Origin of the sequence: Candidatus Nitronereus thalassa, assembly GCF_032191465.1 — a bacterium.
Classification (GTDB): domain Bacteria; phylum Nitrospirota; class Nitrospiria; order Nitrospirales; family UBA8639; genus Nitronereus; species Nitronereus thalassa.
Window position 1 is genome coordinate 512,378 of the sequence record NZ_JAQOUE010000001.1, and the last position, 115,343, is coordinate 627,720.

The 115,343-nt window shown below is 49.7% G+C and carries 99 protein-coding genes and 4 tRNA genes (2 of these 103 running past the window's edge); 33 read left to right on the plus strand and 70 right to left on the minus strand.

The window, feature by feature from the left end; translation table 11 throughout:
* The 7 genes from PPG34_RS02445 to PPG34_RS02475 form a co-directional block, all read right to left on the minus strand.
* Positions 1–2,013: the beginning of a DUF7948 domain-containing protein gene (locus tag PPG34_RS02445; protein WP_313831548.1), read on the minus strand. Its footprint begins 9,459 nt before the window's first position; only the first 2,013 of its 11,472 coding nucleotides appear in the window; its start codon is at positions 2,011–2,013; its stop codon lies off the left edge, out of view.
* Between the two features lie 15 nt (positions 2,014–2,028).
* Positions 2,029–2,661 carry an Lcl C-terminal domain-containing protein gene (locus tag PPG34_RS02450; protein WP_313831549.1) on the minus strand — a complete coding sequence of 211 codons (633 nt, stop codon included), beginning with the start codon at positions 2,659–2,661 and terminating at the stop codon, positions 2,029–2,031.
* 208 nt (positions 2,662–2,869) lie between these two features.
* Positions 2,870–3,466: an Lcl C-terminal domain-containing protein gene (locus PPG34_RS02455; protein WP_313831550.1), complete on the minus strand. Its 597-nt coding sequence runs from the start codon at positions 3,464–3,466 to the stop codon at positions 2,870–2,872.
* Positions 3,467–3,826: 360 nt separating this feature from the next.
* Positions 3,827–4,042, minus strand: coding sequence for a hypothetical protein (locus PPG34_RS02460; RefSeq protein ID WP_313831551.1), 216 nt, complete (start codon positions 4,040–4,042; stop codon positions 3,827–3,829).
* Positions 4,043–4,059: 17 nt separating this feature from the next.
* Positions 4,060–4,275: a hypothetical protein gene (locus PPG34_RS02465; RefSeq protein ID WP_313831552.1), complete on the minus strand. Its 216-nt coding sequence runs from the start codon at positions 4,273–4,275 to the stop codon at positions 4,060–4,062.
* A 1-nt stretch (position 4,276) separates the two neighbouring features.
* A complete protein-coding gene (locus tag PPG34_RS02470; protein WP_313831553.1) occupies positions 4,277–5,491 on the minus strand; it encodes a class I SAM-dependent methyltransferase in 1,215 nt (404 codons plus the stop codon).
* A gap of 89 nt (positions 5,492–5,580) precedes the next feature.
* Positions 5,581–7,431 carry a DNRLRE domain-containing protein gene (locus PPG34_RS02475; RefSeq protein WP_313831554.1) on the minus strand — a complete coding sequence of 617 codons (1,851 nt, stop codon included), beginning with the start codon at positions 7,429–7,431 and terminating at the stop codon, positions 5,581–5,583.
* On the opposite strand from PPG34_RS02475, the gene PPG34_RS02480 reads away from it, so the two are divergent.
* Positions 7,430–7,594: a hypothetical protein gene (locus PPG34_RS02480; protein ID WP_313831555.1), complete on the plus strand. Its 165-nt coding sequence runs from the start codon at positions 7,430–7,432 to the stop codon at positions 7,592–7,594. The two genes, PPG34_RS02475 and PPG34_RS02480, sit on opposite strands and share 2 nt — an antisense overlap.
* A 169-nt stretch (positions 7,595–7,763) precedes the next feature.
* On the opposite strand, the gene PPG34_RS02485 is transcribed toward PPG34_RS02480, so the two are convergent.
* From PPG34_RS02485 to PPG34_RS02585, 21 genes are all read right to left on the minus strand, one after another.
* Positions 7,764–7,976 carry a hypothetical protein gene (locus PPG34_RS02485; RefSeq protein WP_313831556.1) on the minus strand — a complete coding sequence of 71 codons (213 nt, stop codon included), beginning with the start codon at positions 7,974–7,976 and terminating at the stop codon, positions 7,764–7,766.
* Between the two features lie 15 nt (positions 7,977–7,991).
* Complete coding sequence (locus PPG34_RS02490; protein ID WP_313831557.1) at positions 7,992–8,639, minus strand: hypothetical protein; 648 nt, start codon at positions 8,637–8,639, stop codon at positions 7,992–7,994.
* Positions 8,617–9,153, minus strand: coding sequence for a hypothetical protein (locus PPG34_RS02495; protein ID WP_313831558.1), 537 nt, complete (start codon positions 9,151–9,153; stop codon positions 8,617–8,619). The genes PPG34_RS02490 and PPG34_RS02495 overlap by 23 nt, the downstream gene beginning before the upstream one ends.
* A gap of 3 nt (positions 9,154–9,156) precedes the next feature.
* Positions 9,157–10,911, minus strand: a complete 1,755-nt coding sequence (locus PPG34_RS02500) for a choice-of-anchor D domain-containing protein (protein ID WP_313831559.1) — start codon at positions 10,909–10,911, stop codon at positions 9,157–9,159.
* Between the two features lie 113 nt (positions 10,912–11,024).
* A complete protein-coding gene (locus PPG34_RS02505; RefSeq protein ID WP_313831560.1) occupies positions 11,025–12,776 on the minus strand; it encodes a choice-of-anchor D domain-containing protein in 1,752 nt (583 codons plus the stop codon).
* Positions 12,777–12,916: 140 nt separating this feature from the next.
* Positions 12,917–14,932 carry a tail fiber domain-containing protein gene (locus PPG34_RS02510; RefSeq protein WP_313831561.1) on the minus strand — a complete coding sequence of 672 codons (2,016 nt, stop codon included), beginning with the start codon at positions 14,930–14,932 and terminating at the stop codon, positions 12,917–12,919.
* Between the two features lie 69 nt (positions 14,933–15,001).
* Positions 15,002–16,369, minus strand: a complete 1,368-nt coding sequence (locus tag PPG34_RS02515) for a collagen-like domain-containing protein (protein WP_313831562.1) — start codon at positions 16,367–16,369, stop codon at positions 15,002–15,004.
* Positions 16,370–16,723: 354 nt separating this feature from the next.
* Positions 16,724–17,506 (minus strand): iron-containing redox enzyme family protein, encoded by a 783-nt coding sequence (locus PPG34_RS02520; RefSeq protein WP_313831563.1) that lies wholly within the window; start codon positions 17,504–17,506, stop codon positions 16,724–16,726.
* Positions 17,507–17,853: 347 nt separating this feature from the next.
* Positions 17,854–18,090: a hypothetical protein gene (locus tag PPG34_RS02525; protein ID WP_313831564.1), complete on the minus strand. Its 237-nt coding sequence runs from the start codon at positions 18,088–18,090 to the stop codon at positions 17,854–17,856.
* Positions 18,091–18,196: 106 nt separating this feature from the next.
* Positions 18,197–19,063, minus strand: a complete 867-nt coding sequence (locus PPG34_RS02530) for a methyltransferase domain-containing protein (protein ID WP_313831565.1) — start codon at positions 19,061–19,063, stop codon at positions 18,197–18,199.
* A 20-nt stretch (positions 19,064–19,083) separates the two neighbouring features.
* Positions 19,084–20,205, minus strand: coding sequence for a hypothetical protein (locus PPG34_RS02535; RefSeq protein WP_313831566.1), 1,122 nt, complete (start codon positions 20,203–20,205; stop codon positions 19,084–19,086).
* 2 nt (positions 20,206–20,207) lie between these two features.
* Positions 20,208–20,939 (minus strand): SDR family oxidoreductase, encoded by a 732-nt coding sequence (locus PPG34_RS02540; RefSeq protein WP_313831567.1) that lies wholly within the window; start codon positions 20,937–20,939, stop codon positions 20,208–20,210.
* A 35-nt stretch (positions 20,940–20,974) separates the two neighbouring features.
* Positions 20,975–22,282: a beta-ketoacyl-[acyl-carrier-protein] synthase family protein gene (locus PPG34_RS02545; protein ID WP_313831568.1), complete on the minus strand. Its 1,308-nt coding sequence runs from the start codon at positions 22,280–22,282 to the stop codon at positions 20,975–20,977.
* A gap of 80 nt (positions 22,283–22,362) precedes the next feature.
* Positions 22,363–22,617, minus strand: coding sequence for a phosphopantetheine-binding protein (locus PPG34_RS02550; protein WP_313831569.1), 255 nt, complete (start codon positions 22,615–22,617; stop codon positions 22,363–22,365).
* 13 nt (positions 22,618–22,630) lie between these two features.
* Positions 22,631–23,152: a 3-hydroxyacyl-ACP dehydratase FabZ family protein gene (locus PPG34_RS02555; RefSeq protein WP_313831570.1), complete on the minus strand. Its 522-nt coding sequence runs from the start codon at positions 23,150–23,152 to the stop codon at positions 22,631–22,633.
* Positions 23,137–23,970 (minus strand): SDR family NAD(P)-dependent oxidoreductase, encoded by an 834-nt coding sequence (locus PPG34_RS02560; RefSeq protein WP_313831571.1) that lies wholly within the window; start codon positions 23,968–23,970, stop codon positions 23,137–23,139. Before PPG34_RS02560 ends, PPG34_RS02555 begins: the two co-directional genes overlap by 16 nt.
* Positions 23,967–24,764 (minus strand): enoyl-CoA hydratase-related protein, encoded by a 798-nt coding sequence (locus tag PPG34_RS02565; protein ID WP_313831572.1) that lies wholly within the window; start codon positions 24,762–24,764, stop codon positions 23,967–23,969. The genes PPG34_RS02560 and PPG34_RS02565 overlap by 4 nt, the downstream gene beginning before the upstream one ends.
* The gene (locus tag PPG34_RS02570; protein WP_313831573.1) at positions 24,761–25,546 is read right to left on the minus strand and encodes an SDR family NAD(P)-dependent oxidoreductase; all 786 of its coding nucleotides are present in this window, start codon (positions 25,544–25,546) and stop codon (positions 24,761–24,763) included. Before PPG34_RS02570 ends, PPG34_RS02565 begins: the two co-directional genes overlap by 4 nt.
* Entirely contained in the window at positions 25,537–26,325 is a 789-nt protein-coding gene (locus PPG34_RS02575; protein WP_313831574.1) for an enoyl-CoA hydratase/isomerase family protein, read from the minus strand. Before PPG34_RS02575 ends, PPG34_RS02570 begins: the two co-directional genes overlap by 10 nt.
* A 395-nt stretch (positions 26,326–26,720) precedes the next feature.
* Positions 26,721–29,735, minus strand: a complete 3,015-nt coding sequence (locus tag PPG34_RS02580; protein ID WP_313831575.1) for an AfsR/SARP family transcriptional regulator — start codon at positions 29,733–29,735, stop codon at positions 26,721–26,723.
* 109 nt (positions 29,736–29,844) lie between these two features.
* Positions 29,845–33,087, minus strand: a complete 3,243-nt coding sequence (locus PPG34_RS02585) for an AfsR/SARP family transcriptional regulator (protein ID WP_313831576.1) — start codon at positions 33,085–33,087, stop codon at positions 29,845–29,847.
* 615 nt (positions 33,088–33,702) lie between these two features.
* Between PPG34_RS02585 and PPG34_RS02590 the strand changes: the two genes are divergently transcribed.
* Entirely contained in the window at positions 33,703–35,124 is a 1,422-nt protein-coding gene (locus PPG34_RS02590) for an OmpP1/FadL family transporter (RefSeq protein WP_313831577.1), read from the plus strand.
* A 534-nt stretch (positions 35,125–35,658) separates the two neighbouring features.
* Here PPG34_RS02590 and PPG34_RS02595 read toward each other — a convergent pair.
* A complete protein-coding gene (locus PPG34_RS02595) occupies positions 35,659–36,375 on the minus strand; it encodes a hypothetical protein (protein ID WP_313831578.1) in 717 nt (238 codons plus the stop codon).
* Positions 36,376–36,849: 474 nt separating this feature from the next.
* On the opposite strand from PPG34_RS02595, the gene PPG34_RS02600 reads away from it, so the two are divergent.
* Positions 36,850–38,538, plus strand: coding sequence for a recombinase family protein (locus PPG34_RS02600; protein WP_313831579.1), 1,689 nt, complete (start codon positions 36,850–36,852; stop codon positions 38,536–38,538).
* On the opposite strand, the gene PPG34_RS02605 is transcribed toward PPG34_RS02600, so the two are convergent.
* From PPG34_RS02605 to PPG34_RS02635, 7 genes are all read right to left on the minus strand, one after another.
* Positions 38,517–38,592, minus strand: a tRNA-Ala gene (locus PPG34_RS02605). The two genes, PPG34_RS02600 and PPG34_RS02605, sit on opposite strands and share 22 nt — an antisense overlap.
* 72 nt (positions 38,593–38,664) lie before the next feature.
* A complete protein-coding gene (gene purN, locus PPG34_RS02610) occupies positions 38,665–39,294 on the minus strand; it encodes a phosphoribosylglycinamide formyltransferase (RefSeq protein WP_313831580.1) in 630 nt (209 codons plus the stop codon).
* Between the two features lie 3 nt (positions 39,295–39,297).
* Positions 39,298–40,344 carry a phosphoribosylformylglycinamidine cyclo-ligase gene (purM, locus tag PPG34_RS02615; RefSeq protein ID WP_313831581.1) on the minus strand — a complete coding sequence of 349 codons (1,047 nt, stop codon included), beginning with the start codon at positions 40,342–40,344 and terminating at the stop codon, positions 39,298–39,300.
* A gap of 23 nt (positions 40,345–40,367) precedes the next feature.
* A complete protein-coding gene (rlmD, locus tag PPG34_RS02620; RefSeq protein ID WP_313831582.1) occupies positions 40,368–41,663 on the minus strand; it encodes a 23S rRNA (uracil(1939)-C(5))-methyltransferase RlmD in 1,296 nt (431 codons plus the stop codon).
* A gap of 50 nt (positions 41,664–41,713) precedes the next feature.
* Positions 41,714–43,087, minus strand: a complete 1,374-nt coding sequence (locus tag PPG34_RS02625) for a sigma-54-dependent transcriptional regulator (RefSeq protein ID WP_313831583.1) — start codon at positions 43,085–43,087, stop codon at positions 41,714–41,716.
* Between the two features lie 107 nt (positions 43,088–43,194).
* The gene (locus PPG34_RS02630; protein ID WP_313831584.1) at positions 43,195–45,495 is read right to left on the minus strand and encodes a sensor histidine kinase; all 2,301 of its coding nucleotides are present in this window, start codon (positions 45,493–45,495) and stop codon (positions 43,195–43,197) included.
* 204 nt (positions 45,496–45,699) lie between these two features.
* Positions 45,700–46,098: a DUF1844 domain-containing protein gene (locus tag PPG34_RS02635; RefSeq protein ID WP_313831585.1), complete on the minus strand. Its 399-nt coding sequence runs from the start codon at positions 46,096–46,098 to the stop codon at positions 45,700–45,702.
* Positions 46,099–46,288: 190 nt separating this feature from the next.
* Between PPG34_RS02635 and mazG the strand changes: the two genes are divergently transcribed.
* Together mazG and PPG34_RS02645 are read left to right on the plus strand one after the other, a co-directional pair.
* Positions 46,289–47,176 (plus strand): nucleoside triphosphate pyrophosphohydrolase, encoded by an 888-nt coding sequence (mazG, locus tag PPG34_RS02640; RefSeq protein ID WP_313831586.1) that lies wholly within the window; start codon positions 46,289–46,291, stop codon positions 47,174–47,176.
* Positions 47,173–47,802 carry a hypothetical protein gene (locus PPG34_RS02645; protein WP_313831587.1) on the plus strand — a complete coding sequence of 210 codons (630 nt, stop codon included), beginning with the start codon at positions 47,173–47,175 and terminating at the stop codon, positions 47,800–47,802. Before mazG ends, PPG34_RS02645 begins: the two co-directional genes overlap by 4 nt.
* Positions 47,803–48,019: 217 nt before the next feature.
* Here PPG34_RS02645 and PPG34_RS02650 read toward each other — a convergent pair whose 3' ends face one another.
* The 3 genes from PPG34_RS02650 to ald form a co-directional block, all read right to left on the minus strand.
* Entirely contained in the window at positions 48,020–48,427 is a 408-nt protein-coding gene (locus tag PPG34_RS02650) for a hypothetical protein (RefSeq protein WP_313831588.1), read from the minus strand.
* A 42-nt stretch (positions 48,428–48,469) separates the two neighbouring features.
* A tRNA-Pro gene (locus PPG34_RS02655) sits at positions 48,470–48,546 on the minus strand.
* 21 nt (positions 48,547–48,567) lie between these two features.
* Positions 48,568–49,674, minus strand: coding sequence for an alanine dehydrogenase (gene ald, locus PPG34_RS02660; protein WP_313831589.1), 1,107 nt, complete (start codon positions 49,672–49,674; stop codon positions 48,568–48,570).
* A gap of 199 nt (positions 49,675–49,873) precedes the next feature.
* On the opposite strand from ald, the gene PPG34_RS02665 reads away from it, so the two are divergent.
* From PPG34_RS02665 to PPG34_RS02675, 3 genes are all read left to right on the plus strand, one after another.
* Positions 49,874–50,239, plus strand: a complete 366-nt coding sequence (locus PPG34_RS02665; RefSeq protein WP_313831590.1) for a (2Fe-2S) ferredoxin domain-containing protein — start codon at positions 49,874–49,876, stop codon at positions 50,237–50,239.
* A gap of 85 nt (positions 50,240–50,324) precedes the next feature.
* On the plus strand, positions 50,325–50,744 hold the full coding sequence (locus tag PPG34_RS02670) for a hypothetical protein (protein WP_313831591.1): 420 nt from the start codon (positions 50,325–50,327) through the stop codon (positions 50,742–50,744).
* 1 nt (position 50,745) lies between these two features.
* Entirely contained in the window at positions 50,746–51,036 is a 291-nt protein-coding gene (locus PPG34_RS02675; protein ID WP_313831592.1) for an ATP-binding protein, read from the plus strand.
* 3 nt (positions 51,037–51,039) lie between these two features.
* On the opposite strand, the gene PPG34_RS02680 is transcribed toward PPG34_RS02675, so the two are convergent.
* Together PPG34_RS02680 and PPG34_RS02685 are read right to left on the minus strand one after the other, a co-directional pair.
* On the minus strand, positions 51,040–52,083 hold the full coding sequence (locus PPG34_RS02680) for a phytoene/squalene synthase family protein (protein ID WP_313831593.1): 1,044 nt from the start codon (positions 52,081–52,083) through the stop codon (positions 51,040–51,042).
* A 9-nt stretch (positions 52,084–52,092) separates the two neighbouring features.
* Positions 52,093–52,530 carry a cupredoxin domain-containing protein gene (locus PPG34_RS02685; protein WP_313831594.1) on the minus strand — a complete coding sequence of 146 codons (438 nt, stop codon included), beginning with the start codon at positions 52,528–52,530 and terminating at the stop codon, positions 52,093–52,095.
* 309 nt (positions 52,531–52,839) lie between these two features.
* On the opposite strand from PPG34_RS02685, the gene htpX reads away from it, so the two are divergent.
* The 10 genes from htpX (at position 52,840) to PPG34_RS02735 (ending at position 75,046) form a co-directional block, all read left to right on the plus strand.
* Positions 52,840–53,724 carry a protease HtpX gene (gene htpX / locus PPG34_RS02690; RefSeq protein ID WP_313831595.1) on the plus strand — a complete coding sequence of 295 codons (885 nt, stop codon included), beginning with the start codon at positions 52,840–52,842 and terminating at the stop codon, positions 53,722–53,724.
* Between the two features lie 438 nt (positions 53,725–54,162).
* Positions 54,163–54,864 carry a hypothetical protein gene (locus tag PPG34_RS02695; protein ID WP_313831596.1) on the plus strand — a complete coding sequence of 234 codons (702 nt, stop codon included), beginning with the start codon at positions 54,163–54,165 and terminating at the stop codon, positions 54,862–54,864.
* The gene (locus PPG34_RS02700; protein ID WP_313831597.1) at positions 54,861–61,106 is read left to right on the plus strand and encodes an immunoglobulin domain-containing protein; all 6,246 of its coding nucleotides are present in this window, start codon (positions 54,861–54,863) and stop codon (positions 61,104–61,106) included. Before PPG34_RS02695 ends, PPG34_RS02700 begins: the two co-directional genes overlap by 4 nt.
* 19 nt (positions 61,107–61,125) lie before the next feature.
* Positions 61,126–61,530 carry a M48 family metalloprotease gene (locus tag PPG34_RS02705; RefSeq protein ID WP_313831598.1) on the plus strand — a complete coding sequence of 135 codons (405 nt, stop codon included), beginning with the start codon at positions 61,126–61,128 and terminating at the stop codon, positions 61,528–61,530.
* A 483-nt stretch (positions 61,531–62,013) separates the two neighbouring features.
* Positions 62,014–62,664, plus strand: coding sequence for a hypothetical protein (locus tag PPG34_RS02710; protein ID WP_313831599.1), 651 nt, complete (start codon positions 62,014–62,016; stop codon positions 62,662–62,664).
* The gene (locus PPG34_RS02715) at positions 62,661–71,225 is read left to right on the plus strand and encodes an InlB B-repeat-containing protein (protein ID WP_313831600.1); all 8,565 of its coding nucleotides are present in this window, start codon (positions 62,661–62,663) and stop codon (positions 71,223–71,225) included. Before PPG34_RS02710 ends, PPG34_RS02715 begins: the two co-directional genes overlap by 4 nt.
* A gap of 145 nt (positions 71,226–71,370) precedes the next feature.
* Positions 71,371–72,120, plus strand: a complete 750-nt coding sequence (locus PPG34_RS02720; RefSeq protein WP_313831601.1) for a TIGR00266 family protein — start codon at positions 71,371–71,373, stop codon at positions 72,118–72,120.
* Between the two features lie 566 nt (positions 72,121–72,686).
* A complete protein-coding gene (locus tag PPG34_RS02725) occupies positions 72,687–72,980 on the plus strand; it encodes a hypothetical protein (RefSeq protein WP_338140926.1) in 294 nt (97 codons plus the stop codon).
* A 201-nt stretch (positions 72,981–73,181) separates the two neighbouring features.
* On the plus strand, positions 73,182–73,988 hold the full coding sequence (locus PPG34_RS02730) for a hypothetical protein (RefSeq protein ID WP_313831602.1): 807 nt from the start codon (positions 73,182–73,184) through the stop codon (positions 73,986–73,988).
* Positions 73,989–74,092: 104 nt separating this feature from the next.
* Positions 74,093–75,046, plus strand: coding sequence for a cation diffusion facilitator family transporter (locus tag PPG34_RS02735; protein WP_313831603.1), 954 nt, complete (start codon positions 74,093–74,095; stop codon positions 75,044–75,046).
* Here PPG34_RS02735 and PPG34_RS02740 read toward each other — a convergent pair.
* The gene (locus PPG34_RS02740; protein ID WP_313831604.1) at positions 75,043–75,603 is read right to left on the minus strand and encodes a phosphatase PAP2 family protein; all 561 of its coding nucleotides are present in this window, start codon (positions 75,601–75,603) and stop codon (positions 75,043–75,045) included. The two genes, PPG34_RS02735 and PPG34_RS02740, sit on opposite strands and share 4 nt — an antisense overlap.
* A gap of 95 nt (positions 75,604–75,698) precedes the next feature.
* Here PPG34_RS02740 and PPG34_RS02745 point away from each other — a divergent pair, with 95 nt between their 5' ends.
* Positions 75,699–76,478, plus strand: a complete 780-nt coding sequence (locus PPG34_RS02745; RefSeq protein WP_313831605.1) for a TatD family hydrolase — start codon at positions 75,699–75,701, stop codon at positions 76,476–76,478.
* Here the strand turns inward: PPG34_RS02745 and PPG34_RS02750 are convergent.
* Positions 76,465–77,016 (minus strand): NYN domain-containing protein, encoded by a 552-nt coding sequence (locus PPG34_RS02750; RefSeq protein ID WP_313831606.1) that lies wholly within the window; start codon positions 77,014–77,016, stop codon positions 76,465–76,467. The genes PPG34_RS02745 and PPG34_RS02750 overlap by 14 nt on opposite strands.
* A 117-nt stretch (positions 77,017–77,133) precedes the next feature.
* On the opposite strand from PPG34_RS02750, the gene PPG34_RS02755 reads away from it, so the two are divergent.
* Together PPG34_RS02755 and truA are read left to right on the plus strand one after the other, a co-directional pair.
* The gene (locus PPG34_RS02755) at positions 77,134–78,540 is read left to right on the plus strand and encodes an N-acetylmuramoyl-L-alanine amidase family protein (RefSeq protein ID WP_313831607.1); all 1,407 of its coding nucleotides are present in this window, start codon (positions 77,134–77,136) and stop codon (positions 78,538–78,540) included.
* Between the two features lie 77 nt (positions 78,541–78,617).
* Positions 78,618–79,388 carry a tRNA pseudouridine(38-40) synthase TruA gene (gene truA, locus PPG34_RS02760; protein ID WP_313831608.1) on the plus strand — a complete coding sequence of 257 codons (771 nt, stop codon included), beginning with the start codon at positions 78,618–78,620 and terminating at the stop codon, positions 79,386–79,388.
* Here the strand turns inward: truA and PPG34_RS02765 are convergent.
* Complete coding sequence (locus PPG34_RS02765) at positions 79,383–79,784, minus strand: cupredoxin domain-containing protein (protein WP_313831609.1); 402 nt, start codon at positions 79,782–79,784, stop codon at positions 79,383–79,385. The two genes, truA and PPG34_RS02765, sit on opposite strands and share 6 nt — an antisense overlap.
* A gap of 219 nt (positions 79,785–80,003) precedes the next feature.
* Between PPG34_RS02765 and PPG34_RS02770 the strand changes: the two genes are divergently transcribed.
* The gene (locus tag PPG34_RS02770) at positions 80,004–81,263 is read left to right on the plus strand and encodes a Glu/Leu/Phe/Val family dehydrogenase (protein WP_313831610.1); all 1,260 of its coding nucleotides are present in this window, start codon (positions 80,004–80,006) and stop codon (positions 81,261–81,263) included.
* Between the two features lie 89 nt (positions 81,264–81,352).
* On the opposite strand, the gene PPG34_RS02775 is transcribed toward PPG34_RS02770, so the two are convergent.
* The 12 genes from PPG34_RS02775 to PPG34_RS02830 all read right to left on the minus strand — a co-directional run bounded on the left by PPG34_RS02775 (position 81,353) and on the right by PPG34_RS02830 (position 94,764).
* Entirely contained in the window at positions 81,353–82,276 is a 924-nt protein-coding gene (locus tag PPG34_RS02775) for a class I fructose-bisphosphate aldolase (protein WP_313831611.1), read from the minus strand.
* A 200-nt stretch (positions 82,277–82,476) separates the two neighbouring features.
* Positions 82,477–83,115 (minus strand): serine O-acetyltransferase, encoded by a 639-nt coding sequence (gene cysE, locus PPG34_RS02780; RefSeq protein ID WP_313831612.1) that lies wholly within the window; start codon positions 83,113–83,115, stop codon positions 82,477–82,479.
* Positions 83,116–83,137: 22 nt separating this feature from the next.
* Positions 83,138–83,623 carry a 2-C-methyl-D-erythritol 2,4-cyclodiphosphate synthase gene (gene ispF, locus PPG34_RS02785; RefSeq protein WP_313831613.1) on the minus strand — a complete coding sequence of 162 codons (486 nt, stop codon included), beginning with the start codon at positions 83,621–83,623 and terminating at the stop codon, positions 83,138–83,140.
* A 90-nt stretch (positions 83,624–83,713) separates the two neighbouring features.
* Positions 83,714–84,424: a 2-C-methyl-D-erythritol 4-phosphate cytidylyltransferase gene (ispD, locus tag PPG34_RS02790; protein ID WP_313831614.1), complete on the minus strand. Its 711-nt coding sequence runs from the start codon at positions 84,422–84,424 to the stop codon at positions 83,714–83,716.
* On the minus strand, positions 84,417–85,445 hold the full coding sequence (locus tag PPG34_RS02795) for a PIN/TRAM domain-containing protein (protein ID WP_313831615.1): 1,029 nt from the start codon (positions 85,443–85,445) through the stop codon (positions 84,417–84,419). The genes ispD and PPG34_RS02795 overlap by 8 nt, the downstream gene beginning before the upstream one ends.
* An 85-nt stretch (positions 85,446–85,530) precedes the next feature.
* Positions 85,531–86,535, minus strand: coding sequence for a class 1 fructose-bisphosphatase (gene fbp, locus PPG34_RS02800; protein WP_313831616.1), 1,005 nt, complete (start codon positions 86,533–86,535; stop codon positions 85,531–85,533).
* A gap of 53 nt (positions 86,536–86,588) precedes the next feature.
* Positions 86,589–87,383, minus strand: a complete 795-nt coding sequence (locus PPG34_RS02805) for a DUF3108 domain-containing protein (protein ID WP_313831617.1) — start codon at positions 87,381–87,383, stop codon at positions 86,589–86,591.
* A gap of 133 nt (positions 87,384–87,516) precedes the next feature.
* A complete protein-coding gene (locus PPG34_RS02810; RefSeq protein WP_313831618.1) occupies positions 87,517–88,914 on the minus strand; it encodes a phosphomannomutase/phosphoglucomutase in 1,398 nt (465 codons plus the stop codon).
* Positions 88,915–88,941: 27 nt separating this feature from the next.
* The gene (locus tag PPG34_RS02815; RefSeq protein ID WP_313831619.1) at positions 88,942–90,393 is read right to left on the minus strand and encodes a mannose-1-phosphate guanylyltransferase/mannose-6-phosphate isomerase; all 1,452 of its coding nucleotides are present in this window, start codon (positions 90,391–90,393) and stop codon (positions 88,942–88,944) included.
* A 104-nt stretch (positions 90,394–90,497) separates the two neighbouring features.
* Entirely contained in the window at positions 90,498–91,106 is a 609-nt protein-coding gene (locus tag PPG34_RS02820) for a KdsC family phosphatase (protein WP_313831620.1), read from the minus strand.
* A 114-nt stretch (positions 91,107–91,220) separates the two neighbouring features.
* Positions 91,221–92,969, minus strand: coding sequence for a B12-binding domain-containing radical SAM protein (locus PPG34_RS02825; RefSeq protein ID WP_313831621.1), 1,749 nt, complete (start codon positions 92,967–92,969; stop codon positions 91,221–91,223).
* 4 nt (positions 92,970–92,973) lie between these two features.
* Positions 92,974–94,764, minus strand: a complete 1,791-nt coding sequence (locus PPG34_RS02830) for a B12-binding domain-containing radical SAM protein (protein ID WP_313831622.1) — start codon at positions 94,762–94,764, stop codon at positions 92,974–92,976.
* A gap of 367 nt (positions 94,765–95,131) precedes the next feature.
* On the opposite strand from PPG34_RS02830, the gene lptF reads away from it, so the two are divergent.
* The 5 genes from lptF to lpxD all read left to right on the plus strand — a co-directional run bounded on the left by lptF (position 95,132) and on the right by lpxD (position 100,310).
* Positions 95,132–96,214 (plus strand): LPS export ABC transporter permease LptF, encoded by a 1,083-nt coding sequence (lptF, locus tag PPG34_RS02835; protein WP_313831623.1) that lies wholly within the window; start codon positions 95,132–95,134, stop codon positions 96,212–96,214.
* Between the two features lie 2 nt (positions 96,215–96,216).
* Complete coding sequence (gene lptG, locus PPG34_RS02840; RefSeq protein ID WP_313831624.1) at positions 96,217–97,308, plus strand: LPS export ABC transporter permease LptG; 1,092 nt, start codon at positions 96,217–96,219, stop codon at positions 97,306–97,308.
* Between the two features lie 69 nt (positions 97,309–97,377).
* Positions 97,378–98,637 carry a beta-ketoacyl-ACP synthase II gene (gene fabF / locus PPG34_RS02845; RefSeq protein WP_313831625.1) on the plus strand — a complete coding sequence of 420 codons (1,260 nt, stop codon included), beginning with the start codon at positions 97,378–97,380 and terminating at the stop codon, positions 98,635–98,637.
* A gap of 90 nt (positions 98,638–98,727) precedes the next feature.
* Complete coding sequence (locus PPG34_RS02850; protein ID WP_313831626.1) at positions 98,728–99,237, plus strand: acyl carrier protein; 510 nt, start codon at positions 98,728–98,730, stop codon at positions 99,235–99,237.
* Entirely contained in the window at positions 99,234–100,310 is a 1,077-nt protein-coding gene (gene lpxD / locus PPG34_RS02855) for a UDP-3-O-(3-hydroxymyristoyl)glucosamine N-acyltransferase (protein ID WP_313831627.1), read from the plus strand. Before PPG34_RS02850 ends, lpxD begins: the two co-directional genes overlap by 4 nt.
* A 9-nt stretch (positions 100,311–100,319) precedes the next feature.
* Here lpxD and PPG34_RS02860 read toward each other — a convergent pair whose 3' ends face one another.
* Together PPG34_RS02860 and PPG34_RS18315 are read right to left on the minus strand one after the other, a co-directional pair.
* Positions 100,320–100,862, minus strand: coding sequence for a hypothetical protein (locus tag PPG34_RS02860; protein ID WP_313831628.1), 543 nt, complete (start codon positions 100,860–100,862; stop codon positions 100,320–100,322).
* A 21-nt stretch (positions 100,863–100,883) separates the two neighbouring features.
* Positions 100,884–101,081, minus strand: coding sequence for a DNA gyrase inhibitor YacG (locus tag PPG34_RS18315; protein ID WP_420888057.1), 198 nt, complete (start codon positions 101,079–101,081; stop codon positions 100,884–100,886).
* A 268-nt stretch (positions 101,082–101,349) separates the two neighbouring features.
* Here PPG34_RS18315 and PPG34_RS02865 point away from each other — a divergent pair, with 268 nt between their 5' ends.
* Positions 101,350–101,541: a hypothetical protein gene (locus PPG34_RS02865; RefSeq protein ID WP_313831629.1), complete on the plus strand. Its 192-nt coding sequence runs from the start codon at positions 101,350–101,352 to the stop codon at positions 101,539–101,541.
* Positions 101,542–101,674: 133 nt separating this feature from the next.
* Here the strand turns inward: PPG34_RS02865 and PPG34_RS02870 are convergent, their stop codons facing one another.
* The 10 genes from PPG34_RS02870 to PPG34_RS02915 all read right to left on the minus strand — a co-directional run bounded on the left by PPG34_RS02870 (position 101,675) and on the right by PPG34_RS02915 (position 109,337).
* The gene (locus PPG34_RS02870) at positions 101,675–102,007 is read right to left on the minus strand and encodes an STAS domain-containing protein (protein WP_313831630.1); all 333 of its coding nucleotides are present in this window, start codon (positions 102,005–102,007) and stop codon (positions 101,675–101,677) included.
* A gap of 293 nt (positions 102,008–102,300) precedes the next feature.
* The gene (locus PPG34_RS02875; protein WP_313831631.1) at positions 102,301–102,768 is read right to left on the minus strand and encodes a hypothetical protein; all 468 of its coding nucleotides are present in this window, start codon (positions 102,766–102,768) and stop codon (positions 102,301–102,303) included.
* A gap of 257 nt (positions 102,769–103,025) precedes the next feature.
* A tRNA-Gly gene (locus PPG34_RS02880) sits at positions 103,026–103,100 on the minus strand.
* A gap of 81 nt (positions 103,101–103,181) precedes the next feature.
* Positions 103,182–104,408 carry a tyrosine--tRNA ligase gene (gene tyrS / locus PPG34_RS02885; protein WP_313831632.1) on the minus strand — a complete coding sequence of 409 codons (1,227 nt, stop codon included), beginning with the start codon at positions 104,406–104,408 and terminating at the stop codon, positions 103,182–103,184.
* Positions 104,409–104,428: 20 nt separating this feature from the next.
* Entirely contained in the window at positions 104,429–104,893 is a 465-nt protein-coding gene (locus tag PPG34_RS02890; RefSeq protein ID WP_313831633.1) for a ComEA family DNA-binding protein, read from the minus strand.
* 204 nt (positions 104,894–105,097) lie between these two features.
* Positions 105,098–105,481, minus strand: a complete 384-nt coding sequence (gene gcvH / locus PPG34_RS02895) for a glycine cleavage system protein GcvH (protein WP_313831634.1) — start codon at positions 105,479–105,481, stop codon at positions 105,098–105,100.
* Between the two features lie 67 nt (positions 105,482–105,548).
* Positions 105,549–107,042 carry a tetratricopeptide repeat protein gene (locus tag PPG34_RS02900; RefSeq protein ID WP_313831635.1) on the minus strand — a complete coding sequence of 498 codons (1,494 nt, stop codon included), beginning with the start codon at positions 107,040–107,042 and terminating at the stop codon, positions 105,549–105,551.
* Between the two features lie 88 nt (positions 107,043–107,130).
* A complete protein-coding gene (gene ndk, locus PPG34_RS02905; RefSeq protein WP_313831636.1) occupies positions 107,131–107,541 on the minus strand; it encodes a nucleoside-diphosphate kinase in 411 nt (136 codons plus the stop codon).
* 108 nt (positions 107,542–107,649) lie between these two features.
* Entirely contained in the window at positions 107,650–108,897 is a 1,248-nt protein-coding gene (locus PPG34_RS02910; RefSeq protein WP_420888058.1) for an alpha-amylase family protein, read from the minus strand.
* Between the two features lie 59 nt (positions 108,898–108,956).
* Positions 108,957–109,337, minus strand: coding sequence for a molybdopterin-dependent oxidoreductase (locus PPG34_RS02915; protein WP_313831638.1), 381 nt, complete (start codon positions 109,335–109,337; stop codon positions 108,957–108,959).
* Positions 109,338–109,626: 289 nt separating this feature from the next.
* On the opposite strand from PPG34_RS02915, the gene PPG34_RS02920 reads away from it, so the two are divergent.
* A complete protein-coding gene (locus tag PPG34_RS02920) occupies positions 109,627–110,541 on the plus strand; it encodes a transglycosylase SLT domain-containing protein (RefSeq protein ID WP_313831639.1) in 915 nt (304 codons plus the stop codon).
* 165 nt (positions 110,542–110,706) lie between these two features.
* Here PPG34_RS02920 and PPG34_RS02925 read toward each other — a convergent pair whose 3' ends face one another.
* Together PPG34_RS02925 and PPG34_RS02930 are read right to left on the minus strand one after the other, a co-directional pair.
* The gene (locus PPG34_RS02925; RefSeq protein ID WP_313831640.1) at positions 110,707–112,056 is read right to left on the minus strand and encodes a glutamate-5-semialdehyde dehydrogenase; all 1,350 of its coding nucleotides are present in this window, start codon (positions 112,054–112,056) and stop codon (positions 110,707–110,709) included.
* An 18-nt stretch (positions 112,057–112,074) separates the two neighbouring features.
* Positions 112,075–112,218, minus strand: a complete 144-nt coding sequence (locus tag PPG34_RS02930) for a hypothetical protein (RefSeq protein ID WP_313831641.1) — start codon at positions 112,216–112,218, stop codon at positions 112,075–112,077.
* 280 nt (positions 112,219–112,498) lie between these two features.
* Here PPG34_RS02930 and PPG34_RS02935 point away from each other — a divergent pair, with 280 nt between their 5' ends.
* From PPG34_RS02935 to PPG34_RS02950, 4 genes are all read left to right on the plus strand, one after another.
* Positions 112,499–113,173: a Crp/Fnr family transcriptional regulator gene (locus PPG34_RS02935; RefSeq protein ID WP_313831642.1), complete on the plus strand. Its 675-nt coding sequence runs from the start codon at positions 112,499–112,501 to the stop codon at positions 113,171–113,173.
* A 201-nt stretch (positions 113,174–113,374) separates the two neighbouring features.
* Positions 113,375–113,450, plus strand: a tRNA-Phe gene (locus PPG34_RS02940).
* Positions 113,451–114,006: 556 nt separating this feature from the next.
* Positions 114,007–115,137, plus strand: coding sequence for a VOC family protein (locus PPG34_RS02945; RefSeq protein WP_313831643.1), 1,131 nt, complete (start codon positions 114,007–114,009; stop codon positions 115,135–115,137).
* Positions 115,134–115,343: the 5' end (the start) of a fumarylacetoacetate hydrolase family protein gene (locus PPG34_RS02950; protein ID WP_313831644.1), read on the plus strand. Its footprint extends 642 nt past the window's final position; only the first 210 of its 852 coding nucleotides appear in the window; it begins with the start codon at positions 115,134–115,136; its stop codon lies off the right edge, out of view. The genes PPG34_RS02945 and PPG34_RS02950 overlap by 4 nt, the downstream gene beginning before the upstream one ends.

Consider the following 115,343-nt stretch of genomic DNA (forward strand, 5'->3'; position numbering starts at 1 on the left):
GTCCGCCGCAATTTTTGTGACGAACCCGTCGATCTGTCCGCCTCCATAGGTGGGTTGAATCAGACTGCTGGACGCTCCCGGGAAATCCGAGGCGGTCGCATTGGTGAGTCCAGTCACGACACTGTTGCCCATGGCATCGACAGTAATCGCGGATGCCTGGTCGGACCCCGTGGTGCCAAGATAGGTGGAAAAATCGATGTCTGACCCGTCGCCTTTCAACTTAATGATGAAAGCATCAAAGGTTCCAGCATTGGTGGACTGAATCGCGCTATTAACGGTACCGGGAAATTCAGAATTCGGACTATCCGTGAGCCCCGTAACATAAGCATTCCCCGCTGTGTCCAAGGCAATATCAAATGCCTGGTCACTTCCAGTACCCCCCAGATAGGTGGAAAAAGCCAAACCCGATCCACCCGGCATCACCTTTGCCACAAAACCATCGGACCCGCCGCCATTGACAGCCTGAATGAGACTGCCGCTCGTTCCGGGAAATCCCGAACCCTGCGAGGACGTACTCCCGGATACATAGGCATACCCTGCCCCATCAACCGCGATCCCAAGACCTGCATCGCGCTCAATGCCACCCAGATACGTGGCATACCCGATGGACGTGCCATTATCCGTGAGTTGGAGCACGAAAGCATCTTGTGATCCACCTCCATAGGTGGACTGGATCAAACTTCCTGCTGTTCCCGGAAAGCCAGAGCCTGGCGTATCGGTGATCCCGGTGACATAGACTGTTCCTGCTCCATCTACCGCAAGCCGGCGACCACGGTCCGTTCCGCTTCCGCCAAGGTACGTGGAAAAGACCAAGGCTTTGCCGTCAGCCGTGATCTTGCTGACGAACACATCCTGTGTCCCGTCAAGTGTCGAATCAAAGATCGAACAATCCGGCGTCAAACACGTATCCGTAAAATCAACAGAGAAAGTGCCTCCCGTCACGTACATAGCCCCATCCGGGCCCACAGAGAGAAAGGCCCCCGTCTCGTACGTAGTCACGCCACCTGCGTCTCCTGTGGAAACATCTTCATCGCCCGAGCCGCCAAGATAGGTGGAGAAGAATAGAATCGGATCAATGATCACAGGTCGGGACTGATCATACTCCGCAAGAACAATACGAACATGCGGGTTCTGAGCGGATGCCTCACGAGAACGGCGCCCGGGCTCTTCAGCACCAGCGGGGACGTGCTGACGAACCACACTCGTCCCTGGCTCGAGCACATAGTGTCCCGCGATACGATGTTTCAGACCATCATCATCATATTGATAGACTACCGGCTGTTTGAGGAAAAGAGTTCCCGAAGGCAAAGCGAGGCGTATATGACCGTCGCCATCAACCTCAATTTGCTCCGCCCCCTCAAACGCAAGTTGAATGAGGGAGGGATCGGCACCGGGTGCCACCACCAGGTCATATTCAAGCTGGCCATCACGGCCATAGTAGACCACATCAATCCCTGGATAGAGATCGGCATATGCAACTTTTTGATAGGTCGGGATCCCAGTCCGCCATTGTCTGGGGTCATCCCCCAAAAAGTAATTGACGATGCCCGGCAGTTGTTCGCTTCCGGTAATAGACTGGGGCGTATCTGCGCCTACAAACGACATGCGCAGCATTTGTACCACGGTTGATGATTCATCCGTTTTTGCCGCTAATGAATCGGCTGTGGGATCCATCAATGAAGAAGAATCTTTTTGACGATCTTTACCAGAAGGGACAGGTAAGGCTAAAAAAGCATCGGTCTCGGACAGTAGGAGCGTATACCCTTGTCCTCGTGAGAGAAACTTAAAACGTGCATCAGCCTGACCAAGATTTTCCTCAAATGACAAAGGTAATTTTCCCCAACGAGAGGTCAAAGAAGACTTCGCACTGACGAGTGGCGTTTTTATAAGGCCTGTGGTTCCTTCAGGAAAGTGTGGTTCTGTCAGCGTGCCCCACACGTGCGAAGAGCCGACCAGGAAGAAACTACACAGGGTCCAGACGCTTGCGAAGAGAAATATTTTGGGTTGCCTCATGAGTTTCCCCTCATCTTAGTATTCAGATAATGGCCCGCCACCTCGGACACACCAGACGAGGACATCATCACGCGATTTCGATAGCTTAGTTAGGACACCAGCACCCAGCAGTACGGCCCACGCTTGGGAAGAATCCTCGGTAAAGGAAGTCGCCGTCCAATACCAGAAAGACTGAATGTTGCTAAATGGATGATTTGGTGGAAGTTTTGGTGAAACAGCTGTTCTATCTATCAACGAAGCCAACTCATTGAATGAAGGGGCCCGCCATCCCTTTTTCTCAATTCCGTCATCTACTCTCACGAATTTGTTAGCACAAGTTTCCATTCCAGTAGCCCATGATGCACTTGGGAATGCGGAAGGTGACCGTTCCCAAACAATTCCGGTTTCGTTATCTCGCACAGCACTTCCGCCTAAGACACATGTAAACCGACTTGAGTTGCAGGGGTCGGAAGTATCGTCTGCTGGCAAAGCTCGATCCCAGATCTCAGAGACTTGCTCCAACGTCTTCATTGTCGGGGCCGGCGGCGCGGAAGGCTCCAAGTTCCCAGCAAGAACCTGCAAACTTCCAAAGATCGAAAGCAAAATATAGATGAGCGGTGTTAGGAAAGCCGAAAAATGTCTTGCATGTGTACACTCATGTTTATTCATTCTGTCATCCTCCGGAATTATTCAACATGGGACTTAGAATTATTAGTTCATCGCTAAGGAAAAGATCCTTTCATTCATAAAACCTTTTGTTTGCGAGGCATAATTTCGACTTATTGCAACCGCTTCGTAAATTCACCTTTGGAAAATGTATCAACGGAGATGTGGCAATTAGTACTGAGCCTGTTTCCAAAAGATTGCCTCAGCACGTCTAATACCGATCTCCATGATTTTGTCCTCCCCGCACGCACCAAATAAGACCGAATGAGGTCTTGAGATGTGTTCCGACTTGGTTACCAAAAACAGCCCAAGCCCGAGCAGTGTCATCGGCCCGAGTTGTCGATGTCCAATAAATCCTGTCACTGAAAATATTGTTAAAAGGATGCCCCGATGGCAGCAGCACGGATCCCGTCATCAAACTTGCTAGTTCATGCACGGTTGGAAGTCGCCAGCCTCGGCGGTTACCAGTTATTCGATTGGGGCATTGCAACTTTTGATGGAGCCAACCCGACGTAGAAAGATCCGGCGAACGTTCCCATACGAGCCCTGTTTCGTTATCTCGCACGGCTTCACCATTCATCACGCACGTGAACCGGCTGGAGTTGCAGGGATCGCCGGTATCATCGGCGGGTAAGATTTGGTCCCACGCGCCGGTGGTTTGCTCCAACGTTTTCATGGTCGGCGCCGGCGGGGCTGGGGGCTCTAGACTTCCTCCATGAGAGTTCTCCGGACTGAAGGTGATAGTGCCACCCACTAGCAGACAGGAAACAATGATAATGTGAATGGGTACATGAATCTGCTCATTCATTTGAGTGCCCTCCGATGTATGTTCATCCTGAAGATTTTGTGTTCATTTCGAGAGATTTCCGGTTAATATTTTTGGATTTTTGCTACAGCTCGCTCTGTCACGTTCTGAATGCTGGGGCTTCTTATAAAGAAAAAGAGGTTACAGATTGATTACCGATTGGAAAAAAAGATGCGGAATTAGACGTATATCCCAATTCAGGATGGGATAAATGAAAGAGTTAAAGGCTGGGCACGTGAGGCTGCGGATAGTGCCATGCCCCTGGAATGGCATCTCCGACCATGAAAATCATAACGAAGAAAAATACCGTGCAAAGGGTTCCTCGAAGAACCAATGCGTGAACCCAGCCCTCGATTAAAACGGTTACAATGCGCGAACGGCCATGACTCTCGAGGAGGGTATGACCCCGGATGCCGCACCCTGTGACCGACGCCTGCGAACACGACGTATCGAGCATCGTGACAGAAGACACGAAAGCCGTCCGTCAGTCTTGTAAGCCTGTGGGGCTGGGCCAACGTGCCACAGCTCATCCGCAAGATTGAGAGCCACGGTATCTTGATCTTGATAAAGTTTATCCATAAGTGTGTCCTTTATCGTCAAAGGTGATTACCCTGTGGAGCACTCATCGTAATCCAATGTTGTTCAAAAACCGGACTCGGCTCAACGCGTCCGGCTAAGAGATCGGCGACCACCCATTGTGCATCGGTATGCCATTGCGTCGAGACGTCTTCAACCGTTCGGAAACCGGTCACAAACGGTTCGCCCAGGCGGGAAATCGCCGAGAAGAAGCCGCGCACTTCCGGGAGTTCCATTTCAAAAGAGTTCTGGCATGACATGATCCAACCACAACCGCGAATGAGCATTCAGACACAAACCATGCAACGTACGGAGCAAGCGCTCAAGTTCCTCGCGATGTAAATAGGGGCTGACCCCCTCCAGCACAAACAGCGTCGATGCGGAAGGCTGATAACCACGATCGTAGAGCCCCCGTTCCCACCCGTTGAGACGAAAATCCGTGGGGATCAATTGCAGCCCTTGCGCATCCCCCCCCCGCAGGTCAAACTGCTTTTTCCGAAGGGCCAGTGTCTGACGCAAATCCAATCCGTACCAGGTTTGACCGGGTTTCATGTAGTGCAACGGGTTCGTATCCATCCCGTGCCCCAAAATCACGACTTGGGCAAACCGATCACCCTGCGCCTGCAACAGCTTTTGAAGATGAAGCCCCCGGGCTTCGATCATGTGGGGAAGTTGTGGTGTCACTTCCGCGAATCGAAGGGCGAGGGCTCGACCTTGGTCTCCGGCCACGGCTTGTGAGTCAGGATTGTTTCGCAGCCCGGCAATCATCAACGCAGAAAGTTTGGAATTTTCCGATTGAAACAGATCCGCTTTGCGATCCGGCACGCGCGGTTTGTCACAATAGACACCCAACACGACCTCGGCGGTCGCCAACAATTCATTCTCTTGATAGATGTCCACATGCGCAGGCACATCGCACCGACCCTTTTCAACCAACCGCTGGGACACCTGTTGGCGGACCGAATCCGCGAGAGTCGTCGTACCGCGGATAACGCCCGTACCGAGCCGCAAATGAGTCACCGTATTTTTCTTCAACCACAACTGGATCGGCTGGGCCGCACATCGATCATGTACGCCCACGGCATAGGTGCCACTCAGAGAAGCCCAGGCGGCAATCCCCGCGGTATAATCCGCCAGCAGGTAAAACACCGACGCTTGATGCGTGCCGTTTTGATTCATGGTCGACGCGAGTAAAGGCACAAGGCACGAAGTCGATGAATCAGAAACCGCCTCCACCTCAAATCCGACCACTCGCAATAACGGCACCATTTCACGCAAGCGTTCCGTAAGCAATGCCGGGCTGCGATTTCGCCGTGTGGTATCTTCGGCTGACAATGCCTGTTGCAGATCGAGTGGAACATAGAACGCATCAAGCGGAACGGAAAACGTGTTCGTTCGTGTTGCACAGTCATCGTGACCATCAGTGACGCGAGAGTACCATTCAGATTTCATAGCAGTTCCCCAACATGATCTGGTGCCTGCACTTGATGAGCAGGCACCAGAATTTAACGGATGACAATAGGATAGCGGACTGTTTTCTCTTACAACGCCAAGCACCGAAGCGTGATTTGAAACTTTCCGGGATCACTCGTGCCATTGTTTCGGACTTGAACAAAGAACCGATCAGTCTCCACACCGGGAGCGACGGTATCATTTGCCGTCTCTTGTTCCAGAATTTCTAAATCAGCATCAGACGGCCCACCCTCAGGGAGTGGGGTGAGAATCACCGAACCCACCAACAGCACACTATCAGCCCGTCCGCCGTTGCTCGTCACACAATTGGCGTCGGTCGCTTGGGTCTCCAACGCATCCACGATTATTTCATCAGACGTGGCGGTAAACACCTCAACGTGCTTATTACTGCGAGCAAGTTCGCGCCAGAATCCATTCCCATCACTGCGCAGGCTCAGGCTTTCGCCGTCTTCCAATTCGTAGAAAGACGAATTACTTTTCAGAATAATGTTCAACACGCCACAGGATCCGCCGGAGACACAATTGCCTACGTCAATCACTGGAGGCGCGCCTTGTTCAGCCACATACCGCAGATCGAGTACGGTCCCATCGACAGCCTGGGGGATAGCCGCCAGTCCTCCATGACCAGCGATAACTCCCGCGGACTGAGAATTTCTCAAAATGAGCGCACTGGAACTCAAGGTTGGCCCATTGTCAGGGACAAGCAATCCATTCGCATCGACGCTTGCCGTCGCGGTTTTGATGATGAGCGATCCTTCAACATTGGTTTCCTGCTCCAACATGGCATCGCCCATGACCATGGCATCCTTCATCATCATGGTGTCACCTTCGAGCAGGGCCTCACCCATGACCGTCGCTTGTCCCTCCATCATGGTATCGCCCTTGATCATGGCATCCTGCATCATCATGGTGTCGCCTTCGAGCAATGCTTCGCCCATCACGGTCGCCTGCCCTTCCATCATCGTATTGCCCATCACCATGGCATCGGACATGAGCATGGCATTGCCTTCGAGTTGGGTATCGCCCATCACCGTGGCCTTTTGCATCATCATGGCGTCACCTTCCAGCTCCGTGGTGCCCATCACCTTGGCATCTCCCATCAGCATCGCCTTCTTTTCGATCATGACCTCTTTATTCGCCCCGGCATCCAGCACCAAATTGCCGGTCGCCGCAATCGTGGCGTCGCCCGAAGGGGCAACAGAAATAAGATTTGTCAGCACATCGAGATTTTGAGAGACAGTCGTGAGTGCCGCATTCAAGGCATCAATCTGCGCTTGAAAATCCGGTCCCACGCTTCTCAACACCACTTCTAATTCCAGAGGGTGACTCGTTCCCAGGGTCTCTTTGCTGTCCCAATCGACCCGGATGGGATCATTCGAATCTGGCACCAGCGCAAGCCCATGGTTCTGGACCGAACCATCCACCCAGTCCTCCACCACATTCGTGGGGATGTCCACGCTGATAAACTGCTTCTCTCCAGTGACAACGGGAACGGTAAGAAGGGTCGGGCCAAGAGCCGGAGCCGTATTGGCACTCAGACTCGACTCGACCCACGGTCCCAAAACCGTGTGCACGGTAAAGGCACCCGGATTCTGCACACGGTCTGTAAATAATCGAAGTGTGACCTTCTCGATCGTGCTCGTCGCAGGAATCGGCGACAGATCAAACCGAACAAAGGCATGCCGCTCACCACCCCCCCCCACATTCCGCACAGAGAGATTGACTCTATTCCCATTCGTCTGATTTGCCGCCTGGAGATTGATATGACTGTCGTCGGTGGCATGCAGCGTGATCGCCTCAACATCAGAGTTGCCGAACAATCCGACGACCAACAGCAACACCCCAAAAGGTATGGCCCGAAAAATGATTTCGCGATAAGAAAACTGAAAGTAAGTTCGAGGAGAGCGACTCTTCATCATGATGTTTTCCTTTCTTGCTGATGCGTGGGTTGGCCAACAAACGCGCCTCTTTCATGACCACGACATGACTGGAATGACCCGTATTTCATACATTGCGAACGCTGTTGTAGCGCACCAGGAGTTACAGATTGATTACCGATTCAAAAAAAAGATGCGGAAATAACCGTAGCGGGGAAAAAGCGAGAGAAAAAACTTTCAGAATTCTCAAGGGTGAACGAAAACAAAAAACAGCCTCGCTGCAGTGGCAACGAGGCTGCGAATACCTTGGAAACAGCAGAGATGCCGTACACCAACCGTGCGGGTGCCCTCAGAGCTCCAACGGATGGTTGCTCTTATGTGGAAGGAGATAGACCAAATCGCAGGACAGCCATCACCATGGATGCCGCCCCCTGTGCCCGACGCATGCGAGCACGACGCACGGACAGTCGTGAGCGATCATGTATGCGACCAGGTTGATACACCCCGACATGCCACAGATCATCTGCAGCATCGCAGACCACGGTCTTGAGTCGATGAGAATGAGGGGGCCGTAATGCAACATTCATGAGCGTAATCCTTTCTTATAAATCATCATGATCATCAGCGACCTGCAGCACAGGTGTGCTGCTTGGCATACCTTCGGTTGTCAATTCCGTCGAGGAGGGTTCTGGATTGAGACGCGGGACTGCGAGACCCAACCGTTGCATTTTTTTGGAAGCGAGCACCCGCGCATAAAGCGACTCGACGTGGTCATACCAGGCACGAAATCCAGACCGCAGCCAAATGGACTGGGCATAGGTTCGAATCTGACGAGCCCCGTGCTCCATGAGGGATGACGCACGCGCGTCATCGACCACCACCGGAATATACCCAGGCTGAAAATCGTCATAAACGGAAGACGCGGCATGCAGCAGGTGCAACATCACAGCCTGCTCATCGTCGGGCGCTAAACCGGGCCGGATCAGCAGATCACAGCGATTTTCAAGAAAACTAAAATTAAAACCCAGCGGCCCACGATAGGCCACTACGGCTCCGACTGGTGTCGAGAAACCCTTCACCCTTGCCAACCACACGCGACGATACCGTCGTAATCCCAGACGTTGGTATTGGTGATCGAGGACATCCAAGTGCAGATCGTGCGCAAAGCCTTCAGCCGCGGCATACACCGGCCCTCGTACCTGCGTTATCAGATCCATCAGGTCACGGTCATGTGGCACAGCGGAACACACAGTTACCCCCCCCCCGCAAGGCCCCTAACCGCTCTAACGGCAGAGCCAGATACGACCACGTCGCCAGAGCGGCAACCCGGGAGCCAATGGTCTGCACGGCCGCACCAAACACACGCGAGGTGTATTTGTTCACGGGCCGAAACCAATTTTGACCGGAAGCTATGTCAGGCGTGTGAATCCACGACGCTTGTTCGGCAAGCATGACCAGACAGGATAGCAAGGGCACGCCTGACGAGACCAAATGCTGAGAATGAAACCCGCCAGGCGTACTACGCCACGACATCACCGTGGCCCACGCCGCATCCTTTTCCACGGTCAACACGCGAAATACATCGGCGGTACCCGTGAGCGCCTTCTGCCAATTCTCCAACACGACGTCCATGTAAGGAGCCAACGCGCGGCGCTTGTCCGGATATAAAAACCCGAAGGCTTCATACCGTTCAAACAATGCGGTGGCAGAGAACGCGTTCACGCGAACGCCATACCGGTCGTACAGCTCGTTCAACCGCATCACGACCTACTCGCAGCCGAGATCCGTGCGCAGGTCTTGAATGCGCGTGGCGAGTTCCGCGGCACTTTCGCCTTCCACAAAGTCCGGAGGCTTGGGCAACCCATCCGTCTTTTTATACGCCGACGCCAGTTGATCGCAGGCCTCCACGATCTGCCCTTGTTCAATCAGATCGCCAGCCGCCTCAATCATATTGATCAACGCATTCAAACGATTCTCCGCGGAGTTGCCATTACCGCTGCCTGCCAACGTGCCTTCCGAGACGGCCGTATCGATGAACTCCAGAATGTTGGCAATCTGCTCTTCGGGTGGCACCTCGGTCACGATACCGGTGCCGCTTATCGCCACGCTCACCAACGACTCATCCGGATCATCACTGGTGATGTCCAAGGAATCCGCGGCCGCGCCTTCGCTGGATGGCGTAAACGTCACTTCGACATCCGCACTGCCATTCGCGGGAATCACGAGCGGAGTAGCCGGCACCGTGGTCAGCGTAAAGTCGCCGGTGCCTCCGGAGGAGAGCGCAAAATCCGAGACCGTCAGGTCCGCATCGGGCACGACATTTTGAATGGTCACGATGGCCGATTGACTGCTGAACAACTCGACATTCCCGAAGTTGAGCGACGGAGGGGCCACCTCGATATCCGGCTGTGCATCCGGCACAAAGGAAAAGGTTGTTGTGAAGACATCCCAATTATCAGTTGATATCTCAAGATAGACCACTTGGTTGCCGAAGACGTTGTTCAGCCGTTGATCATTGGAACGGTTAGTAACTTGAAATGTTTCTCTAGTAGAAATCCGATAAAGATAAATTTCATAGTTTCCCGTCACATTAGATTCCCAAGTTATGATGTCTTTATCTATAGTGGGAACAAATGAAATGAACTCCTCTAATTGTAGTATGTTGTGGATTGTCCTCCGCTCACCGGTATCCACGTTCAGAATTTCAATCTTCCTATTTTGTGGTGTTCCTTCCTGATCCAGATCGTGGGCTTGCCACACAATCCATGGGCCACTGGTGCAAGGAAACCGTTCAGAGGCATTTGGATCAACTGCCACATCAAAATCCAACCCCGTGACCAAATCGTAAGCCCGAATATTGTGCTGTATGTGCTGGGGATCAACGGACGCATCAAATTCTTCCCACACCACAAACCGTGATCCGATTTCGGGAGACGAAGCTACATGCGATCCTGAAATCGTAGTGGGACCCAATCCGGTGCCTAAAGTGCTGATGTCCAGTAATTGGATGGCAAGAGAATCGGCTGGCCCCTCGACCCATACGACATAATTGCCATGAATACGCGCTTCGCGAAGGGTTGCCAATTCGCGCAATATGGTGGTCTCACCAGTGGATATTTGATGTAGCTTAATTCGACCAGACAAACCACCGACAGTTGGTTCCTCAAAAGCCGTATAAACAATAAAGTCGCCATCAGCATCAGGTAACTCTTCATCCAGAACCTCATCTGACGCGATGAGGATAGGGCTGCCTATGATGCCGCTATCATCAATCCGCTGCATAAGAATGTTCGCTGGGCCGAAACCTGTTGGAATTTGTTCAAATTGGGTATACACCACATAACCTCCAGTTGCGTCTTCCTCTATACTGGGGAGGGATTCAAAAAATGGATTCGGTGTAGTGGTCACCTGAAACTCCGTGGTCACTAACTGATCCGCATGCACCGTCGCCCCCCAGAGGTACACAACCATCAATCCAACAATCAGACTTACAGCCTGCATGGGAAAGTCTTTCTTTCGCATAGAATTATTCCTCCAAAAATACTGAAGAACTCTTCATTTGTGCTCGATGCCGTAACTCGATAATGAATGACCGCCTATGGCGAAACCGTTCCACAGACGATCGTGTTAGGCCATCACTCGCAGCCCAGATCATTACGCAGATCTTGAATGCGCGTGGCCAGTTCCGCGGCACTTTCGCCTTCCACAAAGTCCGGAGGCTTGGGCAACCCATCCGTCTTTTTATACGCCGACGCCAGTTGATCGCAGGCCTCCACGATCTGCCCTTGTTCAATCAGATCGCCAGCCGCCTCAATCATATTGATCAACGCATTCAAACGATTCTCCGCGGAGTTGCCATTACCGCTGCCTGCCAACGTGCCTTCCGAGACGGCCGTATCGATGAACTCCAGAATGTTGGCAATCTGCTCTTCGGGTGGCACCTCGGTCACGATACCGGTGCCGCTTATCGCCACGCTCACCAACGACTCATCCGGATCATCACTGGTGATGTCCAAGGAATCCGCGGCCGCGCCTTCGCTGGATGGCGTAAACGTCACTTCGACATCCGCACTGCCATTCGCGGGAATCACGAGCGGAGTAGCCGGCACCGTGGTCAGCGTAAAGTCGCCGGTGCCTCCGGAGGAGAGCGCAAAATCCGAGACCGTCAGGTCCGCATCGGGCACGACATTTTGAATGGTCACGATGGCCGATTGACTGCTGAACAACTCGACATTCCCGAAGTTAACCGACGGGGGGGCTACCTCGATATCCGGCTGCGCATCCGGGACAAAGGAAAAGGTGCTTGCAAACACGTTAAAATTATCGAGATCGTTAAGATCTTCACCCCACACCACTTGGTTGCCGAAGACGTTATTCAAACGTTTCCCCTCTGGACGATTGGTAACCTGAAAGGTTTCCCCTGTGGAAATCCGGTAAAGAAAAATTTCAAAATTTCCCGTGACATTCGACTCCCATGCAACAAAGTCACCGTCGATGGTCGGCGCAAGTGTTGCAACGTTCTCTTCCTGGACATTCACAATCGTCCGACGTTCTCCCGTGTCAACTTTGAATAATTCAATAGAGTAAGTCCTCAAGGTTCCCTCTGGCGGCAGGGTCATAGACTCCCAGACAATCCACGAGCCGCTTGTGTAGGGACGCCGTTCATTCAGGTTCGAGTCGACCGCTACATCAAAATCCAACCCGGTGACCAAATCGTAAGCCCGAATATTGTGCTGTATGTGCTGGGGATTTGTGGACAAATCGATTTCTTCCCACACCACAAACCGGGAACCGATTTCTGGATCCGTTGCGGCATTCGTTCCTGAAATCGTAATGGGCCCCAAGCCAGTACCTAAGGTGCTCAAATCCAAGAATTGTAGCGTCGTCGATCCCGGAGTGCCTTCGACCCACACGACATGATTGTCATGGATACGCGCCTCGCGAACCGTTGCCAACTCCCGCAACACGGTAGACTGCCCGGTGGAAATTTGATAGAGCATGATGCGTCCCAACGTACTCGTACTACTTTCAAAGGCCGTGTACACAATGAAGTCGCCATCTCCGTCTTGCATCTGTTCATCCAGTACATCATCTGGCGTAATGCGAACCGAAACTCCGACGAGACCGGTGTCGTTGATTCGTTGCAAGAAAATATCACCAGGTCCAAATCCGGTCTGACTGAATTCTTGACGGGTATACGTCACATAGCGTCCCGTCGCGTCTTCACCAAGGCGTGGTATTGATTCAAAGAGTGGACTCGGCGTAGTCGTCACCTGAAACTCCGTGGTCACCAACTGGTCAGCATGCACCGTTGCCCCCCAGAGCCAGACATTCATCAATCCAACAACCACGCTCAATGAATAAGGAAGTGTTTTATTTCTAGTCATCCCATTGTCTCCTTTAATCGTCCTGTTTTCTGCGAGCCGATTCTGTTTGAAGGCTGCACAATGCCTGGACGGCGTATCCCTCAAAGCCTTAGCTAGACGGTCCGCGTTTCCTTCCAGTAAATGGTAAGTATCTTCCGTCATTACTCATTGATTAATCCGACATGGCGGACTCTGGTCTGTTCCGGGATGCGCGCGTGTAACCCTGCCGACAGCACCTGCACCTGCTGAAGCAATGATGCATTCTGCCGTTTGAGCGCCTCCAATTCTGCATCAATGGCGTGGACTTTCTTCTGGTACGTCTCAGACACCTGGTGCTGCTTTTGTAATTCATTAAGCAGCATGGCCGTGAGTTTGTAGTACTGCACGGTTTCGACTTGGCCATCCTCGCCGTACACCACGAGATCCGGATAGACCGCGGCGACTTCTTCGGCGATCAAGCCATATTGCATGGGTTTTGCCCCATCGGCCGTTGGTTGGATATACCGAAACGTGACAGGCCGTAAGGCCAACAGCCCATCGCTCGTGTCACCCATGTCTTGAATGTCTTCTTTGAATCGGCGGGAAGATGACACCGTCCCCAGTTGGCCGTTGGAATCGATGACCACGCTCACGGCATCGGCAACCCCGGTGGTGACACCGCGGATACCCGCGATAAACGTCTGTGCCTGCCCGCTGCCTATTCGAATGGTCGAACTATCGGCGGATTGGCCAGAATGGCCGATATGAATGTTTGACGAACCATTTGACACATTTCCTCCTGCTGAGTTTCCAATTGCGATATTGCCCGAACCCACACCAATGGTTTCCAAAGCACGACTGCCTATCGCCGTGTTGCTATTTCCATTATTAAACCGCAGGGCGAAATACCCGAGAGCCGTATTGTTGCTCTTGTTAACCCCACTATTTTGCAAAGCATCTGTCCCTATTGCCGTGTTAAAACTTCCCGTTGTGTTATCATTAAGAGCCATGAATCCCAGCCCAGTGTTTGAGATTCCAGATGTATTTGAACGAAGAGCAAATGCACCAAAGCTAGAATTTCCACCGCCTGTCGAAGTATTTTGAAGCGCATTAACCCCCATAGCTGTATTGCTGCTTCCAGTAGGACTGCTCGCCAGCGCATTAACGCCAACGGAGGTATTTGTTGTCCCTGTCAGGACATTAGGGTTTAGCGGACCTGCCGGACCTTGGGGCCCTGCTGGTCCGGCCACACCTTGCGGGCCTGGCGGTCCTGCTGGTCCAGGACCTCCTTGTGGGCCTTGGGGACCGGGAGCCCCATCCGCGCCTGCTGGTCCGGGATCACCCTGCGGCCCTTGCAGATTACCGGCCAAGGTCCATGTGGTCGCATCGATCTTTTCGAAGTACTTGCCAGTCTCCGCATCAAGGTAGAAATCGCCAACCACGCCATCGCCAATCGCGGGCGCGCCATTGCCCGTGAGCCACTGCGACCCATCCGCTCCCAGGGCTCCATCCGCGCCGGCAGGACCGGGAGGCCCTTGTGTTCCAACAGGTCCGGCAACACCTTGTGGACCCTGTGGACCTGGAGCACCATCCGCGCCGGCTGGTCCTGGATCACCCTGCGGACCTTGGGGGCCTGGAGGTCCGGCCACACCCTGCGGGCCGGGCGGCCCCGGGTCACCTTGCGGGCCCGCCGGGCCGTCATACAACACCCGTAACCCCACGACTTGCGCTTGGCTCGCAAACCGCACGCTGACATAACTCTGTCCCGGCACCAACAGCGTCGTCGGCACTAATCCCGTGACATCAATCTCCGTCACTTCATCTTCGATGACCGCCTGCGTCAGATTCGTCTGCGTATTGGTAAACGCATCATGCGCATCGCCGACATCCGCCACTGAAATCTCCACATCATAGGTCAATGATTCTGTTTTCTTTGGGATCATCACAACCTTGGCACTGGTGAAGGCGTCGAGGTTGTCCGGTACCGCAAAACTAAAATGCGTCGCATTGCCCAGATTCGCTACCGCCCAATGCCCGACGGTCTTTCCTTCATCTTTCTTCGCGGGCTTGATCCATAATTCATTGGCCCACCCTGGGTGCCCCATACCCAGAACCAGGATCACGCTTAAGATTGTGAGCCAAGACGTTGTGATGTGTATTCCCTTTGTCCTTGTGTTCACATCTCGAAAGTGTCGCATCTGACTATCTCCTTTTACTTTTTGTTACCAACAAGGATGGCAACATTGAGTCTCGCTGATGATTATGATTTAAAGTTTATCTCCGACAATCAAAAATGGGCCCGTTGAGCTTCCATCATCCGGTTCATAATCAAACGTATTGCCCAAGATGAATAAGGGATTAAATGCCTTACACGGTGGTGCCGGTTCCGTGTCGAGTAAAAACGTATTAATAGTAGCAGCATAGGCACCATCTCCATAAAACGGCCATGTGATGTGATGGAAAGTAAGAACATTAAGCGTATCTGGATCCACTGCATCTTGTTGAAACACGGTACACGCCATGAATTCTTGGATCTCAATCACTCGAGACCCCAAAAGGTCTGCAGATCGTGGAACAAAGATTTGAGTGGTTTGCAACTCGGGATGGTCGTCCACACTCGAAACCGTAAAGTTACCGGTCCCGTCATAAACTATCAGTGGAACGATTGTTCCCGGAGTACCGGGATCAGACCCCGGGGGAGGTGGAATGCCTTCATTGCCGATGAATCCAAAGGCTACGACTTTGGTTGAGAAAGCAGAGTGGACTGCAGGACCTGGTGGTCCTTCTGGCCCCGGAATGCCCTGTGGTCCTTGAAGTCCAACAGGGCCGGGATCACCCTGCAACCCTTGCGGGCCTGGCGGTCCTGCTGGTCCAGGACCTCCTTGTGGGCCTTGGGGACCGGGAGCCCCATCCGCGCCTGCTGGTCCGGGATCACCCTGCGGCCCTTGCAGATTACCGGCCAAGGTCCATGTGGTCGCATCGATCTTTTCGAAGTACTTGCCAGTCTCCGCATCAAGGTAGAAATCGCCAACCACGCCATCGCCAATCGCGGGCGCGCCATTGCCCGTGAGCCACTGCGACCCATTCGCTCCCGGGGCACCATTTGCGCCGGCAGGACCAGGCGTTCCTTGTGGTCCAACAGGTCCGGCGACACCTTGTGGCCCTTGCGGCCCCTGTGGACCGGGAGCGCCATCCGCGCCGGCTGGTCCTGGATCACCCTGCGGACCTTGGGGCCCCACAGCACCAATGGTCAGATCGTATTCATCATGATGGCTCTGCCCGTTGCCCGTGGACACGCTGAGCAGGTAGTCGCCAGCTCCTAGCGCTGCCGACCAGGTCGCCACGATTTCCGTTGGCATGGCCGTGACGATGCTCAACTCGCCAAATTCGCCGAGCGTGACACTCAAGTCCGACAGGTTCACAAAATCAAAATCTTGCCCGGTGATGGTGAACGTGCTTTGCGGTGTGCTGTCATCCACCACGACCTCGACTTCCTTGATCAACAAATGTGCTCCGGGGGCACTTGGATCAGGTTTCACCCCCAACGTCGCCGGGGGCCAACCAAGCTCCAGCAGCAAGACAAGGGTTATAAGTCCGCACAGTGGATGGCGGGATAGATGTCGATACCGTTTCATAATAAAATCTCCTTTCATCCGGGACGCGTCCGTGTCCCTCTTCTAAGAAGACGTTGGCTCGTGTGTGCGTCACTTGACAGACGACTCTCTCTTGCTCGTGCGCTCATGTCTTGAAAGTGACGCAGCTGCCTCTCTACTTTTGCTTTTTGTTTCGAAGGAAGAAGGATGCAACATAGAGTCTCGCTGATGATTATGATTGTAGGTTTGTCACCGTCGACCGAGAATGGGATTGTGGAGTTTCCATCCGCCGGTTGATAATCAACGTTCTCCATTTCTCCGATCCAACCAGAACAACGGCTGACTATGTCCATGTTTAGCAAACATAAGGTGCCTCATTTTTCCTTCTGAATTCTTTCACTTGGTTGAAGAATCGGCGCGGTCTGTCCCAAATGCTGCTGGGGCGTAGCCAACAGCCATTCCGGTTTCCAGCGCTAAATGATAGAGGTCCAAGCTTTTGAGAATGGCGCTCTTCACCTTTTGAATGTCTTTGGTATCTGGGTTATCTCCAAGAAGCGCATAAATAATATCCAAAGCCTCGATCGGGTGAAGATCATCATAGGCCGCATGGGCTTGGATCCATTTCATGGCTTTTTTTTGTTGGTTTTCTGGGAAAAACGTTCGATAGTGCGGACTTCGCCATACCATCTCACACCAGTCTCCTGTGACGCCTTCAATGGCGAAGTTGGTGGCTGCCATGCCTTCGGCCAAGCCACCTGATTCGCAAATGTGCCAGCACCAGTCCGTAATAGCCGTCGATGCAGCCGGTCGATCGCCGCGATACAGTTTCTCTCGGGAAATCCCGGCACACTCGGCCCAATCTCGATACCACTCAGCATGTCGTTGTTCTATCCGTAAGTTTTTCACCAGCCAGCCACGAGCCCTATTCAAGGCCACATCTTCCCCGTAGACGCACTTTAAAAGGTTAAGAGCGAGGAATTGTGGAAAGCGCTCAATTAGCGGCCAAAACCCGATCAATAAGGCATGATGTTTGTGTGATGGAATTGACGCGTCACTGAATTGATACCAGGCTTCGTGATGCGCCACTGCATGGGCACGGTCACTGGTCTCATGCACAATGTCTTTCAACCATTGAGCATAACGGTCCGTTTGCAATGCGGCGTCTACTGAGGCGGGCATGCCATCCTCCCTTCATAAGTAGGATTTTCCCACTGTTGCCGATGCTCGTAATGGCGAGCCACATCTCCCTCCATTTTTCATTCAACTTATGGAACAGCCGAGGTTGTATCCGTTGCCCGTAAACTTTGACGTTGGGGTACAGGCAACGCGGCCTTCACAATCAGCTCCTCATATTGAATGATGGCTCTTCTACCCCAGGAGAAGTTACCGATTGATTACAGATTCGAGGAACACGAAACTTTTTTTATGAGGTGAGAGGACGACATCCCTCGGAAGAAGGGGGTGCCACGAGGGTGAATCAGAAAACAGAGGTTTGAGATGGGAAGCTGATCTGAAGGTTGAGAGGTTTAGTTCTTTGGAGAAAGCACGGAGAACCGATAGTGATGAAAAATCGGATGATCGCGTTTGGGTTCCTCCACTAAGATGGCGGCTGGTTCCTGTGACAGCGTGCGCCATTCGGACGTGATCGCTTCGATACGATTAAAGCCCGTGACAAAGGGTTCGCCAAGCCGCAAGATATTCTGAAGAAAGCCTTGAATTTCCGGTTCGTACCGATTGAAAAACTCGGTGGTGACATGGTCCATCCATACTCGACTGCCGGGATGCTGGGTTACATCACGGAGAGCAAGTTAAAAACGGGATAATTCGGGTGGAGCAATAGATCAACATCCATTCGTTGAATCCCAATGGTTAACACCGTTCGCAAAAAGCGCCATCGTTGTTCAGGCTGCTGCGTTGGGCATCACAGGACTTTCTTCCTGTCACCGTAAATAGCACGGAGTAGGTCAACGTATCCTCTCTTTTTAGATATGCGAGAAATCGATCCTGCACCTCGTGTGCCTTCTCCGTATTTCCCAGCGCTTGAACCATTTGAGGCAATGCAATGTCGAGTTTTAGTTTCCATAACTCATAATTTACTGCATCGATCTCGCCAGCAATCAGGTGATAACTATCCACACGCACGGACACATCTTGAAGGGTTGCACGATGACAGAACGTAAACAATTTTCGTCCGAGAAATGGATCGAACCCTTTCGTCCTCAAATAGTTCACCACTTCATGGACCAGCGGCTCCAAATCTTCGTCTTCAGGAAAGTGCCACAGCAATTGGCCGTCGAGATCCTGGAGAATGATTCGCCCGTTTGGTCGACAGACCCGCACCATCTCTTCGATGGCTCGCAAAGGGCTCTCCAAATATTCCAGGAGAAACCGGCAATAGACGACATCGAATCGACCGGAAGGAAAAGGCAATGCATAGGCATTGGCCGAAAGCACATGCGCCGTCGAACCCGTGTGCTGCTGATTGGATCGAAAAAACTGTAGACGGTTCAGACTCATATCAATGCCAACGACTCTCGTGGGGGAAAAACTCTCCGCTACGGCCTGCAATAACGGCGCCGAACCGCACCCGACTTCCAACACGTTTCTGGCTCCTTCCATATATTCCGCAAAATATGTCTCAACCCACTGCGGACCATCAACCTTTCTGTATAATCGCGAGGCCTCGCGAGGATCGTCCATCACATAGGATGCCGTCGTAGTGTCGAGTTGACCCATGACTCACAACCCTCTTGTTCTCACGACGCGTCCATTTCCAACTCAGCCTGCACGATGGGTTCATAGCGTTGCGCCAGATGGTGGTAGAAACGGGTGAACGCCTCGCGAACGACAATGAATTGATTGTACTCTTGCACACGCAAAAGTTGCTCGGGTCGAAAGAGCTTGGCCTGCTTTGCGTCGACCGTCACCGGAAGAAACGCCAACTCGTCATCTGACAAACACTCCGCCACTCGTTGGAGCAAGGCGAGGCTGACCCTGTTGGATTCTACAACACCGAGATGGGGATCAATCAGCAAATCACAGCGGTTTTCCAAAAAACTGAAATTCAATCCAAGCGGGGCACGATACATCAGCGCCGCACCTTGAATGGCACTTCGCTTGTGATCGTGCAGGACAAGAACCTGTCGATATCGTCGGAGGCCAACCATTCGATACTGCGCATCGACTCTGTCGAGAACGACATCATCGGCATCGAAAGCTTCCGCTTGCCAAAAGAGAGCCCCCCGCGTTTGATATACGAGGGCACGCAATAGTTCCTTGTCCGATTGGTCATAAAAATTCACGTCATGACTTCGCCCATGGTCCCTCAACGAAGATATTGGCACCGCAAGAAGGGTATATGACGGCATGGCTGCGGTCTTGGGGTCTGCCGAAACAAACGATCCATAGACCTTGCTCATGTATTTATTCGTGGGGCGAAACCACACTTGAATGGAATGAATGTCTTCATCCCTCATCACATTCGCCAGGCCGTAGAGCCCCATACAACAGGAAGCCAGCGGGCTATTCGAGACCAAGTGTTGAAACACCCAGCCTTGGGTTGTGCTTCTCCAGGCGACGCCTGAGGCAAATCGCTGGCCTGAAGATTCATAGGTGCCGATACGAATGAGTCGTTCTCCTGCTTGTTGCAGGCGTTCCCAATTGTCAGCTACGCGGGAGATATGGGGTTGCAGTAATCGCATTTTCTCTGGATACAGAAATCCTAAATCGCGATACCGGTCGAACAGATCAGACACTTGGATCGTATTCATCGAACAGCCATATGCCGTCAAGGGTTGGGGGTCACTCAGAAGACGCGACACCTGTTCCTCAGAAAGCGGTTCCGTCGGCATGTCAACGATGTTGTGTTGTTCAACCATGATCACTCGACCGTAAACACGTTCCCGTTCACAAAATCAGACTCGGGTGACAGCAGGAATACAGCAAGCTTCCCTGGTCCATCGAGCCACCGCCCTTCCATTCCAAGAGGATCCGAAAAGGGCTGATTCGCCGTGTCTTGGCTGCTCATCGTCGACTCCACCGAATTCGTCAGGATGGCATTACAGGCCACACCGCGCGCGCCATACTCTTTGGTGATGCTCCGCACAAAGGAGTACAGTGCCGTATGATAGGTCGCGACCCCGATATTGGTCTTCTCTCCCTGAAACACGTACACCAGCTTTCCTCTTGTCTGATTGACGACGAATTCTTCCACGACACGTTGGGCAATCAAAAACGCCTGGCGTAACGTTTGGCTTACGGTCCGTTCCCAGAGTTCCAAGGGCCAATCAGGCAACGAGGGAAAATTTTCAGTTGATGGCCACGATTGCTGAACGGGGAAATTGCCACAGACGTCGCTTCGCTGAACCATGTCATCAATCAAACTGCTGACACTTTTCTCCGTTTCAAAGTCGCCATTAACAAACCACGCGTGCCCCATCCCAGCGTTTGGGTCAACGGTTGATTCCCATTGCTCCCACCACGGACGGTCGGATGGTGGAACCCCACACATGACCTCATATCCTTGCTGCTTGAGGGCCGTTACCAGGTCCGCCCCCAGAGAATTTGCCTGGGGGAACAGCGCGACCGTCTGTCGTAAAAACTGCTTCATCATTACACTTGGTTAGAGTTAAGCTTGTCTCTATTTTTCTATCCTTTCCGTATGGCTTTCACCACAATGGAAGAGTTAATTCCGCCGAACCCGAAGGAGTTGGACAGCGCCGCATCAATCTGGTACGGACGGGATTTGTTCGGCACGAAATCTAAATCCAATTCCGGATCCGGATATTCTTGATTTAACGTGGGATGGACGAACCCTTCTTGCATTTGCAACAGAGTGGCCACACATTCCACCACGCCTGCAGCGCACAGCCCATGCCCGATCAGTGACTTGGTGGAATTTACCGGCATGCGATAGGCGTGTGGACCCAACACCATTTTAATGGCCTGCACTTCAACCCGATCCCCTAACGGCGTGGATGGGGCATGGGCATTGATATAGTTGATATCTTCCGGAGCCATGCCCGCATCATCCAAGGCCGTCTGCATCGCACGGACCTGACCTTCGATATGGGGCTGCGTTTTTCGAGATGCATCTGACGCCCCCCCCCCACCGAGGATTTCTCCATACAAAAAGGCGCCTCGTTCTCTGGCGTTTTCGAGAGATTCCAACACCAACGCCGCCGCACAATGGCCAGGAACAAAGCCCGATCGTTTGGCGTCAAATGGCCGACTGGCTCGCTCTGGCTCATCGAGAAACTTGTCCGTCACAATGGCATCGATGAGACCCCATCCGGTCAGGATGACTGGATCCAAATCAATTAATCCCCCCGTAACCAAGACGGTATCCACACGGCCAGAGCGGATTAAATCCAGCCCGGCCATGATGGCCAGGTTCCCACTAGCACACGCAGCACCGATGGTAAAACTCGGTCCTTTGAGATGCAGCAGTTCTGAGATCACCGACAACACATCGGTGTCCAAGGTCAACAGCCCATAGCGCGGATCAATCAGATCTGGGTCCTGTTCGTGCTCAAGAGTATTCTGAAAAATATAATTCATATTGAGATTGTGTCCGCCCAACACGTGTCCAATGGTTTCATCTCCGGCGGTATCAATTTCCATGCGGCTATCGTTCATGGCCTCTAACGCCGCCAGTGCCGTCATCCTCCCGGCATAGGGGGTCGCACGTAGCAGCCGTGTGGTCTTCTTGATCATGGGTTCCGCATACATCGATCGGGTTTTCTCGAAATAGTCAGCCAATGCGCATTCAGGAATCGCTCCCCCAATCTGTGAGTAACGATGGCCGGGATATTTCTGCCACCGTTGAATTCCCGAGCGCCCGGTTTGCAGTCCCTCCAACAAATCGTGCCGGGTCATTCCTAAGGGCGTCACGGCACCCATGCCAGTCACGACCACGCGCGGAGCGTTCTTCTTATCTGGGAACCGATTGTTCATATCCTTATCACGCCATTCCTGATCACAAAGCTGGACCATCCGGTGGTGGTCGTGTTGAAAAAACTCTTATGGGGTTTGGGTCATCCTGTTGATGCCAGCGTTGCTTTTTCAAACAAATCGACAAGTTCTTTGATATTTCGCGCATTCGTCAGCTCAGCCCGAGGCACGCGAATTTTCAATTCCTTCATCGAACGTGACACCACTTCCACCACTTCCAGGGAGTCCGCACCCAATTCTTCCATGCTGTCGGTTTCGACCACCTCGCGATCGGCTAAGCCTTCAACAATTTCTTGGATATTCTTTTTCACGACCTCGAAAATTTCCGCACGACTCATACGACTTCTCCTTTTAATGTGGGATCAGTAATGACACGGCCGCGGCAGAACAAATGGTCTGCCCCACCACGCACTGTCCGACCACGGTCGAAAACAATCCATCCTCTATGACTTTGACAAACACCCGAATGAGGCTGTTAGGACCAATCGATTGCATAAACCTCGCGTGGAGCAGGTGTGTCGCGTGAACACGAGGTTGACCGGTCTGTGGCCTGCCCATAAGAAATAAGAACGCGCCGGCTTGTCCAATCGATTCGACCTGCAACACCCCTGGCCATACCGGACAATCGGGGAAATGTCCCTGGAAAATTTCTGTTCGGTTGGTCACATCAAAATGCCCCGCTAATGTCCCGGCCTCCAAATCAAACCCATCGATAGAATCCAAAAAAAGAAATGGGTCCCGATGGGGAAGGATGGACTGAATGGCTTCCCGAGCGTAGTAGGGTTCTTGATTCTCCCACAGGCCTGTCACAAGCAAACGTTTCTGGGCATGAACCAACTGTTCCTGGACTTCGGGACTTACGGTTGACAGCATTCGTCTGTTTCCTTCTCGCGAGGAAATCCTTCGGTCACTCCAGCGCCTGTGACGAGGGAGAACGGACTGAATAAGGACCACCCTTCATCCGCCACAATGACCTGGCCCGTGATGACATCCAGCAATCCCGAGCTCAACGCCACGCACACATTGGCCAGATCGGCGGGATCCACCAACAACCCTTTGGCCTTGGCGAGTTCCATCAAGGCGTCACCAAATACCTCTCGTGCACTCGCAGAATCAAAATAGCCGGCACTGATGACATTAACCCGAACCCCCGCAGGTTTTAATCGTACCGCAAGATAGCGACACATCGATTCCAAGGCCGCTTTGCTGATGCCCACGAGATCGTAACCAGGCAATGATAGCGTCGCGCCGTCACTTGAAATCGCCGTCACATACCGAGGATAGCAACCCATGTGCCGGTGCACCATTTTTACCCACTCCACCACCGGAAAGACGGAATACTTCATCGAAAGATGCAAAGAGTTCAGCTTATACCCATCGATAGATTGAATGGGTTTAGAAAATGCGACATTACTAATGAGCGCATGTACCTGTATCTGCTGCCGGGCGAGGTCTTGAATGGTCTGCTCGATCGACTCGGCATCGCTCACATCGCATTCCACGATCTTCGGTTCAATAAACCCGGCACAACGGAATTCTTCACGGACTTCCTCAGGGGGCACGCTTCCCCATCGGTAGGTCAGCACCACATTGGCACCAGCGTGAGCAAAGGCCATGCCGATGGCTTTGCCTAACCCACGGGTCCCGCCTGTCACCACGATCCATTTTCCCTGTAGAGATGAGTTGATCATGTGCGATCCTTTTTGAAGTCATCTTTTTTAGACACCGGGTAATGACGCTCAATATGTGGGATGGTCTGCGGTTTGGAAAAAATCTGGTATTGCATGACACGCTCATCATCGAGGGCTTTTCGTAACAGCTGTTCTCGTTTTTTACGCAGAGCGTGCTTATACGTTTCCAACACATCCCTCGGAATGTCCTCAAGCGCGGCGAGGATCTGAGTGACCTGCGAATCCAAATCAGCTCGGGCACAGACGGTCGCACTTAAAGGACCACCAGCCTTTTTGAATTCGCGCCCTTTGACCAAGGCGCCCGTCAGTAACAACCGGCGCGCGAAGGGGGCACCGATGGCTTCCTCCAAAATAAAGGTCGAACCCATCCCGGGCGAAAAGCCCAGCGCCATGAAATTGACCCCGTAGAGACTTTCTTCCGCCATGAGCGGGATATCACACAGTAATCCCAGGATAAATCCACCGCCGACCGCATGGCCTTTCATCACGGCGATCGTGGGAACAGGTGCGGCCATCAGCAGTTGGGGTACTTCTCCTGCGTAATGCAGAATGGAGGTATTCGGCCTGGATTTCAGAAGAGCCTGTCTGGATGCCCCGGCGGAAAAATATCGGCCCTCACCCTCCAGCACGATGGCTTTGAATTTTTTTTCCGCTTTTGTCAGTTCAATCACCAGCTTGAGGTTCTCAAAGCATTCACGGGTAAAATACGGAGATTTGGGTGTACCTACTTTCAGCGTGACCCATGGCCCTTGAAAAAGGATCGGCTGCTCGGATTGCAGTGACATTGACTTCATAGTGAAAACTCCAAGGCTCCGCCTGAGACATACACCGGATTGCGAGGCCAGGTACGCAACGGAGCTCCAGCTAAAAACAAGACCGCGTTCGCAATTTCGTCTGGCGTACCCGCACGTTTTTCCGGACATGTTTCAATTAGCCCCTGTTGAATCGAGAAGGGTACGTCTTCTGTCAGCCTGGTCTTGACGTATCCACCAACCACCACATTTGCCCTGATGCCCTGGTGGCCATAGAGGTGGGTGACCGTACGCGTGAATCCCACCAGCCCGCCTTTGCTTGTGGCATAACTGATATTGGATGGAGCGCCTCCCTGGGTAATTGAGCCCAGCATGATCAACCGACCTACTCTACCTTCCCGAAGAAATGATCTTATGGCTTCACGCCCCATCAAAAATGCACTCGTCAAATTCGTGGTCATGACCTCATCCCATTGCGCCGTCGTCATTGTCACCACGCGCGCGGCTTGAGAAACCGCCGCGTTGTGGATCACGACGTCAGGCGGACCAAACCTTTGTGCGGTGTAATCGAACAAAACCTGGACATCGGATTCTTTGCCCACATCAGCTTGCACGTGACACCCCAGGCCTTCAAAGCGCCGATCGATTTCAGCCAAGAGCGTCTCCACCTCCTCATCATGGCGGCGTGAACAAAACACCACGCGTGCACCGCGTTCCAACGCCAGCCGAACAATTGCTCGCCCAATTCCCCGTGATCCCCCGGTGACGATCAGGACTGTGTTTCGGAGAGCCGTTGTTTCCGCTTCCGCCGGCATCACTCCCATGGCGCCACGCCTTCCCGAAAATTCTTCATACGCTGTTGGGTCGATGGACTTTTGATCAGCTCAACAAAACGCTGGTCGGCATCTGCATTGAATCCCTCGGGAATGGGCCAATGATCTTCCGTCAAGGCCTTCATCGCGTTCACCGTCCGTGAATCAACGCGAGCCCATCGCTTAAGATAGCCTTGAAGGGTATGGTTGAGATCATCAACCACTTCATCGACCAGGCCCCAGGCACTAGCCTTAGCTGCCGTCAGCGAGACGCCGCCCATCCCGAACAGTTTCGCTCGCGCAACGCCCATCCGCCGGACCAGGTAGGGATAAATCTTCGCTGGTATGAGTCCTAACATGGTTTCCGGCGCGGAAAACCTTGCCTGTTCATGCGCAATCACGACATCGGACACGCCCAGGAATCCCAACCCGGCACCGCTGGCATGTCCCGTGACGACACTGATGACCGGCTTCGGCCAACGCCGCAGCGTGTTGAGGATTGATTGAAACACTTCCATGATTTGAATCAACATGACGTCTGAGGCTTGAGTGCTCGACTCTCCCAAGGTTTCAGCCCATTCGAGGTCCAAACCATGGCAAAAGTCAGAAGCCGTTCCTTCGATCACAAGAGGTTGAGCACCACGAAGTCCATCTAACGACAACCGCAAAGCCCGCAGAAGATTCGGTGTGAGATGGGTGGCACCTCGTTCATTGATCAACGTGAATCGATGCACGCATTCTTCATTCTGGTGCAAATGCATATTCGGATCGTCAATGCCAACCCTTGCCATCGATCTCTCCATCTTTAGCACGACAAGTTTTTGTGTTTCATCTCCTGATCTGCCAAAAACTTTAGGCAAATCCGCATCATTTCCTATTGAGCTTATACGTCCAACCACGTTACGGATTGATTACAGATTGAAAAAAATTGGCTGGTTTATTGCGGGATGAGAGAAGGCAGGTTAGACAGGGGTAGGTACACAGCGAACCGAGCCTGGTGAGCGACATCGGCGGCATGCTTAACAGAACAGTCCCCTAAACCTACTGGAGCAATTGAGCAGAAGCTCTTCTTTGGTAGGATTAGGACATGATGAGGGGGGAAAAGAGGGGGATGAAGTGTTTCCCAACCACCTCTATATAAATACCTCTATATAAATAAATGAAAGGATTTCATGAAAAACGGCTTTTAAGGGACATCGTTTCTGACTCTCAGCCTCGCCAGCGCATGCCCATACTGCCGCCGCAGCTTCTCCCGCATGGCGGTCGTCCACGGTTCCGCCTCATCCTCTGGTAAAAAACTCCCTCTATACTGCTGCACGGCGCGGGTTAGCCATTGCTCTGCCGTCGCCGTCTCGCCACGCGCCGCCGCCTCGTCTGCTCGGACCAGTTGCTCTTTCATTGCCCAGCTATCCACCCAGACCCGCTGGGCATTGAACCCGATCTTGCCGTCCTGGATCACGATGGCTTGCTCATCACCTATCAACTTTCGCGCCCGATGAATCGTCGTCGTTAACGCATTGTAGGCATGATCCCCTTCCGACTCCGGCCATAGCCAATCCAGCACCGTCTCCAACGCCACCTCGCGCTGCGTCGCACACACGAGGGCCTTCAGAAAGGCCAACGTGCGTTTTTGCATCTTTCGGGGGAAGCTGACCCGTTGGCCCCGCACCTCGATGGCGAAGGTGCCCAAGGTGCTGATGCGCACCGGCCACGGCCAGTCCTCCAGGTGCACTGGCGGCGTCTCCGGCACCAGATCGCGTCGTTGGATCAGGTAGCGGACATATTCCACTTCGATCCCCGCTTCTAGTGCATACACGCACAACCGCGCCATCCACCGGGGATGAAAGTAAGGAAACTCCACAAACGTGTACACCCGGCCCCACTCCATGGCTTGCGCCAAAGCTTCGCGGCCTCCAGCTTCATCCTTCCGCGTATACGCAATCGCCGCCGCCACCAGATGCCCCATAAACAGTAACAGTGGGCTCTGCATGTATTGGGCATGCGGCATCCCTTTGGCCAGATGCTCTGCAGCCTGGTCCAACAACCTCAGTTCCTGGTGAACTATCGATGCGCACAGATGATTTAGAGCAATTTCGAAAACGCCGCATAACTCGTAGGCACTGGCTAAGGCGATTTCGATTTCGCCCTTTGCGCGGAAGGTGTCACCTTGCAGCCAGGCCACCCAGCCGACTTGAAAATGATGATACCCTCGAATCGTACTTGGAGCGTGAGTGAGAATCCGATCGTTTTCCTCCAACACCACTTGGGCTAACTCATAATCCTTTATGAGAATGGCTCCGTAAACCTTTGTGGATCGATTTTGTTGGAGCTGTCCACCCACAACCCCATTCTCTTTTACGATCTGATCGACTTCCTCCACTTCTCGCAAAACCTTATGCCCCTCGCCTTTCTGCCAGAAGTAAAAACTCCTCATTAAAGCCATTATTCCCAGACAATATGGAGTCACCACTTTTTGATCGATCTTGTTCTCAACGTATTCAATCAGATCAAAATTCGATTTGTATGTTCCTTGCCGTAAGTTGTATACGTTCAGCGCAAATAGTTGATTCGCCATTTGATTCGGCACACGCTCTTTGTGAAAAATTTTTACACATCGTTTCCACAAATCCACCATTTTCTGATAGTCCGGCTGAACCCAAAGACCCGCGTGAAACTGCGCAAAGGTCACCCGATTGCAAACCAGCAGGTCATTAAACTCATATCCCACAGGAAAACATTCATCATAGAGGGCAATAAGCGCGTTCAACTGCGCTAAATTCATGTATTGCATTGATATAGCATCCACCCACCCGGACCACGCTAATCCCATGCCCTCGTAGTGTCCTGTTTTCCGAAACGCATGAAATGCTATTTCAAACCGGGACACGGCCTCCTGCACATTCGTGCCTAATGCGCATGTCGCCTTCCAATACAGCAACCAGGGATCGCTGTTTTTTTTCTCATCTGGCAATCGCTCAACCCACTGATCTATCGTCTGGTTCCGCCCTTGCTCCATGAGTTTCGGCGCTTCTTGACAGATGAGTCGAATTTGATCCTCCTCGCGCGCTGCGAGGAAATATTGCTCCAACGCCGACTCAGGTTGCCCCGCCTCTTCTAGGAGTTGTCCGGCCTTTGTATTCAGGAAACACCACTCCTGAGATGACATACGTTCGCGCGCGAGCAAGCGCAAAAAATCGTGAAACATCGGATGATATTGGTACACCACATGATAGGACGGATGCGTTTGGCGTTCCATAAAATACCGTTCTCGATAGAGATGTTCGAGCATGGCCGGTGCCCTCTCCACGCCACTGAGCTCCAGCGCCATAGCTGGTGTGATCTGCGGAACCACGCTGGTTTTCAATAACACGGCTTGCATGAGAGACGGCAGAGTTCGAAACACTTCGTTGGATAAATAATTAAACACCAGTTGCGTAGGCGATCCAGCCGCTTTCTTCTGCTGCCGAATCTCCTGATTTTGCTCCCGCGCGTGCAAGGTAAGGACTACCCCTGCCATCCACCCCTCCATCTGTTGATGTAAGGCATGAATGCCTGGTTTCGATAGGGGCACTGCCCCTTTCCGCTGAATTAACGCCACAACGGCCTGCGTCTCTGCCAGCGTGAGGCGCAAGGCCTCTTGATCGAGCCGTGCAATCTTCCTCGTCTGTGGCCATGTGGCAAAGTTCTCCGGCGGGGCTTCTCGACTAATCACGAGAACATGAATCCCGTGTGGCAATGCCATGCAGGCACCCTCCACGACTTGGTGAAACGTTCGACCTGTCGCCGCTTCTTGGTAATTATCTAGAACGAAAATCGTAGGCGATTTCAGTCGTTGATACAGCTGTTCAAAAAAGGGTTGAGCAAAGGAGGCTAACGCATGCAAGGCTTCAGGAGTGAATTGGGGCAAAGGGCGGCGCATCCGTGGAGCCAGTTGTTGGCCCGCTAAGGTGAGGTAATGAAAGAACGTCCCGACGTCGACATCTCCGGCATCGACTTGATACCACAACGGACGAAGCTTTTTGTGCTTAAGATAACTGGTGACGAGTGTGGTTTTTCCGCTTCCCGGCGGGCCATGGATCCACAGAATGGGATGGTGCTTCAGCGACTTATCCAAAAACCGGAATAATCGCATTCGCGGCACCACTTTTGGCAATCGTGGTACATTAAGTTTGGCTGTCCAAAATACATTGCGTTTTTTCATGTCAGCGGTTTTCCTCACTATGACAAGCAACCATCAATAAACCATGGCAGCTCATCACGCCGGCACTCAAAAAAAATGGGAACTCGATCCTCCAAATTGAAGATGTGCGTTACTGGGTTTGGCTGGATCCCTTGACCCAGCGATCTCTAAGAGTTGTCGTATCAAGTGAGGGACTACGGTGATCGGTATGCGCCAAAGTTTGACCACATTGTTCGTAGACGCGCTGCACCTCATCACTTCGCCCGAGCTCGCCTAGCATCCGCATCAGGTCCTGATACCAGCGCTCTTCTCCGGGCTCCTGCTCGATGGCCCGCTCTAACAGCCGCACCGCCTCCTCCGGCTTTCCATCACGCGCCCATTCTTGCGTCAGCTTGGCCAACGCCTGTCCATACTGCCGCCGCAGCTTCTCCCGCATGGCGGTCGTCCACGGTTCCGCCTCATCCTCTGGTAAAAAACTCCCTCTATACTGCTGCACGGCGCGGGTTAGCCATTGCTCTGCCGTCGCCGTCTCGCCACGCGCCGCCGCCTCGTCTGCTCGGACCAGTTGCTCTTTCATTGCCCAGCTATCCACCCAGACCCGCTGGGCATTGAACCCGATCTTGCCGTCCTGGATCACGATGGCTTGCTCATCACCTATCAACTTTCGCGCCCGATGAATCGTCGTCGTTAACGCATTGTAGGCATGATCCCCTTCCGACTCCGGCCATAGCCAATCCAGCACCGTCTCCAACGCCACCTCGCGCTGCGTCGCACACACGAGGGCCTTCAGAAAGGCCAACGTGCGTTTTTGCATCTTTCGGGGGAAGCTGACCCGTTGGCCCCGCACCTCGATGGCGAAGGTGCCCAAGGTGCTGATGCGCACCGGCCACGGCCAGTCCTCCAGGTGCACTGGCGGCGTCTCCGGCACCAGATCGCGTCGTTGGATCAGGTAGCGGACATATTCCACTTCGATCCCCGCTTCTAGTGCATACACGCACAACCGCGCCATCCACCGGGGATGAAAGTAAGGAAACTCCACAAACGTGTACACCCGGCCCCACTCCATGGCTTGCGCCAAAGCTTCGCGGCCTCCAGCTTCATCCTTCCGCGTATACGCAATCGCCGCCGCCACCAGATGCCCCATAAACAGTAACAGTGGGCTCTGCATGTATTGGGCATGCGGCATCCCTTTGGCCAGATGCTCTGCAGCTTGGTCCAACAGTTGTAAATCGTCATACACCATGGCCGCGCACAGGTGGTTCAATCCAATAGGAAATACCCCTCCCAATTCGTAGGCAGAGGCCAGCGCCAGTTCGACTTCTTCCTTCGCGCGGAACGTATCCCCCTGAAGCCAGGCAACCCAGCCGACTTGATGATGGTGATATCCGCGTATCGTACTTGGAGCGTGTGTGAGAATCCGATCGTTTTCCTCCAACACCACTTGGGCTAACTCATAATCCTTCATAAGAATTGCCGCATGCACTTTGATGGATCGGTTCTGCTGCAATTGGCCGCCCACAATTCCCGCCTCTCTGATAATCTGGTCTACTGTTTCGGCTTCATGGAACATCTGTTTCGTATCCGCTTCAAACCAAAAATATTGAGCCTTCATCAGCGCAATCATGCCCCGGCAATAGGGCGTCATCGCTCGTGAATCCACTTCTTGATGGACGTGTTCGACCAAGTCAAGAATCAATCGGTGAGTCCCTTTCCACATATAATACACACCTAAGATAAATAGCTGATTGGCCAGATTATTGGGATTCCGCTCAAGATGGAAGACGCTCAGACATTGTGTTACCAATTTCTTTAATTCGTGATGGTCCGGTTGTTGCCATAACCGGGCATGAAGGCGGGCAAACGTGACGCGATTTCTCACGGTTTCATCTTGAAAGACGTGAGCCGCCGGAATCACTTCATCGTATAAACCTACAAGGCTATCGAGACGCTTCAGGTCCATCCATTGCATGGCAATGGAGTCCACCCACCCTGACCAGGCCATCGCCATGCCATTGTAGTCGCCAGTTTTACGGAACTCCTGAAACGCGGTTTCGTACCGAGACACGGCATCCCTCATATTGACGCCGAAGGCACTTTGCGCCCACCAGAATTGGACCCAGGGATTGCTATGCTTTTGGTCTTCTGGCAGACGCGCAATCCAGCGATCCAAAGTCTGAATCCGTCCCTGTTCCATGAGTTTCGGGGCTTCCTGGCATATGAGACGAATTTCAGCTTCATGACATTCGCCTATTTGAAATCGGTCGATGGCCATGACCGTTTCACCTGCCGATTCCAACAGTTCACCCGCGCGTTGGTGCAGTTTTCGCCATTCGCCCGTTGACAATCGTTGGCGCCCCACTTTGCGTAAAAACTCACGAAACATCGGATGATATTGATACACGTACTCTCCAGACTCCCCGCGTCGTTCAATGAAGTAACGATTACGGCACAAATGATCCAAATCCGCAATCGCGGTTTGGGACTGGGCGAACGTTTGGGCTACAGGCACAGAAAACGTTTCAAAAATCGCGGTTCTCAATAATAGCGTCTGAAGGTGTGGTGCAAAGTTGCGAAAGATTTCGTTGGCAAACAATTCAAAGACCAGCTGAGGTGACGACTCTTGAGTCATGTCTGGCTGACTTACGCTCGCATTCCGCATCCGTGTTTGGAGCGTGAGGATCACTCCAGCCACCCAGCCCCCTACCCGCTGATACAATTCCTGAATGTCACGTGTCGATAATGGCGCAAACCCTTTCTTTTTGAAGAGGGCCACGATCTCTTTGGTCTCTCCGAGCGTCAACCGTAACGCTTCTTCATCCATTTGGGTCAGTTCCTGCATTAACTGCAACCGCGCAAAGGTATTGGGAGGTTCTTGTCGACTGATGATAATCACACTCATACCAGGAGGAACTTCTCTGAAGGCAATTTCCATGAGTTGATGAAACGGCAGATGAGAACCCGCCTCCTGGTAATTATCCAACACCATGACCGCGGGCGATTTCAGACTTTGAAAGAGCTGTTCGAAAAAGGTGCGGGCAAATACTAATAACCCAGGAAGGAATTCGGGCGTAAATTTGGGCAAAGGACGCCGGGAACGCGGCGCCAGCTTTTGATACGCCAACGTGAGGTAATGAAACAAGGTCCCGACATCGGTATCTCCGGCATCGACTTGATACCACAGGGCACGTATTTTTTTATGCTTGAGATAACTGGCAACGAGCGTGGTTTTCCCTACCCCGGGAGGGCCATTAATCCACACAACGGTATGGTTCTTCAGCGCCTGATCCAGCCATCGATACAGACGCGTCCTCTGCACGATCTTTGGCAGTCGGGGAACCGTCAGCTTTATTATACGGGATTGCCGGCCTCTCATAATCCCTTCAGTGTTAGAAAGCCACTCGTGATGAGGAATTTTTAATCTCACATTGCATCGTCTTACTTCACATTGAAACTCTCCTTCATTGCTTTACTCATTTGAAACAAATGGAACAAAAATTTGTCCTAGCGTGAACCGTGTGGGTCACTTGGTCAAGAATTTTATTATATCCGCTCTCCGTGTTGTCAATAGGATCGAGAAGTGTTTCTCATGGTTTTGCATGTCTTCTCTGCTCATTGGGAATAGCTTGCCATGTAATTTTGAATGCCATGTCAGCAAGAACAGCAGGCATCTCTTTCCGTCAGTCCTGTCAACAGACACGATTGTGGTCTGCATCACTCAAGCTGAAACCACTTCCGTATCATTAGCTTCATAGGTTCCAAACTCCTTGACCTCTTGGGTATAGCCTCAGAATTTTTTTACGGTTCATCGGTAATCAATCGGTAACCTGCCCGGTAGTAGGGTTCGTCATCAAGCATCGATTTTTTCCAATCATGAAAGGGCATTGACATGGGGAGGGTATTTTCAATATTTTCATCGGCTACGGGAATTCATTCGTTGTATCTCCCATTCCAGGGAAGGAAACACTATCGTAAGGGAGACCTATTGATTATGGGTCGCCATTCTTTCTTTACCCTTGGCCTCAGGCTCGCCTCTCTTTTTCACTCCAGAGCCACTTCACTCTTGTTGTTTTTTCTGTCAGTGTTGTCCTTTCACCCATTGGCGTGGGCCGATGGCTTTCGGAATCCATTTCATGATGCCGCGGCTATTGGGCAGGGCAATGCCTTTCGCGCGCAGGCCGATAATCCTTCCGCATTGTTTTATAACCAAGCCGGCATGACGCAACTGCCGGGCATCCAACATTCCGTGGGCTTTCAGTTGGTGAGCCCCAACACCACCTTCACGGCACCCAGTGGCACGACGGTGGACAACAAAATCGAGGGCGGACTCGTGGGATTTCCCCCGCCCGGTCAAGTGTTTTTCACTGCCCACCTTGGAGAATGGTTTCCTCGATACTTTGATCGCGTCTGGGCGGGACTTGGCATGTTGAACTTGTTTGGGTTTGCCAACCAGTATCCGAACAACAGTCCCTTTGCCAACGTGATCACCCGTGGTCAATTACCTTTAATCAGCATCACCCCAAGTGTGGCGGTGCGTTTGTCCGATTGGCTGGCAGTGGGCCTCGGTGCAAAAATTTTTACTTTCTGGTCGTTGTTAGGCGAGGGACACAACGAAGCCCAATCCATTGCTCTCGGCAATATTTCTGGTACGACTGCCGGCGATAAATTGGAACTCAATGGCAAAGGCACCACGGCAGGATTCGATGTGAGCTTTTTGCTCACGCCGCTGCGGAATGATATGGGTCAGCCGCTGATGAATGTCGCGTTCATCTGGCGTAGCCAAGCCGTCCTTCCATTGAATGGGGCCCTACTCGATAATGGACGGAAGGTCGCCGATGTCAAAACGGCTTTGCGATTTCCAGAGGGCTATGAATGGGGATTGGCCTTCTGGCCCCTTCGAACCTCTGCCCATGAACTGAAGTTGGAGGTGGATGTTACCTGGACGCGTTGGTCGTCGATTCGGGATTTTCACATCTTTCTTTCCAATGGCGGGGTCATTCTCCAACCTCAATTCTGGGATGATGCTGTGACGGTAGATACGGGATTTGAATATAAATGGTTACATCCTCCGTCATCCCCGGATTGGGAGTATACCTTCCGTATGGGATACAACCATTCCGAAGCGGCTATCGTCGACCAAAACTTCAATCCCTTAGCCCCTGACTCAAATGTTCATGGCCTGACGATTGGCTTCGGCGCTCTTTGTGAAGACCGAGGGCTATTTTTGGGCATTTTTCAATGCGGAAAATCCGGTGAAGGCCTACTTGTTCGTCAGGCTTTGGGCATCGATCTATTTTATATGGTGTTGCTTTGGGAACCTCGAACGGTGACCGGACATCCTTTTCCTGGCGTGAACGGCACCTACAAGACTCGAACACATGTGGGCGGTCTTACTTTTCGCATTAATTTTTGACATCGATTTATCTGATTCCACCTCTTGACCTGGCTAAATGGACAATTGACCTCTGACAACCATCACCAGAATCATAAATAAATGCCCGATCGCCTATCAGAATTTTCCTCGCTCGTACTACCACGATGTTACTGGTGAGATGAGCACCTTTCAGCTATTCCTTTCTATTAATCGAAAATGCTAGCTGAACTCTATTGTGTTAATTTCAAAGAAAGGAAGTGCAGGCTGCTCATGAACGTCGGGCGGGAATGCCTCAGAAGAAAAATAAATATAAAGTATATATAAAAAAATATTTATCTACGGCAATCTTCTTTTTATTAATAATTTTTTATTATTTTGCTTTAGTCACTTCTTCTGACGTTATCCTTACTCACTTTTCTTACTGGTCAAAATTTTAAAATGCCCTCATCGCATTCAGTCTAACTTTTACTAGTCTTTCTACGGTAATCCTAGTGAGTCTTCAACGCCCCCTTCAATCATCGTTTGCCTTCTGCAAGCAAGAGTGAGGTCATTCCTTTCCTTTAGAATTTCCGTTCAAGAGATATTCACTTTCGCGGGACATTCTGTTGGGTCCTCATATACCCAATTTTTTATTGCCTGATAGTAGACATTCACCCATTCCTGTTGATGCGGTTCAAGAGGGTTTACTGAGGTGACCTCGCGCTTTACTATGGTCGACCACTCTGTCGAAATGGTTTTGGACGATCTCGAAGGCTTCTCCCATCCTACAAGTTGCAAAAATTTGACAATAACCTTCCACGGTGGATGTCGATGCTCTAGTTCTCGAAAATAGCCAGTGAGAAAAAATATGACCTGTCGTTTTCCCCGTTGACGTTTGGGTCGGGGTGGATACCCCCAAATCACCATAGTCCCCACCTGGACCCACGGAACTATATTCAGATGGCGTTCGCACATTTCCAGTTGCTTAATTGTTTTTTCTACCTCATACACAGACGTTGGATGGACCCTACTTCTAGCAGGATAGAGACTTCGTCGAGCTTGCCGTAATAGTTTGCCTACCTCTTGGCTCTTATTGTCACGCGGAACCTTATTCCATTCCTCATCCGCCCATACAACAAAAATCAATAAAAAAATCAAAACGTCCGCATCAGGTTTGACTACCCCTAAGGATGAAAACTCTCGGACTAACGCTTGAGCCTCCTTCGTCTTAAAGAACTGGGCAAGACGGGCACTCACTCCACAACGCTGGCCCCACTGTTTTATCGATCGATCAAAGTTTTCCATCATCATGATGATTTTTCCCGAGTTGGATGGAAATCCTTTTCCCGCCTTCCGCCACTTTGAAGTATCCTTGAAGAATCAACATCGCGATGACGTTTCGAGAAGCAGTTTAACAAAACAACGCAATCTGAAAAAGACCAGAAGGATAAATTAGGGGCATGATACATCTTTGGTTCACGTTAATAAGAAAATGGTTTGACAACAGCTGGGGCACCATAATTAGACCGCTTTGACGTTTACCAAACAATAGGCAAGTTTTATGACTCGACACTATAAATCGCCCCCCACTCCACCCCTCCACTTAACCAATGATTTGATTGATCTCTTAGCTGAAATTTTAGTGCAGGATTATCAACACCATAGAAGAAATACGGTTGATTCCCCTCCCCTAACCAACCGTAAATTTCCGTTGACAAAAGCGGCTGAAGCTGAATATTTCAAGCAAGCACGTGTGATCAATCTACCAAACTTATCTGGAGGACAATGATGCTTGCTGCGATCTATGCTCGAAAGAGCACAGAACAAGTTGGAATTGGTGACGAGGAAAAGTCCGTCACTCGACAAATTGAGCATGGAAGAGCATATGCGGGTCAAAAGGGTTGGTCCATCGCAGAAGAACACATTTATTGCGATGACGGTATCTCCGGGGCAGAGTTTGTTAAACGCCCTGCCTTTCTGCGACTTATGAATTGCCTCAAACCACGACCGCCTTTTCAAATTCTCATCATGAGTGAGGAGTCCCGATTAGGTCGTGAAGCAATCCAGGTGAGTTATGCATTTAAACAAATACTCGATGCTGGCGTTCGAGTGTTCTTCTACATGACAGATCAAGAACGCAAGCTCGACAACGCCATGGATAAGATCATGCTCAGCTTGACCAACTTCTCGGCAGAAATGGAGAGAGAAAAAGCCAGCCAACGAACCTATGATGCCATGCTGCGCAAGGCCAAAAACCTGCATGTTGTCGGCAATAAAGTTTTTGGATACGACAACGTCCCTGTTTTTGGTAAAGACTCTAACTCAGATGGCACGCCAAGGAGACAGCATGTTATTAGACGAATTAACCCCATCCAGGCAGAGACTGTGCGCAAGATCTTCGAGTTGTATGCATCAGGTTTTGGCTTGGCACGCATTGCCAAGGCCCTCAACGAGGAACGAATTGTACCACCACATGGAGGAAATTCTGGATGGTGCCCGACCGCCCTACGTGATATCTTGCAGCGTGATCTATACCGGGGGATCGTACTGTGGAACCGTACACAAGTTGTTCAACGAAATGGGACTCGAAAGCAACGCAAAAGACCAGAGTCGGAATGGTTACGAATGGAGGCTCCTGAATTAAGGATCATTTCCGATGTATTGTGGGAGCAAGTTGAAGACCGCCGAGCCAAGAATAAACGCGCCTATCTTCGTAGTAATGACGGCCGACTACTATCACGCCCGACAGGCGAAGATCGACGGTCAAACTATCTTCTCACCAGTATTTGTAAATGTGTAGTGTGTGGTGGATCCCTTGTGGCAATTAAACGTACAGCCAAACGCCGATATACCCGTACCGTTTACAGGTGTAGCTACCATCACAAGCGTGGCAACGCGATTTGCACCAACAGCGTTGAACTCCGTCAAGACATTCTTGATTCGGCCATCCTTCACGCCATGAACGAGGCTGTAGATGAACGTGTCCTTGAAGCCTCGGTCATACAGGCCCTGGACCGAATCAAAAAAGACCAAAAAAAATTCCCAGATCGGCGCATAGCGATCAAACGGGAACTTTCCCTAATTGAGGCTCGGGCACGTTGTATGCTTGACCTGATAGGCGAAGGAAATGGAAATACGCTTATGGTGAAAGAGTTGGATGACTTGTCAGAGCGACAGGAAACTTTGAAGCAAGAACTGATTAGACTCGATGAACTAGAGAATGTAACCGACCTTGATGCCAAACGACTAGCAAAGGACCTCAAAAGCCTGGTGGAAGACCTCCCTGCCCTTTTCTCCCGTCATGTCCCTTTAGCCCGTCAGATGCTACGAAAACTCCTTGATGGGCACATTCTTTGTGAACCCATTATGGAAGACGGGAACCCAGGTTATCGTTTTACGGCCACTGGCACTTTTGACCGATTACTAACAGGGATGAAAGTGGTCAATCAAAGTGGTGGAGGGCAGGGGGATTGAACCCCTGACCTCGACGTTGCGAACGTCGCGCTCTCCCAACTGAGCTAGCCCCCCATGCTAATAGATCCAGGACCTTGTCGGTCGTTACCGATGGTCACTTTATCAAAAGCCCTATACCCTCGCAATCTAAGAAGCCGGCTCAAGAATTTTTGTTTTTTGTCCCTCAACAGACAAGCGTCCGGCCGCAAAGAGAGCTACCGCTTGGGGATACAACCGGTGTTCTTGTTCAAGAATACGGGCGGAGAGGGAATCCACCGAATCTCCTTCGTGTACAGGCACGGCAGCTTGTAAAATAATGGGGCCCTCATCGACACCTTCTGTTACAAAATGCACGGTGCACCCTGAGATTTTTACTCCAGCGTCTAATGCCTGTTGTTGGCCATTCAATCCAGGAAATGACGGAAGAAGAGACGGATGAATATTCATCATGCGCCACTGGTACGCTTCAATAAGCACTGACGTGACAATTTTCATATATCCGGCCAGCAGTACCAATTGCACTTCATGCGCTTTCAACACTTCCAATATTTTTTGGTCGTAGGCCTTTCGAGGATCGGATTCTCCGATCACAGATTTTGGATTGAGATACATCCCTTTTATGCCATGTTGCTGAGCTCGCTCCAGTGCTTGCGCATCACTTTTGTTACTCACGATGATCGTAATAGTCGCATCAAGCTTCTTGTTTTCGATTGAGTCGATAATCGCTTGAAGATTAGACCCTCGGCCAGAAGCCAGTACGCCAAGACGCAGGGGCATGACCTATCCCCCCCCAGTGGAATAGGTTACACAAGGCGTGCCTTGTGGGTTTTTGTCGATATGCCCAATTCGAAATGCTGTTTCTCCAAGATCTTTGGCACGTGCCATAACCTTCCCTGCCTGATCGGACGGGACAATCACGACAAACCCAATTCCCATGTTGAAGACTCGAAACATTTCTTCCTCTTCTACCTGTCCTAAACTTTGAATTTGAGGAAAAATTTCAGGTACCTCCCATGTTCCCCGATGAATGTGCGCGAGACATCCATGCGGCAACACACGAGGCACATTCCCGGTTAATCCACCACCTGTAATGTGGGCTAGCCCGTGGACAGAAAATTCCTTAATCAATTCCATCACGGGTTTAACATAAATTCTCGTTGGCTTGAGTAATATCTCCCCTACCGTCTCATTCATATTGGGCAGAGTACTTTCAAGAGGTAACGCCCCTTGATCAAGCAACACGCGTCGTGCCAAGGAAAACCCGTTACTGTGCAACCCGGACGACGCCAAACCGATGACAGCATCGCCAGGCTGAATGTTTTCTCCGGAAAGTATGTTCGCTCGCTCCACGACCCCCACGGCAAATCCTGCGAGGTCATATTCGCCGGATTGATAAAACGAAGGTAGCTCTGCGGTCTCCCCGCCTATTAATGCACAGCCGGCTTGCCGACAGCCTTCGGCTATCCCTTTGACAATCGCCTCGCCTTTATCGACGACTAACTCCCCAACGGCAAGATAGTCTAAAAAAAATAGGGGTTCTGCTCCGCTGACAATAATGTCATTTACGCACATCGCGACAAGATCGATGCCGACGGTATCATGGCGATCCATAAGGAATGCCACCTTGAGCTTCGTCCCTACCCCATCCGTACCAGAGACCAAGACGGGATCGACAAATCGTTCCGACCCAAGCCGAAACAACCCGCCAAAAGAACCGATATCCCCGAGCACCTCAGGACGAAATGTGGATTTTGCCAGGGGACGAATTCGCCGAACGACTTCATCCCCGGCTGCGATGTCCACTCCTGCTTGACGGTAAGTAGTCATAGGGGGCCTGCTTAAAAGCACAGTTATTGGTGAGTAAATTCTACAAGGGTCTCAATATGCGCGGTCTGTGGAAACATATCAAACAGTTGAACACGTCTCATTTGGTATTCTCCCGCGCACAAACGGTTGGCATCACGAGCCAAAGACGGGGCATCGCAAGACAAATAATAAATCCGCGAGACCTTGGTCATCAGCAATGACTCGACACACCTTTTGCTTAAGCCTGTCCTGGGCGGATCCACAAGAATAACATCATAGTCATTGGGTTCAACCTGTTGTAAAAAATCTTCAGCCGTGGACGGGCGAAATCGGCATCGCCCAATGTGATTCACCGACGCGGATTTTCTGGCATCAGCCACAGCGAAAGGATTTTCTTCGACCACGGTAGCCATGGCGCCCTTCCTGGCCAATGACAATCCGAGACAACCAACGCCGGCAAATAACTCCAGGACTCGGACTCCAGCACAAGTTCCCAACCATTCCTCCAGGGTTTGGTAAATCATGGCGTAGACGGCCCAGTTAGCTTGCATGAACGATCGATCACTGATGCGAAACGCCATGTCCTGAAATTGTTCAAACAGATGATCTTCTCCACTCACCAAACGAACTGGTGCATGTTTTCGACCTGCAGGGGGCACCCCTGCGGTTACGACACATCCTGCCACGGCTGGAATATCTTGGAATGCCTTGAGAAGAGATTCGGCTTGGCCTTGAAACAGCTTAGGAGATTTCAAGATGACCAAATGGCTACCAAAGGCAGCGGAGGCACGCACTTCAAGGCTCGAGAGAAGGGCTGGTAGTCTGGCCATGGTCCCCAATCGATTTTTGATTTCCTCTACCACTGAACGAATAGATTCTGGAATCAGCAAACATCCGGAGGCTTCCACGGGCTTATGTGAACGTTCTTGCACAAATCCTAAATGAAAGGTCTTCTGGGCCTGAAACACAGAAAATCGAATCCATCGTCGATATTCGTAGGGAAATGGAGAAGGGACAGGAGGTAACGTCTCTTGGATCGTGATCTTCCCAATCCTGGCAAAGGCTTCTTCCAGCATTTGCTGTTTATAACGAAGCTGTGCGTCATACCGAATATGCTGGAATTGACAGCCTCCACATTGCTGGTATACCTGACAAGGTGCTTGAACCCGATTGGGGGAGAATTCTTGCACTTGATCCAATGTGGCAAACTGATAGGCCTGACGGGAATCTTCTGGGGTAATCGTCACCAGTTCCTCTGGCAACACCCCCCGAACAAAGGTGACTTTGGACCCGACATGGGTCAGTCCCCATCCACCCTCCACAATTCGCTCAATTTTCAAAGAAGTATGAGTTTCCATCGGAAGGAGATTCGCTTGCATCCGAGTGTCTGTTAGGCTTCAGGCCGAAGCTCGACATTCAGCAATTTAATTTTTCGATGTAAATGACTACGCTCTATCTGAAGATCGTCAGCGGTTTTCGATACATTCCATCCATTATCCCGAAGACGGTGGGTAATATATTCCCGTTCAAACGCATGTCGGGCATCTCGCAATGAATCATAGGTATCCAAGGCACTGACTCGATGGATCGCTCCATCTTGGCCTCCAGGCATAAAAGGAATGACATCCGCGGTTTCGATCACAGGTTTGGGGACCATAATCATGAGCCGTTCCACCTGATTGCGGAGCTCACGGATATTGCCAGGCCAGTCATGCCGAGCCAACACCTCCAACGCTCCATCTGTAATTTCTTTGAGTTTCATCCCCTGCTCTTCAGCATGGATACGCAAAAAATGTCGAACTAGCGCAGGAATATCTTGGCATCGATTTCGAAGTGGCGGCACTTCGATGGGAAGCACATTGAGCCGATAAAATAAATCCTCTCGGAAGGTTCCCTTTTCAATTTCCTGCCGCAGATCCTTATTTGACGCGGCAATCACCCGTACATTGACTTTAATAAGTTTGCCTCCCCCGACGCGCGTGAACTGTTGCTCTTGAAGCACCCGAAGGACTTTGGCCTGTGTGGCCACACTCATATCCGCGATTTCATCCAAGAAAAGGGTTCCGCCATCTGCAAGATCGAACTTTCCTCGACGCTGAGCCACTGCGCCGGTAAAGGCGCCACGTTCATGACCAAACAATTCGGTCTCAATAAGTGTTTCAGGAATCGCGGCGCAATTCACTTCCACAAACGATCGACTGCGTCTCGGGCTTTGAAGATGAATCGCCCGGGCCACAAGCTCTTTCCCCGTTCCATTTTCTCCGGAAATAAGCACACGACTATGGGTAGGCGCCGCAGCGGATATTTGCTGACGCAGAGTCTCCATGACAGGAGAATCGCCAACTAACTCGGAATGCCGTTCGACTTGAATACGGAGATTAAGATTTTCTTCTTCGAGCTTGCGCTGATGTAGCGCGTTGCGAACAAGAATAGTGACTTTTTCGAGATCAAGAGGTTTTTCAAGGTAATCATAAGCCCCAAGTTTAGTGGCTTTGACCGCAGTCTCTACCGACCCATGGCCCGACATCATGATCACCATGAGATTCGGAAATTGCTGACGAACACGCTTCAGAGTTTCCAGCCCGTCGATCTCTGGCATCCAAATATCAAGGATCACGAGATCGGGAGGTTCAGAGCGGATGAGCTTTAAAGCTTCCGCCCCACTCTTTGCCAGTGTTACCTGATGCCCCTCATCCTCGAGAATACTGCTGAGTGTATTCAAAATGGATGGTTCGTCATCAACGATACAGATGTTACCGGACATTCTTAATTACTTCCTTACAATACACGGCGAATCGACGGGATAGGATCTTGGGGCGCTTAAGAGATTGATCAAATACCGGCCTTACCCATCGTCTCTTATCTCAATTATTATGCAATTGGCAATTCAATAGAGAAGACCGCCCCCTGAGTTTGATGATTGGCCACTTGAATCGTGCCGTTATGGTCCGTCACGATGCGATGCACAATTGCTAACCCCAAGCCCGTGCCAGCGCTTCGTTTAGAAAAATATGGCAAAAATAATTTATCTTGATCCTCATGGCGAATCCCAGGGCCCTCGTCGATGACCTTGATCATCACCCGTTGCAGTTTCCAGTCCATTTCCGTGGTGACCCACAGCCGCCCCTTTTGTTCCATGGCCTGGATAGCATTGTCAAATAGATTCACAAAGACCCGTCGCATTTGTTCCCGATCCATATTGACCAGAGGTAAAGTCGGATCCAACGTCAGATGAAAGGTCACATCTCGGTGTCCTCCGGTATATAAGGCCACGACTTTTTCGATCACCTCATGTAACGACTCGCGCACCATGTGAGGAGCCGGCATTCTGGCAAATTTTGAGAATTCATCGACCATGCGTTTAAGGCTTCCTACTTCATTCACAATGACACCCGTGGATTGATCAAAAATATCTTCAAAGTCAGGAGCTTTATCGAAAAACTTCTTTCTCAAACGTTGCGCGGCAAGTTGAATCGGGGTCAATGGATTTTTAATTTCATGGGCAATGCGCTGGGCCACTTCTTGCCAGGCTGCAGTTTTTTGGGCCTTGATCAACTCGGAACGATCTTCGAATACCAACACAAACCCCAAATCCTTGCCAGATTCATTTCTCATCCGCGACAGGCTGAGGCCAATCGTCAACAGTTTGCCCTGCACCTCCATTTGGCCTTCTAATGTTAAGGTGTCCCGACCATCAACTAAAATGCGATCATAAGCTTCCTGAAATAAACTAAAATTATTTTCTTTAAATACGTCGAACACGAGTCGACCACGGACGTCATCGGCCATGACGCCTAGAATACGTTCTGCGGAATGATTGAACGTGGTAATCATCGCATGGACATCCAACGAGAGCACTCCAGAGGCAATGGTTTCAACGACCGCCTCCGTATAGGCGCGCCGGCGATCAGCTTCGATATTGGATTGCAAGAGAGATTGATTGGCTTGTTCAAGTTCGGCTTTGCCAGTAGAAAGATCTGTGGTCATCCGATTAAACGAATCGACCAGCGTGCCAATTTCATCGGTCGCCTTGACGGCAATGCGCACGCTTAAATCCCCTCGGGCGACGGCCTCCGTCCCTTCCGCCAGCTTTTGAATAGGCACAGTAATGCCTCGGGCCACGTAGAATCCAAACCAGGTAGCACTAAACAACAGTAAGACCGTCACGACAGCCACAAACAGATAGGCACCGGCTTTGATCGGATTTTCCATGGCTTTAATTTGCCGAAAATCCGTATACTGCCTGGCAATACCTTCCATTTTCGCGAGCAGAGACTCCGACACATAGGAACCCACGACCACCACGCCTTCAATACCATTGGGATCCCGATTGGATGAAATTGGAACGGCTGCTCGGATCAGCCGTCCAATAGGCGCTTCCTGAACCGAGGTCAGTTCTTTTCCCGTATCCAAGACCTGTAATACTAACTGGCCGACGGGCAGACTTAACATTGTGGTCGGCACGTCCGGATCAACCATGCGAGCTAGGGTTTCTAGTTTCGAGGAAAAAACTTCAATTCCAGTTAAATTCAACTCCCCTCGTTTGCGAGCCATCGCGGCCATGAGAATTTCGCGATGTTCGGGGCGCAACATATCTTCACGAAAGATTTCCTTGCTGATCGCCTGTGCGCTTTTTGTGGCCAACGCCGTGTGACCTTCATGATACATTCTGGCCATTTCTTCAGAATCTTTGAGCACCTGCTCAATTTGATCATTAAACCAAACCTTCATCACCTCACTGATTACGCCGCTGGCCACGAAGGCCAATAACACCGTAGGGACCAAGGAAAATCCGATAAAAGCAGCAATGAGCTTTGTTCGAAACCCAGATCCAAGCAATCGATGCCGTCGCTCAAAATAGGCCTTAATCAAATTCCGCGATAATAACAGGGTCAGCACTACTAATCCGACTACATCCAAGTACACAAGGAACAACACCATGGCATAGCTGGCGCTGGGCAGGAGAGAGTCGGTCTTGAGCCCCCCGGTCATCCCGTAACGAGCGTAGTACATCGTAAGGAGCAAACAGGGAATCAGGAGCAACAGAACGATCCAAACCGGTTTCAAATGTAGATGCTGCGCCTTGGGTCCCTGTTCGTCATCACGAATGAACCGCTCACGCAATTTTTTGGAGGGCATGAGGCGTGGGGCTAATTTAGAAGGAGATGCCATGATCACCGATTCAGAAACTGTCTGCTATTTTGATAACCTCGTGGATAATTCCTACGAATTTTGGCTCACCAGGAAAATCTTGGGAACCTAAAACTCAACCCAGGCTCGCTTGGCCTATTGTAAGCGGGATGGTGAAGGATTGGAATGGCATTCATGCCAAAGGGACATGACACTGGAATTCATGGTGAAGAGATAATGTAGATATTAAACCTTAGGTTTTTTTTCTGATGTCGCCTCGACAAATTTCATTCGCAGCGTGTAGAGCATATCTTTTATCACGGCGGCTTCTTCAGTGGACAAATTCCCTTTGGTTTTTTCCTCAAGCATGGAAAGAATATCAATGATTTCCTTTGCTTGCGGTAAATTAACTGGAGCATTGGGCTGATCGGGACTTAACTTTTCTCCCATCAGCATGAGAGCGGAAGTACCCAATGAAAAAATGAATGAAGAAAATGTCAGCGGCGGGGCATGTTCTTGAGATTTTTCCGAAGCTGCGTGAGAAGACGAGGAAGCTCCTGCCTCAGGCGCTGGAGTTGGGGATTCCTCACGAGCTTGCCCGCGTTTATCTCGAATGACAAACCCTTGTCCTTCTTCTTCAGCCAAGAATAAACTCCTTGATTATTCAGTGGTTAAAAATTATCACAATCAATACTTGCCTGCAAGGCAACGGGCATTGAAGAGCCCCTGGAAACAGGTATAATGGGGTCGGTTTAGCACTTGTTTCATTCTGTGGAAAAATTCGAAACAATCCACGCAACTATGAATCTTCCAACCAAAAGATCTCCGTCCATCCATGCCAACTCCTTTTGACGACCTTGTTGCCCTAGTTGCCCAGCTGAGAGGCCCGAATGGTTGCCCATGGGATAGGAAACAAACCCATGAAACCCTCAAGCCCTATTTAGTTGAAGAAGCGTATGAAGTCTTGGAAGCCTTAGACAAAGGCGATTCTAGGCAACTTCGGGAGGAATTAGGCGATCTTCTACTGCAAGTCCTTCTGCATTCGGAATTGGAGGAAGAACAACACCGGTTTTCCATGAATGATGTCATCACCGCCTTGCACGAAAAACTTATCCGACGACATCCACATGTATTTGGGGCCCTTCAGAAATCAGAGACGTCCTTAAATGCGAACCAGGTAGTGAATCAATGGGAAAAAATTAAACAGTCGGAACGGTCTACGGATGGTCGTGACGATTCCATACTGGAAGGTGTTCCACCATCCCTTCCTGCCCTATTACGTGCCTATCAATTGCAAAAACGGGCTTCACGAGTAGGGTTTGACTGGGAAAAGCCAGAACATGTCCTCGATAAACTTAATGAAGAATTGCAAGAACTTCGCGAGGCGACCGACCACCACCGGACCTTAATGGCTGGGAGTCCATCAGACCAAGGGACTTCTTTGGCGCTCGAAGCTATTGAACAAGAGTTTGGAGACGTGCTATTCACCATTGCAAATTTATCCAGATATTTACATATCAATCCGGAAGAAGCCTTGCGGAAAACCTGTAATCGTTTCGAAGGACGATTTAAACATATGGAACAGCTGGCCTCGAAATCTGGCAAGGGTTTACAAGAGCTCACCTCCACAGAATGGGAATCTTATTGGTCCATGGCCAAACAGCAGGAACAGGCATCCCTCAGCCAAGACCGCTCCTCTTGGGAACGAAATGAAAACGTATGAGTGATCCGGAAAACCAAGAAGGAAAACGAATCGGCATTCATCCTCTGATAGTCATTTTTGGTGTGATCATTGGTCTGTGGATTTTCATTCAAGCCATTATTCCCAAATCCAAAGACATTCAACCCCCCCAGGGCCATGAAACCCAAGCTGAAAAAACTGCGACAATTTTACAGGAAGCCAAAGAAACCAATGTCCCGACATTTAAAATGACCGCGGCAGTCCCATCCATGAATGCACTCAGCCTTCTTGTTCCAGGACAAACTACAGATAGCCAGGTCGTAGCTTTACTCCTGTATCTTCGTGATTCCCGCCGGGACGGGACCCTTTCATCTTTGCTCCCTGCCACCACACCTGACAATGAGCTCGGTCAATTTTCTATTGCGAATATCTATATTTTTTCTGATCCCAATTTTGCTGTTAAGGAAGCGATTACCATTTTATCGGTGGGTGCCCATGCCCCCGGTGATATCTATGGAAAGGAGATTCCGTACGAAGTCGCTATGAAACACGTACGAGGTCAATATGTGGTCAACCTCAACAATAAAGATCTACCGGAAAAAGGTTCTCTTGGTTATAGCGAGGAAGCCACAGGTCTCTATTCCCGGCGGTATCTCCCTATTTTTTAAATTTTTCTCCTCCTTTTTTGATAAGACTCCTGAGAGGTCAATGCGTAAAAAGCGTGATTCTCTTCCTGACTGCACGGAAGGAATTGACGAAAACCCGCCAAACCCTATTTAAACATCGTTTTAGAAAGTCGAATATTGAGAAAAAAGTCTAGCAGATAGTAGGAGACGACAACCAAGGTGGGAGCGAACTGTCTGAGGACACTAATACAAGTACGTTTTACACCCCTACCGTCTTTTGGATCTCTTGTCTTAGCTGGGAGCGAACTTCCTGCATCCAATGTTCGAGCTTCGGGTAAAGGTAGGCTAACGAATCAGTAAAGGGGCCAATCATGACATCACGCCGGTCATCAAAGAGACCTTCTTCATTAGCCAGTATGAGCTTTTGATCTCCAATTGCACGGGTAAGGATCTGGTTAATTCGTAGTTGCTGCCCAGCAGAACCTCCAGAAATTTCCAAAATTTTATTTTTTAAAACACCCAACTCTTCTTCCAAAGCTATTTTCACACGTATGCCTTGGGGCGTCGCCCAGTCCGGCCGTTGAACGGAATAATCATACGACATGGCTAACTCTTTTGGTTCCCGGTAAGGGCCCATGACATTTAAAATCGTATATTCCCCGCTCATAATAAGTTCACAACGGTTGTTCACACGGGAGGATAGAGGAAATGGTCGGGGCGAGAGGATTTGAACCTCCGACCCCCGCGTCCCGAACGCGGTGCGCTACCGGTCTGCGCTACGCCCCGATTTACAAAGAGAATTTCAACTCACACGACTATTGGCACATGACGAAACCCGTGGGCCTCAGCAACTGCCTGGTAGGTGACTTGTCCGTCTTTAATATTGACACCCTTGGCTAGCCAAGGATCATCGGAAATAGCCCGTTCAATCCCAGCATCAGCCAATCGGACTATAAAAGGTAGTGTTGCGTTGGTCAAGGCGTGGGTTGAAGTAACCGGTACAATTCCAGGAATATTTGTTACGCCATAATGCAGGACACCTTCAACTTCGTAAGTAGGTTCAGAATGTGTCGTCGGTCGAATCGTTTCGACACATCCACCTTGATCAATGGCAACATCAACGATCACAGACCCAGGTTTCATGGAGGCCACCATGTCCCGAGAAACGAGTTGTGGGGCTCTCGCCCCTTTAATCATGGCAGCCCCAATGAGTAGATCAGCATCTTCAATGGTTTTTTCAATCACGAGCCGATTGGGCACCAAGGTCGTAATGCCTCCCCCAAATCGCTCCTCCAACCGCACCAATTGATGGATATCCACGCTGAAGACCGTCACGCGGGCTCCCATGCCCACGGCAATTTGTGCCGCGGAGGACCCCACTCCCCCAGCACCAATAATAACCACATGTGCAGCTTTTACTCCTGGAACTCCTCCCAAAAGAAGGCCCCGTCCTCCACTGGTGCGTTCCAAATAATGGGCTCCAATTTGAATAGACATCCGACCGGCAATTTGACTCATCGGAAGCAACATGGGTAATCGACCAGCACGATCTTCCGTGGTTTCATAGGCTAAGGCCGTCATCCCAGAATCCATCAAGGCTTGAGTCAGGTCCTTTGAAGCCGCCAGATGGAGATAGGTAAACAAGGTATGATGCGATTGAAACAAGGGAACCTCGTGAAGGAGCGGTTCTTTCACTTTCAAAATCAATTTGGCTTTCTGAAAAACTTCCTCTTTGGAGGCTGCCAGTTGGGCGCCAACCCGAAGATAATCGTCATCCGAAAAGCCACTGCCCGCCCCGGCGTTCAGTTCTATCCAAACCTGGTGCCCATGTTGCACGAGGTCTCCAACTCCTTCCGGAGTCAATGCTACTCGAAATTCATGGTCCTTGATTTCCTTGAGAATCCCGATAATCATGTTTCATTCCTTTCACCAATGAATTCACGCGCATTTCCTGCACCTAGATTTTCATGGGCTGACGAGTCTTACTCATATTGTCTCACGAGAAACGCCGGAAGACTATGAAAATCGAGTGGCATTTCAAAAAACATTTCTTCAAATTTCAGTCAATCCAAAACTTGCCTGACCAAGGGGTTCTAGAGTATGAAAGGAGGATATGGGCGGGTTTAAACATCATATTTTCATCTGTCTGAACCAGCGACCGAAGGGTGACCCCCGTGGTTGCTGTGCTGATTCCGGGTCGGTGGAACTTCATGCCTTTTTCAAAAAAGAAGTTGAACGCTTGGGACTCAAGGGCATTGTCCGGGCAAATAAAGCTGGGTGTCTTGACCATTGTGAGTATGGCCCCAGCATCGTTATTTACCCGGAGGGCGTTTGGTATTGGGTGGGCAATCAAGCGGATGTGACGGAAATCATGGAGCGCCATATCTTGAAAGGAGAACTCGTTGAACGGTTACTCATGCCAGGTCACGATGTGCCTCCCATACAATTAGACTCTCGCGCTACGCCCCTTCCTCAATAAGCGGCAAAAGATCCCAGGGTTTCCAATCTCTCTTCATGGCGTATTGACATTTCGATACTATGTTTTCTGATGAAATGAGGGTTGCGTGGCAAACAACGAAGAAAAGTGGCGAGCCAATCAAGAGAAGGTCGCTTTTTTAAAACAATTTCCCGGTCTCATGCATACATGGGAGGAAGCTCAAGGGCAAACCGTGCTATCGATCATTCCTCTGAAATCTGATGCCAAGCTTTCCGTCCTGGTGATGACCAATGGAAATTTTACGATTGCGCATTCTCCGGAAACCGAACCCAAATATTTGCGTGAAGGCATTGAAACAGCTCGACCAACATTAGAACCGATTCACACTGAGGCCTTTGCCCAATATTCGATTCTCGCAGGCCGGGACAAAGAAGCAACACGAACCGCACGGCTCGAAAATATTCTAGGAGCCATCGAAAATAATCTCGAACAAATCCCTGAACTCAAAGACCGTATTCGCTCATTGGTACAGGAGTGGAATTCCTAACATGCGACGCCCAGCCAATATGCTCGATATGTTTTCCGGCGGGTTATTTGAAGGAGTAAAGCCTATGATGGTGACACGCGACCACTTGGTCAGACATCCAGATCGTTGCACCCACAACGCGGTGTGTATTCCAGTATGCCCAACAGGAGCCTGGCTCTCTACGCCACCCTTTAAATTTGATGAATCCCGATGTCTCGAAACCTGTAGAATCTGCCTCGATGCCTGTCCGACCCAAGCAATCTATATGGTGTTCAAAAAAGGCGAAAAAGTGATTGTGCCGCAAAAAACATAATTTCTAGCCCACAGCTTTTCGAAAATGTCCCCAATACGCTGTGCCCATATACTCGCTCCCGCCCGTCAGCGTTGTGCCGCAGACGATTCTATACACTTCCATTCGAGAAATTTTATGGGATTGCCCAGGATCTAAGAGATTGTCACAGGTTGTGAGCAAATGGAGCGTACGAAGCGCGATAAGAATTGGCCACATGCAAGCAAGACGCAGCCGGACCTCAAAACGTGGAATCGACATGGTATAAAACCATCCTTGATCAAGGTGCGCCAATGTTATTCCAACGAGTTTTTGCAATACGGGACTAAATTTGGACATATTTCTTTTATCCAAAAGATCTTTAGGTTCCAACCCGACGGCTTCCAACATTTCCCGCGGAATATAACATCGCCCTCGACGTAAGTCCCTCGGCAAATCTTTTAGGATATTCGTCAATTGCAGGCCTTTCCCGAATCGAATTCCTATTCGTATTTTTTGTTCTCGATCCCAGCGCCGACGAATGCGCGGAAGATGTGCACACATAAGATTTGTCCAAAACTCTCCCACACACCCAGCCACCCGGTAGATATAGGTATCTAAATCTGCGACGGTCTGGAGCGCGGAAAGGTGGGCTGTGGAATCTCCTGGAAACACTTTAAGGTCCATCTCCATGCCACTAATGAGAGTCGGAAGCACTTGACGAATTTCCTCTTGGTCTTCCGGACTCAATTGTTCATAAATTTGGAAACAGGACTCTAATTGTTCGAGCAATTTCCGTTCTCCCGGATGGCTTTGTTGGGGAGACATCATCGCTTGAACAGCATTGATCTCATCCCAATTTAAACGCTCTCGTTGAAATTGGAGTTTAAACTGTTGCAGAAACATCACACGCGCACTTCGATCGACTTGCCCCGTATCCGCCACCGTATCCGCCGCACGGGCAAACAGATAGGCAAGACCAACCTGTTTTGCCACTCGCGAAGGCAATACCGCCAGCGTGAGATAAAACGATCGAGAGACCTGTTTTAGGATGTCATGAAAAAGATATGACTCGTCTGGGGATGAACTCATGTGGACAGGCTACCGAACCTCCAAGTGACCTTCCATACCTTCTTCACGGTGACTTGGAAAAAACAGCAATTGTTTATCGCAAAAAAATGTATAGTGCCCCGGTGAAGTTAATAAAAGTTGAAGATTGACGACATCACCAGCGCTGACATCCACCTCATGATGAAGACCCATGGGGCTATTTTCAATTACAAAATTATGCGGGACCAAAAACGAATGGTTTTCCAATTGAATGGAAACCGGTATGTCGGATCGGATAATAATCTCATTTGGGGTAAAGGCATAACTCTCCATTTTGATGGTCACCCGCTGGACCCCATCTTCACCAGGAGTCAAGGTGATTTTGGACGGCTCGTCGCCCCATCCTACTACCGCTGGGAACAACAGGAATTGGAGGAGACTCCCCAATACCACCACTCGAAAAGATTTACGTAATTTCCGAAAAGACATAACGAGCAACATATTGCACATCAAAGCATACAACAAAAAGGAAAATTCCTACTAAAAACCACCCAAAATTCCAAGGGGAATGACCAAAATTAAAATTTCTTAATAATGGAACCCGACCTTGACTCATAAAAAAATGGTATTATATATCAAATAGTTAACAAAAATATTGAAAATTTTTCTCTTTCCACAATTCTCTCTTATGAGGTTGCCGATTTTGTCGTATAATAGTCCCAATAATTCAGTTTACAAGAGCCAGCATCAAAAAAAGTGGATAAAACAAAAGACACAGTATTCTAAAGGAGGAAACATATGAAAAAACTTAAAGGTATTGGATTGCTATTACTGTCCAATATTCTCATCATTGCCACTCTTTCAATTACCTTTACCATATTGTCGCAAGTTATCTTGCCGGCGTTTGGCATTGATGTCCGCGGCATTGTCTCAGGTCCAAATCTACTGTTTGCCGCATTTTTTGGTTTCGGAGGCGCTTTCTTAAGTTTGGCGATGTCGAAAACTCTGGCCAAAATGATGGTGGGAGCTTCCCCCATCACCCAACCCAAGACTCAGGCTGAACAGTTAATTTTTGAAACCGTTCAAAAAATTTCCGAGCGGCTAAAGATTGCTATGCCTGAGGTCTACGTATATGAATCCCCAGATCCAAACGCTTTTGCCACGGGGCCATCACGCAATAATTCGATGGTCGCGGTTTCCACAGGCTTGCTACAAAACCTAAATCAAAATGAGATTCGAGCCGTCTTAGCACATGAAATGGGCCATGTATATAACGGTGACATGTTCACCACGACTGTCTTAGCCGGTCTGATGAACACCTTTGTGTATATCATTGCCAACATGATTTACCGATTCTTGGCGGAACGGAGTGAAGGGATGGCGTTTGTGGCGTACTATATTATCCACATTGGGCTTTCCTTCCTTGCCATGATTCCTATTAGCTGGTGGTCACGGAGGCGGGAATTCTCTGCCGATCGGTTTGCCGCAAACACCGTTGGAAAAGAACACATGATCTCGGCCCTTCAAGCTATCAATCGATGGATTAACCAAGTCCAGTATCAATATCACAACGAAGATGCTCTAGCGACAATGAAAATCTCAGGTCAAACTCGAAGTTTCATGCAAATTTTCTCTACCCATCCTCCTATTGAAGCAAGAGTTGCTGCGCTACAAGATTTATAATTACGAATACTTCTAATAAATGAAGGCTGTCAGGATTTTTACATTAATGGCGGCCTTCATTTACTTCTTGTCCCTCACAGGCTTTTGTGACCCAACCAAAAGGTCAGGAAAAGGTCGTCTCGTAATTCCTATTAGGACAACACAAATCTAGAAACCTTTTTCAAAAAATCCCTCACACAAATATCACCCAATTCTACTCTGTATGGCCTCCTTTTTGATACTCGCATTAGGGTATCTAGAGACTCAGAGCGTTGCCGTTTTCAACTGCAAAATTTCCAACATCCAGGGCCTCTTTCACAAAAGGATAAGGCGAGGTGCGTATTTTCCGAAATTTTACATTCCTCCATTATGGTATTTTCCTTTGTAAATTTTAAAGAAGCAATTGTTTCAAGTCATTGCATGATTTTCTCAATAAAGAGGTAATGGGGAGCACTAATAATGAGTGTATTGGCCAAAAAGCATTTCATTTCTCTAGTTATCCTTGGATTGATATTTGTCTTAAGCCCTCATGCCTACAGTGGACATGGGGCCACCAATGTATTACGACAAAATTTGGGACAGCTTACCGAGGCAGCAGATATCATTTTGGTTGGCAAAGTGATCGAAATGACAGATGGTCTGGCCGAAAACAACCTTCCCTACACCGAGATTACGTTTGAGGTCAGTCAAACAATTAAGTCCGGTGGGTATCAATTCGTCACCTCCCCTAATTGGGAACGCAGAAACACTACGGCACTACCTGGACGCCAAACCTTTACCTATCGGCAATTTGGGCTCTTAAAACCCAGAGATATGGGAGATGGAAAAACTTTGGCTGTCACCTTAGATGGATTCCCCAAATACACAATTGACGAAGAAGTGATGGTGTTTCTCTATAAGCCCGCCACACAAACTGGGTTTCGAACAACCGTGGGATTAGCGCAGGGGAAGTTTTCTATCAAAAAAGGAAAAATGAGGAACATCATCAATAACCGTCATCTGTTTGCCAATATGGAGATCGAGCGGGAGAACCTACAGGCTAGCGAACGACAGATGATGACACAACGATCGGGTCCCGTTGATGCCGACATGATGATTACCCTTGTCTCGCGCGCGGTGAAAGAAGGTCTGTTTAACCGCTTTAAAGTTGCACCAGAATGAAAGTATTCACTTCCAAATCATTTCAGGTATTACTTTGTTGCCTTTTGAGCTTGTGGAATGCAAACCCGACCCATGCTGGCGGTCCGATCTCTCTTTTTGATAGCGGGACGCCGACTCTCTGGGGAGGAGGAACCTTTGCCACGTTTCCCATCCCCTATCTCAAGGATCAAGGTCCATTAGGCCCCTTGACCAAAGGTGAAGCTGACGCATTAACGACATTTAGCATGAACGAATGGGATGCCGTTTCCAATTCAACATTTTCAGTGATTGACGGCGGGGATACTCCCTTCGACATTACATCCGCCAATGCTTCCAACTATCTCTTTACGTTTCATGGCGCGGTCATTGATGTGGTGTATGATCATGATGGAACAATTTGCACAGCCATATTTGGGTGTCCTCCCGGCGTTCTCGGATTAGGAGGTCCTATTTTTACTGGAACCGCTGTGCCTGAAATAGCTTCAGCTATGGTCCTCATGAACGGAGCCACGATTGATCCCTTAGATCCGGGAGGAGCGGCATATCGCGTAGTGTTCAGCCAAGAAGCCGGACATGCCATTGGCCTGCATCATGATCAAACCAATGGAGCCGTGTCCTTTTTTGGTGATGAATCTTCTCCCACTGGGTGTCCCAGCGTGGGCACACCAACATTCTCCGATTTTACCGCAATGTATCCCTTTGCCGATGTTACCCCCTTTGGCCCAGGCGCAGAAGCGGCTTCAATTGATCATCTTGAAGACCTCGATGCACTATCAAGATTTCATCCGGTCGCAAACTATAGCACCACGACTGGCACCATTACTGGCACAGTCTTTCAATCCGATGGCATCACCCCAGTCAATGGCGTCAATGTCATCGTGCGAAGCATGACCAATCCATTTGGCGATGCACGCTCGACCATCACAGGCGACCTAGATTGCAATTCCCCTGGGTGTAAATGTTTTGATGACCCTCAATGTACCCCGAGTAATGCATTTGAAGGAACCTTTGTTATTACCGGCTTGACCCCAGGGGTTAACTACACCTTAGCCATTGACAATATCGTCGACGGAGCCTTTCCCCAACTTCCGGCCCCTGTATTTACTGAAGAGTATTGGAATGACACCTCAGAATCTGGCAATGCGTCGACGGACAATCCCTGCGACCTCACTCCGATCATTCCGACTGCCGGGTCCACCTTCGTGGCGGACTTTCTTCTAAATGCCCCAGATACTACTGGACCCACTGTCACGATTAACCAAGCCGCCGGACAAACAGATCCCACCAACGCCAGTCCCATCAACTTTACTGTCATCTTCAGCGAACCCGTGAATGACTTCGCTACCGGCGATGTGACCCTAGGTGGAACGGCTGGGGCAACGACCGGCATCGTCACCGGCAGTGGCACCACCTATAACGTGGCCGTCACCGGTATGACCTCAGACGGGACGGTCATTGCTACAATTCCCGAAGGCGTCGCCACAGACAGTTTCAGCAATGCGAATAGTGCTTCGACCAGTACCGATAACTCCGTCACCTTCTCCCCCGACACCACAGGGCCCACCGTCACTATTAACCAAGCCGCTGGCCAAACGGATCCAACCAACCTCAGTCCCGTGAACTTTACCGTGATCTTTAGTGAACCCGTTTACAACTTTGCCACCGGCGATGTGACGCTGAGTGGTACGGCTGGCGCCACCACAGCGACGGTTACTGGCAGTGGCACGACCTATAACGTCGCCGTTAATGGAGGCGCTGGAGCCTATACGTGGGACGGAAATTCGTGGGCAGATTACTCGGCATTCATGAGCCCAATTACTTCTAGTGTCAAAGCGAACTTGCAAGCGATCATGACCGTTGGGCAGGCCAACGGCCGCGTCCTCGGTCGCATGGGACAAATTGGAGATTCCATCACCAATTCATCGGCATATTTCAGGAATGGCATTTTGCATGGTTCATTGGGAAATGAGACCAACCATGATTACAGCAACATCCGTTCATGGATGGCCTATAGCGGCACCCAACCGGCCGATAATTCTTCTTTTTACAATGCTTATGGGAAAGGTTGGCCATACGGAAACTTTGGAGGATGGACCATCCGTGATGCCGTCACTGCAGGCCACCCATCTGTGGCAGTAGAAGTTGGAGATGGAATTACCCCTGGCCAGTTCTCCTGGGCTCTTCTCATGTTTGGCACCAACGACATCGACAATTTTAATTGGGATGCACAAGCGTGGAAATCGGAATACTCAACATTTATTCAGAATTTCATGGCCCTCGGCGTCGTGCCTGTTTTAAGCACGATACCGCCTGAACAAGCCCACATCGGCGATGGACGCGTTGAACTGGCCAATCAAAAGATCAAAGAATTGGCCAATGAGCTAAATATTCCTTTCGTGGATTTCTATGCCCTCGTGCTTCACTATCAACCGATTAACTGGGTGGGTACGCTAATCAGCAGTGATGGGACTCACCCGAGTGCTGGCGGCGGGGGGCGAGATTTTTCACAAACTGGTCTGACTTCCAGCGATGGGTATGCGGCACGAACCAAACTTTCGTGGGACATGGCCGAAAAACTGAAGGCCATCGTTTTTGATGATGGACCCCCAGAAGACACGATGACCTCAGAGGGCACCATTATCGCCACGATCGCGGGCGGCGTGGCCACCGATAGTTTCGGCAATCCCAATACGGCTTCCACAAGTACCGACAACCAAGTCACATTCTCCACTGATACGACCGGCCCGACCGTCACCATCAATCAAGCCGCCGGGCAACCTGATCCGACCAATGTCTCGCCAATCAACTTTACGGTCGTCTTTAGCGAACCAGTGGCAGATTTTGCCACCGGGGATGTCACATTGAGTGGAAACGCTGGGGCCACGACCGCCACCGTGACGGGCACGGGCACCACCTACAACGTGGCCGTCAGTGGGATGACCGCGACTGGCACCGTCACCGCCACGATTGCCGCGGGCGTCGCTTCCGATAGTTTCGGCAATCCCAACACCGCTTCGACCAGTACGGACAATGTGGTGAGCTATACCGTCCCGACCGGGTCTCCCGTGGTGGCCTGGACGGCCGTGACCCAGAACCCCAACGGCACGTGGACAGATTCCTCCTGGGACAATCGCAGTTTTCGGATTCTGCTGAAAGGCGAAAACATCACCGAGAGTGGGGCTACCGTCCAGCTCACCCTCCGTGGCCGCGCCTCTAGCAGTTACACCCTCCAACGGGTCTCGCTCGTCCAGCGCGAGGGAAGTACACTCAATGGCCTCGATAGCACCTTCGCGCCCGTCACCTTTGGGGCCGCGTGGGAGGCCGGGGTCACGGTCCCCGCGGGCGGCACCATCACCAGTGATCCGCTGGCCTTCGACCTCGTCACCGGCCAGGATGTCTTTGTCACCTTCTGGGCGCCGGCGGGCAATCCCACAGTCTGGCGTGGGGGGGGCGGTAGTGGCACGACGGTGTGGACCATCATCAATGAGGATCAGTCCGCCGCCATCGACTGGGGCAGTTTTACTACCGAAACAAACAGTTCAATACTGTATGCCACCGACCAACTGGAGGTCGTAGTGACCAGCGGGCCGGATTTGGCCCCGCCGGTGGTCACGCCACCAGCACCGAGTACGGTGGCGGCCGTGGATGCCACGGGCACTCCAGCCAGTGCGCCGGCGATTCAAGCCTTCTTGACGGGGGCCACTGCCATTGACAATGTGGATGGCGATCTGAGCAGCGTCATCACGCATAATGCCCCGGCGCAATTTCCTTTGGGGTCGACGGTCGTGACCTTCAGTGTGACGGATACCGCCGGCCATACCGGGACCGCGCAAGCCACCCTCACCGTGACGGATCAAACCCCGCCGGTGCTGACTCCGCCCGGGTCAATCGCCGTGCTCTCCCCCGATGGCAATCCGTTACCGGCCACCGAGCCGGCGATCCAAGCCTTCTTGACCGGCGCCACCGCCACGGACAACGTGGATGGCGATCTGAGCAGCGTCATCACACATGATGCTCCCGCACAATTTTCGGTAGGCGCCACCGTGGTCACCTTTGGTGTGACGGATACCGCCGGGCATACCGGGACCGCGCAAGCCACCCTCACCGTGACAAGCCCGAATGTCGCGCCGAGTATTACGCAACAGCCCCTGGACCAAAGTGTGATCGAAGGCCAACCGGCCACGTTTACCGTGACCGCAATCGGGTCGACCCCGTTGAGTTATCAATGGCAGCGGGATGGCGTGAATATTCCCAACGCCACGAGTGCAAGTTATACGGTCAATCCCACGAGTGTGAATGATAGTGGTGCAACCTTTGCGGTGATGGTCACCAATCCGGCGGGCAATATTACCAGTGCGCCCGCCACGCTGACCGTGACGCCGCCAGGCGGTGGGTCCGTGGTGGCCTGGACGGCCGTGACCCAGAACCCCAACGGCACGTGGACAGATTCCTCCTGGGACAATCGCAGTTTTCGGATTCTGCTGAAAGGCGAAAACATCACCGAGAGTGGGGCTACCGTCCAGCTCACCCTCCGTGGCCGCGCCTCTAGCAGTTACACCCTCCAACGGGTCTCGCTCGTCCAGCGCGAGGGAAGTACACTCAATGGCCTCGATAGCACCTTCGCGCCCGTCACCTTTGGGGCCGCGTGGGAGGCCGGGGTCACGGTCCCCGCGGGCGGCACCATCACCAGTGATCCGCTGGCCTTCGACCTCGTCACCGGCCAGGATGTCTTTGTCACCTTCTGGGCGCCGGCGGGCAATCCCACAGTCTGGCGTGGGGGGGGCGGTAGTGGCACGACGGTGTGGACCATCATCAATGAGGATCAGTCCGCCGCCATCGACTGGGGCAGTTTTACTACCGAAACAAACAGTTCAATACTGTATGCCACCGACCAACTGGAGGTCGTAGTGACCAGCGGGCCGGATTTGGCCCCGCCGGTGGTCACGCCACCAGCACCGAGTACGGTGGCGGCCGTGGATGCCACGGGCACTCCAGCCAGTGCGCCGGCGATTCAAGCCTTCTTGACGGGGGCCACTGCCATTGACAATGTGGATGGCGATCTGAGCAGCGTCATCACGCATAATGCCCCGGCGCAATTTCCTTTGGGGTCGACGGTCGTGACCTTCAGTGTGACGGATACCGCCGGCCATACCGGGACCGCGCAAGCCACCCTCACCGTGACGGATCAAACCCCGCCGGTGCTGACTCCGCCCGGGTCAATCGCCGTGCTCTCCCCCGATGGCAATCCGTTACCGGCCACCGAGCCGGCGATCCAAGCCTTCTTGACCGGCGCCACCGCCACGGACAACGTGGATGGCGATCTGAGCAGCGTCATCACACATGATGCTCCCGCACAATTTTCGGTAGGCGCCACCGTGGTCACCTTTGGTGTGACGGATACCGCCGGGCATACCGGGACCGCGCAAGCCACCCTCACCGTGACAAGCCCGAATGTCGCGCCGAGTATTACGCAACAGCCCCTGGACCAAAGTGTGATCGAAGGCCAACCGGCCACGTTTACCGTGACCGCAATCGGGTCGACCCCGTTGAGTTATCAATGGCAGCGGGATGGCGTGAATATTCCCAACGCCACGAGTGCAAGTTATACGGTCAATCCCACGAGTGTGAATGATAGTGGTGCAACCTTTGCGGTGATGGTCACCAATCCGGCGGGCAATATTACCAGTGCGCCCGCCACGCTGACCGTGACGCCGCCAGGCGGTGGGTCCGTGGTGGCCTGGACGGCCGTGACCCAGAACCCCAACGGCACGTGGACAGATTCCTCCTGGGACAATCGCAGTTTTCGGATTCTGCTGAAAGGCGAAAACATCACCGAGAGTGGGGCTACCGTCCAGCTCACCCTCCGTGGCCGCGCCTCTAGCAGTTACACCCTCCAACGGGTCTCGCTCGTCCAGCGCGAGGGAAGTACACTCAATGGCCTCGATAGCACCTTCGCGCCCGTCACCTTTGGGGCCGCGTGGGAGGCCGGGGTCACGGTCCCCGCGGGCGGCACCATCACCAGTGATCCGCTGGCCTTCGACCTCGTCACCGGCCAGGATGTCTTTGTCACCTTCTGGGCGCCGGCGGGCAATCCCACAGTCTGGCGTGGGGGGGGCGGTAGTGGCACGACGGTGTGGACCATCATCAATGAGGATCAGTCCGCCGCCATCGACTGGGGCAGTTTTACTACCGAAACAAACAGTTCAATACTGTATGCCACCGACCAACTGGAGGTCATAGTGACCAGCGGGCCGGAACAGTAAGCCCATAAGTTTGCATCTTATGGCCTGGCAGGAAGTGTGGCTCTATGATTCTCCGGACCCCAATGCATTTGCCGCAGGACCTTCTAAAAACAACTCCATGGTCGCCGTTTCGACAGGATTGTTGCAAAATCTAAGTGAAGGTGAAGTGCGCACTGTGCTCGCACATGAAATGGGACATGTGTATAACGGTAACATGTTCACCACCACTGTCCTGGCCGGACTGATGAATACCTTCGTGTATTTCATTAGCCGAATGGTTTACAGACAGGTCGCTAAACGCAATGCCATGTTGGGTTTTGCTGTATATTTCTTCCTTCAAATTGTCTTGTCTATCTTAGCGATGATTCCGATCAGCTGGTGGTCGCGACGCCGAGAATTTTCTGCGGACCGCTTTGCCGCGAATACCGTTGGCAAGGAACAATGATCTCGGCCCTTCAGGCCATCGATCGATGGGTCAACCAAGTGCAATACCAATATCACACGGAAGATGCGCTCGCGACCATGAAAATTTTATGGTCAAACGAGTAGTTTCATGCAAATCTTCTCAACCCATCCCCCAATCGAAGCACGAGTGGCTGCGCTGCAAAAACAATAAGAATAGCAATTTTTCTGTCATTCCACATAAAAAGCCGTCAATTCAAAAATTGAATTGACGGCTTTTTTCCTTTTGAAATCCAAGTCACTCTCATTTTTCATCTGTATTTAAAGAGCACAATTAAAAACACCCTCCAATACATTCTCCATACCCCCTTTTCTATTTTTTAATTTAATACCTATGTCATACTGCCCGAAAAGATAAAGAATCGCTGAAATCAAGAAATATCTTTAAAGAACGTTTCTTAAGAGAGATGACACTATGAGGTTAAGGTTCAAAAAGTCTTCCATTACTGCCCTTGCAGTAGGACTAATGATGACCGCCTGTAACATTGCCTATGGCGGACATGGGGCCACCAATGTATTACGACAAAATTTGGGACAGCTTACCGAGGCAGCAGATATCATTTTGGTTGGCAAAGTGATCGAAATGACAGATGGTCTGGCCGAAAACAACCTTCCCTACACCGAGATTACGTTTGAGGTCAGTCAAACAATTAAGTCCGGTGGGTATCAATTCGTCACCTCCCCTAATTGGGAACGCAGAAACACTACGGCACTACCTGGACGCCAAACCTTTACCTATCGGCAATTTGGGCTCTTAAAACCCAGAGATATGGGAGATGGAAAAACTTTGGCTGTCACCTTAGATGGATTCCCCAAATACACAATTGACGAAGAAGTGATGGTGTTTCTCTATAAGCCCGCCACACAAACTGGGTTTCGAACAACCGTGGGATTAGCGCAGGGGAAGTTTTCTATCAAAAAAGGAAAAATGAGGAACATCATCAATAACCGTCATCTGTTTGCCAATATGGAGATCGAGCGGGAGAACCTACAGGCTAGCGAACGACAGATGATGACACAACGATCGGGTCCCGTTGATGCCGACATGATGATTACCCTTGTCTCGCGCGCGGTGAAAGAAGGTCTGTTTAACCGCTTTAAAGTTGCACCAGAATGAAAGTATTCACTTCCAAATCATTTCAGGTATTACTTTGTTGCCTTTTGAGCTTGTGGAATGCAAACCCGACCCATGCTGGCGGTCCGATCTCTCTTTTTGATAGCGGGACGCCGACTCTCTGGGGAGGAGGAACCTTTGCCACGTTTCCCATCCCCTATCTCAAGGATCAAGGTCCATTAGGCCCCTTGACCAAAGGTGAAGCTGACGCATTAACGACATTTAGCATGAACGAATGGGATGCCGTTTCCAATTCAACATTTTCAGTGATTGACGGCGGGGATACTCCCTTCGACATTACATCCGCCAATGCTTCCAACTATCTCTTTACGTTTCATGGCGCGGTCATTGATGTGGTGTATGATCATGATGGAACAATTTGCACAGCCATATTTGGGTGTCCTCCCGGCGTTCTCGGATTAGGAGGTCCTATTTTTACTGGAACCGCTGTGCCTGAAATAGCTTCAGCTATGGTCCTCATGAACGGAGCCACGATTGATCCCTTAGATCCGGGAGGAGCGGCATATCGCGTAGTGTTCAGCCAAGAAGCCGGACATGCCATTGGCCTGCATCATGATCAAACCAATGGAGCCGTGTCCTTTTTTGGTGATGAATCTTCTCCCACTGGGTGTCCCAGCGTGGGCACACCAACATTCTCCGATTTTACCGCAATGTATCCCTTTGCCGATGTTACCCCCTTTGGCCCAGGCGCAGAAGCGGCTTCAATTGATCATCTTGAAGACCTCGATGCACTATCAAGATTTCATCCGGTCGCAAACTATAGCACCACGACTGGCACCATTACTGGCACAGTCTTTCAATCCGATGGCATCACCCCAGTCAATGGCGTCAATGTCATCGTGCGAAGCATGACCAATCCATTTGGCGATGCACGCTCGACCATCACAGGCGACCTAGATTGCAATTCCCCTGGGTGTAAATGTTTTGATGACCCTCAATGTACCCCGAGTAATGCATTTGAAGGAACCTTTGTTATTACCGGCTTGACCCCAGGGGTTAACTACACCTTAGCCATTGACAATATCGTCGACGGAGCCTTTCCCCAACTTCCGGCCCCTGTATTTACTGAAGAGTATTGGAATGACACCTCAGAATCTGGCAATGCGTCGACGGACAATCCCTGCGACCTCACTCCGATCATTCCGACTGCCGGGTCCACCTTCGTGGCGGACTTTCTTCTAAATGCCCCAGATACTACTGGACCCACTGTCACGATTAACCAAGCCGCCGGACAAACAGATCCCACCAACGCCAGTCCCATCAACTTTACTGTCGTCTTCAGCGAACCCATGAATGACTTCGCTACCGGCGATGTGACCCTAGGTGGAACAGCTGGGGCAACCACGGCTACCGTTACCGAAATCGCCCCCAATGATGGCACCACCTACAACGTGGCTGTCAGTGGAATGTCGCAATCAGGTACGGTCATCGCGACAATCCCAGGTGGCATTGCGACGAATTCCTCTGGCAATAACAACACAGCATCAACAAGCACCGATAATACAGTCTCCTTTGAAATCCTACATACCCTAACGGTGAATTTGGCTGGAACTGGAGGCATCACAATCAACAGCACACCAAACGGCATTGATTGTGGGTCAGACTGTACGGAAGATTATTTAGAGGGGACCCAAGTAACTCTTACCGCGACACCTTCACCAGGAACAGTCTTTTCCCGTTGGAGTGGTGCCTGCACTGATACGGCCCCGGCCCCGTGCATTGTAACCATGACCCAAGCTCAGACAGTAACAGCGCATTTCCTGGCAATTCTATACCCCTTAGACGTAGCGCTCATGGGAAGCGGCACAGGAAGTCTAACAACTACTAATGGAACTATTGATTGTCCAGGCGTATGCCAAGCGCTATTTCAAGTTGACTCGTTGGTGCTACTTCAGGCTCAACCAAATCCAGGATCAGCCCTTGCGGGTTGGCTTGGATCAGGTTGCACCACTGAGTCTTGCTGGATTCGCATGGATAGTCCCAAAACTGTAACCGCTATATTTGAGGTGGCAGAAACCTTAGCCGTCACTCTGGCAGGGACGGGAACGGGGGCAGTCACTAGTGATAGTGGGGCAATCAATTGCCCAGACACCTGCATGGATGATTTCCCAATAAATGCCCTTGTTACGTTGACAGGATCCCCTTCCTCAAATTCATTTTTAGAAGGATGGAATGGGTGTGGCCAAATCGTTGCGAATACATGCCAAGTAACAATGGATGCAGCCAAAAATGTTACGGCAACTTTTTCTCCTATACTTCAAGCATTGAATGTAAATATTGCATCAACTCCCACTTATTTAATCGACATGTCTTTACACAGCGAACCCGGAGATTCCATTGGGCAAGAACAGGATTGGGTAATTACAAATTCTGATTTAAACAATGGGACCCCGACCATAACTTATGATGTAACAGGAGATGGACTAGTAGATGGATTAGGACTAGCCTTTAATGGTCCTAATTTTTCCTCTCTCAATTTCAATATCACCTCGGATGAACTTAGCACCAATCTAAACCCTGGAATCTATGAAATGGCTCAACGTTACCCTTTTGAAGCTCCAGGCCACCCAGGGCTTAGTTTTACGATAAATGGAAGAAGTTGTAATAACGCAAATGGAAGTTTTCATATATTGGACATAGAGTTTAACCAATTAGATCTTACTCGTTTGCGAACTCAATTTGTACAACAATGTGAATCCCATGTTGGAGCACTACTGGGAGACATCTATTTTGAAGCAAACGCGGGAGATGGAACTGGAAGAGTAGTTAGCAACCCTCCTGGCATTAACTGCCAAGGAGGCTGCACGGTAAATTATCCCCAGGATACGACAGTTATCCTTACGGCAATTCCTGATTCAGGCTCGACATTTACTGGTTGGAGTGGAGCGAATTGTAACGGATTAGGCACCTGCTCAGTTTCTATGGCTACTGCCAAAAATATCACTGCGACTTTTTCAACCTCTTCACAACCCACACACTCCCTTACTGTAACCAAACAAGGAAGTGGTGTTATAACAAGTTTTCCTGCAGGCATTTTGTGTAAAAATGATTGCTCCGAACCCTATTTTCCAGGCACAAAAGTCACACTGAAAGGAATTGCAGATCCAGGGTATATTTTTGAGGGATGGAGTGGACTTTGCATGGGAAGAGGACCTTGCAAAGTAACCATGGATGCAGCAAAAAATGTTACGGCAACTTTTTCTCCTATACCACAGAATACCTTTCCCCTAACAGTCTCGGTTCGAGACCCACAAGTGCCATTTATTGAACTACATGTCCAGAGTGCCCCAGGAGATTTTGTTGGACAAGGACAGAATAATCTTTTCACCAATGCCGAAGGACGTCTGAGTGTGACTCCATACTTAAGTGATTTCACAGGAGACGGGGTTACTGATCGAATTAGATTCAGCTATACAACGTCCAATCCCCAATTACCCTCCCGTTGGAGCTTAACTTTGGGAACGGATAAATTAGGAAGCAATCTTGCCACAGGAAATTATTCAAATGCACAAAGAGCTGCCTTTGCGAATCCTGGTCACCCAGGGCTGGACTTTGATATGGAGTCGAGAGGTTGCAACACTGTTACAGGCAATTTCACGGTATCAGAATTTAATTCAAATTTTTTAGAAAGCGATCGACATATTAATCTCCTCCGTGCGCATTTTGAGCAACACTGTGAAGATGCAGTTCCGGCACTATTAGGAGATATTTATCTCAATGGCATTGCCGGTGATGGTGCTGGAAATGTCACGAGTGATATTACAGGTATTGATTGTGGTCTGGATTGCACAGAGTTTTATAGCCCCGGTACGATGGTTATTCTAACCGCATCCCCGCTACCCGGCTCAATTTTTACTGGCTGGAGCGGAATAGGATGTAGTGGCAGTGGAACATGTACAGTCACAATGACCCAAGCCCAACAAGTATGGGCAACTTTTTCTAAAGCGTTCGCTCTCAACCTTACAATTAATGGAAGTGGGATAGTTGACATTGCACCAGGCAGCCTCTCTTGTTCTGTTAGCTGCTCACATGAATTCACTCGCCTATCTGAAGTCACACTTTCAGCCACTCCTGATCCAGGAACTGTTTTTCATAGTTGGAGTGGAGGGGGGTGTAGTGGAAGCAACCCAACTTGTGTTGTATCAATGGATCAATTACAAAACGTCACGGCAACATTTACCTCTGATACTACAGGTCCCGCCGTCACTATTGAACAAGAGGCGGGGCAACTCGATCCAACAAACACTTCCCCAATAAATTTCACCGTCGTGTTTAATGAAGTCGTTACTGATTTTACCACCGGTGATGTCACCCTCGGCGGAACGGCCGGAGGCACGCTCCTCGGGACCGTCACTGGCAGCGGCACCACCTATAACGTCGCCGTCACCGGTATGACCACCGACGGAACGGTAACCGCCTCGATCGGGTCTGGCGTCGCCACAGACAGTTTCAGCAATGCCAATAGTGCCTCGACCAGTACCGATAACACCGTCACCTACTCTACTGATACAACCGGACCCACCGTCACCATTGACCAAGCCGTCGGCCAACCTGATCCGACCAATGCCTCGCCAATCAACTTTACGGTCGTCTTTAGCGAACCAGTGGCAGATTTTGCCACCGGGGATGTCACATTGAGTGGAAGCGCTGGGGCGACAACCGCCACCGTGACGGAAATCGCTCCCACGGATGGCACCACCTATAACATTGCCGTCAGTGGAATGGCTGGGGCCGGCACCGTGATTGCAAGCATTTCCGCAGGCGTGGCCATCGACGCATTGGGTAACGGCAACGCACTTTCGACTAGCACAGATAATACTGTCACGTATGATCCTACCCCCCCCGTGGTCACCCCGCCGGCTGATAGTACCGTCCCCGCGGTCGATGCCACAGGCACTCCCGCCAGTGCGACCGTCATCCAAACCTTTCTGACGAGTGCCACGGCCACGGACAATGTGGAGGGCAATCTCACTAATGCGATCACGCATGATGCCCCCGCACAATTTCCTCTGGGGGCTACCGTCGTTACTTTTAGCGTCACCGATACTGCCGGCAATACCGGCACCGCCCAAGCTACACTCACCATCGCCGACCAAACGTCGCCTGTTCTGACCCCACCCGGGGCGCTCGCTGTGCTTTCCCCCGATGGCAACCCGGTCCCGAACACCGAGCCCGCGATCCAGGCGTTTCTAACCGGGGCCACGGCCACCGACAATGTGGAAGGCACTCTCACTAACGCGATCACGCATGATGCCCCCGCACAATTTCCTCTGGGGGCTACCGTCGTTACTTTTAGCGTCACCGACACCGCTGGCAACACCAGCACCGCCCAAGCCACCGTCACCGTCACCCCGCCAGGCGGCGGACCACCCGTGGTCGCCTGGGAAGCCGCGACGCAAAATCCCAGTGGCGTGTGGAACAATTCCGGGGTGACTAATCGCACCTTCCGGATGCTACTACAGGGGGCGCAGATTACCGAGAGTGGGGCCACCGTCCAACTGACGCTGCGGGGCCGCACCTCCGGCAGTTACACCCTTCAGCGACTCTCCCTCCTCCAGCGCGACGGGAGTACGCTCAATGGCGTGGCCAGTACCTATCAAGAAGTCACCTTTGGCAGTACCTGGGCGGCGGGGGTCACCGTGCCCGCCGGCGCCACCGTGACCAGTGATCCCATCCCCTTTGAGCTCGTGGCCGGACAGGATGTGTTTGTGACCTTCTGGGTACCCGCCAACAATCCAACGGTGTATCGCAATGGCGGCAGCGGCATCTCCTTCTGGAGTATCGCCAATGTCGACCATACCAATACCCTCGACTGGACGGGCTTGTCGACCACCTCGGCCACCTCCTATCTGTATGCCCTCGAGCAGCTCGAGGTCATCACCGCCAGCGGCCCGGATCTCATTCCCCCCGTCATCACCCCGCCGGCTGATAGTACCGTCCCCGCGGTCGATGCCACAGGCACTCCCGCCAGTGCGACCGTCATCCAAACCTTTCTGACGAGTGCCACGGCCACGGACAATGTGGAGGGCAATCTCACTAATGCGATCACGCATGATGCCCCCGCACAATTTCCTCTGGGGGCTACCGTCGTTACTTTTAGCGTCACCGATACTGCCGGCAATACCGGCACCGCCCAAGCTACACTCACCATCGCCGACCAAACATCGCCTGTTCTGACCCCACCCGGGGCGCTCGCTGTGCTTTCCCCCGATGGCAACCCGGTCCCGAACACCGAGCCCGCGATCCAGGCGTTTCTAACCGGGGCCACGGCCACCGACAATGTGGAAGGCACTCTCACTAACGCGATCACGCATGATGCCCCCGCACAATTTCCTCTGGGGGCTACCGTCGTTACTTTTAGCGTCACCGACACCGCTGGCAACACCAGCACCGCCCAAGCCACCGTCACCGTCACCGTCCCGGATCTCATTCCCCCTGTCATCACCCCGCCGGCTGATAGTACCGTCCCCGCGGTCGATGCCACAGGCACTCCCGCCAGTGCGACCGTCATCCAAACCTTTCTGACGAGTGCCACGGCCACGGACAATGTGGAGGGCAATCTCACTAATGCGATCACGCATGATGCCCCCGCACAATTTCCTCTGGGGGCTACCGTCGTTACTTTTAGCGTCACCGATACTGCCGGCAATACCGGCACCGCCCAAGCTACACTCACCATCGCCGACCAAACGTCGCCTGTTCTGACCCCACCCGGGGCGCTCGCTGTGCTTTCCCCCGATGGCAACCCGGTCCCGAACACCGAGCCCGCGATCCAGGCGTTTCTAACCGGGGCCACGGCCACCGACAATGTGGAAGGCACTCTCACTAACGCGATCACGCATGATGCCCCCGCACAATTTCCTCTGGGGGCTACCGTCGTTACTTTTAGCGTCACCGACACCGCTGGCAACACCAGCACCGCCCAAGCCACCGTCACCGTCACCCCGCCAGGCGGCGGACCACCCGTGGTCGCCTGGGAAGCCGCGACGCAAAATCCCAGTGGCGTGTGGAACAATTCCGGGGTGACTAATCGCACCTTCCGGATGCTACTACAGGGGGCGCAGATTACCGAGAGTGGGGCCACCGTCCAACTGACGCTGCGGGGCCGCACCTCCGGCAGTTACACCCTTCAGCGACTCTCCCTCCTCCAGCGCGACGGGAGTACGCTCAATGGCGTGGCCAGTACCTATCAAGAAGTCACCTTTGGCAGTACCTGGGCGGCGGGGGTCACCGTGCCCGCCGGCGCCACCGTGACCAGTGATCCCATCCCCTTTGAGCTCGTGGCCGGACAGGATGTGTTTGTGACCTTCTGGGTACCCGCCAACAATCCAACGGTGTATCGCAATGGCGGCAGCGGCATCTCCTTCTGGAGTATCGCCAATGTCGACCATACCAATACCCTCGACTGGACGGGCTTGTCGACCACCTCGGCCACCTCCTATCTGTATGCCCTCGAGCAGCTCGAGGTCATCACCGCCAGCGGCCCGGATCTCATTCCCCCCGTCATCACCCCGCCGGCTGATAGTACCGTCCCCGCGGTCGATGCCACAGGCACTCCCGCCAGTGCGACCGTCATCCAAACCTTTCTGACGAGTGCCACGGCCACGGACAATGTGGAGGGCAATCTCACTAATGCGATCACGCATGATGCCCCCGCACAATTTCCTCTGGGGGCTACCGTCGTTACTTTTAGCGTCACCGATACTGCCGGCAATACCGGCACCGCCCAAGCTACACTCACCATCGCCGACCAAACATCGCCTGTTCTGACCCCACCCGGGGCGCTCGCTGTGCTTTCCCCCGATGGCAACCCGGTCCCGAACACCGAGCCCGCGATCCAGGCGTTTCTAACCGGGGCCACGGCCACCGACAATGTGGAAGGCACTCTCACTAACGCGATCACGCATGATGCCCCCGCACAATTTCCTCTGGGGGCTACCGTCGTTACTTTTAGCGTCACCGACACCGCTGGCAACACCAGCACCGCCCAAGCCACCGTCACCGTCACCCCGCCAGGCGGCGGACCACCCGTGGTCGCCTGGGAAGCCGCGACGCAAAATCCCAGTGGCGTGTGGAACAATTCCGGGGTGACTAATCGCACCTTCCGGATGCTACTACAGGGGGCGCAGATTACCGAGAGTGGGGCCACCGTCCAACTGACGCTGCGGGGCCGCACCTCCGGCAGTTACACCCTTCAGCGACTCTCCCTCCTCCAGCGCGACGGGAGTACGCTCAATGGCGTGGCCAGTACCTATCAAGAAGTCACCTTTGGCAGTACCTGGGCGGCGGGGGTCACCGTGCCCGCCGGCGCCACCGTGACCAGTGATCCCATCCCCTTTGAGCTCGTGGCCGGACAGGATGTGTTTGTGACCTTCTGGGTACCCGCCAACAATCCAACGGTGTATCGCAATGGCGGCAGCGGCATCTCCTTCTGGAGTATCGCCAATGTCGACCATACCAATACCCTCGACTGGACGGGCTTGTCGACCACCTCGGCCACCTCCTATCTGTATGCCCTCGAAAACTTAGAAGTCGTTCCTTAATCAGTAAAAATGGAAGTTAAAGGAATACCTCTTCTAAATTTGGGGACATTCCAATCTTATTACTGGAGATTCATGATGGGAAAATTCCGGAAATGGTATATTTCATTACTTACACACAGAATGATTGGGAATTTAGGAGAATCTCATGAAATGTCATGAAGTCGATTACCATATAATTGGACATGAGATGCAGCTGGTGGAGGTGGATCTTGATCCTGGTGAATCAGTCATTGCAGAGGCTGGCGCTATGAATTATATGGAAGAAGGGATTACCTTTGAGGCCAAAATGGGAGATGGGTCCACGCCAAACGAAGGCATCATGGGCAAACTCTTGGGGGTGGGGAAACGAATGCTTCTCGGCGAATCAATCTTCCTCACTCACTTTACAAATAGAAGCCCGGCAAAAAAATGCGTGGCATTTTCTGCTCCATATCCAGGTTCGATCATTCCATTGAACATGGCGGATTTTGGTGGTGAAGTGATCTGTCAAAAAGACGCCTTCCTCGCGGCGGCGTTGGGCACAAGCATCCAAATCACGTTTCAGCGAAAACTGGGGACGGGAATTTTCGGTGGCGAAGGATTTATCTTGCAAAAACTCGTGGGCGATGGAATGGCCTTTATGCACGCTGGTGGAACGGTAGTTAAAAAAGATTTACAAGGTGAAACGCTTCGCTTAGACACGGGTTGTCTCGTTGCTTTTACCCAAGGAATAGATTACGCCATTGAATCAGCGGGAAGCTTAAAATCGATGTTTTTTGGTGGCGAGGGGTTTTTCTTAGCAACCCTCCATGGAACCGGAACAATATGGATTCAGAGCTTACCCTTCTCCAGGCTCGCTGAACGCATAGTCCAAAGCGTTCCAGGTCTGGGAATCAATCACCAGGATGAAGGATAGGTTATGCGGGATGCTCCAACGATTTTTCTCATCGGAATAAACCTTTCCAGTTGGATATCCCACGGGCCTAAGATTTTCGTCTCAACCGAGACTAATATTTACTGAATACTATTTCTTGGACCGTTAATTCGTCATTTTAATTCCCGCATTCTTAAAGACTTTAAAATCTTATTCCTATCCTTAGATATTCACCAGGAAGGAATTACGCCCCCAGCAATTAATCCCACCAGGGAATTACATCGAAAATTTTTAAAAAATCGTTTTGTTTCAAAAATTCTTCTAGTCAAGATTAACCACATTCAACCGATAATGATGAGTAGTAATGATTCGGCAATTCTAGTAATGCCGCACTGGATCATGTTTTCATTGCCCATAGATAATTTAATTCTTTGCAATGCATCAAAAGTGGGGATGTTATCGTGTTGACGATTAAACAAAACAATCAAACTAAAGAACATGCAAAAATAATAATGAAACAGCCTAGCTCGGAGAACTGGGAAGAGCGCCGTCGTTTTCCACGGCACACAATTTTACAAGGGATTCCAATTTCAACAGAAATAGAAACCATGAATAAAATTTTGCGATCCTGCAAATGTGTCAATCTTGGTACTCAAGGAGCTCTCATTGATTTTGGCGAAGACCAATGCCCCGAATTGCCTGTCCACAGTAAATTGTTTTTGAGCATTCACCTTGCGGGAGAAAGTGTCAAACTTCCCGGAATTGTCAGGCATCGCTACGGAAGTCGAATGGGGATATACTTTCCAATTGAAGGCGACCCACATTATGAAGAAGAACAAAAAGTGTTTGCTATTATTCTTCGGACCCTTGAACGGGGCATCGAGCGTCGAAGCCGACGCTGACGCTAAATACCTCAGTTTTCCAGATCTATTTACTTCACAATAGTTTCCCACCCCCTATTTTCCGCTTCGCGGTCATACCATTGAGTCTCCCTTGTAGCCTTGGGACATTCTTTTCGTTTCTTGAACTATTCTGCTAGTCTAAGGGATATGAATTAGTCCAAGTGTTTGTGAACCTATTGACGACAACAAACGAAAGGTCTCATGCCACGCCTTAAATATGTATTGCCTGTTTTTCTCTTCGGTGTTTCCCTTTTTTTAGGACATCCCAGTTATGGATTCCCTACGAGTCCTTCTGCTTGGACAAATTCGCAGTGGGAAGCGCGGTGCGCTAAAGTCCGAACTACGTTCAATCCGGACTCTCCTCTGAGCAATACCCGACTCTCCCTCAATACCCAAGATCCACGATTTGTGGATTTTTTATATTGGGTATGGGCGAATAAGATTACTGAGCACCAAGTTGAACAGGTGGGAGGGACTGAGTGGGACGGCCCCACAAACGGCGTCATCTTTCACTGGGCGCCAGGATCACGATGGGAAATGCACACGGTCGTACCATTCAAACATGCTATTCATCATATCGCCGAAGAGCACAACTGGGTGGATACCATGTTTAGCGATTTTTTTGATCAGTATAAAAAAAGTACGGGAGTGAGCATCGCCCAACGATTATCGGCGGACAAAGCCCCAACCTGGGCTATGTTTTTGAAACACATCGGCGGTCCGGAAAGCCCGTACTATCGGTATGTATTTCACCAAGAAAGCTTTATAGATACCAAAAACAAAAAAGTCATCATGGTTGGTGGCCAAGGAGTGGAATTTCATTATTCCTACGATCGATATATGCACGAAGTTAAAGAAGTCCTTACCGACTGCAAAGCATTTCAATTCTTTCAATTATACGATCACTATGGCCAAGGCTTTGCCTCAAAGCTCGGCTGGGCAGGACAACCTCTTCCCTTCACTGACAAACAACAGAGTCAAACAGGTCTCACCAATTCGAATAAATAACATCTTCTTTTGTAAGGAATATCTGGTAAAAATTTAGGGACACCTCCCCACACGTCCTTCCCCTGTTGCTTGCCCCAAGCACTCGTTCATGCGACACTTTGAGGATGAATTCACCCTCCCTTTCGAATCAGACCCTCACACATCGCTTATATTGGGGGCTCGCTATCAATGCAGTGATTATTTTTGCGGAATTCACTGGCGGATATCTAGTGAATAGCATTGGATTGATGAGCGATGCAGGCCACAATCTTATCGATCAAGGCTCGCTATTCCTCGCACTCTACGCCCATGTCCTTTCGGCTAAACCTGCGACAGAAGAACGAACCTTTGGTTATCATCGCGCAGGAATTCTGGCAGCCTTTGTGAATGGATTAGTATTGATCATCACCGCCATAATTCTTGGGTATCTTGCTATCACACGATTATTCACACCCGTAGATATCCCAGGAGGCTGGGTCGTCGGGATCGCACTGGTCACCTTTGGGGCTAATTTAGCGGTGGCCTTGTTGCTTCAAGCCGGGGCTAAAGACGATCTGAATATTCGAGGGGCCTTTTGGCACATGCTGGCAGATGCATGGGTCTCACTGGGTGTCGTGTTATGTGGATTGGGAATTCTCTTCAAAGGTTGGACGTGGTTGGATCCAATGATTAGCGTGGTCATCGTCGGAGTGATCGTGAAGGGTTCCTGGCCAATTTTTAGAGAGTCATTAGAAGTCCTTTTGGAATCCACCCCACCAGGAATCAAAACTGCACATATTGTGGACTCCATCGAGAAGATGAACGGGGTCGATAATGTTCACGATTTGCATATTTGGGCCGTTGAACCTCGACTAGTGATGCTGACTTGTCATGTAATGGTAAACCAGGACAGCACGCATTTAAAAGATGAATTGCTGGCCACGATACGTTCAATGGTGGCTTCAGAATTCGGAATTCACCATTTGACCATTCAACTTGAAACGGAATGTGCCCATACCACCGGCAGACATTGTGATTTAAACCAGCTTCCCATCCGTGAGGAGTCTCCCTCGAGCCATCATCACATCCATTCTCACTAGCCGATTATTTTTCTTCCTGATGGCCATTCATGTTGAAACCACTTCGAGCGAAACACCACATATCCTAACGTCATCCCTATCATAGCCCCTAACCCCCAACCGGCCAGCACATCTGTGGGATAATGGGCCCCGAGATAAATACGAGACACCCCGACCAGCATCATCATGATACCCACCACCCACCTGGTCGACGGAAAAAGGACCCACAAGAATGCGGCCGCAGTGGCCGAGTTTATGGCGTGGTTCGAAGGCATACTGAACACCCCGCCGCACCCTACGAGTTCTTGAATTTGAAGAAATGCCTGACAGGGTCGAGGCCGAGCAAAAAACAGCTTGAGCTGCATGCCAATAAAATCGCTAAGGCCAATGGTCAGCCCTAAAACGGAGGCAGCTAAGGCCCCTTGTTGCCAATTCAACCAACTGCGGTACCCCAAATACACTAAAGCCAGCACTATAAAATTTCTAGCATTGGAACATTCCAACATGAACCAATCCATCAACGCCGACTGTCCCGACAAACCATTGATTTTTAAAAATAACGCGAGATCCCAATCCATAAAAGTCAATCTCCTCTAAGCCTTCTTTGATCTTCCATGATGTGTTAGGATCGGGAGCCCAAGAATGAAAATGTGTGTGAAAGGGAAAATTTTCCATGCTGATTGATAGTCATGTCCATTTAGATGATCCCCGCTACGATCAAGATCGTGACGCCGTATTCCAACGCGCGCAGGAAGCAGGGGTCGAAGCGTTTGTGACTATTGGGTGCGATCTTTCCACAAGTCAATCCGCCGCTGCGCTGGCGGACTTTCACGAAAATGTCTTTGCGACGATTGGAGTGCATCCTCACGAAAGCAAAGAAATCGTTGATGGCTGGTATGATGAATTCCGTCGGTTGGCGCAACACCCCAAGGTCGTAGCCTATGGGGAAATAGGTTTGGATTATCATTATGACCACTCTCCTAGGGTTACCCAACGTCTACGATTTCGTGAACAAATCCAGCTGGCGAAGGAACTCCAACTGCCAATGGTGATCCATACCCGAGAAGCCCAGGAAGACACCATTTCCATACTCAAAGAAGAAGGCGCCGCGGATGTCGGTGGAGTATTCCACTGTTTTTCCGGCGATGCGTGGCTCGCGAAAGACGCATTAGACCTTGGATTTTACCTGAGTTTTTCCGGGGTTATTACATTTAAGAATGCCACGATGCTCCGGGACATTATCAAAACGGTTCCGTTAGATCGGATGATGGTGGAAACCGACTGTCCCTACCTGACCCCTGTGCCCTATCGCGGAAAACGAAATGAACCGGCATTTGTACGCCAGGTCGCCGAAACTATTTCCACCCTTGTGGAATCTGACACGCTCAATGCTTTAGAAAAAGTCTCTCAAGCCACTGTGGAGAATACTAAACGATTATTTAAAATCCCCTAAGTTGTCGATTCCGGTTTCGTTGGGCTTTGGGAAGTTTGCGTGGATTACCTTTTTTGTTTGGTCGTCGCAATGGCACTTCCTCTTCGACTTTTCCATACACGGCTGATGTTAGCGGTTTTGCCGTTCGCCCAGAAGTTAACCCATTATTTCCTGCCGATTGCAGTTTGCCTTGAAATTCCTTGGCACTGATCGTCAACGCACCATGAGCTTTTGCCGTGGCGACAACCTCCAAATCCGAGGAAACCACGACGCAATCACGCGTATACTTCCTGGTCATGCCCTGAATGACTTGGTCTGCCCGTTCCCCTTCTCTTGTAAAAAGCACCTGAACGCCTGAACGATGTTCCCGGCATTCCCCATGAGGTTGCCGCCATGCATCAAACACCACGGTCAAGGAATGTCCTTTGCGGTGGCTATATCGGGATAAGTCCTGAATAAGGCGTTCTCGACATTGCTCACTTTCTTGGGAAGAAGATTTTCCGCTCCACCCACGTACACCCAGAATATTATATCCATCGACAATAACATGCATGGCCATACCGAGCCTCACGCTAACGTACCGACCATACACTGTCAAACCAGGTCTAAGACTTAGGTCTATCTTGACAATACCCCCATCTTCTGAGAAAACAAAAAGAAAGCCTACCCATCAACGATGATCCATCGCATACTCATTTCTCTCATTATTCCGATTGGATTTCTCCTGTTACTGCCACCAGGAGTCGTTCAGCATTCCGCACATTCGGCCATTTCAAATACAAGCTCTGAACACCCGGCTCCCATCGTGGTCGCCAGGGGAACCCAGAAATCCTCACGAAAGTCATCACCCCTTACCGTCACCAATGTTCGCTACCATGCTCATAAAAAATATACACGAGTAGTGTTGGATCTACCGGCTCGAGCTATTCTCCAGGAATCCAAAAATGATAAGAACCAGACGGCCACGATCATTCTTGCAAAGTCTCAACTCAGTTCTCGTGCGCTTAAAAAAATTCGACACCGTAAATTTCCTCACGCCATTTCCATCTTCGAAGGTTCTACGCAAACAGTCATCCTCACACTTGACCTCACGTCCTTATCCAAATATGAGTTGCAAACTCTTCGCAAACCGAACCGTGTGGTTGTAGATTTATATTATTCCAAAAAGACACCTCTGGTAACCTCAAAACGTCCGACGCCAGCACCAAAGACAGGCTCTGTGAAAGCACCACAAAAATCCCCAGCGAAAGAAACGCCTAAACCGTCAAAAGAACCTCCCAAAACTGCCATGTCGCCCCTGGAACCGGAGGCATCAATTTCTCAAAACCCAAACCCAAAAGAGGCGGATCAAGGCACCGCTGGCCCAACTAGCCCATCGGGAAATCTCGTCAAAAATTTCAAAGATCTCGTGGTGGTCATCGACCCAGGACATGGAGGAAAAGACCCTGGTGCCACAGGTAAGAAAGGAACTCAAGAAAAACACATTACCTTAAAAATTGGGAGTTATCTCAAAGAGTTGATTCAGAGTCGGCTCGGGGCCCACGTCCTCATGACAAGGGAAAAAGACATCTTTCTAGATTTAGAAAAGCGTGTGGAATTTGCAAATAAGAAAAAAGCCGATCTCTTTATATCCATTCATGTGAACTCACATCCCCAACGATCGATTAAAGGTCTTGAAATCTATCATTTCGGGAAAGCCAGCGATCCTCGTGCCCTGGAAGTGGCGGCACGGGAAAATGGTATGAAGCTCGAAGACGATGCGCCTCCTTGGCAATTTATCATTGCCGATAAATTAAACGATCAAAAAATCGAACAATCACAGACCTTTGCCTGGACTACAAATAAAACCCTGGTCAAGGCCTTGACCGCCTCGTATAAGGTCAAAGATCATGGGGTGAAAACTGCGCCATTCTATGTGCTTCGTTTTACCACGATGCCAAGTATTTTGGCCGAAGTCGCCTTTGTTTCTAACCCGGATGATGAAAACCGCTTGCGAAGCAAGGCCTTCCAAAAACAACTGGCTGAAGGCATGTATCAAGCCATTTATTCATATCTAAAAACCTCCTTCCCCACCTTATCTTAATCCGGTATTCTAGGATTACTCCAAAAACATTCACCTCGGAATAACAACGAGGAACTCACAAGACATTCCCAACGCCCATGCAAACCTATAAGCTGACCATTGAATATGACGGCACGGCCTATGCCGGTTGGCAACGCCAACCTAACCACCCTACGATTCAAAGCACCATTGAGGACGCCATCTTGCAAATTTCCCAGGTCCGGGTTCCCACTGTTGCAGCTGGTCGAACCGATGCAGGTGTCCATGCACTGGGGCAGGTCGTCAGTTTTCGGTCAGAATCATCAATCTCTCCCCATGAATGGACTCGGGCACTCAATGGAGTTCTTCCCAATGATATTTGCGTACATCAAACGGAAGTGGTTTCCAATTCATTTCACGCCCGGTATAGCGCCAGACAAAAAACCTATGAATACCACATTCTAAATCATCCAATCAGACCAGTTCTCGATCGTCTTCGATGTTGGCATATTCCTAAGCTCTTAGATCTTTCTTCACTCCAGGCGGCGGCTCGAATTTTCCAAGGCCAACATAACTTTTCCTCGTTCCAAGGATCACCCACCGACAATCAAAACCCCGTCTGCAAGATGAATAGGGTGAACATTGTGGCAAACCCCCCGATCATTCGCCTTACATTTCAGGCAGACCGATTTCTTAAACAAATGATACGAGCTATTGTGGGTACGCTAGTAGAAGTTGGACATGGAAAACGCTCCCCAAGTGAAATACCGACTATTTTGGAGGCCCACGACCGCTGTGCGGCAGGAAAAACCGCACCGCCTTATGGCTTATATCTACTGAAGGTGGATTATGATGAAGAAAAGGAGAGAGAAAACTTTGGGAATCTATAATTCCGTGGAATTGAAATTTTGAGAAGGTTCCCGTTCAACCACAATCAGCCCACGCATAAAAGGATGAATATTACAATGATAAGGATAATATCCTGGCGGCAATTCACTCACGGTAAACTGTTCTCCTGGTTGAAGGTGACCCGAATGAAAAATGCAACCTTTACGCTCCCCACAGCCATCATGGGTGATGGTATGTGATTGCATCGAGCGATTCTCCCATTGAACAATTTGTCCGGCCTGAAGATTAATCGACGCTGGAAAATAAAACGGCTCCTGGTCAAGGAGGACAATCTGCAATTTGCCGAGCACGGCAAACCCCGCTGGAACTCCCAATAATCCAGAAGCCCCTGCCACAACAATTAAAATGACAAGTTTCTTTAATATTTTTCTGAACATTCTCGTGAACTCCTTATATTTTATCTTACAGGGCCCAGGGTGATCAGTAAATGCCCTGTTATTGAATATATCGCTTACTTACCCAATGGCCTTAGCAGCCCATTCCTTCGACAACATCTTAATTCCTTGATGACATAACTCCAATCCAGGAGTAAAATTTTCATAGGGCTATAGGTTTTTAAAAGCCTGCTCCTAAAAATCCTACAAAAGGATTCTCTCATGATTATTCCAGAATTAGATCACCCCACACTGCATCTTGCCATGGCCCAATTTGACCTGGCAGCTGAGGCCATGAACCTCGACCCACGGTTTCGTGAGCGCCTAAAAACTCCCCAACGATCTTTGATGGTGGCTCTGCCAATACGAATGGACAATGGGAATGTGAAAATGTTTATGGGATATCGCGTGCAACACGATTCCGCTCGTGGACCTTCCAAAGGCGGTGTTCGCTACCATCCCGATGTCAACCTGGGGGAAGTGGCGGCCCTGGCCATGTGGATGACATGGAAAACCGCTTTGGCTGGACTTCCCTATGGCGGAGCAAAGGGGGGAATCTCCGTAGACCCCAATCAACTCTCACAATCTGAATTGGAACGACTCACACGACGATACGTGGCAGAAATTTTTCCATTAATGGGACCGGACAAGGACATTCCCGCTACGGATATTGGCACTAACCAACAAATCATGGCCTGGATGATGGATACCTATAGCCAACAAGTCGGGTTTTCCGTACCTGGATCGGTCACGGGTAAACCCCTATCGATTGGCGGGAGTCTTGGACGGGAAGAAGCAACCGGACGGGGTGTCGTAGACGTCACACTCGAAGCCCTACATTATAAAGGCATTAAAATTCATGATACGACCGCCGTCATACAAGGATTTGGCAATGTGGGGTCTCACACAGCTCGTATTTTGCATGAGGCCGGAGCTAGGGTTATCGGAGTGAGCGATGTTACTGGGGGGTTATACAACCAAGCCGGGTTAAATATCGACGATATTTTTCAACAACATAAATTCGGCATTCCCATAGCGGAAATGAAAGTCGGTGATCACTTGACCAATGAAGAGTTGCTCACGCTGGATTGTACGGTTCTCATCCCCGCCGCGCTCTCAGAGCAAATAACGGTCAAAAACGCCTCACACCTGCGATGCCAAATTCTCACTGAAGCCGCTAATGGCCCCACAACCTTGGAGGCAGACGAGATTCTCCATGACCGCAACGTGTTTATTATCCCGGACATTTTGGCGAATTCTGGTGGAGTTATCGTTTCATACTTCGAATGGGTTCAAGATGTTCAACGATTTTTTTGGAATGAAGGAGATATACGGCAACGGTTGCAGGAAATTATTACTTCCGCCTTTCACCGCTCGTTGCTGTTTTCACGAGAAAAGAAAACCACCATGCGACTGGCCGCTCTGATGAGTGGTATCGATCAAGTGGCACAGGCCCATGCTGTTAGAGGGCTCTATCCTTAAAGAAACACAGCCTATAGAGAAAAAGAGGGATAGGGTTAGAAACCTGAGGAAGATCATTAAGAATATCTTCCCCAGGCCCTAGAGGGAGATTAGGCAATTTCTCCAGAATAAATTTTCATCACAGTCTCTAAAAACTTGAGAGCTTCCGGTTTGGACCGTTGGAAAGAATTACGACCAATAATCGACCCAAACCCTCCCCCATCACGAATCGCTCGAGCCTCGTCAAAAATCTTCTGATCTTCACCTTTGGCTCCACCCGAGAAAATCACGATTCTTCGACCATCAAATGCGCTTTGCACAACATGACGAATGCGGTCTGTGGGGGTACTTATGGGAATTTTTTCAGCCTCGTACACTTTTTTGGCCTCGGCTTGTTCAATATGATCGGTAGGCACTTTTACTTTAATGATATGGGCGCCGAGTTGAGCCGCAATCTGTGCCGCATAACAGGCCACATCAATGCCGGTTTGGCCGGCTTTGCTTAAGGTACCACCGCGAGGATAGGACCATACTACTACCGCCAGACCAACGGATCTGGCCTCCAAGGCAATTTCTCGTAAATTCTCATACATCTCTTGGCTATAGGCCGAACCGGGATAGATGGTATATCCGACGGCACAACACCCTAAGCGCAGCGCATCATCCACACTGCCCGTCACTGCTTGGTTAGGATCATCATCGCCATACAATGAATCACTGTTGTTGAGTTTGAGGATAAGCGGAATTTGACCAGCGAACTCCGCGGCCCCAGCTTCTAAAAACCCCAACGGAGCCGCATAGGCATTACAACCAGCTTCTATGCCTAATTGAAAGTGATAGTGAGGGTTATACCCTGGTGGATTCGGCGCAAAACTCCTGGCCGGCCCATGCTCAAATCCCTGGTCTACAGGAAGAATCACCAATCGCCCCGTACCACCCAAACGGCCACTCATGAGGAGTCTGGCTAAATTCGCACGAATGCCTGGCGCATCGCTTTGATAATAACTCAAGATTTCTTGAACCCTCTTGGTCATCCTGAACCCTTCACTCACGAGCAGGCCCTCCTGTAGATAGTGAAAATTACAAGCGAAAACGAAAGTACTTTCGTCTCACTCTTTTTGATTGTCAATTCCGGAAACACCTAAAGATATGGACATTACCTGTCCATCTAAGAGCAGTATATGATTGAATAGACCTTGATTCAATACATTTTCATAATGGAGGGTCAAACTATTTAGGCATTAGGATTTTCTAACTTTTTTCGTAGTTCAATTATTTCTCGTTCCATGGCTTCGAACCGTTCTGCAATGGGATCGGGAATGTTGGCATGATCCATAGATTCTTCCGGGACACGTTCCCCTACGGATTTAATGATTCGTCCAGGGATGCCAATGACCGTGGAGTTAGAAGGGACAGATCGCAAGACGACCGAATTCGCGCCAATTTTCACAAAATCCCCAACCCGAATATTTCCCAATACCTTTGCCCCAGAACCGACAACCACATGATTGCCCAAAGTTGGATGTCGCTTCCCTCGCTCTTTTCCTGTTCCACCCAAAGTCACCCCTTGGAATAGTGTGACAAAATCTCCAATTTCCGCAGTTTCACCAATCACCACTCCCATCCCATGATCGATAAAAAACCCATGCCCTATTTTTGCGCCTGGGTGAATTTCTACTCCGGTGATCCACCGAGCAAATTGGGAAACTACCCGTCCCAACAATCGTAATTTCATACTCCATAATCGATGCGCAATCCGATGAAACATCAGGGCCTGAAACCCCGCGTATGTGAGAAAAACTTCCACACGGCTTCGTGCTGCAGGATCGCGTTGAAATACTGCCTGCAAATCTTGTCCAATGGCTTTAAACATTGCCCTACAAATTCCTCAAATTTCACGAACTCGCAGAAGTCGTTTCAATGAGACAAATGGCTTGAGCTGCAATACCTTCCATTCTTCCCACTGCCCCAATATGGTCTCCACTTTTTACTTTGACACTGATCAAGTAGGGATCCACCCCCAACACCTCAGCTAATCGTTTGGCCATATCCGCTAAATGCGAGCCCAACCGTGGCGCCTGGGCAATAATAATCGTATCTAGATTAACAAGACGGAAACCCTGCTGAGCAAGTTTTTTAGCCACTCCAATAAGCATGTCCAAACTATTCATATTTTTATACTTCGGATCGTTACTTGGGTAATACCGTCCAAGATCGCCTTCATTCATCGCCCCGAGTAACGCATCACAAATCGCATGGGTTAAGGCATCCGCATCGGAGTGACCTTCCAATCCATGGGTATGGGGCACCAGAATCCCACCCAAAACCAAGGGTCGGCCCTCCTGAAGTCGATGAATGTCATACCCGATACCTATCCGCATGGAGCAACCCAAAAATCAATAATTTTTAAGATAGAATGCTTAGAAAGAATACAGGAAAGTCATGATCTCTGAAAAGAGAGAAAGAAAAGGTTATGGACAACTCGCGGAACGTTTTGCGGTGAGAATGGCTTGGCCCATATGAAGGTCTTCTGGTCGTGTCACCTTGATATTGTCCGAACTCCCTTGAACAATAGCCACAGATCGCCCCAACCTTTCCACTAAAAAGGCATCATCCGTGGCCTCCACCTCATCGGCTTTCCCTTGTTGATGAGCCTGAAGCAACAGTTCGTATCGAAATGCCTGGGGAGTCTGTGCGAGCCACAATTCATCTCGGTTTAGGGTGTGGGTAATGACACCATCAGGATTCACCTGCTTAACGGTATCACGCATGGGAATGGCCACAATGGCAGCCCCATGTTGGCGCGCGGCCTCCACTACCTGGGTAATCATCATTGAAGAAACAAAGGGCCGGACCGCATCATGAATCACGAGGATCTCAGTCGTGGATTTTGCCGCCTGCACACCATTCAGCACCGAATCCTGCCGTCGTCTCCCTCCCGCTACCACTTGGGAAACTTTCGTGAGACCATGAGACGGCACAATGGTCTCCCTACAATACTGGCAATCATCTTGCGGTACGACCAGAATGATTTCCGAAATGATGAGCGATGCCTCAAAGGTTCGTAAAGCATGAACGAGCAGTGGAATATCGCCTAATGTGAGAAACTGCTTGGGAACTCCCGTTCCCATTCGAACCCCACGACCAGCCGCCGGAACCACCGCCGTCACCCAATCAGCCACGCGCGAAACTCAACTCGTCTCGATCCGACTCTTCTTTCAGGCGCGTAAAGATCATTCTTCCAGCGCTCGTTTGTAGCACGCTGGTCACAATGACATCCACGTTTTTGCCAATACAACGTTTGGCGTTGTCCACCACCACCATCGTTCCGTCATCTAAATAGGCGACGCCTTGTCCAGCCTCTTTTCCCTCTTTCAGTACAAAGACTCGAATGGTCTCACCCGGCAAGACCACCGGTTTTAACGCATTAGACAAATCATTAATATTTAACACTCGAACCCCTTGCAACTCGGCGACTTTATTGAGATTCAGATCATTCGTTAATATTTTAGCCCCGAGTTTTTTCCCCAATTCCACAAGTTTGGCGTCAACTTCCTTTATATGAGGAAAATCCTCTTCAACGATCGTCACATCCACATCAACTTTCTTTTGAATATGGTTGAGAATGTCAAGCCCTCTTCTCCCGCGAGCACGTTTTAAGCCATCGGAAGAGTCAGAGATATGTTGTAATTCCTGAAGAATAAATTGAGGAATGATAAAGCCCCCTTCTATAAAACCCGTTTCACAAATGTCGGCGATCCGTCCATCAATGATTACGCTCGTATCCAGCAACTTGGGGACGAGGCCGGAAGCAACCACTGGTTCGGCATTTTTGGGCCGGAGATCCCACTCCCCAAATTTTCCCCACCGCAGCCCTACGATGAGCCCAAGATACGGCAAAATCACCAGGACCGCCATGGTCCCAAACTGGGTCACTACTGTAGGTTGGGGGAAAATTTGACCAGTTGAAAAAATCAGAACACCCGCGAGGACGACACCAATACTAAACCCGACCCCACCGCCGATGGTCGTGACCGAAGGAATACGGTTCAGGGAATGCTCGACAGCCATCAGTGTCAGGCTCAACAAAGCTCCGAGCCCTGCACCAATCAGAATATAGGTACTGTCGCCCGACCCAGCAGCAAACCCGACCCCTAGGCCAAGCAACAGGCTTATGCTGAAAAAAACGACTCGTAGAGCCATCCTGGCTCCTCCTCTTCCCATAACTCCTGATCATTCTACAAATTAAACTCAGTTATTGTGAGCGAATTATCGTCTTTCGCCCAGATTATTCAATTTTAGGTTTTAAGAACGTTTCAGCCAACTCCACATCTTCCCGGCTGCCAATCACTAAAGGCACTCGTTGATGGGGAGCTTTGGGTTGAATATTTCGAATTCGTTCAAACCCTGTACTTCCAATGCCACCGGCTTGTTCAATTACAAACGTCAGCGGAGCGGCTTCGTACATAAGCCGGAGCTTACCCTCGGGCTTCATCACTTCGCCAGGATATAAATATAACCCACCTTTTAACAGCACCCGATGGACGTCGGCCACCAAGCAGCCGGTATATCGTAAGGAATATGGGCGTCCCGTAGCCACGTCAGATTCCTGAAGGTGGGCAATATAATTTCTCATTTCATTTGACCACTTCTGACGATTACCTTCATTCACACTATAAATTTTCCCACGGGAAGGCATGGTGATATTAGACGCGGAGAGCAAAAATTCGCCGATTCCAGGATTCAAGGTGAATTGATGAACTCCATCCCCACAGGTATAAACCAAAATTGTGCTGGTACCAAAGAGAATATAACCTCCTGCTACCTGCTCAACACCCGGTTTGAGATAGAGGGAATTTTCCTTTCCCGAGGAGCTTGGCAAAAGCCGATGGATTGAAAATATGGCCCCTAATGGAGCATTGACATCAATATTTGATGATCCATCCAGTGGATCAAAAAACACGGCATATTTACCCGTTCGTTCTGCCGGTATGACGGTATAGGGTTCTTCCATTTCTTCCGATATAACCGTCCGAACAATTTTGCTCGATTCGAACACCTGAACGAAAGTATCATTTGCTCGTTGGTCAAGTCTCTGTACTTCCTCACCCTGAATATTAACATCCCCTGTCGAACCTAAAATATCGAGAAGCCCGGCTTGCCGTAGATCCTGGGCAATCATTTTCCCACCCAGAACAATTTGGGTCATAATGGTGGAAAACTCACCAGTGGCATCAGGGTGCAATCTTTGCTGATCCAGGATATGCTCGGTAAGTGAAATAGGGCTTGACATCTTAGAAAAATCCTTCTTTTCAACACTTAAGGATTTTTATTATAGGCCTTTTATCAAAAAAGTCGAGCCGATTTTGGAGACCCTGGCCAGCTTTCCAAAACCGCCTGCACGGAACCAACGATCACCCGCGCTTCCATTTTCAATGGAATACGCTGCACATCATTGGTAAGCCAAAACCGAATATTCCCTTCGTTTAAAAAAATTCCCCGAAACGGCATAACGGCTAACAGGCGAATGGCCTCCGCCGCTCCCCAAGGCCCCTGAACCAGTTCAATGGTTTCAACTTGGACTTCCACTTCATAATTATTTTTATCGTGATGAATGGTCAACATTACCGACTGTCCGGGAACCAGTCTCGACATCTGCCGTAAAAAATACAAACAAGACAGTCCATCATGCGTCTGATTCGGGATGGGCATGGTCCGACGTTCTCCCTTTTTCAAGATGGTGACCTGCCTGGCTTCGTGATCAAAGGTAATATCAAAATCTTCATGCCGGGTTCCTTCACGGCGCTGGAACAGCAAATGAAGAGGTAGCAAGGTGTGGGCATTCACCGTTGAACGCACCATATTATTGACTGGAAAGAACAAAGAGATGAAATCATTCGATTTGGCCGTGCTATTGAGCTGCAAGACAGACAACCCATTCGCCAAGGTCTGAGAAAAAGTCTCCATTGTTGCTGTTCCCGCTGGAATACCCAAAAGAGAGATGGAATATTGCAACGATTCTTCCGGAAGTTCGTAAATTTCGGAATTCTCAGAATTGTTCGCAAAACAAGGCAAAGCCCAAATTCCAATGCAGAACACCACCATCCAGACCTGAGTCTTTGGTATACACTGCTTTAACATAAGAATATTGTACTTGATGAATCAGAGAAATGCCGAATCAAGATGGGCTTAGTAAATCTCGCAGGAGTCGCGTGAGGCCAATGGAATTATTATCCACGGCCTGTAGTTGCCCTTTCTGGGTATTGCAACGAGGTTAAGGCTCTAAGGCGCGTTGACAGGTATCCAATTCCCCTTCGAGGTAGGTTCTGATGGTATTGAGGCGATCCAGGGAATTGGCTTCGAATCGCAACACTAAGGCGGGTTGGGTGTTAGAAGCACGAATGAGCCCCCACCCATCATCAAAGCGAACACGAATGCCATCGATCGTCACGACATCACGAACAATCAATTGGGGTTTGGTAGGATCGGGATTCTTATGCAACGATAAAAAACGATTCCGCACTTTTTCGACGAGGGTGAATTTCACATCGTCGGAACAATCTACCCGAATTTCTGGAGTGACTTCCGTAATAGGCAAATCAGCCAATAGAGAGGAAAGCGGTTTTCGCTTTTTAGCGAGAATTTCTATGAGCCGACATGATGCATAGATAGCATCATCATAGCCAAAGTACCGATCCGCGAAAAACATATGGCCGGACATTTCTCCAGCCAAGACAGCCTTCTCTTCTTTCATCTTGGCTTTGAGGACCGAATGCCCTGTTTTCCACATAATACCTCGGCCTCCACGTTTTTCAATATCATCATAGAGGAGTTGTGAGGCTTTGACCTCCGAAATAAACGTGCTGCCGGGTTGGCTTTCTAATATATCCCTGGCAAAAATTAGCATTAAGCGATCACCCCAAAGAATATTACTTTTTTCATCGATGGCCCCGATGCGATCGGCATCCCCATCATATCCAATGCCAACGTCGGCCCCTTGATCCTTTACGGTACGAATCAAATCTTGGAGATTTTCCACGACGGTTGGGTCAGGGTGATGGTTCGGAAAACGTCCATCTAAATCACAGAATAATGGTGTCACTTTACAACCCATTTGCTCCAAAGCATCTTTGGCTACCAGACTGGCAGCGCCATTGCCTGCATCGATCACCACATGCAGACCCGATCCGTCCACTTTTGAAAAATTTTCTTTGAGATAGGCCATGTATTCGGGAATTACCGGCGATTCAGACACGGCGCCAGTCCCCGTAGCATATGAACCTTCATCCAAAATCTTCTTTAATTGCTGAATCCCCTCACCATACAAAGCGCCTTTTCCCACACACATTTTAAATCCATTGTATTCAGCCGCATTGTGGCTTCCTGTTATCATAACCCCACCATCAACAGGAAGATTAAAAAGAGAAAAATACAACAACGGAGTCGCACATACGCCAATATCCACCACATTCATTCCCGTTGAGATGACGCCGGCCACAAATCGATCTCGCAGTTCTGGCGAAGTTAGCCGACCGTCACGACCAACAGCCACGGTCTTGCATCCACGACTAAGGGCCAATGTGGCATACCCACGGCCAATAGACTCGGCGATTTCAACGGTGAGATCCTTGCCAACAATTCCACGAATGTCATACTCGCGAAAAATGCTCATGAATGTCTTCTCCTCAGTCCACGAAACCTAAGGTGTTTGTGTGCGCCCGTAGTCATCTTGATAACGTACGATATCGTCTTCCCCAAGATATGGCCCATTTTGGACTTCGATAATTTCCAGGGGATCGTTTCCAGGGTTTTCTAAACGGTGTTTGGTTTCCACTGGAATGGCAATACTTTTTCCAGGTCCAAGGTCGGACACCGTGTCACCACAGGTCACACGTGCGGTTCCAGCAATCACGACCCAATGCTCACTTCTTTTATGATGCATTTGAAGTGAAAGACGTCCCCCAGGCAAGACACTAATACGTTTGACTTTATACCCTGGCCCTTCCTCTAAAATTGTATAGGACCCCCATGGTCGATGTATCGTGAGATGTTCCAAATGTTCAGGAGCCCCACGGCGCTTAAGCTCTTCAACCAGTTTTTTTACATCCTGTGAACGGGATTTTGGACACACCAGGGTGGCATCAGGGGTATCTACTACGACCATATCCTTGAGACCTATTGACCCAACCAGGCGTTTATCCGTAAAAAAGACCGTGTTTTCACTATCCAGGTCGACGACATTTCCCGTTTTTACATTGCCGCGTTTGTCGCATGGGGCCACTTCTTCTAAGCTTCCCCAACTCCCCACGTCCGACCAGGAAAAATTGACAGGGACCACCGCTGAGTGGGAAGACTGCTCCATGATCCCATAATCAATGGACACCGAAGGCAGTTTTTTATATCGGGCCGCGAATGGATTCCCGAATTGGCCTGACTCCATCATCTCATCAACAGCCTTTAACCCACGAAGCAGCGCAGGTTGATGCCGCGCAAATTCTTCTAAGACGGTTGAGGCTCGCCATAAAAAGATCCCGCTATTCCAAAAATAATTCCCAGATTTCAAGTATTGCTGCGCTTTTTTGACGTCGGGCTTTTCCACAAATCGAGCGACTTTATAGCCGGACAGCGTTCCCTGTTTACCAAGGCGAGCCCGTCGATTCGGTTGAATATACCCATACCCAGTTTCCGGTTTGGTGGGTTGAATGCCAAAAGTCACTAGATTCCCCTTTTGAGCGATTTCATAGCCCAAAGAAATGGCATTTTTGAATTTGGCATCACCTTGAATGATATGGTCCGCGGGAAGGACCAGCATGGTCGCATCGGGATCGCGTCGAAGTAATCGCAACGCCGCCAATCCAATGGCTGGGGCGGTATTTCGACCTTCTGGCTCCAGGACAAAATTATCTGCTAACTCATCTTTCCACTGAGCCAATTGAAGTTTGATGGATTCGGCTTGAAAGTGGTTCGTCACCACACAAATATGATTCACTGGCACGGACGACATGACGCGGCGGACAGTCTGCTGAATTAACGTCTCTTCACCAATAATTTTTAAGAGTTGCTTGGGAAATCGTTCGCGGCTCATGGGCCAGAAACGAGTGCCACTTCCTCCGGCAAGAACGACCGCATATAAATGGGGTTGTTTTTTCATGATAGGCCTAGAAGTAGAATGGATAGGTCAAATTGCGAGACATTGTCATCAATAGCTGTTGGTTTTAACGACTTAATAGTGTTATCGGATCAATTCTGGTACACCTAAAGTGAAACTTTCTTGGAGGAAATTTTCCTCATTTGCGGAAGCCCGCTTTTTGATTGAGCCGAGAGAATCAAATCCGCGAGTTCCCGAACCGCGCCCTCTCCCCCCTTGGCTTTGCACACATAGTGAACAATTTTTTGTATTTCTGGTCTGGCATTTGCTGGGGAAGCTGAAAACCCTACACCCTTTAAGGCTTCGACATCATTGATGTCGTCACCAATAAATGCCATTTCGTTTAGGGTCACTCCATAACGTTGCCCCATCTCTTCCAGTACTCCCAGTTTATCCCAGATTCCTTGATGGACCTCGGTAATTTGTAATTTCTTCGCTCGTTCCGCCACGAGTTTCGTTTTTTCGGTGGTAATAATTCCCACGATGAGTCCAGCTCGTCCTAACAGGGCTAACCCCATGCCATCCCAGACATTGAACTTTTTTATCTGTTGCCCGGAATCAGAATAATACATTCCTCCATCTGTGAGCACTCCATCCACATCCGTGGCAATCAGGCGTATTTTTCGCAGTGTGGCAAGAGAAGGATGCCGAGTGTTTGATAATGTTTTTCTTGATAGGGATTTTGCCATGGAAATTTTTGCTTTCTTTGAAGCCATTTAATCATACTCCCTGGTCTAAGCAAAGAAAATTTTCATATTCTGCTCACTAGTTACAGGAAGGCAATGCCTCAACAGAGGCAACTCTCTTAGGGAGCGGCAATATAATATTGACTAGGACACAGAGGTAGGCTGAGTGGGCACCTGATGCACCTTGGAAGGCCGAGGATGGAAGACTTTTATGAGATCAAGATTCTCTTCCTCTTCAAGGGTTACCGGTGTAAGCGATAAATCCGTATACGTTCGCCGGTCAGGAGATAGTTTTACGCGTTTACGGATTTTTCCGAGAGTCCAAAACATCTTCAATAATGCGATATGTTCAAATCCAATTTCCCATAGTCGTCGACAATAAAACAGGACAGGGTTTTCCAAAGAAAAAACGGGACGCCGCTGGGTTCTGACTTTACGTCGGAAATACCCGCCTTCTAAAGGATGGAGTTTATTGATGGTAATACATCCGTAAAACAACACAATTAATGTTCTGAGAAATCCCGCACTGATGCGTTTGGCATCCACGCGACGCATCATCGTTTCGACATGGTCGGGCGTATAATATTGATCCCACGCATCTCGATACACTTGATACCATTCATCCCTAGACATCAGAGGATGTTCCATCGTGACATGTTCAAGCGTATATTTGTTCATGTCCGGATCCATCCACACGCCCTGAGCCGAGAGGTTCTTATGATCTTCAGAACCAGGCAGCGGCGTCAGGCAGAAAAATTCCAGCAGGTCTACCGGTAGCTCCCGCTTGATGATCTCAATATTCCGCGCCACCGACTCAGGCGTATCTCCCGGGAATCCTAAAATATACCCGGCGTACGTGATAACCCCATTATCCTTCCAGGCTTGCAACATTTGGCGATATTCCCAAATCTTATTTTGACCTTTTTTGGCGCTCTTTAAATTTTCCGGATCAATATTTTCCAAGCCAATAAACACTGACTTACAGCCAGCTCTTGCAGCCTTTTCAATAAAATTCGGTAAACGATGGCAAAGCGTATCCACCTGGATGATAAATTTAACCTTTAAACCTTCCTCCTCACGGAGTTTGATGAGACGATCAAAAATAGGTTCCCAATTTTTATTCCTGGCAAAATCATCGTCCGTGATAAAAAACCCGCGCGCCCCTTCTTGGATATTTGCCCGCACGCAGGCCTCGATATCATCCGCCGTACGCCACCGGGATTTTTGGCCCTGCACATTAATAATCGTACAAAAGCTACATTGAAAAGGACATCCACGTCCCGCATCAAAACTTCCCATGCTGACCAACGACCGCGTGAATTTCCCTTTTGGCAAAAACGGCACCACGGCGTTTGATAATTCCGGAAGATCATCAAGGTAGTTATACAACGGTTGAAGTCTATCTTCCCACACATCCCTCAAGAGGGAATCCAACCTTCCCTCGGCCTCCCCCGCATACAACGTAATTCCCATATCCATGGCAACCTGAAGATCGGCAGGAATCTCCGGCAACATCGAAAGACAGCCACTGACATGAAACCCGCCTTGGATCACGGGAATGCCAGCATCCAGAAAAGGACGAGCAATTTCTAATGAACGGGGAAAATGATTGGTTTGGACGCCAACCAACCCGACAAAACCACCATCGGCTTGCTGAATGTTTCTAATCATCTGCCGAATTGGAAGGACCGTATTCGTTTCGTCATGGGCATCAACCATGATTTCCACATCATCCCCTAACACCTTTCGCTTCGTGCAATCCATCGCGAGCCCATAGAGAACCGCTAAGGAATTTGAAGGTATCAGGGACCGAACCCACTGGACGACGTAGCCGTCTTCATCATAGCGGGAAGGTTTAATCAGCTCAATTCGAAAGGTTTTTGGGGAGCGCATAATGTTAGGGAGCCACACTTATCCCTTGAGATAGCTCCTTTGATGGGGATACCTCACCAGCTTCTTTCCTTTTTACAGCAGGTGAGATGACTGGACGAGGATTAAAGACTTTAATGAGGTCAAGTTCCTCTTCCTCTTCAATGGTGACGGGGGTCAGGGAAAGGTCGGTATACTGTTTTCGATTTGGGTCGGATTTTACCCGACGCCGAATATTCGCGTATTGGAGAACCAGCTGTAAAAACTTCGCGTGATCGCAAATGACTTCCCACAGACGCTTAGGATAAAACACCAGCGGATTTTCAATGGTAAAACTCGGCCGTCGTTGGGTGCGAACCTTTCGCCGTAAATAGCCATTTTCCAGGGGATGCAATTTATTAACGATAATCCCGCCATAGAACCATAGAATGAGAAACATCATGTTGCCCACACTCATATGTCGGGCGGCGGCACGACGCATTAGGGTTTCGACATGCTCCAGCGTGTAATATTGCTTCCAGGCATTATCATAGGCTAGATACCACTCGGCTTCCGTCATTTTGGGGTGAGCCGTCGTGACGTATTCGAGGGTGTACTTATTCATGTCCGTTTCCATAGGCACACCTTGGGCCGCGAGTTTTTGATGGTCTTCCGAACCAGGTAACGGCGTTAAACAGAAAAATTCCAATAAGTCGACAGGCAATTCTTTTTTGATAATTTCAATGTCACGAGAAATGGATTCCGGTGTGTCCCCAGGAAATCCTAAAATATAACCAGCATAGGTCATACACCCCTGATTTTTCCAAGCTTGAAGCATTTGACGATATTCCCAAATCTTATTCTGACGCTTTTTTGCAGCCACGAGGTTATCGGGATTGATATTCTCCAACCCGATGAATACTCGCTTACACCCAGCCCGTGAGGCCTTCTCAATAAAATTTGGTAAGCGATGACAGAGCGCATCCACCTGAATAATAAATTTGATATCGAGGCCTTCCACTTCTCGAAGGTGAATCAATCGATCGAATATGGCTTCCCAATTTTTGTTGCGGGCAAAGTCATCGTCTGTGATAAAAAACCTGTTGACGCCCTGCGCCACATTCGCACGGATCACCTTTTCCACATCGTCCGGGCTTCGCCATCGTGATTTACGACCCTGCACATTAATAATCGTGCAAAAACTACATTGAAAGGGGCACCCTCGGCCAGCATCTAAACTCCCCAAACCTTCAATCGTCCTCTTAATATGTTTTTTGGGCAAAAAGGGAATGACCGACCCCGTTAATTCTGGGAGATCGTCCAAATAGTTGTAGAGAGGTTTTTGGGTTCCAGTCCACACGTCACGCAATACATTCTCCAGACGCCCTTCGGCCTCTCCCGCAAAAATGGTGATTCCCATGTCCAAAGCCTGTTGAATATCCGTTTGCATATTAGGCAACATGGATAAGCAACCACTTACATGAAATCCTCCAATCAGCACGGGAATATTAGCCTCCCGGAACGGACGGGCAATGTCCAGGGATCGCGGAAATTGATTGGATTGCACACCGACAAGGCCCACCATGGCCCCACTGGTTCGTTGAATATCTCGAATGATCTTTTTTATGGGAATGACGGTGTTGGGTTCGTCATAGGCATCAATCACAATATTGACGTCTTCTCCCAAGACTTTGCGATTCGCACAGTCCAGGGCCAAGCCATAAAGAGTTGCTAACGTGTTGGAAGGGATAATTGATCGTACCCATTGAACGACATAACCCTCATCGTCATAACGAGAAGGTTTGATCAATACGACACGAAATGTTTTAGAAGGATTCACTATAAAATTTCGACCTTTAGCTCAAGATTCCTCCCCCCTCACACACACTGGAATGAGAGGTAAGTAATTGAAAAACCAATACGGGAAACTAGCGTAGCCATTATCACACACGATGTGGCCTGTCAACGAAATCTTGTAGGACAAAGGGAGCCCCTGGCCATATCTAGTGGACTTTTCTTAGATGAAACTAAAACTGTTTTGAAACCCAATTTTTGCTTATTCCATTTACAGCAATTCTACCCTGGGTTATGATTCGCCAAGGCAATGTGAACATTTCCCATCAGTTAACACTCAACGGCGTTTCTCAGGAATTCAATTTTCCGTTCAGGCTTATATCACCCCTTCCCTATCAAACCGTTCGGGCCACATGCGACTTCTAGATCGATACATCTTTAAAGAACTCATGATCCCCTTTACGGTCAGTTTGGGGGCACTGTGCTTCATTGTGTTCACCAAAGAAATGTTGCGCCTGGTCGAACTTATAGTTTCGAAGGGCGTTGGATTCATGGCGGTACTGAACATTGTAGCTCACCTCATGCCTTCATTTCTGGTCCTGACCTTACCCATAGCCTGCCTGGTGTCTTCCATTACCGCATTTGGCAGACTTTCCTATGACAAAGAACTGGTCGCCATGCGAGCCGCCGGAGTGAGTTTACTCCGAATCGCGTTTCCCGTGGTGATCTTTTCTTTTCTCGTGTTTCTCTTGACCGTATATCTTTCCCAATGGGGCCAGCCTTGGTCCAATGTGTCATTAAAAAAACTCGCCATTAGTTTAATTAAAGATCAGCTAACCATAGCCCTTGATAAAGGGGTGTTTAACGAACCAACTCCAGGAATGATGATTTATGTGCCAGAGCCGGCGGAAGGAAAAAAAGCCGAAGGTATCTTTATCGCCGACCAGCGGGACCCCTCCAAACCACTCATCGTCACGGCTCATGCCTTTAGCATGCTGCAGGACCCCAAACAAAAACAGCTGGGGTTTCGCTTATTTGATGGCACAATTCATGCCATTCCTCGGGATATCACACAACATCACCAAGTCACATTCGGAACATATGATCTCAAGATGGACCTCCCCTCGACCTTCGACGACTCCACTCCAGAAAGACGAGGATATGACTATATCGTGCAACAACTGGACGAATCCGGATGGAGAGATTCCAACGCACTCCGGAGGTTAATGGAATATTACAAGGATCTTGGGTTTCCGGTTGCCACCCTCATTCTGGGAATTCTTGGGCTCCCAGTGGGTATTGTTTCCAAGCGATCTGGTCGCATGGGAGGTTTTGCCCTGGGAATATTGATTATGGTGGGATTTTATTTACTGAACGTCGTGGGAGAATTTCTGGTCACAACCTTGATTCTTCATCCCTTTGCCGGGGCTTGGTTTCCCAACGTAATTTTGTTACTCATCACCTGTTTCCTCTTTTACCGAGCCAGTCAGCACTAAACATGGGCATTCTTTTTTGGTATATCCTCCGGCATTATTTGAAAATTTTGATCATGTGTCTCACCGGTCTGACCTCGATCTATCTGATCATTGATTTTTTCGAAAAACTACGAAGATTCCTGCGGCACGACGCAGAACTTAGCTCTATGTTGATGTATTTCTTCTTTAAAATTCCGGACATTTCCTTTAAGCTCGCTCCATTTGCCACATTAATGGCTGCACTGTTAGCAATTGGCCTTTTGAATAAAAACCATGAAATTACGGCCATGCGAAGTTGCGGGTTTAGCCTGCTGTATATTGCCGCGCCGTTTTTGTCGGTGGCCGCCTTGGCCACCGTGTTGATGTTCGGGTTTACAGCCGTCTTAATCCCATTAGGAAACGCACAAGCCGAACGAATAAAAACCGTTGAAATACAGAAAAAACCACAACCCTTGGCGTTTACGGCGGAAAACCTTTGGTTACGCATCCAGAACAATACCATCATGAACGTCAAAGAAATTTCACCGGACGGCACACAACTCCGAAAGATTCACCTCTATCAAATGGATCCTAGCTTCCAACTCAACCAACTTCTCTCCGCAGAAACCGTTGATTATTTACCCAGTGGTTGGGCATTAAAAAACGTGACCCAACGCAATATGTCTTCCAATGGGCCAGTCACGGTCTCTCAAGTTAAACAACTACCCTTACAGCTCTCCCTGACTCCCGAAGATCTGAGAACTTGGATTTCCCTGGAACCTGAGCATATGCCACTTGGCCAATTATGGGAGCATATCCAACACTTAAAAAACGAAGGGCACAATATCACCGGCTTTTTGACGGATTATTGGGGTCGCATCGCGTTTTCCTTTGTGACACTCATTATGACCATTCTAGGAGTCTCACTCGGGCTCCTTGGGCTAGGATCAAGGAGCTCCAGTGTGGCAAAAAACATCGGCCAGGCATTGGGCATAAGCTTTCTATTTTGGACGACCCATTCCGTGGGCATAGCCCTCGGACGAAGCGGAGCACTCATGCCTATCATCGCGGGATGGATTGCCTGTATCATGTTTCTCTCAGTCAGCCTGAATTTTTTTCTTAAAGTACGGTATTAACCTTCTCGACTCACTGAATCCCCCTCACCCCTTGAACGGTGAAAGGTTTCTGAAAGGCACAATTCACGCATGGCACCAACAGTTGTGGTTACAGGTCTCGGCATTATTACCCCCATTGGGATTGGATTGAATAATTTTTGGAACGCCGCCATTGAGGGCCGTTCCGGCATTTCCAAAATTCCTTCCTTTGAAGGTTTACCCATCGACGCCTATCGTTCACGAATCGCGGGACAAATTCATGATTTCGATCCTCTCAAATACATTGATGAAAAATATGCGAACCGTGTTGATCGCTATGCCCAACTGGGATTGGTGGCCGCCAAGGAAGCCATCGAAGATGCTGGCGTAGATATGGAGCGAGAAAATGCCGACAGGGTAGGAGTGATGGTGGGCGCCGGCATGGGTGGGATGATGATGGGCGAGCGGGAAATTTCTCAACTATACGATACAAAAAAGCCCAATCGTGTCCATCCCAATTTTATTCCGACAATTACACTCAACTCGGCATCCGGAATCATTGCGATGGCCTTTGGGGCACGCGGACCGAACATCACCATATCCACCGCTTGCTCTTCAAGTATTCATGCCATTGGCCAAGCCATGCACGCTCTTCGAATGGGCAAGGCGGATATGATGATTACCGCTGGCGCTGATGCCAGTATTACCCCGTTGGTCTTCGCGGGATTTTGTTCGCTCCGAGCCTTATCCAGCCGCTATAATGATCAACCCACCCAAGCCTCACGGCCTTTTGACCGAGGGCGCGATGGCTTCGTGATGGGCGAAGGTGCCGGGGCTTTGATCCTTGAGACCTTGCAACATGCCAAACGTCGTCGAGCCCGAATTTATGCAGAAGTGGCAGGCTATGCCTCAACCAGCGAAGCCTATCATATGGTTGTTCCCAAAGAAGATGGGATGGAAATCGCCAAAACCATGAAACTGGCTTTAGATGATGCAAAACTTCGCCCAGCTCAAGTGGATTACGTTAATGCACATGCCACCTCGACGCTCGTGGGCGATGATGTCGAGGTTCGAGGCCTTCGTCATATATTTAAAAGTCGAGCCAACAAGTTAAAGATAAATGCCACAAAATCGTTGGTTGGCCATACCTTAGGCGCTGCCGGGGCCTTAGGGGCCATTACCTCCATTATGGCACTAAAAACCGGCATTGTGCATCCTACGTTAAATCTTGATGATCCAGATCCAGAATGCAAACTCGATGGCATTTCGTCAAAAACCCAAGAAGGGCGTTTCAAAGTCGCCATGGCCAATGCCTTTGGCTTTGGAAGCAATAATGGTGTACTGGTTCTTAAAAAATTCCCCACGCGATGATGATCATGACAGGGATGGTGTTATAAACACTGGCCAGTGAAAACAAACGGCTGGAAAGTTGTTAACAGGCTACAGGAAAGGAATAGTGGAATGGCAGTAGAGTCCGCAATTGGCAAACAAATCCGAGAAGTCTTGGCAACATCGCTTCGCCGAGATCCTTCTTCTATTAAGCCGGAACATTCACTCCGGGACGATCTAGGCTTGGATTCTTTAATGACCTTTGAATTATTGTATGATTTGGAAAAAGCCTTTGACATGGAAATTCCCAATGACGATCTTCCCGGACTTCAAACGCTGGATGACGTGGTGAAATATGTAGAAGGTCGCGTCAATCCCAACAACTCAACGGCCACATCCAAATTCAAAGAGAAAAAACCTTCCGACGCCAAACCCACAAAAACCTCAAAAACTACCTTAGCATCCAAGCCGAAACCTAAGGCCACAACAAAAACTAAGAAACCTAGCGTTTCTCCAAAATCTCGCCCAACAACGTCACCAACTAAGGCTCGGGCTACAACGCCTAAAACAAAACGGGTGGCCAGCACACAATCTTCAAAAAAATCTTCTTCCTCGGCAAAAACCAAAGCGAAAAAGAAATGAAGCAATCCGCATCCAGTGCCATTTCACTCACCATCCTTGCAGAGGCCATTGGCGCTCAAATCCATGGAAAAGATGACATCTTCATTTCAGGGGTAAACAATCTCGAAGGCGGGAAACCCGGAGATTTGGCGTATCTCGAGAAGGAACGCTTTCTCGAGACCGCCCTCCACTCAAAAGCTTCTGCAATTATTGTGTCGAAGCACTATACTCAACTCCCCTGCCCACAACTCGTGGTTAAAAATCCCCAGTTCGCTTTTGTGCAAATCATCAACCAATTTTTTGCCCAAGATCAACCAGCCCCAGGCATAGCCAAGGAAGTATGGAAAGGCCCGGAGGTGTCAATTGGGAGAGACGTGTCGATCGGACCATTTGTGACGTTGGGAGCTCGGGCCAGAATTGGAGATCGAGTCACACTGTATCCAGGAGTCTCAGTTGGTGAGGATGTCACCATTGGCCATGATACCGTTCTCTACCCTCGAGTCACCATTCTCGATCGCTGTTCGGTTGGCAACCATGTCATTATCCACTCCGGAACCGTGATCGGCAGTGATGGTTTTGGCTATCTTCAGCATGAAGGCCAACATGTGAAGATTCCGCAACGAGGAACCGTCATTATTGAAGACGACGTGGAACTTGGTGCCAATGTCACGATTGATCGTGCCACGTTTGGACAGACACATATTAAAAGGGGATGCAAAATCGATAATCAAGTTCAGATCGCGCACAACGTGATCATGGATGAACATTGTATTATCGTCGCCCAAGTCGGCATAGCTGGAAGTACGCAGTTAGGAAAACATGTGATCATTGGTGGACAAGCGGGACTGATTGATCACCTGACAATCGGTGACGGAGCCATGATTGCCGCGGGAGCCGGCATTGAAAAAAGTGTAGAACCCGGTGCCATCATGTCTGGTTGGCCTGCGAAGCGACACGAAGTTTCCCTTCGAACGCACGTATTAGTCCAACGCCTTCCAGAACTTCATCAACAAGTGGCAAATCTCGAAAAACGATTGGCAACCTTAGAAAACACCAAGCCCTCAGCAAAAAATTCAAAAACCAAGAAACGGTAGTTCCCTCATCTATTTTTTTCCGCTAGGTCCTGTGGGAGGGATAACTTTATGCCAAGTGAAGAGTTTTCCCCAAAAAAATCCTGCCCATGGAAGAAAAAAGGCAGCCATGTAATCTAACGAGCCAGACGAATAACACCAAGCGGACAAGCCAATTAATCCGGCCATTCCCAGAAGATACAAAACCGGCATTAACACTCGCCCTGGATGATCGGGTTGTACTTCGACCGGTTGCTTCTTTTGCCGATTCACCCGCCGGACTGCCGAAGATTTCATTCTCGAGGCAAAAAACCCAGGATACTTAGCAAGAATATATCGATGATACCGAGTCTGGCTCCAACCTAACACGATCCCTGAGAAGATCAGTAAGGAGCTTTTGGCAAAGGTCCATTCATCATACGTATCAATAATGAGTTGATATACCAAGGCCACAATCCCCACAACCATGGCAAGCAAACCCATCACTCCCGACGGAAAAAGAATATACGTTTTAATATACGTGTGGGACTGCTCGACTTCATTTTCTTTCCGTTTCGCGGTAATTACTTTTCCCATAATATTGTGTACTCCAAAAATTCAGTCGATGTAATCTTGATTCGGATAGGAACCCTCATCAGAAAGGGAAGAATGTGTGCTCTCATCCTCTGGGACAGCATACCCTTCCGATATCCAGGCACCTAAATCCAGGACTTGGCAACGTTCAGAACAAAACGGACGATAGGGATTATTCTTCCAGGACGTCTCTTTCCGACACAGAGGACATTTGTGCATCATGACCTGGCATTATAACAGGCCCCCTTCCCCCTTTGAACCTGATGCAAGCCATTCGCATTATTTTTCCTGGCGCAGGAGATTTTCTCTGCAGAAAAATCAACAGTAAGTCAGCTAGAAAATGCTGGAACACCCTGCAGAGAAAGCGAAGAAGAAGACCACAGAACTAGAGAGTCACCTCGCCTTGCTAATACAGTAGGATCATAGTACCGTAAGAAAGGAGGAGAGCCAACCGTAACGTATGCACGGCAAAAGAAGAAAGGAATGGCCCATGCCCATGAAGAACGTACAAATCGTCTTTAATGTCCAAGTCCCAGATCATGTATCCGAGGAAGAGGTCAGCACCCGCCTTCATCAGATCATGGGTTCAGTCCTTGATCAAGAATTCGGCATGGCTGGGAGTTTCAATGATACTTTTACATCATCTTTTGACGACCATGACAATCAAGTTGGTCACGCCTAATACTTATATTCCCCCTTCCCTCTGATACCAATTTCCTTTGCTGGATTTCCCTTCCTCCGGTCCTGTCGTAAATTTTGCAGGATAGACGCAAATCCAATTCGCCCATGCAAAACCTTGTAAAGTGCAGCCTCAACTAGGCAGCGCTACGGGACTGGGAACTATCCGGAAAAATTTGCAACATACTCGGCAAATCAGCCCGTCTCATCTGTTCAAGGACGGGTGGCGCGGGATTCAAGGCATAGGTAGCACCCCCAAATTTTTTGAGCTGGTGTGCGACAAGAAATAAAACCCCCAAGCCCGACCCGTCAATAGACGAGACATGCGTTAAATCAAACGTCACCTTGGAAAATGAATGGATGCGAACCTGCTTCAGAAGTTTGAGAATTTTTTGGGTAGTGCGTTGATTAAAAAGGCCATACAGTCGGATCACAAGAACGTCATTCTGAACCAACAGGGAAAACTTCATAGATCAAGCCTCCGCGATGGTGAAAGGTGGGCACGAGACTCCATTCTTTCAATTGTCAATACTCATTAAGCCCACGAAGCGATAAAACCACAATTACCTAAATGACGTACAAGCAGATACGTAGGAACCATTCAGAATCCCCAATTGTCACCATCCCGCTTCACGGATATCTCAAAGGGTAGCAAGGTGACATGCAAAGAAAAATGAAATAATACTGGGCAGGAGAGGCAAGCGAGTTGCTGGTTAGGCGATCCTCTATTTAAAAGAGAGAATTCAATCAAAAAAATGGCGTACTAAAGTGCAGGAGATGATTGGGTGTCTAACTCCCAAAGCACCAAGGCTGTTCTTTGAGTTTCAATTGGATGAAAATCAATAACTACCATATACGTGTTTTCAGGGGCATACCAACGAAAAATGCGCCAATGTTGCTTCTGGAGAGCAACGCACTCGATATTTCGGTTCAGCCAATGTCGTTTCATATTTTCACCCAACACGTCGGTGATAAACCCTTTATTCACTTGAGCCAAAGAACCAGCCAACAAAGAGTCACGACGATATCCATACCCATACACCCTTCCGGGAATATCCACCAGTACCACGGCGTCGGCCGCTTGCCTGGGCGTCTCTTCACAGAGCAATCGAAGGAATTGTTCTACCATGACCATATGCCGAGTATCGCCTTCCCCCACCACGTAGTCATGTGCCAGGTCAAAGCAGTGAGGGTCACCAAAGCCATTGACTCCCAACTGAGACTTTTCCACAGGTGAAATCGCCAAGGATCCAGATGCGAAAGGGAAAGGAAAGAAACGTTTCAGTCCGGGTAAGGGATCGCAAAAATTTGGAGGAAAGACCAATCTTTGAGATTCTAAAGGATCAATGAGCATAGAGTAACTTATTGGCCCTTAAGGCCATCTTCAATATGTGATCTACAAACAGCGAATTAAATTACTTATTTGGAAAAACGGTGACAAGAGTCAATATGCGACATAAACCAAAGTCAGAAACTTTTAGATGTTTTTGGAGCGGGTGAGGAGATTCGAACTCCCGACCAACGGCTTGGGAAGCCGATGCGCTACCACTGCGCTACACCCGCTCAAATAGTGGAGGAAATGCATTCTAGGCAGGGCCTAGAAAAATAGTCAAGGCAAGAAGAGAAATCGAAAAACAATAAGATTTAGGATAACGCAACCTTCACTAACGCATATTTCCGCTTGCCGATTTTCATTTGATAGTCATTGCCGTCTTGGAACTCAATGATCGCGTTACCGTCTTGATACCGCTCACTGTTTATGGTCACTGCGCCTTGAGCGATCAGTCTTCGGGTTTCACCTTTACTGGGAGTCAGACCAGTTCGCATAATGAGATCGACAAGCCCCATACTGGGTGTCGCTGGCTGTTCGAAATCTTCTTTTTTTAAAAGCACCGTCGCATCCGGTTCATCGGGAAATTCGCGTTTTCTAAATTTCTGCTGAAATTCTTCTTTGCCGTGTTGGGCACCCTCCGTACCGTGGTACCGACTGACAATTTGCTCCGCGAGGGCAATTTTTGCTTCCATGGGATGCTGCTCCCTCACCACGTTCAAATCATTTGATGTCAAAAGTTCGTAATAGCGGAACATCAATTCATCGCTGATGGACATGATTTTTCCAAACATGTCTTCTGGTTGATCTTCCAAGGCAATATAATTACCAAAGCTTTTGCTCATCTTTCGCACCCCATCGGTGCCTTCCAACAACGGCATGGTGATCACCACCTGAGGCGTTTGCCCAAAAGCCCGTTGTAAATCACGCCCAACCAGGAGATTAAATTTCTGGTCGGTCCCTCCAAGTTCCACATCAGCCTTGAGCGCCACCGAATCGTACCCTTGTACCAAGGGATATAAAAACTCATGGACGCTAATAGGTTTTTGATCACGATATCGCTTCGAAAAATCATCGCGTTCTAACATGCGGGCCACGCTGTAATGGGAGCACAGCTCAACCATATCCTCCGCCCCCATCTTTTGCATCCAACGGCTATTAAACTCAATGCAGGTTTTGTCTTTATCCAAAGTTTTGAAAATCTGCCGTTCATAGGTTTTGGCATTAGAAAGCACCTCTTCTTTGGTGAGGGCTTTTCGTGTATCAGACACACCCGTCGGATCACCAATCATGCCGGTAAAATCCCCAATGAGAAAAATGACTTCATGTCCGAGCTCTTGAAAATGCCGAAGTTTTTGAATCAACACCGTATGCCCAAGATGAAGATCCGGGGCCGTGGGATCAAACCCAGCCTTGATCCGCAAAGGACGGCTCTCTTTTATCGAGGCAGCAAGGCGTGTTTCCAGCTCTTGTTCTTGGATGATTTCGATGGTGCCACGTCGTATAAGTTCAAGCTGACGGTTCAACTCAGTATTTGCCATGTATTCCCTTCAAATTACTTTTACGACTTCTCAGCCACGATGTTTGGATGAACCGTCACCAAAGGACTTATAACCTGAAGTTTTTTCGGCCCAATCCCCTTCACCTGTTCCAAGCTATTAATGCTTGAAAAGCCGCCGAGTTTCGTTCGATACTCGATAATCCGTTCGGCCAATGTCGGCCCGACCCCTGGCAATGACTCTAATTCCTGGGCCGTACTCAAATTCAAGTCAATCCTAATGGTATGGGTTCGGATACCGCGAGGTTTCGGAAATTCGTCTAACCCATCAGAATTTAAATCCTTCTCTGTCGGGCTCTCAACCGAACCCTCAGGAGAACCCTTCATCAATGCTACCGGGGGCGAAGACTCTGCCTTAGAGCTTACACGAGTTTTTTCTCCTTGGTCTGAATTTGGCCACCCCAACACCATGAGGAAACCTAAAACCCCCGCTAACAGGACGAATTTTATGGTGAGCGATCGAATCATACATGATTCCGATATTTCGTGGTCTGCATATCCTTTTCACATTTCGGGAAACTACTGATGTCCTCACCCTTTATGAGCTTGATGTATCGCTAACGCCTGAACATCCTCAGCGCCTTCCACAAGAACTTCCGCATGGGTGGGATGGGCATGAAACATCTCAGCCATTTGCGTGGCGGTCGCCTTCATTATGTCTGGAAGGAGCCGTTAGCTCTGTGAGGAAAGAAATTCTTCGTACTGGGAGGCCGTCATCAAATCCTCAACGTCGCCAGGATTTGAAAGTTCTACAACGGCGATCCATCCTTGGCCATAAGGATCGCTATTGAGATATTCCGGATGATCCTGAAGTTCCTCGTTAACTTTCACGATTTTTCCATTGACCGGAGAATAAATACTTGAGGTAGCTTTGGTCGACTCCACTTCTCCGATTTCCTGATCTCGTGCAATCACGGCATCAACTTTGGGCAAATCCACAAACACCACATCGCCCAATGCATCCTGTGCAAAATCACTAATACCGATGGTCGCAGTGGTTCCCTCTTGCCGCACCCATTCATGTTCTTTGTGATATCGCAACTCCGATGGAATCATGACCACGCTCCTTTTGCCAAACGAAAAAGTGAAAGGTCTCTTTTCTTAAAGAAGGGTGTGTCGATTGTCAAGGAACTGGAGGCAGATCCACAATTTCTCCTACACCTTCGGGCCAATCCCAAATTTCGTTCCCTTCATTGCGGTAAACCGAAGGAGCCCCACTATCATTTCTTGCCCCGGGTCGACTTACCCAAACTCTGTGTGGATCTTCCAAATACTCAACCATACGCTGAACCACAGATCGACGAAACTCCCATGGCATATTATGAGAGGGCCGTATCGGCGACGCCTGTCGGATTGGGTATGGTGAATCCACAAATCGAGCGACAAAAAAATCAAAAGGTGAATGGGCTGTTTCCACCCAATCCTCACTAAAATTGGCCAACGCCACCACCGGCGCATGGAGACTTTCCGGATGAATTTCTACGCCAAATTGGAGATGGGGAAATTGCTCTCGAAGAGATTGTACCAATTCATTCATAACACGCAGCCGCTCACGTGACTTCCACCCTACCCACTTCCAAAACATATCGGAAAAAGTGTCTGCCCATCGATCGCTCCCATTCTCTCCTCCGGTTTGGGTGATGTGCCTTGGGATACCATTCCTAAAGAGGCTGGGAGGATCAAGACGAACTTGAAACGTTTTTTCAAAACTATTGATAGCGATGGGCGTAAAACCGTCATAAGGCCCAAATGGCACTTCTTCTTGAAACACCATCCCTGCAATTTTGAGACGACTCATCCTCGAAAGAATGTCGAGCACTGCGTTTTGATAGCCCGATGATAAGACCGAGTAATACGGAGAGGGCCGAACACGTTGGGTGACGGTTTCAAAAGTCCAATCATGCCATTGGGGAGTTTCCGCTCCCGTGCCCTTAGCAAATGCCCCCAAACAGGGAAGCGACACCCCAAGATACACCACCTGACCTGACTGGGACGCATCTTCAACCAGGGGAGCTAGGCCACGTCCAAGCCGGTTTTCCCAGGAGACATCTTCCTCCAGCCCGTTGCTACCCCTCTCCAGTACTTCTTGGATAGGGCATCCAAGCTTAATCAACAACACCGCTCCCCTTCTTTGAGGAATTTGCGACATCATCCAAGAAGACTCTGCCCCACCGTGTAAATCAACGAGCCGAATCGAGACACCAGTAATTTTCTGAGGCAACGGTTCAATACCAAGTGCCTCAATAAGAGTTTGCGCTTGAAGCCGAGCTTCGTGACGATAGGGATGATTGAGAGAGTCCTGAGCCAATCGCTGAAAGCGCCCTAAAGCCAATCTGAGATTGCCGGATTCCTCATAAGCACGTGCCAACCACCATTGCCCTTCTACAGCGAGAGGAGATTGCCCATGGTTATTGACAAATCGATTCAGGAGCAACACCGCTTCAGGATAATCCCCTCGCATAAATGCCAATTTGGCATCTTGAAGTAATCGCTCCTCCGCTTGAACTCGAAGCTCCTGAAGGCCCACTTCTGGTGATGGAGATTTCATGCAGCTGGAGAGAAACAGCATCAGAGAAAAGAGGGTAATTACAAATTGAAGAAGCGCCGAAGTGGGCATGGGGTTGGTCAATGTTGTCTGAATAACTCGCACGAATATGAAGGTTATTCAGACAACTGAAGGATCGTATGATTAGTATGCCGAAAAATTACTTGAGTTCAGGAAAGAAATACCCCATTTCAAATTTCGCGGTTTCTGGAGCATCTGACCCGTGAACGGCATTGGCTTCAATGGACGCCCCATGAGCCGCACGAATAGTGCCCGCGTCGGCTTTTTTCGGATCAGTCGCTCCCATTAAGTCACGATTTTTGGAAATGGCATTTTCGCCCTCCAGCACCAATACAACCACAGGACCGGAGGCCATATACGTGGTCAAGTCCTGAAAGAATGGTCGTTCTTTATGAACGGCGTAAAACCCTTCCGCATCTTCCTTTGACAACCTGATCATTTTCATGGCAATCGGATGAAGCCCTGCCCCTTCATATCGGTGAATAATATCGCCGATGGCATGTTTGGCTACAGCATCAGGTTTGATAATCGCTAACGTTCGTTCACGCATTCCTCGATCCTTTCATGAAAATGACAAATGATTCATTATGGGGAATATGTTTTTTTGGTTTCCGAAAAGAAGAAACTCTTTTGTAACATAACCATTTTCTGAGACCAACTATGAAGTTTTGGAAAGAAACAACACACCCGCAGGCTGAATTTCAAGAAAACCCCCGTCATGGGATTCTGGATGATGTTGATCTGCCTTCGTCAGATCCCTCCAGGTAATCTTGCCATCAAGCTGAAGTTCATGGATTAACAACTGGGCAGAATGATCCCAATCCCTGTTCAACACAATCCACCCTCTCTGTCCTGGCGCATGCTCGCTTTCCCGAGCTAAGACTAATAACGATGGATGGTTTACAAAAAGACGATTCAAGGTTCCCTCTCCTTGAAGCAAGGGGGTGTTCATTTTGATGTCATTCACGGCATGAATAAATTTTTGCAACTCCATGGTTCCGGACTCCCAATCTGACGGTTGAGTCTCTACCACATGCAGCCGTTTCTGAAATCCAAACTCATAGCCAATCGGCATCATGATCCCCGCAGAAAAAGTCGTGGCAAAGGCATAACGTTGACGTTGAATTTTTTCCAATCCATGAGTCTCCTGAGCGAGACGATCGGTATCATGTGTTTCGGGAAATGAAATTGATGGCATATCCTCGAATTCTCGATGTTGTGCTAAACACCAGTCGTCCTGAAAATTCCACCATTTTGAACTATTGCAAAAATATTGAAATCCTGCGGCACGCAAAGCCCGGGTTTGTTCCACGGTGCAACCCAAATTTTCTGCCCAAAACACGGCATTCGGATTGACGTTTCGTGCCTCTTGGATCAACCGTTGCCACAATTTTGCCGGGACTTGATATGCGGCATCGCACCGAAAGCCCTGAAAGCCCAGGGCTAAATAGTGGAGCACCAGCTCTGTCCAATATCTCCATAAGCCCTCTCGATCGCTGGATTCTTCATTATCCACGATTGCCAAGTCCCCCCAAACCGTTTTCTTTGTTGGATCGTTGGGATCCACGGCACAAGGATTGATTACTTGCCCATCGGCATCCCTTTGAAACCAAGCTGGGTGCCGATGAATGAGTGGCGAATCGATAGCCGTATGATTTATCACTAAATCGATCATTGGATGAAGTCCTAGCTCCACCATGTGCTGAAGGGCTGGTTTGAGAACATCAAGTGATTGACTGGCAGCGGTTGGTGGGACAAACGCTGTATTGAGTTGTTCATACTCCTTCGTGGAATATAAACTTCCGGAAAACCCTGGAGCATTCACAGGATTGATATAGATCCAATTAAATCCCATCGAGACAGCACGTGCCGCATGCTCACCCCAGCGATCACATGATCCCGCCAAGCGAGGAAATAAATTATATATCAGAGGAGTTTGAAGGTAGTTCAACGATTTTCAAAGGTTTAACAGGACCGTTCTTCCGGTCTGGTATCCTTGCCCAAGCCCACAGTAACCGTAATTTGACCAACATTTTTCACATTCGCGCATAAATCTCCAAGACCAGGGGTCACTAGCCGGAACGGACCTCCTTTGTCTGCAGGCAAAGGCGCCTTATCTACCTGATAGAGTAAAATACCGAATTTTTTTGCTTGATCAAGAGTCAGGCTGGCGGAATATTGCCCATCAGCAGAAGAAAACGTCACATGATCGCTACCTATGGGAAGAGCGGTTAATTCTAATAGCCCAGCAACTCTTATCCCCAGGCCACCCATACCCGGCATCAATACGCTGATTTCCTCTACATGAAATTCTGCACCAAGGTTTGAAATGGTTTCCGTATCCACACAAATTGGGTCCCCAATCCCAACTAGCTTCAACGAAGGATTTTCTGGCTTATTGAACATCAACTCAGCATACCCACAAAATCTAAAAAAATAATAAATGGTCCCATTAGATTGCCTAAATATTACTAAAAAAAGAAAGGATGACCTTTACGGCCCTCAATTAATTTTTGTTTAAGTATATGATTTTTTGGAAAAAATACCTCTACATGATCTCAAAAAAATAAAGTCTTCCCCTAAGGTCTTTAGCCACTCAGATACGGCAACCGATAGATCAATAATGAAACAAATTATGACGCAAGGCATCACAACGCTATGGAGAAAACAATATTGGGTACATCCCCTCGAAAGTACCCCTTGCGCCACGACTAAGATCCATGAGAACATACATCTTCGTCAACACCAAGCTACCGATACTAGCCAGCGAGTAGGAGTTGCCTTGATGTTTACCAAGTTTTCTTATGCGAAAAGTATATTTTCCAGTCCCACGATGGACACCTATAAAATCGTGGTACGGAATTTAGCTGCGTGCACTGTCCTTGTCGCTCCACTGCTGCTTTTTCTGGGTTCTACCCAGTGGCAAGATCCAACCTCCGCCGCAAAAAAATCATCCCTTATCCCCAAACCACCCTCAGACCTTCCCTGGTATGACATTCAACGGTTTCAATACCATGTGCAAACTCGTCTACCTTTGTACCGTGAACAGTTTGAACAGGCGGCTAAACAATATGGTGTCCCCTGGACACTCCTGGCCGCTCAAGCCTATCAGGAATCCAGGTGGGATCGCCATGCCAAAAGCCCAACAGGGGTACGAGGGCTTATGATGTTAACTCGCAACACGGCATCTTCCTTAGGCATCAAAAACAGGCTTGATCCGGATAAAAGTATCGATGGCGGAGCCCGATACGTGGCGTACCTAAAAAAGCAAATCAACCAAAATATTTCCAAGCAGGATCGAACCTGGTTTGCTCTTGCCGCCTACAATGTAGGCTTGGGCCATGTCAGAGATGCCCAAAAACTCGCTGTAAAATTGGAAAAAAATCCACACTCCTGGAAAGAGTTAAAAACTGTACTACCCCTCCTTTCCAACAAGACCTATTATCAAAACCTCCAATATGGGTACGCGCGGGGACGGGAACCGGTGCAATATGTGAAACGAATCCGCGCCTACCACGCACTCCTTGAACACTACTTGCGCGAAATTTAATCTCAATCAAAACGTAAGATTTTAATTTCTCTTATCCAAAAGTTTTAGGAGAATAAAGTTCACCTAAAGGATAGGGAACTGTATTGCTCAAACACACAGCTGTGAAGGGTGAGGTAATTCGTCCAGCAAATTAAAAAGGGAAAAAGACGTAGTACCTTAGGGGCCTCATTCGCGTATCTGGCCGGAACCAAATACTACGAACTTTGAGCAGGTTAAATCCTCCAACCCCATCGGTCCGCGGGCATGAATTCTTGTGGTGCTAATTCCAATTTCAGCACCTAGGCCAAATTGGTAGCCATCATTCAGCCTGGACGAAGCATTCACCATCACAGCCCCCGCATCTACTTCCCGCATAAACCGAAGAGCCCGTGAATAATCCTTTGTCACGATGACCTCGGTATGATGAGACCCGTATTGATGAATATGCTCCATCGCCTCATCCATGTCCTTGACGACTTTAATGGCCAAGGTCAGTGACAAAAATTCTTGCCCATAATCTTGATCTGTCGCGGGAAGGGCTTCAGGAATATAACTACATGTTTTTTCACATCCACGAATTTCTACCTTTGCAGCAAGGAGTTCTTTCCCAAGTTTGGGAAGCAAGGTCCGGGCTGATTGGTGATGCACCAACAACGTTTCCATCGCATTGCACGTAGAGGGCCGCTGTACTTTGGCATTCATGGCAATATTCTGGGCCATATCCAAATCTGCATTCCCATCGACATACACATGACAGACCCCCTTATCATGCTTGATCACAGGGATGGCGGTATTTTCCGTGACCGTTTTCATGAGAGATTCTCCACCACGAGGAATGATGAGATCAATGCAATCATCCCTTTTGAGAAGCTCAAGTACGACTTCACGTTCCGCTCGATCCACAAATGATATGGCCCCATCAGGGATTCCTTCTTTTTTTGCAACCTCGGATAAAATTGCAGCAATCGCGGTATTGGAATGAATAGCTTCCGAGCCCCCCCGAAGAACACAAACATTGCCAGACTTCAAACACAGGGCGGCAGCGTCTGCGGTCACATTGGGACGAGACTCATAAATGATCCCAATCACCCCAATCGGCACACGAACCTTTCCCACTTTCATTCCATTGGGACGCAAGCGCATCCCCAAGGATTCTCCAACGGGATCCCGGAGTTCGGCAATTTCCCGAAGTCCTGTGGCCATATCTTTGATGCGTTCTGGAGTCAGTCGCAAACGATCCGCCATGGCTTCGCGCCCCTGACTCGCATCAAAGGCCTCTAGATCCTTTTCATTAGCCTCCAGAATCTCCTCTAAAGCATTTTCAAGCCCATCAGCCATGGCGACAAGGGCTTGATTTTTAACAGAGGCTGTCAGAATGGCCAGACGAGGCGCCGCAGTTTTGGCAGTCCTGAGGAGATTCGTAATATAGGTTGGCGTATCAACTTCTTCTAATTCCGGCTCGAGACCCTCACCTTCCGCCGGTTCTTCTATTTCATCCTTGTCTGTGTCTTTAGGTTGCACTTCGTCAGTTTTCATTATGGTCAAACTCCCACCCTATTGAATAATGCCAACCGGCAGACTGCCAAACTCATTGAAATCCTGAATATCTAAGGTATTCACAAGACCACCTGCACCCATGCCGAAAAAGAAAACAGAATCAAAATTCTTAGAGATACGGAAAGGCAAGAACCCGCTCATGGAAATTACCAGGAACCGACAAACGCCCTGGAAACATGATATTTTCGTAAGAAATTGAGAATACAGTTGCGTGCAGAAATCCGTCAAGCAAGCTAACAAGACATTTCACTTTGACGGTTCAGCCAATCGGCCAGTCAAAAACAACCAGCTCATCATCAGCCAAGGGAAGGATGAGAAAACTGAAAATGTTTGCCCCTCCTCTATCAGGCTCTGCTACAATAGAGATACCTTGCCCTAGAGGTAGGGAAAAACTCAGGTTCAGTGAGATTTTGCCTCAACCATGAAAATGAAACGCGACCACCTCAAAACCATCCCCCTGTTTTCCGAACTCACCAATGCGGAACTTGATCTCATTCTTGAGAAAGCTAGAGAACAGCGGTACCCACGGGGTAGTATTGTGTTTTACGAGGGTGACCCCGGCGACTTTCTCATGGTCGTCCTGACTGGAAAAGTCAAAGTCGTGTTGTTGGGTGAAGGGGGCCAAGAAATTATTCTCGCCATGTTAGGACCAGGAAATTTTTTCGGGGAAATGGCCATTCTCGAAGCAGCCCCGCGTTCGGCCACCGTCATGACGGCAGAACAGTCAGAATTTCTCATCCTGGAACAACCAAGCTTTTCAGCCCTAATTGAACTTCATCCCTCCATCAGCCAGAAAATTCTGAAACATCTCTCCGAGCGGCTCCGACAAGCGGACGAGCAGATTCGGAGTCTGGCCATGTTTGATATATATGGGCGAATCGCTCAATGCCTTCTGCGGTTGGGCCAAACACAGGGCAAGCGGGTAGACGGAACACTCATCATCAGCGACCGACCGTCTTTTCAAGAACTCTCCCATATGATTGGATGTTCACGAGAAACCGTGAGCCGCGCCATGAAAGTGCTGCAAGAAGATGGCTACCTCAGCGTCACCCGCAAAGAGATTACCATCATGCGTCCCTGGCATCATCATAAATAGAATTGTCCGCGAAGACGCTCAGCCTGACAGGTTGCCAGCCCATTATAAGAAGATGAGTCGAGGATTTTGGGCACAAGCGGGAAGAATGCTTGATTTTTTTCGAGGTTTCCTGATACACATCTCCCCTCATTTACGGGTTAGGCTCAAATCTCACGCCAGCCTGTTTTCCAGCAGAGTCACGAATCAATCCACTTGCCTCGTGCCGAGGTAGCTCAGTTGGCAGAGCACAGCCCTGAAAAGGCTGGTGTCGACAGTTCGATTCTGTCCCTCGGCACCATAATTTCATCAACCTAAAGTTCAGATTTTTCTCGTACGACTTTACGGGAACATCCTCACTCCCCTCACCCCATACTAAACGCCTTCTTATCCTCCACGGATTACGCAAAATCTGTTCCTTCTGGTCCGTCACAGGCCGAAGGCGTTCGCCTATCGGCTGTTACATGTTCAAGTATTCCAAGTGTGGCAGGAAATCATGTGTGGATGGAAGGTGGAAATACTCATCGGCAAATTCGTCGGATATTCTTTTCATCACCTTAGCTAGACAATACCCAACAATTTGACACTTTTTCGAGTAGAATAAAGTATATAGTGAAATGGATGTGATGATGGTGAAAGAAGAGGAACCCTTCCTTTGGAAAAAAGAGTTCTGGGATAGGGACTTAAGAAGTTTATCTTAAAAATGCGTCCCTAAATAGTATTAAGGTATGAGCAACGCCACAGAGAAAAATATGACAAATTTTAGAGACTCTCTTATATAATGGTTTTGGTGTTTGAAACACCAAACTGCTGCACCATCCTCAGCCACATTAACCTCTTATTTGAGGCACGAGGCCATGGAATCACCCTCAGCATTAGGCATTAAAAAAGTGTATTCGATCGAATTTGTGGTCGATTACTTTGACCGCAGTCGAGACTTCTACCGCAATAAAATGGGTTTACTGGAAACACATCAGTCCACACGCGATTGGGAGGACAAATTCAAAAGCAAGGCCATCTATTTTACCGCCAATGACATCAAAATTATGGTGTCCTCTCCCCTGACCACGCATAGCTATACCGCCCAATATCTGAAAACCCTCTGTCCGGGAGTTTGTAAGGTCGTGCTCCAGGTAGAAAACCTCGACCGAACGATTGACTATTTACAAGATCACTATGCGACGTTTGTTCATAGAGAAAAAGAAGTGTGTTCTCCAAATAGTCGCCATCACTTTATCACGATTGCCTCTCCGATCGGGTTTGTCGAGTTCACCTTCCTGGAAATCGAAGGCAATGAAGATGAAATCCCCATGTTTGAAACAATTTCTTCCCCACCGAATGAAGATTCACCGTTCAACAGTATCGACCACATCACCATCAACGCTCGAACCATCTATCCAATTTACAACTTCTTCGAACAGGTCATGGACTTCAAAAAATTTTGGAGCGTGTCCTTTCACACCCCGGACTTCAAGTCCGGAAAAAAGGGAACCGGATTGTTTTCACAGGTCATGTATGATCCCGGATCGCACGTAAAGTTTGCATCCAACGAACCATTGAATCCCCATTTCAATGACTCGCAAATTCAAACCTTCGTTTACAAAAATCATGGAGCGGGCATTCAGCACATTGCGTTGGGGGTAGATAACCTTGTGGACGCCGTCAAACATTTTCGATCAAGGGGCATTGAATTTCTTCCCACACCAGATACGTATTACGATATGTTGCCGGAACGCATGGCCCAACAACAGATCGGCAATCTCAGGGAAGACCTTGCCGACCTCAAAGAACAAGGCATATTGGTAGATGGGGAGAACGGAAAATACTTGCTACAAATTTTCCTGAAGGACGCGTCGCTGCTGTATCAGGATGAAAGCGCCGGTCCTTTCTTTTATGAAATAATTCAACGGTGCGGGCATGGGGGATTCGGGGAAGGAAACTTCCGGGCCTTATTTGAAGCCATCGAATTGCAGGAACCCGTGCGATGAAGCTGTTGCGGTATGAGACCACGTCCGGGTCGACGGCACATGGACTTCTGATCGAAAAGGACATTTTTCCTTTGATAGAAATGACCACAACCGAAGCCTTAGGCAAACTCAAACAGGGCAACCCACACTGGAAAAAATGTGTCGCCCAAACGCCGGTCGCCTTATCCGAGGTGACGCTTCTCCCACCCGTGGAACGTCCTGGAGCA

Excerpts from the sequence above, each read along its gene's own strand:
- PPG34_RS02535 (WP_313831566.1), bottom strand. The coding sequence starts at position 20,205 with ATGGTTGAACAACACAACATCGTTGACATGCCGACGGAACCGCTTTCT.
- PPG34_RS02470 (WP_313831553.1), bottom strand. The coding sequence starts at position 5,491 with ATGAAATCTGAATGGTACTCTCGCGTCACTGATGGTCACGATGACTGT.
- lptG (WP_313831624.1), top strand. The coding sequence starts at position 96,217 with ATGGGCATTCTTTTTTGGTATATCCTCCGGCATTATTTGAAAATTTTG.
- PPG34_RS02630 (WP_313831584.1), bottom strand. The coding sequence starts at position 45,495 with ATGGCATCTCCTTCTAAATTAGCCCCACGCCTCATGCCCTCCAAAAAA.
- PPG34_RS02820 (WP_313831620.1), bottom strand. The coding sequence starts at position 91,106 with ATGGCTTCAAAGAAAGCAAAAATTTCCATGGCAAAATCCCTATCAAGA.
- fbp (WP_313831616.1), bottom strand. The coding sequence starts at position 86,535 with ATGTCAAGCCCTATTTCACTTACCGAGCATATCCTGGATCAGCAAAGA.
- PPG34_RS02475 (WP_313831554.1), bottom strand. The coding sequence starts at position 7,431 with ATGATGAAGAGTCGCTCTCCTCGAACTTACTTTCAGTTTTCTTATCGC.
- PPG34_RS02505 (WP_313831560.1), bottom strand. The coding sequence starts at position 12,776 with ATGACTAGAAATAAAACACTTCCTTATTCATTGAGCGTGGTTGTTGGA.
- PPG34_RS02735 (WP_313831603.1), top strand. The coding sequence starts at position 74,093 with ATGAATTCACCCTCCCTTTCGAATCAGACCCTCACACATCGCTTATAT.
- PPG34_RS02590 (WP_313831577.1), top strand. The coding sequence starts at position 33,703 with ATGGGTCGCCATTCTTTCTTTACCCTTGGCCTCAGGCTCGCCTCTCTT.
- PPG34_RS02750 (WP_313831606.1), bottom strand. The coding sequence starts at position 77,016 with ATGGCCATGCATGTTATTGTCGATGGATATAATATTCTGGGTGTACGT.
- PPG34_RS18315 (WP_420888057.1), bottom strand. The coding sequence starts at position 101,081 with ATGATGCACAAATGTCCTCTGTGTCGGAAAGAGACGTCCTGGAAGAAT.
- lpxD (WP_313831627.1), top strand. The coding sequence starts at position 99,234 with ATGAAGCAATCCGCATCCAGTGCCATTTCACTCACCATCCTTGCAGAG.
- fabF (WP_313831625.1), top strand. The coding sequence starts at position 97,378 with ATGGCACCAACAGTTGTGGTTACAGGTCTCGGCATTATTACCCCCATT.
- PPG34_RS02570 (WP_313831573.1), bottom strand. The coding sequence starts at position 25,546 with ATGGGAGTGATGCCGGCGGAAGCGGAAACAACGGCTCTCCGAAACACA.
- PPG34_RS02450 (WP_313831549.1), bottom strand. The coding sequence starts at position 2,661 with ATGAATAAACATGAGTGTACACATGCAAGACATTTTTCGGCTTTCCTA.
- PPG34_RS02455 (WP_313831550.1), bottom strand. The coding sequence starts at position 3,466 with ATGAATGAGCAGATTCATGTACCCATTCACATTATCATTGTTTCCTGT.
- lptF (WP_313831623.1), top strand. The coding sequence starts at position 95,132 with ATGCGACTTCTAGATCGATACATCTTTAAAGAACTCATGATCCCCTTT.
- PPG34_RS02515 (WP_313831562.1), bottom strand. The coding sequence starts at position 16,369 with ATGAAACGGTATCGACATCTATCCCGCCATCCACTGTGCGGACTTATA.
- PPG34_RS02560 (WP_313831571.1), bottom strand. The coding sequence starts at position 23,970 with ATGATCAACTCATCTCTACAGGGAAAATGGATCGTGGTGACAGGCGGG.
- PPG34_RS02725 (WP_338140926.1), top strand. The coding sequence starts at position 72,687 with ATGAATAAAATTTTGCGATCCTGCAAATGTGTCAATCTTGGTACTCAA.
- PPG34_RS02550 (WP_313831569.1), bottom strand. The coding sequence starts at position 22,617 with ATGAGTCGTGCGGAAATTTTCGAGGTCGTGAAAAAGAATATCCAAGAA.
- PPG34_RS02900 (WP_313831635.1), bottom strand. The coding sequence starts at position 107,042 with ATGCCCACTTCGGCGCTTCTTCAATTTGTAATTACCCTCTTTTCTCTG.
- PPG34_RS02810 (WP_313831618.1), bottom strand. The coding sequence starts at position 88,914 with ATGAGCATTTTTCGCGAGTATGACATTCGTGGAATTGTTGGCAAGGAT.
- PPG34_RS02870 (WP_313831630.1), bottom strand. The coding sequence starts at position 102,007 with ATGAAGTTTTCCCTGTTGGTTCAGAATGACGTTCTTGTGATCCGACTG.
- PPG34_RS02680 (WP_313831593.1), bottom strand. The coding sequence starts at position 52,083 with ATGAGTTCATCCCCAGACGAGTCATATCTTTTTCATGACATCCTAAAA.
- PPG34_RS02545 (WP_313831568.1), bottom strand. The coding sequence starts at position 22,282 with ATGAACAATCGGTTCCCAGATAAGAAGAACGCTCCGCGCGTGGTCGTG.
- PPG34_RS02585 (WP_313831576.1), bottom strand. The coding sequence starts at position 33,087 with ATGAGAGGCCGGCAATCCCGTATAATAAAGCTGACGGTTCCCCGACTG.
- PPG34_RS02520 (WP_313831563.1), bottom strand. The coding sequence starts at position 17,506 with ATGCCCGCCTCAGTAGACGCCGCATTGCAAACGGACCGTTATGCTCAA.
- PPG34_RS02685 (WP_313831594.1), bottom strand. The coding sequence starts at position 52,530 with ATGTCTTTTCGGAAATTACGTAAATCTTTTCGAGTGGTGGTATTGGGG.
- PPG34_RS02765 (WP_313831609.1), bottom strand. The coding sequence starts at position 79,784 with ATGTTCAGAAAAATATTAAAGAAACTTGTCATTTTAATTGTTGTGGCA.
- htpX (WP_313831595.1), top strand. The coding sequence starts at position 52,840 with ATGAAAAAACTTAAAGGTATTGGATTGCTATTACTGTCCAATATTCTC.
- PPG34_RS02740 (WP_313831604.1), bottom strand. The coding sequence starts at position 75,603 with ATGGATTGGGATCTCGCGTTATTTTTAAAAATCAATGGTTTGTCGGGA.
- PPG34_RS02460 (WP_313831551.1), bottom strand. The coding sequence starts at position 4,042 with ATGGATAAACTTTATCAAGATCAAGATACCGTGGCTCTCAATCTTGCG.
- PPG34_RS02510 (WP_313831561.1), bottom strand. The coding sequence starts at position 14,932 with ATGCGACACTTTCGAGATGTGAACACAAGGACAAAGGGAATACACATC.
- PPG34_RS02480 (WP_313831555.1), top strand. The coding sequence starts at position 7,430 with ATGATGTTTTCCTTTCTTGCTGATGCGTGGGTTGGCCAACAAACGCGC.
- PPG34_RS02540 (WP_313831567.1), bottom strand. The coding sequence starts at position 20,939 with ATGATGAAGCAGTTTTTACGACAGACGGTCGCGCTGTTCCCCCAGGCA.
- PPG34_RS02575 (WP_313831574.1), bottom strand. The coding sequence starts at position 26,325 with ATGGCAAGGGTTGGCATTGACGATCCGAATATGCATTTGCACCAGAAT.
- PPG34_RS02720 (WP_313831601.1), top strand. The coding sequence starts at position 71,371 with ATGAAATGTCATGAAGTCGATTACCATATAATTGGACATGAGATGCAG.
- PPG34_RS02945 (WP_313831643.1), top strand. The coding sequence starts at position 114,007 with ATGGAATCACCCTCAGCATTAGGCATTAAAAAAGTGTATTCGATCGAA.
- PPG34_RS02625 (WP_313831583.1), bottom strand. The coding sequence starts at position 43,087 with ATGTCCGGTAACATCTGTATCGTTGATGACGAACCATCCATTTTGAAT.
- PPG34_RS02715 (WP_313831600.1), top strand. The coding sequence starts at position 62,661 with ATGAAAGTATTCACTTCCAAATCATTTCAGGTATTACTTTGTTGCCTT.
- PPG34_RS02925 (WP_313831640.1), bottom strand. The coding sequence starts at position 112,056 with ATGAAAACTGACGAAGTGCAACCTAAAGACACAGACAAGGATGAAATA.
- PPG34_RS02665 (WP_313831590.1), top strand. The coding sequence starts at position 49,874 with ATGGGCGGGTTTAAACATCATATTTTCATCTGTCTGAACCAGCGACCG.
- PPG34_RS02600 (WP_313831579.1), top strand. The coding sequence starts at position 36,850 with ATGATGCTTGCTGCGATCTATGCTCGAAAGAGCACAGAACAAGTTGGA.
- PPG34_RS02730 (WP_313831602.1), top strand. The coding sequence starts at position 73,182 with ATGCCACGCCTTAAATATGTATTGCCTGTTTTTCTCTTCGGTGTTTCC.
- PPG34_RS02700 (WP_313831597.1), top strand. The coding sequence starts at position 54,861 with ATGAAAGTATTCACTTCCAAATCATTTCAGGTATTACTTTGTTGCCTT.
- ald (WP_313831589.1), bottom strand. The coding sequence starts at position 49,674 with ATGATTATCGGGATTCTCAAGGAAATCAAGGACCATGAATTTCGAGTA.
- PPG34_RS02565 (WP_313831572.1), bottom strand. The coding sequence starts at position 24,764 with ATGAAGTCAATGTCACTGCAATCCGAGCAGCCGATCCTTTTTCAAGGG.
- PPG34_RS02930 (WP_313831641.1), bottom strand. The coding sequence starts at position 112,218 with ATGAGCGGGTTCTTGCCTTTCCGTATCTCTAAGAATTTTGATTCTGTT.
- PPG34_RS02705 (WP_313831598.1), top strand. The coding sequence starts at position 61,126 with ATGGCCTGGCAGGAAGTGTGGCTCTATGATTCTCCGGACCCCAATGCA.
- tyrS (WP_313831632.1), bottom strand. The coding sequence starts at position 104,408 with ATGGCAAATACTGAGTTGAACCGTCAGCTTGAACTTATACGACGTGGC.
- PPG34_RS02595 (WP_313831578.1), bottom strand. The coding sequence starts at position 36,375 with ATGATGATGGAAAACTTTGATCGATCGATAAAACAGTGGGGCCAGCGT.
- PPG34_RS02500 (WP_313831559.1), bottom strand. The coding sequence starts at position 10,911 with ATGCGAAAGAAAGACTTTCCCATGCAGGCTGTAAGTCTGATTGTTGGA.
- PPG34_RS02795 (WP_313831615.1), bottom strand. The coding sequence starts at position 85,445 with ATGGCTCTACGAGTCGTTTTTTTCAGCATAAGCCTGTTGCTTGGCCTA.
- PPG34_RS02805 (WP_313831617.1), bottom strand. The coding sequence starts at position 87,383 with ATGTTAAAGCAGTGTATACCAAAGACTCAGGTCTGGATGGTGGTGTTC.
- PPG34_RS02865 (WP_313831629.1), top strand. The coding sequence starts at position 101,350 with ATGCCCATGAAGAACGTACAAATCGTCTTTAATGTCCAAGTCCCAGAT.
- PPG34_RS02695 (WP_313831596.1), top strand. The coding sequence starts at position 54,163 with ATGAGTGTATTGGCCAAAAAGCATTTCATTTCTCTAGTTATCCTTGGA.
- PPG34_RS02710 (WP_313831599.1), top strand. The coding sequence starts at position 62,014 with ATGATGACCGCCTGTAACATTGCCTATGGCGGACATGGGGCCACCAAT.
- PPG34_RS02755 (WP_313831607.1), top strand. The coding sequence starts at position 77,134 with ATGATCCATCGCATACTCATTTCTCTCATTATTCCGATTGGATTTCTC.
- PPG34_RS02485 (WP_313831556.1), bottom strand. The coding sequence starts at position 7,976 with ATGAATGTTGCATTACGGCCCCCTCATTCTCATCGACTCAAGACCGTG.
- cysE (WP_313831612.1), bottom strand. The coding sequence starts at position 83,115 with ATGTTTAAAGCCATTGGACAAGATTTGCAGGCAGTATTTCAACGCGAT.
- PPG34_RS02935 (WP_313831642.1), top strand. The coding sequence starts at position 112,499 with ATGAAAATGAAACGCGACCACCTCAAAACCATCCCCCTGTTTTCCGAA.
- PPG34_RS02525 (WP_313831564.1), bottom strand. The coding sequence starts at position 18,090 with ATGGACCATGTCACCACCGAGTTTTTCAATCGGTACGAACCGGAAATT.
- gcvH (WP_313831634.1), bottom strand. The coding sequence starts at position 105,481 with ATGATTCCATCGGAGTTGCGATATCACAAAGAACATGAATGGGTGCGG.
- PPG34_RS02890 (WP_313831633.1), bottom strand. The coding sequence starts at position 104,893 with ATGATTCGATCGCTCACCATAAAATTCGTCCTGTTAGCGGGGGTTTTA.
- purM (WP_313831581.1), bottom strand. The coding sequence starts at position 40,344 with ATGACTACTTACCGTCAAGCAGGAGTGGACATCGCAGCCGGGGATGAA.
- PPG34_RS02645 (WP_313831587.1), top strand. The coding sequence starts at position 47,173 with ATGAGTGATCCGGAAAACCAAGAAGGAAAACGAATCGGCATTCATCCT.
- PPG34_RS02860 (WP_313831628.1), bottom strand. The coding sequence starts at position 100,862 with ATGGGAAAAGTAATTACCGCGAAACGGAAAGAAAATGAAGTCGAGCAG.
- PPG34_RS02745 (WP_313831605.1), top strand. The coding sequence starts at position 75,699 with ATGCTGATTGATAGTCATGTCCATTTAGATGATCCCCGCTACGATCAA.
- ispF (WP_313831613.1), bottom strand. The coding sequence starts at position 83,623 with ATGCGGATAGGTATCGGGTATGACATTCATCGACTTCAGGAGGGCCGA.
- PPG34_RS02650 (WP_313831588.1), bottom strand. The coding sequence starts at position 48,427 with ATGAGCGGGGAATATACGATTTTAAATGTCATGGGCCCTTACCGGGAA.
- PPG34_RS02850 (WP_313831626.1), top strand. The coding sequence starts at position 98,728 with ATGGCAGTAGAGTCCGCAATTGGCAAACAAATCCGAGAAGTCTTGGCA.
- mazG (WP_313831586.1), top strand. The coding sequence starts at position 46,289 with ATGCCAACTCCTTTTGACGACCTTGTTGCCCTAGTTGCCCAGCTGAGA.
- PPG34_RS02530 (WP_313831565.1), bottom strand. The coding sequence starts at position 19,063 with ATGGGTCAACTCGACACTACGACGGCATCCTATGTGATGGACGATCCT.
- PPG34_RS02770 (WP_313831610.1), top strand. The coding sequence starts at position 80,004 with ATGATTATTCCAGAATTAGATCACCCCACACTGCATCTTGCCATGGCC.
- PPG34_RS02825 (WP_313831621.1), bottom strand. The coding sequence starts at position 92,969 with ATGCGCTCCCCAAAAACCTTTCGAATTGAGCTGATTAAACCTTCCCGC.
- PPG34_RS02555 (WP_313831570.1), bottom strand. The coding sequence starts at position 23,152 with ATGCTGTCAACCGTAAGTCCCGAAGTCCAGGAACAGTTGGTTCATGCC.
- PPG34_RS02815 (WP_313831619.1), bottom strand. The coding sequence starts at position 90,393 with ATGAAAAAACAACCCCATTTATATGCGGTCGTTCTTGCCGGAGGAAGT.
- PPG34_RS02465 (WP_313831552.1), bottom strand. The coding sequence starts at position 4,275 with ATGGAACTCCCGGAAGTGCGCGGCTTCTTCTCGGCGATTTCCCGCCTG.
- PPG34_RS02775 (WP_313831611.1), bottom strand. The coding sequence starts at position 82,276 with ATGACCAAGAGGGTTCAAGAAATCTTGAGTTATTATCAAAGCGATGCG.
- ndk (WP_313831636.1), bottom strand. The coding sequence starts at position 107,541 with ATGCGTGAACGAACGTTAGCGATTATCAAACCTGATGCTGTAGCCAAA.
- purN (WP_313831580.1), bottom strand. The coding sequence starts at position 39,294 with ATGCCCCTGCGTCTTGGCGTACTGGCTTCTGGCCGAGGGTCTAATCTT.
- truA (WP_313831608.1), top strand. The coding sequence starts at position 78,618 with ATGCAAACCTATAAGCTGACCATTGAATATGACGGCACGGCCTATGCC.
- PPG34_RS02920 (WP_313831639.1), top strand. The coding sequence starts at position 109,627 with ATGACGCAAGGCATCACAACGCTATGGAGAAAACAATATTGGGTACAT.
- PPG34_RS02580 (WP_313831575.1), bottom strand. The coding sequence starts at position 29,735 with ATGAAAAAACGCAATGTATTTTGGACAGCCAAACTTAATGTACCACGA.
- PPG34_RS02675 (WP_313831592.1), top strand. The coding sequence starts at position 50,746 with ATGCGACGCCCAGCCAATATGCTCGATATGTTTTCCGGCGGGTTATTT.